Origin of the sequence: Paenibacillus macquariensis (genome assembly GCF_900156375.1) — a bacterium.
GTDB lineage: Bacteria > Bacillota > Bacilli > Paenibacillales > Paenibacillaceae > Paenibacillus_AQ > Paenibacillus_AQ macquariensis.
Genome location: NZ_FTNK01000007.1, coordinates 57,672 through 173,014 on the forward strand (window position 1 = coordinate 57,672; position 115,343 = coordinate 173,014).

Annotated in this window: 101 protein-coding genes, 3 pseudogenes and 1 other annotated feature (2 of these 105 cut by a window edge); of the genes and pseudogenes, 15 read left to right on the top strand and 89 right to left on the bottom strand. The window is 40.8% G+C overall.

Features of this window, described 5'->3' with window-relative positions:
- The 6 genes from BW961_RS14235 to BW961_RS14260 form a co-directional block, all read right to left on the bottom strand.
- Positions 1-28, bottom strand: the start of a protein-coding gene (locus BW961_RS14235) for an AAA family ATPase (protein WP_068587656.1). The gene continues 3,395 nt to the left of window position 1, outside the view; only the first 28 of its 3,423 coding nucleotides appear in the window; it begins with the start codon at positions 26-28; its stop codon lies beyond the left edge, outside the window.
- Positions 25-1,206 carry an exonuclease SbcCD subunit D gene (locus BW961_RS14240; RefSeq protein WP_068587658.1) on the bottom strand — a complete coding sequence of 394 codons (1,182 nt, stop codon included), beginning with the start codon at positions 1,204-1,206 and terminating at the stop codon, positions 25-27. The genes BW961_RS14235 and BW961_RS14240 overlap by 4 nt, the downstream gene beginning before the upstream one ends.
- Positions 1,207-1,240: 34 nt before the next feature.
- Complete coding sequence (gene addA, locus BW961_RS14245) at positions 1,241-5,284, bottom strand: helicase-exonuclease AddAB subunit AddA (RefSeq protein WP_068588109.1); 4,044 nt, start codon at positions 5,282-5,284, stop codon at positions 1,241-1,243.
- A gap of 5 nt (positions 5,285-5,289) precedes the next feature.
- Positions 5,290-8,811 carry a helicase-exonuclease AddAB subunit AddB gene (gene addB / locus BW961_RS14250; protein ID WP_068587661.1) on the bottom strand — a complete coding sequence of 1,174 codons (3,522 nt, stop codon included), beginning with the start codon at positions 8,809-8,811 and terminating at the stop codon, positions 5,290-5,292.
- A gap of 318 nt (positions 8,812-9,129) precedes the next feature.
- Complete coding sequence (locus tag BW961_RS14255; protein WP_068587663.1) at positions 9,130-9,672, bottom strand: flavodoxin family protein; 543 nt, start codon at positions 9,670-9,672, stop codon at positions 9,130-9,132.
- Between the two features lie 512 nt (positions 9,673-10,184).
- Complete coding sequence (locus BW961_RS14260; RefSeq protein ID WP_068587664.1) at positions 10,185-11,558, bottom strand: class I SAM-dependent rRNA methyltransferase; 1,374 nt, start codon at positions 11,556-11,558, stop codon at positions 10,185-10,187.
- Between the two features lie 134 nt (positions 11,559-11,692).
- On the opposite strand from BW961_RS14260, the gene BW961_RS14265 reads away from it, so the two are divergent.
- Entirely contained in the window at positions 11,693-12,673 is a 981-nt protein-coding gene (locus BW961_RS14265) for a Na/Pi cotransporter family protein (RefSeq protein ID WP_068587666.1), read from the top strand.
- 5 nt (positions 12,674-12,678) lie between these two features.
- Here the strand turns inward: BW961_RS14265 and BW961_RS14270 are convergent, their stop codons facing one another.
- The 17 genes from BW961_RS14270 to gpr all read right to left on the bottom strand — a co-directional run bounded on the left by BW961_RS14270 (position 12,679) and on the right by gpr (position 29,702).
- Positions 12,679-13,110, bottom strand: coding sequence for an NUDIX hydrolase (locus BW961_RS14270; RefSeq protein ID WP_068587669.1), 432 nt, complete (start codon positions 13,108-13,110; stop codon positions 12,679-12,681).
- Between the two features lie 146 nt (positions 13,111-13,256).
- Positions 13,257-14,021: an RsmE family RNA methyltransferase gene (locus BW961_RS14275; RefSeq protein ID WP_068587671.1), complete on the bottom strand. Its 765-nt coding sequence runs from the start codon at positions 14,019-14,021 to the stop codon at positions 13,257-13,259.
- Between the two features lie 29 nt (positions 14,022-14,050).
- The gene (locus tag BW961_RS14280; RefSeq protein WP_068587674.1) at positions 14,051-14,734 is read right to left on the bottom strand and encodes a site-2 protease family protein; all 684 of its coding nucleotides are present in this window, start codon (positions 14,732-14,734) and stop codon (positions 14,051-14,053) included.
- A gap of 2 nt (positions 14,735-14,736) precedes the next feature.
- Positions 14,737-15,705, bottom strand: coding sequence for a 50S ribosomal protein L11 methyltransferase (gene prmA / locus BW961_RS14285; protein WP_068587677.1), 969 nt, complete (start codon positions 15,703-15,705; stop codon positions 14,737-14,739).
- A gap of 171 nt (positions 15,706-15,876) precedes the next feature.
- Complete coding sequence (locus BW961_RS14290) at positions 15,877-16,068, bottom strand: YfhD family protein (RefSeq protein ID WP_068587679.1); 192 nt, start codon at positions 16,066-16,068, stop codon at positions 15,877-15,879.
- 36 nt (positions 16,069-16,104) lie between these two features.
- A complete protein-coding gene (locus BW961_RS14295; protein ID WP_068587681.1) occupies positions 16,105-16,404 on the bottom strand; it encodes a hypothetical protein in 300 nt (99 codons plus the stop codon).
- Between the two features lie 143 nt (positions 16,405-16,547).
- Positions 16,548-17,663 (bottom strand): molecular chaperone DnaJ, encoded by a 1,116-nt coding sequence (gene dnaJ, locus BW961_RS14300; RefSeq protein ID WP_068588113.1) that lies wholly within the window; start codon positions 17,661-17,663, stop codon positions 16,548-16,550.
- 140 nt (positions 17,664-17,803) lie between these two features.
- Positions 17,804-19,642, bottom strand: coding sequence for a molecular chaperone DnaK (gene dnaK / locus BW961_RS14305; protein ID WP_068587684.1), 1,839 nt, complete (start codon positions 19,640-19,642; stop codon positions 17,804-17,806).
- 76 nt (positions 19,643-19,718) lie between these two features.
- Positions 19,719-20,282 (bottom strand): nucleotide exchange factor GrpE, encoded by a 564-nt coding sequence (gene grpE / locus BW961_RS14310; protein ID WP_068587687.1) that lies wholly within the window; start codon positions 20,280-20,282, stop codon positions 19,719-19,721.
- A gap of 88 nt (positions 20,283-20,370) precedes the next feature.
- Positions 20,371-21,924 (bottom strand): TCP-1/cpn60 chaperonin family protein, encoded by a 1,554-nt coding sequence (locus BW961_RS14315; RefSeq protein ID WP_068587688.1) that lies wholly within the window; start codon positions 21,922-21,924, stop codon positions 20,371-20,373.
- A 13-nt stretch (positions 21,925-21,937) separates the two neighbouring features.
- Positions 21,938-22,969: a heat-inducible transcriptional repressor HrcA gene (hrcA, locus tag BW961_RS14320; RefSeq protein ID WP_068587690.1), complete on the bottom strand. Its 1,032-nt coding sequence runs from the start codon at positions 22,967-22,969 to the stop codon at positions 21,938-21,940.
- A gap of 108 nt (positions 22,970-23,077) precedes the next feature.
- Positions 23,078-23,539: an N-acetyltransferase gene (locus BW961_RS14325; RefSeq protein WP_068587692.1), complete on the bottom strand. Its 462-nt coding sequence runs from the start codon at positions 23,537-23,539 to the stop codon at positions 23,078-23,080.
- Between the two features lie 73 nt (positions 23,540-23,612).
- Positions 23,613-24,809: a radical SAM family heme chaperone HemW gene (gene hemW, locus BW961_RS14330; RefSeq protein ID WP_139331653.1), complete on the bottom strand. Its 1,197-nt coding sequence runs from the start codon at positions 24,807-24,809 to the stop codon at positions 23,613-23,615.
- Positions 24,810-24,912: 103 nt separating this feature from the next.
- Entirely contained in the window at positions 24,913-26,727 is a 1,815-nt protein-coding gene (gene lepA, locus BW961_RS14335; protein ID WP_068587695.1) for a translation elongation factor 4, read from the bottom strand.
- A 109-nt stretch (positions 26,728-26,836) separates the two neighbouring features.
- A complete protein-coding gene (locus tag BW961_RS14340; RefSeq protein WP_068587697.1) occupies positions 26,837-27,268 on the bottom strand; it encodes a hypothetical protein in 432 nt (143 codons plus the stop codon).
- Between the two features lie 35 nt (positions 27,269-27,303).
- Positions 27,304-28,578, bottom strand: coding sequence for a stage II sporulation protein P (locus tag BW961_RS14345; RefSeq protein ID WP_068587699.1), 1,275 nt, complete (start codon positions 28,576-28,578; stop codon positions 27,304-27,306).
- A 122-nt stretch (positions 28,579-28,700) separates the two neighbouring features.
- Positions 28,701-29,702 carry a GPR endopeptidase gene (gpr, locus tag BW961_RS14350; RefSeq protein ID WP_068587702.1) on the bottom strand — a complete coding sequence of 334 codons (1,002 nt, stop codon included), beginning with the start codon at positions 29,700-29,702 and terminating at the stop codon, positions 28,701-28,703.
- 162 nt (positions 29,703-29,864) lie between these two features.
- Here gpr and rpsT point away from each other — a divergent pair, with 162 nt between their 5' ends.
- Complete coding sequence (rpsT, locus tag BW961_RS14355) at positions 29,865-30,137, top strand: 30S ribosomal protein S20 (RefSeq protein WP_068537739.1); 273 nt, start codon at positions 29,865-29,867, stop codon at positions 30,135-30,137.
- A 75-nt stretch (positions 30,138-30,212) separates the two neighbouring features.
- Here rpsT and holA read toward each other — a convergent pair whose 3' ends face one another.
- From holA to BW961_RS14385, 6 genes are all read right to left on the bottom strand, one after another.
- Positions 30,213-31,232: a DNA polymerase III subunit delta gene (holA, locus tag BW961_RS14360; RefSeq protein ID WP_068587705.1), complete on the bottom strand. Its 1,020-nt coding sequence runs from the start codon at positions 31,230-31,232 to the stop codon at positions 30,213-30,215.
- 306 nt (positions 31,233-31,538) lie between these two features.
- Positions 31,539-32,726, bottom strand: a complete 1,188-nt coding sequence (locus tag BW961_RS14365) for a zf-HC2 domain-containing protein (RefSeq protein WP_068587707.1) — start codon at positions 32,724-32,726, stop codon at positions 31,539-31,541.
- Positions 32,723-33,271: an RNA polymerase sigma factor gene (locus BW961_RS14370; RefSeq protein ID WP_068537742.1), complete on the bottom strand. Its 549-nt coding sequence runs from the start codon at positions 33,269-33,271 to the stop codon at positions 32,723-32,725. The genes BW961_RS14365 and BW961_RS14370 overlap by 4 nt, the downstream gene beginning before the upstream one ends.
- A 250-nt stretch (positions 33,272-33,521) precedes the next feature.
- Positions 33,522-36,074: a DNA internalization-related competence protein ComEC/Rec2 gene (locus BW961_RS14375; RefSeq protein WP_082867555.1), complete on the bottom strand. Its 2,553-nt coding sequence runs from the start codon at positions 36,072-36,074 to the stop codon at positions 33,522-33,524.
- A 108-nt stretch (positions 36,075-36,182) separates the two neighbouring features.
- On the bottom strand, positions 36,183-36,698 hold the full coding sequence (locus BW961_RS14380; RefSeq protein WP_068587709.1) for a deoxycytidylate deaminase: 516 nt from the start codon (positions 36,696-36,698) through the stop codon (positions 36,183-36,185).
- 43 nt (positions 36,699-36,741) lie between these two features.
- Entirely contained in the window at positions 36,742-37,305 is a 564-nt protein-coding gene (locus BW961_RS14385) for a ComEA family DNA-binding protein (protein ID WP_068587711.1), read from the bottom strand.
- A 191-nt stretch (positions 37,306-37,496) separates the two neighbouring features.
- Here BW961_RS14385 and comER point away from each other — a divergent pair, with 191 nt between their 5' ends.
- The gene (gene comER, locus BW961_RS14390) at positions 37,497-38,324 is read left to right on the top strand and encodes a late competence protein ComER (RefSeq protein WP_068587713.1); all 828 of its coding nucleotides are present in this window, start codon (positions 37,497-37,499) and stop codon (positions 38,322-38,324) included.
- Here comER and leuS read toward each other — a convergent pair.
- Positions 38,317-40,758 carry a leucine--tRNA ligase gene (gene leuS / locus BW961_RS14395; protein WP_068587716.1) on the bottom strand — a complete coding sequence of 814 codons (2,442 nt, stop codon included), beginning with the start codon at positions 40,756-40,758 and terminating at the stop codon, positions 38,317-38,319. The genes comER and leuS overlap by 8 nt on opposite strands.
- A 90-nt stretch (positions 40,759-40,848) precedes the next feature.
- Positions 40,849-41,117: a binding site (T-box leader), on the bottom strand.
- Between the two features lie 181 nt (positions 41,118-41,298).
- On the opposite strand from leuS, the gene BW961_RS14400 reads away from it, so the two are divergent.
- Complete coding sequence (locus BW961_RS14400) at positions 41,299-41,457, top strand: asparagine synthase (RefSeq protein WP_068537747.1); 159 nt, start codon at positions 41,299-41,301, stop codon at positions 41,455-41,457.
- A gap of 97 nt (positions 41,458-41,554) precedes the next feature.
- Here the strand turns inward: BW961_RS14400 and BW961_RS14405 are convergent, their stop codons facing one another.
- The 13 genes from BW961_RS14405 to BW961_RS14465 all read right to left on the bottom strand — a co-directional run bounded on the left by BW961_RS14405 (position 41,555) and on the right by BW961_RS14465 (position 53,045).
- Positions 41,555-42,274, bottom strand: a complete 720-nt coding sequence (locus BW961_RS14405) for a 3-ketoacyl-ACP reductase (protein ID WP_068587718.1) — start codon at positions 42,272-42,274, stop codon at positions 41,555-41,557.
- Positions 42,275-42,400: 126 nt separating this feature from the next.
- Positions 42,401-43,171: a class I SAM-dependent DNA methyltransferase gene (locus BW961_RS14410; RefSeq protein WP_068587720.1), complete on the bottom strand. Its 771-nt coding sequence runs from the start codon at positions 43,169-43,171 to the stop codon at positions 42,401-42,403.
- Between the two features lie 45 nt (positions 43,172-43,216).
- Positions 43,217-44,125, bottom strand: coding sequence for a CvfB family protein (locus BW961_RS14415; protein ID WP_068587722.1), 909 nt, complete (start codon positions 44,123-44,125; stop codon positions 43,217-43,219).
- The gene (gene rsfS / locus BW961_RS14420) at positions 44,122-44,478 is read right to left on the bottom strand and encodes a ribosome silencing factor (protein ID WP_068587725.1); all 357 of its coding nucleotides are present in this window, start codon (positions 44,476-44,478) and stop codon (positions 44,122-44,124) included. The genes BW961_RS14415 and rsfS overlap by 4 nt, the downstream gene beginning before the upstream one ends.
- Positions 44,475-45,053: a bis(5'-nucleosyl)-tetraphosphatase (symmetrical) YqeK gene (gene yqeK, locus BW961_RS14425; RefSeq protein WP_068587726.1), complete on the bottom strand. Its 579-nt coding sequence runs from the start codon at positions 45,051-45,053 to the stop codon at positions 44,475-44,477. Before yqeK ends, rsfS begins: the two co-directional genes overlap by 4 nt.
- Positions 45,037-45,627 carry a nicotinate-nucleotide adenylyltransferase gene (locus BW961_RS14430; protein ID WP_068587729.1) on the bottom strand — a complete coding sequence of 197 codons (591 nt, stop codon included), beginning with the start codon at positions 45,625-45,627 and terminating at the stop codon, positions 45,037-45,039. The genes yqeK and BW961_RS14430 overlap by 17 nt, the downstream gene beginning before the upstream one ends.
- A 17-nt stretch (positions 45,628-45,644) precedes the next feature.
- A complete protein-coding gene (yhbY, locus tag BW961_RS14435) occupies positions 45,645-45,935 on the bottom strand; it encodes a ribosome assembly RNA-binding protein YhbY (RefSeq protein ID WP_068587731.1) in 291 nt (96 codons plus the stop codon).
- 49 nt (positions 45,936-45,984) lie between these two features.
- Entirely contained in the window at positions 45,985-46,851 is an 867-nt protein-coding gene (aroE, locus tag BW961_RS14440; RefSeq protein ID WP_068587733.1) for a shikimate dehydrogenase, read from the bottom strand.
- A gap of 32 nt (positions 46,852-46,883) precedes the next feature.
- On the bottom strand, positions 46,884-48,011 hold the full coding sequence (yqeH, locus tag BW961_RS14445) for a ribosome biogenesis GTPase YqeH (RefSeq protein ID WP_068587735.1): 1,128 nt from the start codon (positions 48,009-48,011) through the stop codon (positions 46,884-46,886).
- On the bottom strand, positions 48,008-48,535 hold the full coding sequence (locus BW961_RS14450; protein WP_068587737.1) for a YqeG family HAD IIIA-type phosphatase: 528 nt from the start codon (positions 48,533-48,535) through the stop codon (positions 48,008-48,010). Before BW961_RS14450 ends, yqeH begins: the two co-directional genes overlap by 4 nt.
- 102 nt (positions 48,536-48,637) lie before the next feature.
- Complete coding sequence (locus BW961_RS14455) at positions 48,638-50,839, bottom strand: DUF4129 domain-containing transglutaminase family protein (RefSeq protein WP_068587739.1); 2,202 nt, start codon at positions 50,837-50,839, stop codon at positions 48,638-48,640.
- The gene (locus BW961_RS14460) at positions 50,836-52,068 is read right to left on the bottom strand and encodes a DUF58 domain-containing protein (protein ID WP_244555961.1); all 1,233 of its coding nucleotides are present in this window, start codon (positions 52,066-52,068) and stop codon (positions 50,836-50,838) included. The genes BW961_RS14455 and BW961_RS14460 overlap by 4 nt, the downstream gene beginning before the upstream one ends.
- Positions 52,069-52,076: 8 nt before the next feature.
- A complete protein-coding gene (locus BW961_RS14465) occupies positions 52,077-53,045 on the bottom strand; it encodes an AAA family ATPase (protein ID WP_068587742.1) in 969 nt (322 codons plus the stop codon).
- Positions 53,046-53,566: 521 nt separating this feature from the next.
- Between BW961_RS14465 and BW961_RS14470 the strand changes: the two genes are divergently transcribed.
- Positions 53,567-54,640, top strand: coding sequence for a M42 family metallopeptidase (locus tag BW961_RS14470; RefSeq protein WP_068587743.1), 1,074 nt, complete (start codon positions 53,567-53,569; stop codon positions 54,638-54,640).
- 230 nt (positions 54,641-54,870) lie between these two features.
- Here BW961_RS14470 and sigK read toward each other — a convergent pair.
- The 4 genes and pseudogenes from sigK to BW961_RS14490 form a co-directional block, all read right to left on the bottom strand.
- A pseudogene (gene sigK / locus BW961_RS14475) lies at positions 54,871-55,377 on the bottom strand (RNA polymerase sporulation sigma factor SigK); the annotation flags it as partial.
- A complete protein-coding gene (locus BW961_RS14480) occupies positions 55,364-57,004 on the bottom strand; it encodes a recombinase family protein (protein ID WP_068587746.1) in 1,641 nt (546 codons plus the stop codon). The pseudogene sigK and the gene BW961_RS14480, both read right to left, overlap by 14 nt.
- 85 nt (positions 57,005-57,089) lie before the next feature.
- Complete coding sequence (locus tag BW961_RS14485; RefSeq protein WP_068587748.1) at positions 57,090-57,272, bottom strand: hypothetical protein; 183 nt, start codon at positions 57,270-57,272, stop codon at positions 57,090-57,092.
- A gap of 338 nt (positions 57,273-57,610) precedes the next feature.
- Positions 57,611-58,414 (bottom strand): hypothetical protein, encoded by an 804-nt coding sequence (locus BW961_RS14490; RefSeq protein ID WP_068587750.1) that lies wholly within the window; start codon positions 58,412-58,414, stop codon positions 57,611-57,613.
- A gap of 118 nt (positions 58,415-58,532) precedes the next feature.
- Between BW961_RS14490 and BW961_RS14495 the strand changes: the two genes are divergently transcribed.
- Positions 58,533-59,285: a hypothetical protein gene (locus BW961_RS14495; RefSeq protein WP_068587753.1), complete on the top strand. Its 753-nt coding sequence runs from the start codon at positions 58,533-58,535 to the stop codon at positions 59,283-59,285.
- 7 nt (positions 59,286-59,292) lie between these two features.
- On the opposite strand, the gene BW961_RS14500 is transcribed toward BW961_RS14495, so the two are convergent.
- From BW961_RS14500 to BW961_RS14520, 5 genes are all read right to left on the bottom strand, one after another.
- Positions 59,293-60,855: a hypothetical protein gene (locus BW961_RS14500; RefSeq protein ID WP_139331654.1), complete on the bottom strand. Its 1,563-nt coding sequence runs from the start codon at positions 60,853-60,855 to the stop codon at positions 59,293-59,295.
- Between the two features lie 22 nt (positions 60,856-60,877).
- Complete coding sequence (locus tag BW961_RS14505) at positions 60,878-61,135, bottom strand: hypothetical protein (RefSeq protein ID WP_068587757.1); 258 nt, start codon at positions 61,133-61,135, stop codon at positions 60,878-60,880.
- Positions 61,136-61,522: 387 nt separating this feature from the next.
- Positions 61,523-63,883, bottom strand: coding sequence for an AsnC family protein (locus BW961_RS14510; RefSeq protein WP_068587760.1), 2,361 nt, complete (start codon positions 63,881-63,883; stop codon positions 61,523-61,525).
- Positions 63,884-64,404: 521 nt separating this feature from the next.
- Positions 64,405-65,418, bottom strand: coding sequence for a hypothetical protein (locus BW961_RS14515; RefSeq protein ID WP_068587762.1), 1,014 nt, complete (start codon positions 65,416-65,418; stop codon positions 64,405-64,407).
- Between the two features lie 314 nt (positions 65,419-65,732).
- On the bottom strand, positions 65,733-66,356 hold the full coding sequence (locus BW961_RS14520; RefSeq protein ID WP_068587764.1) for a recombinase family protein: 624 nt from the start codon (positions 66,354-66,356) through the stop codon (positions 65,733-65,735).
- A gap of 723 nt (positions 66,357-67,079) precedes the next feature.
- On the opposite strand from BW961_RS14520, the gene BW961_RS14525 reads away from it, so the two are divergent.
- Entirely contained in the window at positions 67,080-67,904 is an 825-nt protein-coding gene (locus BW961_RS14525) for a hypothetical protein (protein ID WP_156510154.1), read from the top strand.
- A gap of 125 nt (positions 67,905-68,029) precedes the next feature.
- Here the strand turns inward: BW961_RS14525 and BW961_RS14530 are convergent, their stop codons facing one another.
- The 4 genes from BW961_RS14530 to BW961_RS14545 form a co-directional block, all read right to left on the bottom strand.
- Entirely contained in the window at positions 68,030-68,542 is a 513-nt protein-coding gene (locus BW961_RS14530; protein WP_068587768.1) for a hypothetical protein, read from the bottom strand.
- Positions 68,543-68,653: 111 nt separating this feature from the next.
- On the bottom strand, positions 68,654-68,836 hold the full coding sequence (locus tag BW961_RS14535; RefSeq protein ID WP_068587771.1) for a hypothetical protein: 183 nt from the start codon (positions 68,834-68,836) through the stop codon (positions 68,654-68,656).
- Positions 68,837-69,059: 223 nt separating this feature from the next.
- On the bottom strand, positions 69,060-70,013 hold the full coding sequence (locus BW961_RS14540; RefSeq protein ID WP_068587773.1) for a DUF4062 domain-containing protein: 954 nt from the start codon (positions 70,011-70,013) through the stop codon (positions 69,060-69,062).
- Positions 70,014-70,588: 575 nt separating this feature from the next.
- Positions 70,589-71,062, bottom strand: a complete 474-nt coding sequence (locus tag BW961_RS14545; protein WP_068587776.1) for a hypothetical protein — start codon at positions 71,060-71,062, stop codon at positions 70,589-70,591.
- Positions 71,063-71,257: 195 nt separating this feature from the next.
- Here BW961_RS14545 and BW961_RS14550 point away from each other — a divergent pair, with 195 nt between their 5' ends.
- Positions 71,258-71,470 (top strand): helix-turn-helix domain-containing protein, encoded by a 213-nt coding sequence (locus BW961_RS14550; protein WP_068587779.1) that lies wholly within the window; start codon positions 71,258-71,260, stop codon positions 71,468-71,470.
- 82 nt (positions 71,471-71,552) lie between these two features.
- Here the strand turns inward: BW961_RS14550 and BW961_RS14555 are convergent, their stop codons facing one another.
- From BW961_RS14555 to BW961_RS30555, 4 genes are all read right to left on the bottom strand, one after another.
- Positions 71,553-71,867: a hypothetical protein gene (locus BW961_RS14555; protein ID WP_068587781.1), complete on the bottom strand. Its 315-nt coding sequence runs from the start codon at positions 71,865-71,867 to the stop codon at positions 71,553-71,555.
- A gap of 124 nt (positions 71,868-71,991) precedes the next feature.
- Positions 71,992-72,159: a hypothetical protein gene (locus tag BW961_RS30545; protein WP_156510155.1), complete on the bottom strand. Its 168-nt coding sequence runs from the start codon at positions 72,157-72,159 to the stop codon at positions 71,992-71,994.
- A 33-nt stretch (positions 72,160-72,192) separates the two neighbouring features.
- Positions 72,193-72,339 (bottom strand): hypothetical protein, encoded by a 147-nt coding sequence (locus BW961_RS30550; protein ID WP_156510156.1) that lies wholly within the window; start codon positions 72,337-72,339, stop codon positions 72,193-72,195.
- Between the two features lie 24 nt (positions 72,340-72,363).
- Positions 72,364-72,531, bottom strand: coding sequence for a YggL 50S ribosome-binding family protein (locus BW961_RS30555; RefSeq protein ID WP_169810319.1), 168 nt, complete (start codon positions 72,529-72,531; stop codon positions 72,364-72,366).
- Between the two features lie 222 nt (positions 72,532-72,753).
- Here BW961_RS30555 and BW961_RS14560 point away from each other — a divergent pair, with 222 nt between their 5' ends.
- Positions 72,754-73,773, top strand: coding sequence for a hypothetical protein (locus BW961_RS14560; RefSeq protein WP_068587784.1), 1,020 nt, complete (start codon positions 72,754-72,756; stop codon positions 73,771-73,773).
- Between the two features lie 183 nt (positions 73,774-73,956).
- Here the strand turns inward: BW961_RS14560 and BW961_RS14565 are convergent, their stop codons facing one another.
- The 12 genes and pseudogenes from BW961_RS14565 to BW961_RS31235 form a co-directional block, all read right to left on the bottom strand.
- Positions 73,957-74,418, bottom strand: coding sequence for a hypothetical protein (locus BW961_RS14565; protein WP_068587786.1), 462 nt, complete (start codon positions 74,416-74,418; stop codon positions 73,957-73,959).
- A 39-nt stretch (positions 74,419-74,457) separates the two neighbouring features.
- Entirely contained in the window at positions 74,458-74,703 is a 246-nt protein-coding gene (locus BW961_RS14570; RefSeq protein WP_068587788.1) for a hypothetical protein, read from the bottom strand.
- A 65-nt stretch (positions 74,704-74,768) separates the two neighbouring features.
- On the bottom strand, positions 74,769-75,014 hold the full coding sequence (locus tag BW961_RS14575) for a hypothetical protein (RefSeq protein WP_068587790.1): 246 nt from the start codon (positions 75,012-75,014) through the stop codon (positions 74,769-74,771).
- Between the two features lie 38 nt (positions 75,015-75,052).
- Entirely contained in the window at positions 75,053-75,229 is a 177-nt protein-coding gene (locus BW961_RS30560) for a hypothetical protein (protein WP_156510157.1), read from the bottom strand.
- 42 nt (positions 75,230-75,271) lie between these two features.
- Complete coding sequence (locus tag BW961_RS30565) at positions 75,272-75,445, bottom strand: hypothetical protein (protein ID WP_156510158.1); 174 nt, start codon at positions 75,443-75,445, stop codon at positions 75,272-75,274.
- A gap of 62 nt (positions 75,446-75,507) precedes the next feature.
- Positions 75,508-75,774: a hypothetical protein gene (locus BW961_RS14580; RefSeq protein WP_068587792.1), complete on the bottom strand. Its 267-nt coding sequence runs from the start codon at positions 75,772-75,774 to the stop codon at positions 75,508-75,510.
- A 196-nt stretch (positions 75,775-75,970) separates the two neighbouring features.
- Positions 75,971-76,588 (bottom strand): hypothetical protein, encoded by a 618-nt coding sequence (locus tag BW961_RS14585; RefSeq protein WP_068587795.1) that lies wholly within the window; start codon positions 76,586-76,588, stop codon positions 75,971-75,973.
- A 246-nt stretch (positions 76,589-76,834) separates the two neighbouring features.
- Positions 76,835-77,587, bottom strand: coding sequence for a BTB/POZ domain-containing protein (locus tag BW961_RS14590; RefSeq protein ID WP_068587797.1), 753 nt, complete (start codon positions 77,585-77,587; stop codon positions 76,835-76,837).
- A 489-nt stretch (positions 77,588-78,076) separates the two neighbouring features.
- Positions 78,077-78,280 (bottom strand): annotated as a pseudogene (locus BW961_RS14595) (RNA polymerase subunit sigma-70); the annotation flags it as partial.
- A 615-nt stretch (positions 78,281-78,895) separates the two neighbouring features.
- The gene (locus BW961_RS14600) at positions 78,896-79,915 is read right to left on the bottom strand and encodes a Gfo/Idh/MocA family protein (protein ID WP_068587801.1); all 1,020 of its coding nucleotides are present in this window, start codon (positions 79,913-79,915) and stop codon (positions 78,896-78,898) included.
- 250 nt (positions 79,916-80,165) lie between these two features.
- Complete coding sequence (locus BW961_RS14605; RefSeq protein ID WP_068587804.1) at positions 80,166-80,426, bottom strand: apurinic/apyrimidinic endonuclease family protein; 261 nt, start codon at positions 80,424-80,426, stop codon at positions 80,166-80,168.
- Positions 80,427-80,582: 156 nt separating this feature from the next.
- A complete protein-coding gene (locus tag BW961_RS31235) occupies positions 80,583-80,900 on the bottom strand; it encodes a hypothetical protein (protein WP_244555962.1) in 318 nt (105 codons plus the stop codon).
- Positions 80,901-81,988: 1,088 nt separating this feature from the next.
- Here BW961_RS31235 and BW961_RS14615 point away from each other — a divergent pair.
- Positions 81,989-83,746, top strand: a complete 1,758-nt coding sequence (locus BW961_RS14615) for a glycoside hydrolase family 35 protein (protein ID WP_068587806.1) — start codon at positions 81,989-81,991, stop codon at positions 83,744-83,746.
- Between the two features lie 53 nt (positions 83,747-83,799).
- Here BW961_RS14615 and BW961_RS14620 read toward each other — a convergent pair whose 3' ends face one another.
- The 16 genes from BW961_RS14620 to BW961_RS14690 form a co-directional block, all read right to left on the bottom strand.
- The gene (locus BW961_RS14620; RefSeq protein ID WP_068587808.1) at positions 83,800-85,524 is read right to left on the bottom strand and encodes a sensor histidine kinase; all 1,725 of its coding nucleotides are present in this window, start codon (positions 85,522-85,524) and stop codon (positions 83,800-83,802) included.
- Positions 85,521-87,167, bottom strand: a complete 1,647-nt coding sequence (locus tag BW961_RS14625) for a response regulator (protein ID WP_082867556.1) — start codon at positions 87,165-87,167, stop codon at positions 85,521-85,523. Before BW961_RS14625 ends, BW961_RS14620 begins: the two co-directional genes overlap by 4 nt.
- Before the next feature lie 24 nt (positions 87,168-87,191).
- On the bottom strand, positions 87,192-89,531 hold the full coding sequence (locus tag BW961_RS14630) for a family 43 glycosylhydrolase (RefSeq protein WP_068587809.1): 2,340 nt from the start codon (positions 89,529-89,531) through the stop codon (positions 87,192-87,194).
- A gap of 259 nt (positions 89,532-89,790) precedes the next feature.
- Positions 89,791-91,044 carry a Gfo/Idh/MocA family protein gene (locus tag BW961_RS14635; RefSeq protein ID WP_068587811.1) on the bottom strand — a complete coding sequence of 418 codons (1,254 nt, stop codon included), beginning with the start codon at positions 91,042-91,044 and terminating at the stop codon, positions 89,791-89,793.
- A 168-nt stretch (positions 91,045-91,212) separates the two neighbouring features.
- A complete protein-coding gene (locus tag BW961_RS14640; protein ID WP_068587813.1) occupies positions 91,213-92,835 on the bottom strand; it encodes an extracellular solute-binding protein in 1,623 nt (540 codons plus the stop codon).
- Positions 92,836-92,897: 62 nt separating this feature from the next.
- The gene (locus BW961_RS14645) at positions 92,898-93,791 is read right to left on the bottom strand and encodes a carbohydrate ABC transporter permease (RefSeq protein ID WP_068587815.1); all 894 of its coding nucleotides are present in this window, start codon (positions 93,789-93,791) and stop codon (positions 92,898-92,900) included.
- 25 nt (positions 93,792-93,816) lie between these two features.
- Entirely contained in the window at positions 93,817-94,671 is an 855-nt protein-coding gene (locus BW961_RS14650; RefSeq protein ID WP_244555967.1) for an ABC transporter permease, read from the bottom strand.
- A gap of 178 nt (positions 94,672-94,849) precedes the next feature.
- Positions 94,850-97,300 carry a glycoside hydrolase family 2 protein gene (locus tag BW961_RS14655; protein ID WP_068587819.1) on the bottom strand — a complete coding sequence of 817 codons (2,451 nt, stop codon included), beginning with the start codon at positions 97,298-97,300 and terminating at the stop codon, positions 94,850-94,852.
- 593 nt (positions 97,301-97,893) lie between these two features.
- Positions 97,894-98,025, bottom strand: a complete 132-nt coding sequence (locus tag BW961_RS31935) for a HAMP domain-containing protein (RefSeq protein ID WP_169810320.1) — start codon at positions 98,023-98,025, stop codon at positions 97,894-97,896.
- Between the two features lie 431 nt (positions 98,026-98,456).
- Complete coding sequence (locus tag BW961_RS14660; protein ID WP_068587821.1) at positions 98,457-99,515, bottom strand: Ig-like domain-containing protein; 1,059 nt, start codon at positions 99,513-99,515, stop codon at positions 98,457-98,459.
- A gap of 80 nt (positions 99,516-99,595) precedes the next feature.
- The gene (locus BW961_RS14665; protein ID WP_076576882.1) at positions 99,596-103,708 is read right to left on the bottom strand and encodes an S-layer homology domain-containing protein; all 4,113 of its coding nucleotides are present in this window, start codon (positions 103,706-103,708) and stop codon (positions 99,596-99,598) included.
- 325 nt (positions 103,709-104,033) lie between these two features.
- On the bottom strand, positions 104,034-104,375 hold the full coding sequence (locus BW961_RS14670) for a DMT family transporter (protein ID WP_068587826.1): 342 nt from the start codon (positions 104,373-104,375) through the stop codon (positions 104,034-104,036).
- Complete coding sequence (locus tag BW961_RS14675) at positions 104,365-105,159, bottom strand: HAD family hydrolase (protein WP_068587828.1); 795 nt, start codon at positions 105,157-105,159, stop codon at positions 104,365-104,367. The genes BW961_RS14670 and BW961_RS14675 overlap by 11 nt, the downstream gene beginning before the upstream one ends.
- Before the next feature lie 33 nt (positions 105,160-105,192).
- Positions 105,193-106,893: a putative 2-aminoethylphosphonate ABC transporter permease subunit gene (locus BW961_RS14680; protein WP_068587830.1), complete on the bottom strand. Its 1,701-nt coding sequence runs from the start codon at positions 106,891-106,893 to the stop codon at positions 105,193-105,195.
- Between the two features lie 13 nt (positions 106,894-106,906).
- Positions 106,907-107,947, bottom strand: a complete 1,041-nt coding sequence (locus tag BW961_RS14685; RefSeq protein ID WP_068587832.1) for an ABC transporter ATP-binding protein — start codon at positions 107,945-107,947, stop codon at positions 106,907-106,909.
- A 90-nt stretch (positions 107,948-108,037) separates the two neighbouring features.
- Positions 108,038-109,132, bottom strand: a complete 1,095-nt coding sequence (locus tag BW961_RS14690) for a putative 2-aminoethylphosphonate ABC transporter substrate-binding protein (protein ID WP_068587834.1) — start codon at positions 109,130-109,132, stop codon at positions 108,038-108,040.
- Between the two features lie 320 nt (positions 109,133-109,452).
- Here BW961_RS14690 and BW961_RS14695 point away from each other — a divergent pair, with 320 nt between their 5' ends.
- Positions 109,453-109,983 carry a GbsR/MarR family transcriptional regulator gene (locus tag BW961_RS14695; RefSeq protein WP_068588128.1) on the top strand — a complete coding sequence of 177 codons (531 nt, stop codon included), beginning with the start codon at positions 109,453-109,455 and terminating at the stop codon, positions 109,981-109,983.
- Positions 109,984-110,680: 697 nt separating this feature from the next.
- Here the strand turns inward: BW961_RS14695 and BW961_RS14700 are convergent.
- A pseudogene (locus tag BW961_RS14700) lies at positions 110,681-110,864 on the bottom strand (RNA polymerase subunit sigma-70); the annotation flags it as partial.
- 222 nt (positions 110,865-111,086) lie between these two features.
- Here BW961_RS14700 and BW961_RS14705 point away from each other — a divergent pair.
- From BW961_RS14705 to gnd, 4 genes are all read left to right on the top strand, one after another.
- Positions 111,087-111,818 carry a GntR family transcriptional regulator gene (locus tag BW961_RS14705; RefSeq protein WP_068587836.1) on the top strand — a complete coding sequence of 244 codons (732 nt, stop codon included), beginning with the start codon at positions 111,087-111,089 and terminating at the stop codon, positions 111,816-111,818.
- The gene (gene gntK, locus BW961_RS14710; RefSeq protein ID WP_068587838.1) at positions 111,811-113,349 is read left to right on the top strand and encodes a gluconokinase; all 1,539 of its coding nucleotides are present in this window, start codon (positions 111,811-111,813) and stop codon (positions 113,347-113,349) included. Before BW961_RS14705 ends, gntK begins: the two co-directional genes overlap by 8 nt.
- A 28-nt stretch (positions 113,350-113,377) precedes the next feature.
- On the top strand, positions 113,378-114,724 hold the full coding sequence (locus BW961_RS14715) for a GntP family permease (protein ID WP_068587841.1): 1,347 nt from the start codon (positions 113,378-113,380) through the stop codon (positions 114,722-114,724).
- A gap of 105 nt (positions 114,725-114,829) precedes the next feature.
- Positions 114,830-115,343, top strand: the start of a protein-coding gene (gene gnd, locus BW961_RS14720; RefSeq protein WP_068587843.1) for a decarboxylating NADP(+)-dependent phosphogluconate dehydrogenase. It continues 890 nt past the right edge of the window; only the first 514 of its 1,404 coding nucleotides appear in the window; its start codon is at positions 114,830-114,832; its stop codon lies beyond the right edge, outside the window.

A 115,343-nucleotide genomic window follows, 5' to 3' on the forward strand; every position in this document is an offset into this window, starting at 1 on the left:
CAGCAAGTTTTAGAGTGATTGGCTTCATTGTGCATCCCCTTCTTCCTGAACGGTCCCATTCTCTTCAACAAGTTCAAGGAACAATTGTACCAGTCCATCATCAGGCACTGCTCCCCCCGTCTGTCGCTGATAGAACTTACGGAAAATTTCATGTAAAGGCATCCGCGAACGCTCGATTTCCATCTCCACCACGTCCATGTCTGGATAAATCGGGCGAATATGGATTAATCCTTCGCGGCTCTTACGGAGTCTCTGGATTTCGGCAAGAGATAACGCTTCAGTCAAAGATACTTCCAAATCAATAAATGCACGTTCATCCAGTCCCTCGTCCAGCCAGCGATTGACTTCTTCAAGACCACCTTTAGCTCTCCAACGAACGAGTGGTCGGCCACAAGATAGATATAATTCTTCGAGAACAGGCTGTCCTCCGGGTGATATATCCAACATCGCAACCGACTTGGCTTGTCCGGCTTCTGAAAAGCTGTAGGCAAGAGGAGATCCACTATAACGAATCATCCCCTCCCCCTTTACAGCCTGAGGTCTGTGGAGATGTCCTAGGGCCGTATACTGCGCACCGATGGATAGAGCAGATGGATCGACGGTATAAGCACCCCCAACCTGAATAGGACGCTCAGAATCCGTCTCCACGCCACCTAATACATAAATATGGCTCATCGCCAAATTGATCGTCTTCGGTGTAAATTCACGAGACAACATACTCATTAATTTACCGACACGAGCACTGTAGGCTTGACGCAGGTCATCCTCATTCCCCTCTGATACTAGCAATTCATTAAGTCGAGCTTCCGATGGATAAGGGACCGCAGCAATTTTAGCAATTTCTCCTGTACGAGGTGTATGAATCGTCACAGCATTCGCCGCTGGAAGCCCAACAAGCGTAATACCCTGTCGAGTCACCAAGGGCGATACTGAAGCCACTCGCTCAGGCTGATCATGATTGCCCGCTATTACTACAAGTGGTCTCCCCCCCTCACTTAACCTTGCGCAAGCCTCATAGAATAGCTGCTCTGCCATAGCTGGAGGGTTGACAGAATCATACACATCCCCAGCCATTAATATGAGATCTGCCTGTTGATCATCTGCCATTCGCACCAGTTCATCAACAAAATCCTCCTGCTCTTTCAACCGACTTCGCCCTTCCAATGTTCGTCCAAAATGCCAATCGCCTGTATGCAATATTCGCATTTAATTTCTCCCCCTAATCTCTTACCTACCCGAATTATATCTGAACCAAATGTGATCCATCGAAGAAGTACAACCACTTCTCACTTACAGGCTCACCCATAATATCTTCTAATGCTTTGCCATAGAGCTCTAATTGGAAACGGTATTGTTCTACTAGAGCCTCAACTCCGCCACGTTGTTCCAGAACTCGATCCGTCTTGTAATCCAGGAGAACCAACTTCCCATCTTCTCTGAAAATACAATCTACAACCCCTTGGATTAACACGGTCTCATGATCCAATTCTCTTGCAGTCATTAATGATTCCTGTTCATCAGATTGCGATAGATTTTTCACAAAATTCAGACCTTGATGGGCTTCTGTTGCCGAGAGCGCATAACTAAAAGGTAATTCTCGCTCAACCCATGTTGCAGCAAGTAATCTTGTTCCCATCTCGCTATCATACATTGCTACAACTTCATCCAAACCGATCATGTCTCCTTGCTCCTTGGTCACGATCTGTAGCTCAACAAGTCGATCAATGGTTTCTTGAACTACTGAGGTATTCACGGGTTCTCCCTGAAGTGGAATATGTTGCATTAGCGTATGATACACCGTTCCCCGCTCTGTTGGACTCATGCTTTTCTCTTCCATAAATTTAGGACGTCGAAGCTGCAAGGTGGACTCTTCGCGATGTTGAGCTTTCTTCTCTTCTACCCAATCCAAAGACGGAAGATCCTGTAAGGAGAGCAACTTCTTCATCTCAGTTACGGATGTTTTGGCGGATAGTGTAGTAGCTATAGCATATGGATACTTCCATCCAAGCTTATTCTCAATATCAGTAGATTCGATTGAGGCTGTTCCATCGCTATTCTCGATTGCTGACAACGGTATGGCATCTCTATTCAACATGGCCTGTAACTTCAGTTCACGATTCTCAGAAACCCCTTGATCTCCATCCGTACCCGCAATTAAACCTTGTGAAAGTTCATCTGCTGAAAGAATCGACACCATCCACGATGAAGGATCACCATTCAATACTTGAGAAGTTGGTCCCGCTACGCCCCCAATTCCTCTCAGTATTTCTGCATCGGGATGGCGAATCAGTGCTGGCCCAATCCAATCCAAATAACTGCGTCCCCTCGACAACACATAATCAGGTAACATATAAGGTTGATGACTCTGAACTTGCGTCCATGATGATATTTTTTTAGTAAGATCCTTAAGCGTACCCACAAGTATTAATTTCTCTTTAGGACGTGTTAATCCTACATACAACACCCGCATCTCCTCAGCAAGCAGTTCTTGCTGCGATCTGCGGCGTATCGCAAGGTTAGGCAAAGTGGGATAACTTACCCGCATCTCTTGATCCACGAACTTCGGTCCAAATCCCAGATCCTTATGCATTAGAAAGGGTGAATTCAAATCCTGTTGATTGAATGTCTTTCCGATTCCCGCTAAGAAGACGACTGGAAATTCCAACCCTTTACTCTTATGAATCGTCATAATTCTGACTGCGTTATCTTGCTTATCTGATCTTCCGGCACTACCTAGATCAGAACCATGATCACGGAGCCGCGCGATAAACGTTAAGAAACGGAATAAACCACGCGATGCTGTTGTCTGTTCATACTGAACAGCTCTGTCGTAAAGAGCTGTCAGATTGCCCTGACGTTGCCCTCCTCCAGGCAATCCACCTACCCAATCCATATAGCCAGTCTCACCATATATGTGCCATATGAGGTCTCCTAGACTTCCTCGACGGGCCTCTTTTCGCCAACCTTCTAATTTTCTTAGAAACTCTTGCATTTTATATCGTAGCTCAGAAGAAATATCCTTTATATCTGTAGTCTTGTTATTGTCCGATTGAAGAGTTCGCGCTTCGTTCATAATAATAGGAACTTCTTCTAATGTCGCAGCCAATTCTTCATTCACACTATGAATCGGCGATTGAGTATCCTGCTTCACATGTCCTTCGTAATCCTTCTCTATGCCCGCAGCTGCTATCACAGCTTCATAGAAAGGACCACTAGCACACAATCGGATCTGCGCTAATTCTTCCTCCGTTAACCCAACAATAGGTGATCGTAGAACGCTCGCTAATGGAATATCTTGTTGAGGATTATCTATCACTTGCAGTAGAGATAACATGATCGCAACTTCTGTCGCCTCGAAATAACCTTGATTCTGTTCTCCATCAGCAGAAATACCTTGTTGTCGCAACTCTTCCATGATCAGGGGTCCCCAAATATAAGCAGACCGAAGAAGAATGACGATATCGCCATGAGCAACAGGACGCATCGCTTTTAATGATTTATCGTAAATGAGCATAGGTTCTCCGGTTTCCCCTGTCATTTCCTTTATCTTAGCTGCAATGGCTCGTGCCTCTAGTTGAGCGGTCTCCATCTCCACCCACTCGCCCTCTTTTAAAAGGGTATTCTCTTCTCCCTCTGAATCCTCGACTTCGCCTGATTTACCACCATTCCCACGATCAATCAGTAATAGTTCTGGGGTAAATGTGGAATCATTCTCACTTTCTTTCGTAACAGGAAATGATGCACCGTATACTAACTCAGCCCGCTCATTGTAGGTGATTTCTGCTACAGTCTCATCCATCATTTGTCGAAATAGTACATTTACTGCATCCAATACTTGATGTCTACTGCGAAAATTTCGAGCAAGATCGATAACGATACCTTCGTCGCCTTCCACACCATATCTGCCATACTTGTCCAGAAAAAGCCCAGGGTCTGCTAGACGAAATCGATAGATACTTTGTTTGACATCTCCTACCATAAACCGATTCCCTGGCTGATCGCGGGAGATCAAATTCACGATATCCTCCTGCACACTGTTGGTATCTTGATATTCATCCAGTAAAACCTCGTCAAAGTGCTTTTTATATTCAATCGCAGCATCAGATGGAAGAAGTTGATCAACAGACGAATCCGGATGTCGCAGAATCTGCAAGCAGTAATGCTCTAGATCACTGAAGTCCACGAGCCCTCTAGCTCGCTTCTGTTCTTGATAACGTTGACCAAACAGAATAACAACCTCAGATAACTCAGCCATCACAGGAGCAACCTCATGAAGTTCTGACATGAACGTCTCTGCGGATCGACCGAACAATGAGCTTTTAAGATCATTCAATATTTTCTTCACACTATCCCTTAGTTCTTTAACACGTTCTTGTAAATCAGGATCTGTCTCATCTTTACGACAACTTTTCAATTTACCAAATGAGATCGTTTGGAAAGCATCATAAAGAGCATTCCAAGGGAAATCCTCAAGACATTCCTTTAGGGATTCGACCATTTCCAAATCATCTCTTAAATTATCTACATACGGTGAAGGTCCGCCGGGTAACATCGCTATAGAAATAGCTTGATGTAACAACCCTGCCGCACCGGCCATAGATAACCTAGCATCCTTCACAATACTCTTCACCCAAGGACTGTCATCGAGCTCAGACGAATCAGAAATGGAGAAATTTGACGCCATTTGACGCAACCACTCGTCTGGCCAAGAGTGACTACGCGAGAAGTCGTATAGCTTCTGCACGAGGAGATACAACGCGTCGTCACTACGTTCACCACTGAACCAATCAGCAAGTCGTAGAAAGATCCCCCCGTCCTCTGCCTCGCCATACTTCTCTTCAAATAATTCCTCCAGAATTTCCTGACGTAACAATTCAGCTTCATTCTCATTGAGGATGCGGAACCCTGGATCCAAAGGAATCCATTGATAATAACGACGAATCACTTCCATACAAAATGAATGAAGTGTTGTAATCGATGCTTTCCCTAACAATGCAAGCTGTCGGCGTAAGTGAGCATTATCAGGCTCTTTCTCTAACTCCTTATCCAATGCCTCACGAATCCGCTGGCGCATTTCAGCCGCTGCTGCCTTCGTAAATGTGGCGACGAGTAATTTATCTACACTAAATCCTTGTTCCTCGTTCATAATTTTGCGTATGATTCGTTCAACCAACACGGCTGTTTTTCCAGAACCTGCTGCGGCTGCCACAAGAATATGATCACCACTAAGCGAAATCGCCTTCCACTGATCATCACTCCACATACTACCTTCCGGCTTAACCATTTCGATCACGGTGTATCTCCTCCTTGTGTCTTTGACAGCATGTCCCATACTTGCGATTTGTTCGGTTTGCCCATGATATGATAATGGTTACCTTCAACATTTTCATCGAAATGGCAGACCGGCTTATAGGAACAGAACGTACAGGCCGTCTCATGCTGAATCCGATAAGGTTCAATCTTGACGTCGCCTTCCGTAATCCGTGTTCCTATATTCACAATATTGCTCCGAACCGAAGATAATAGACTATCCCATTGTTCCGAAGTTGCCACTGCCGCACTGCTATAGAATGTACCATCGGACTTTACAGCGACAGGCAGTATGGCTGAATGCCCTTTATCTAGGGACGTGTCCATCTGTGCAACTACTTCACGATTGGATAGCAGAAGCCCCTTCATTTTGAAACGCTTGAGCAGTTCATCGGCTGCTTGCTCAGCATTCATGCCATTCGCAGATTGTAACAATGGATCATGTACATGAAAATATAGTGTGCCAGCTGGTATCGCCGCTGCGCCCAACCACTCCTCCGAATACGTTAATAACACATCCAAATAGGTTAATAGTTGAAGCGATAATCCATAATACACCTCATGTAGCTTAAGATCATTCTGACTGGATTTATAGTCAATAACCCTCAGCATCATCCCTTGTGCTCCCTGCGCCATATCTACACGGTCAATTCGACCTATAACTTCCATGACTGAACCATTCGGTAGTGGAAAAATTAAGGGAGGTAACGTCTTCCCAGGGCCAAAATCAAGTTCTAAACCAATAGGCTCAAAGTTCCCTCGTCTTGCATGTTCACCAAGAATGATCGAAGCTCTTCCGACGATATTCTTCAATTTCCTTGAAATATACGCATATCTTTTAGAGCTAAGCAGGATTTCTCCTTGTAAAAGTGGTGTTAAGCGATCCACTGCGATGCTTGCTTCCTGCCGACATTCGTCAGCCGTTAAACTTCCCCAGCTTACACTGCGATTCTGTAATTGTGTAGCCATATCACTTAATGCTGAGTGGAACAATTGACCAATATCAGGCGCCTTTAAGCGATACATCTGACGTTCCTTCAGCTTAAGGCCATGCGAAGCAAAGTGTGAGAATGGACAAGCTACGAATTTCTCCATCCGAGACACACTGGTTCTTACCTTAGATCCGTACAACCTCCGACTCGTACCCAAATCCAACGGTTGTGTATCGTTGACATAGAACAACGAACGAAGCAACATGGACAGAGGTTCACGCCAATCCGCTTGTTGAAGATACCAATTGTAGATTTCCCACCAGAAATCAGCAATCTCCATACCATTCTTCCACTTACGTAGCTGTACAATTAAATGACTCAACGTCACTTCCGGATTCGTTACAAAACCTTGTTGTTCTAAAAGTGATTGTTCACGTAATGGTTGTCCTGCTAGTGGAGCATCCTTTAACAAAGGATACATCTTCTTTATATGCCTGATCACTTCCGAAGGTAAGAGGACTTTGCCTTCTTCATCGGCTGATGCATAAGAAATCCATACATGTTTACTTGCTGAAGTTAACGCATTGTAGATTAGAAACCGCTCATCTAACAACTTGCGCGAAATACTCGGAGCAAGCTCCATACCTGTATCTGTTAATAACATACGTTCTTGTTCCGTCAGTACTCCATCTTCTTGAATCACTGCAGGAACGACGCCATCATTGAACCCTAGTAGAAACGTATATTTCACACCACTTGTACGCGTACGGTCCATATTTCCAATTAATATTTGATCAATGGACGGTGGCACCAAAGACAACTTCATTTCCGTTAGCCCTGTTTCTAGTATCCCTGTAAATAGATCCACACCAATATTCTCTTCACCCATTAACTCCACAATTTGATCAAGTAAATCTAGAATAGCACCCCATAATTGACGGTGTTCTCGTGCCTCTTCTGGTTGACCCAGCTCTAATGCTTCATGGCTCATGGCATCCAATTTCTGTGGAACACCCGCGTCCTCCAATAGAAGATATACTGCTGTACAAAGATCACGAGCCGTCTTTCCTGCCTTTAATCTCTTCTCAAAAGAAAACAACGGTCCACTTACCGCTGCACGACAGCGTTCCATCAACTCAAGTAACTGCTCACCGTTCTTCTGTCGATCCACTGCATCATTTTCAAGTGAAAGACTAGGAATCGCTCTCCACGGACGTCCATCTGTCCAGCGATACCCTTGAATGCTACATGCTAATACGTAATTCTCTAACCGATCCATATCCGTACGGTCTAACGAACCATCTAACGGGAGTAGTAAATCAGTCTTGATACAGCGAAATACATCTTCATATCTCCATCGGCGATTCACGATATCAAGGGAAGATCGAATGAACTCCACTAATGGATGATGCAATTCGCTCCGCTTCTGATCAAGAAAGAAGGGAACGCCATAATCCCGACAAAGCGGACCCAAGATAGGCTCATAATCTCCTAATTGGCGTACAAAAATAGCGATATCTCTAAATCTTGCCCCTTCCTCACGAACGAGTCGAAGCATTTCACGTAGTGCTCCCTCTACCTCTGCACGACGGTTTACCCCTACATGAATAGAGACGCCATGTTGATCCAGATTTTCATGATCTACTTCACTGCGCCAAGGAATTCGACGATCATACCCTTGTTCGAGATGAGCAAGTTCGGGACTATCTTTGAATCTTGGAAGATTATCCGGTCTCAGTAAAATATCTGTTGAGTCCACACCTAATTCTGTAACCATTCCTTTTAACTTCACATAGGTGGTCGCGGATGGATAGAATAAATCCAATTCATGAGGTAACATCCCTGGGGCAAATGCCTTATCCAGCGTAAGTGCTATCGTTACAGAAGCAGCACACGATATTAATTGCTGCAACACGATAAATTCTTGTGGAGTGAACCCATGAAAACCATCAATCCAGATGTCTGCATCTTTCACATAAGAAGAATTCGGAATCGCTTCAGCTAGTGTCATTAAATGATCTTCATTATCCATATATAAAGGCGATAATTCTTGCTCAAAATCACGATAGAGCGTTAGAATATCTCCTAGCTTATCTCGTAAAATTGGGGTGCCCGATCCGTTTACGTGCATCCGTGATATCTGTTCCTCTACATGTGTAGCATCAATACAATAGCGTTTCATTTCCGTGTAGAGTTTACTAAGACGACCCACGAATCCCATTTGATCACCCGATGGACCAAATAGCTTCAACTCATCTTTACGCCTTTGGATGATTTTGTAGAGTAGCATTCTTTTTCCTTCTTCACTAATACCTACACGTGCCGATCCACCTGTCTCTTGCATGACCCGATAAGCTAGACGTTGGAAGCTAAGCACCTGTGCCCGGGCAATCCCGTTGATAGAACCTGATGTAACCAATTCGTGTTCAGCTTGAAAAGAGCCCTGTTCAGGCACGAGAAGAATCATAGGTTTACCTTGAGGTTCTCTACTTAGTCGTGTAGAGATATCTTGCATGATATTCGTGGTCTTACCGCTTCCCGAACGTCCTAATAGAAAATGAACCGACATGGGATGCCTCCTTTATATTTAGATCTCAAATTTATATAAAAAAACAAAAATGCACCGATGCATTACATAGTAAAATGGAAGTATACCAACGACCAATAATACCAATATGCGAGGTACATTTCCATGAAATTACAATAAAATCGCTTCACTACCGCTAAGCTCAATTATAACACACTCGGCTTTGACCCTGAACTGATAGATTATATCCATCTTGATGTATAAAGATGACGAAAAATGGTAGTTCGACTAGGTCGTAAATTCAAACACAAATAATCCACCAAGTTCAATCCTTAGTGGATTAAGTAAGTAACGATATATTCAGCCCTTAAGCGTGATTCTTTTCCGTAATTCCTCCACACTCGCAAGCGCAGCAGCATCCTCTAGAATCGATTCCGGCTTGTTTCCGTCTCCAATAATATACCCATCCAATTTGGTGCCTGTAAAATCGAAAATATATTGGAATTGTTGGATAAGAGGTAGTCCTTTCACATGAGGTTCATCATCTCCAACAGCGATAACATAGGCTTTTTTGGCAGACATTTTCGCTAAGAAATGTCCCCTATTTTCACGTAATGCTTGAGACCAACGGTCTACAAAGGTTTTCATAACGCCTGATATGCCATACCAGTAGATCGGTGTCGTAAACACAATCGTATCCTGCTCCAATACTCTGTCCATTAGTTTATGGTAATCATCATCCGGGTATGCTCCAGGTTCAGTATGACGATAGTCTACTATGGGTTGAAGATTATAGTCCGACAAATAGATTCGATCCGCATCCAAGCCCTCGACTAATAAATCAGCTAGTGTGTCTGAATTTCCGTGTCTTCGAGAACTTCCGTAAAGAACAACAATTCCCATCGATTAGCCTCCTTAAGTATAAATCAATTCAATATTTCGTATTAATGCTATCCGCGGATTCTCTTGCTTCCCTATCGCCCTTAGAGCATTTTTCCACTTTTAAATATTAATTAATATTATTCCTACATGAATAATGAGTATTTACGTATTGTTTAGTCACATTTTTTCTTAAATTCTAATCAACTTCTACATTCATCTGACTTTCATCAAATACGTGAGGGATTAAAATCCGTCTTAAAATTATCATATATTTTCCATTCAAGTCAATTGAAGTTCGATCAACATCTTCTATTAGAGAATAGGATATCTCTATGTGTCAGAAATCATTTTCTTTTTGTTTATCCTATAACAAATTCGTACAATCCAGACTGTAGCATTCTATCAAGGTAGTCTTGATGGATTCTCATGTAATAATGCGACAGAAAAAAAGCATTCTTCTCTCAATTAAATTGAGAAAAGGATGCTTTTTTTGATTAGAGAATTATTCCAAAATCAATGCTCTGTGATTCACATTATTTACTACGCACTTCAAAGATTGCGAATTTAAGATAGTGACCTTCATCTACACCTAGAATCTGTGGATGATCTTTACCGGCTGCACGCCACTCAATTAGACGAAGAATCTTACCTGCATCTAATGCAGCATCTTGGATCGTCTCCAGAAAAATATCTGGACGCATGTGGTAGGAACAACTTGCTGTTACGAGGAATCCACCTTCATTTACGAGCTTCATTCCATGAAGATTAATATCTTTATAACCGCGAGATGCCCCAGGAACTGCACTCTTCGTTTTAGCGAATGCTGGAGGATCGAGAATAACAACATCCCATGTTCTACCCACACCTGGGGTCATTGGTTTAGAAGTATCTACCTTGTTCTTTCCTGTTCCCGGAGTAGATCGTTTCTCCCTCTCATCGACACCCTTAACCTGTGTGCGGAGATATTGGAAAGCATCATCTACAACGAACTCTACTCGGTCTGTAAACCCATTTAGATCAACATTCTCCTGAGCGCTCTCAATGGCATGTTGAGAAATATCTAGACAAGTTACCTTCTTAGCTCCATATTTACAAGCGTGTAGTGTAAAGCTACCTGTATGTGAGAAACACTCTAACACTGTAGCTCCATCCCAATAAGGGAATGTAACAACACTGCCACTCTTATTCACAGGTAGTTCCTTCGTGACTCCATCTTGTTCAACGTCCTGAACAGTGATGCCACTTCTTCCCCCCCAACCTGTCATTAAAGGCTCAATCGAAGCGCGGTTCTCACGTTGATCGAAGAAATAACCTGTCTTCTGCCCTTCAACAATATCGACTTTAATGGCAAGACCATTCTCGCGAACGGTCACATGGCGTGGACACTCTCCATACAATGGCCCCTTCACTTGTTCCAAGCCTTCCAATTCACGCACAGATACGTCGCTGCGTTCATAAATTCCCTGTGGTTTCATGACTTGTACTAACGCTTCCACAATATCATTACGACATACGTCCATGCCAAGCGTTAACAATTGGATGACAAGTATATCACCGAATCGATCTACAATTAGACCAGGTAAGAAATCCGCCTCACCATAGACCAATCGGTAAGCTGTCTCTCCCTTGGTGAACCGCTCACGATGCTGTAGCGTGTTCTGGAAACGATCAACAAAGAAGGCTTTATCCATTGCTTCCAGCGGTTTGTAAGAAACGACTCTGACCGTGATTTGTGAAGCATCATTATAATAACCTGTCCCGAGATACCGCTTCTGATGATTAAGAATGTTCACCAATTGTCCTGCTTCTGGTTCCCCTTCTACCGTTGCGATTTCACTTTTGTATACCCAAGGATGCCCTTGTTCTAATCTTTTCTTCTGACTGCGATGTAAAATAACTGATGCCACTATACTTCACTCCCTAATATTTACCTGTATGAACACTCGTTGTCACCACAGGTTCTGTCATGTTTGTCATGGCTGTACAGCCATGAACATATAAGTAAATCATAGGACAAGAATCACTAAAGGAGACTCATTCCATGTTCCAATCTATTATTTTCCCCATTATATACGGACTCGCCATTTTTCTATTTGGTATGAAGGTCATGGAAATCGCCTTAGCACGTTGGGCAGGTCCCTTCTTGACCTCTTTCCTAAGAAAAGCAACCGCATCCCCACTCAAAGGCATGTTGTTCAGCACAGTAATTACAGCCATTCTACAAAGTAGTACGGCAGTAACTGTCATCACCATGGGTCTTGTAAATGCCGGTCTACTCACCTACGCTAGAACAATTGGTATCATTCTAGGTAGCAACATCGGCACCTGTCTAACGACCGAATTAATCGGTTTACAGATCGGACAGATCGCAGCACCTCTACTACTTCTAGCCCTAACGATATGGGCCATCGCTGTGATCACTAACGATCGAAATTCATGGAAACTTCGCCGTTTCAAGCATCTCTACGAGCCCATACAGTACATTTCTCTCGCAGTAGCTGGATTTGCACTGGTCATGTTTGGCATTCGTGTCATGCAATCCATTGGACCCACATTGGATACCTATGGTGTCTTCGCATGGTTCATCGAGCGCGCCTCTCAGAATGTCCTCTGGGGAGTAGCCGCTGGAGCTTGCCTAACCGCTCTTATACACAGTAGTGCAGCGGTCATCGGCCTAGCGATGGGACTGGCTAGTTCCGGAGCCCTTCCAGTAGAGGTTGGTATCGCTATCGTCCTTGGTTCCAACATAGGTACTTGCCTTACAGCCGTTATTGCTTCAGCAGGGAGTACTCCCTCAGGCAAATTTGTCGCTTGGACTCATGTCGTATTGAACGTTGGCGGTGCAGCTTTATTCATGCCTTTTATTCAACAATTACATCATGTGTCGGCTTGGATTTCCAGTGATTTGGGTAGTCAAATAGCCCATTCTCAGACGATATTTAACATCCTATGTTCACTTATAGCACTTCCCATATGTTATCTCCCATTCTGGAGAAGAATAGATCATCGTTTACCAAAATAGATTTATCAGACATTTACTCCAAGTAGCAAAAGGGCTTTCCTTAGAATAGCATCATTATTACGATATCCACTCTTTTGCTGACGATTCCAAGCCATCTTAGAATCGTACCATGACACTTCATTGATCTCTTCAACCTGCGGTTTCAGTTGACCACCCTTGGCTTCCACTAGATAATAGTGTACTTCCTTATTAACTTCACCATAAACGGAATTCTGATACGTGTACGCGATGATATCTACAGGGGAGACAATTTCTCCAAGTATGCCTGTCTCCTCTTCAATTTCACGTAGAGCGGTCTCTTCGATCGTCTCTCCAAGCTCCATCTTACCCTTCGGTAAGGATATCTTGCCATAACGGTCCAGTATAAGCTGTATCCGAAGACCCTCTTGCTCTTTCATGTACACGACGCCACCTGCTGAGATCTCTTTGCGTGCCATAGATGATGACCCCCAATATTCCATATTATTAAAAATAATAACAACAAGGATTTCATTTCCGCTAACGTGGAAATGAAATCCCTGTCCATATTGTCGCTAAAACGTGTGATTGTCCGCAAGTATCTATGGATGGTGTATGGCGTACATTAGACTCCGCCCATTTCACCAAAGTCGTATAATATGCAGGAAAGGGCAACCATACCGGCAGTCTCACAGCGAAGAATCCGACGTCCTAATCCTACACTTATAGCGCCCGCTTCCTCAGCTTTACGACATTCTGCTTCGCTAAATCCGCCTTCTGGACCAACCATGAGAAGCACTTTAGGTGCGCTACCTGTTGTTATACTTTGGATAAAGGGAGTCAGAGCATCACGTAATTGTAACCCATGCTCTTTCTCGTAACAGAAATATACGGCATCATATCCTGCAAATGATTTCATAAGCTGAGACCATGTCATTGAAGGCTCAACGACCGGAACGATATTACGGTGACTTTGCTCAGCAGCTTCTTTACAAATCTTACGCCACCGGTCTAGACGTTTCTCTTCTTTCTTCGAATCATACTGAACAATGGTCCGTTCTGAAAGAAATGGTACAAAGGACACCGCGCCGATTTCTGTGCACTTCTGAATAACCGTCTCCATCTTATCCCCTTTGGGAAGACTCTGTGCTACAGTAACTTTCACTTGTGCTTCTTGTAACATATCGAGATGTTCAACGATATTAGCAGAAACTAGATCTTGCTCTAATACCGCTAACTCAACTAACGCTTCGCGAGATAGACCATCACTTACAATGATCTTATCTCCTACCTTACCACGCATCACTTTCGTGATATGTCTCGCATCATCCCCAGTAATCTCTACTGTATCGTCCTTGAATTGTTCCACAGATACAAAGTATCGTTGCATCGCTTATCCACATCCTATCCTTACATAAATTAAGCCCCAAACATCACCATAAACATATTTATAAAATTCACATACATCGTCCTAGCCGCGGTATACAGTGGAGAAATTGTATATGTCTGAAGTCCTGGAATAAACAAAATCATCAAAAATATTAACATCGACCACTGTTCGACCTTCTGTAACTTACCTCTAACTTCACGTGGTACGACGTCTTCGAGCACACGGTACCCATCCAATGGAGGTAATGGGATAAGATTAAATAGAAATAGGAAAAAATTCATAATGATAATAAAGTAAAACAAGGTCGCCGTCGCTTCAGCTAATTTCAGATTCGTAATGGAATCCAGAACACCGAATTGAACTAGACCTGCATAAATCAATGATCCCACTACACCGAGTACGAAATTGCTAAGCGGTCCTGCAATCGACACAATGACGCCCATAAGCCGCGGACGATCGAAATTGTCACGGTTCACAGGAACAGGTCTTGCCCAACCAAATCCAGCGATGACTAACAATATAATACCAAATAAATCAAAATGAACAGCCGGATTCAAGGTCACTCGTCCTAACAACTTAGCCGTTGGGTCACCGAATTTATTCGCAAAATAAGCATGCGAGAACTCATGTACCGTAAAAGCCAACATGATCGCTATTAAGAAAAATGGCATTTTGTCAATCGGATAAATCAATATTTTATTTAGAAACTCCATACTTACCTCTTTCTAGCCACAAAGGCAATCCATTCTTCTTCGCGATTCACATCGATAATTTCAAAATTGGCGAGCTTAAGTGCCTCTTGAACAACATGTTCTTTATTTTTGTAAATTCCAGATGTTATAAATATTCCATCAGGCTCCAACACTTGGTACACATCATCAATCAGTAATAAAATAATCTCAGCTAGAATATTTGCAACAACCATATTAACAGGCACGGTCACACCTAAATTCACACCTTCTGATTGGTGCTTAAATACGGAAAGAAGGTCACTTTCTTTAACCGTAATACGATCTTCCATGCCATTAAAAGCAGTATTCTCCTTAGCACTATGAACTGCAACAGGATCCAAATCAACAGCCAAAACATGCTTTGCACCAAGTAGTATGGCTCCGATAGCCAATATACCTGACCCCGTTCCGACGTCGATAATCTCTTCGCCGCCTTTAATCACATTCTCTAACGTGCGTAGACAAAGAGATGTGGTCGGGTGCGCACCCGTACCAAATGCCATTCCCGGATCTAAATGAATAAGCTTCTCATCTTCAGATTCAGGAGTATATTCTTCCCATGTTGGCTTTATCGTTAGGGTCTTGGATACACGCAAAGGCTTAAAATATTTCTTCCATGCATCAGCCCAATCTTCTTCATTGACTGTTTTGCTCTCATATCGAACATCACCAATATCAACATACTCACCCAGCTCTTCGATCCGCTGTTTCAATGTTAGCATAATCGAATCAAGCTCCAATTCCAAAGAGAAATAGCCTTTAATCTCAGCCTGACCTTCTGGAATGTTATTAAGTGGCACATCATATAGCTCGCCATATTTCGTATCCCGTACTTTATTTAACGTTCCTGATTCTTCAATGGACACGCCACCCGCTCCTGCCTCGTGCAGGAAATTAGAAATCATTTCAACTGATTCTTCCGTGGTATGTATCGTAAACTCATGCCATAACATTATGTAAATATCCCCCTCGTACTTTTGCATAAATATCATTGTACTATACAAAGAGTTCTGTGTACAAAATTTCAACTAGATAATTAAACGGCTATGTCGTCCTTCTATAGACGACATAGCCATATTCTAATCCATTACGTCCCTTATCCACTCATGATCCAAGTAAAGGATCTATTTTTCATCACGATTCATTCTTTTTAACTGACGTCCATCTGCTGCTTCACTTCTTCTTATCGCTTCAACATCTTCATGATCCGCTTCCAGAGCTGAGAACTCGACGTCTTCTTGTTTGGCAGACATCAGTTCAATAATCTTCTCTGTCTTTGTCATTTCCACATTCTTCTCGTGCGTATATTCACTCATTTCATTTAACCTTCCTTCCTCAAATTTAAGCTAAGACTACACCATGCCCCCAGCCTCTTCAATAATGCGCATGGCTTGATCGAAAGAATCATTCTCTGTCACTACGGTTAGTAGAATATCAAATCCTCTCGTCCCATCTTGACCTCTATCACTCATGCCGCCACTCACTGCAGAAGTAGCCGTCAGAATTCCTTCGGAAGGATTAAGATCACCTCCCATGTACGAACCAAATCGATTAATGGACATATCAACAACACGTAATGACGCAAGCTTTCGTGATACCTGATCTGCTTCTTCGGGACTTTTGAAATAAGCTAGAATATTTCTTTCCCCCATCTTTAATACTCACCTACGCTTTCATACCCCTAGGTTACCGCTCTATTCTTCTAATTATGCGTGTTAACAAATGCAAAAAAAGCTCAGCCATAAAGGCTGAGCTTTCAATTTCTATGCAATGCTTTTGATAAGTTAATAATGGATCAATCTCCGCGGAAAGCCTTCTTCACACGATCAAAGAATGATTGTTCATGTTCATGTGTCTTTTCTCCATCTAAAGAAGCAATTTGGCGAAGTAAATCTTTTTGCTCATCGCTTAGATTACTTGGCGTAACGATCACGACTTTAACATGCTGATCTCCTTGGCCGATACCACGAAGACGTGGCACTCCCTTACCTCTGAGACGGAAGAATGTACCTGTCTGAGTACCTGCTGGAATCTTAAGCTTCACTTTTTCTGTTAATGTCGGAATTTCAACATCATCACCTAAGGCAGCTTGAGCAAAAGTCAGCGGGATCTCGCAATAAACATCGTCCCCTTCACGTTCAAAGAACTCATGAGCTTTGACGCGAATAACAATATATAGGTCACCTGATGGACCCCCACGTACTCCGCCTTCACCTTCACCCGTCATCCGTAGTTGTGCTCCATCATCTACACCAGCAGGGATCTTAACATGAATTTTACGTTGTTTTTTAACTTTACCTTGTCCTTGGCAAGTTGTACAACGTTCCTTAATGATTTTACCGTTACCACTACAAGTCGAACAAGTACGGCGATTCACCATACGTCCGAATGGTGTATTCTGCACGACTTCTTCTTGTCCACTACCATGACACACATGACAAGTCTGAGGTTTCGTACCAGGCTTAGCACCCGAACCATGACATGTATCACAATTCTCCGTACGTGGAATAGTAATATCATTTTCTTTTCCAAATACAGCTTCTTTGAACTCGATTGTCATCGTGTACTGTAGATCGTTCCCACGTTGTGGTGCATTCGGATCACGCCGTCCGCCGCCACCAAAGAACATATCAAATATATCACCCATACCACCACCGAAGTCACCACCACCAGAGAATCCACCTTGGTTAGAATCAACATGTCCATATTGATCATATCCGGCTCTCTTCTGCCCATCACTTAGAACGTCATAGGCTTCTTTAACTTCTTTAAACTTCGTTTCAGCATCATCGGCCTTGTTCACATCTGGATGATATTGTCGTGCAAGTTTGCGATAGGCCTTCTTAATTTCTTCATCTGGTGCGCTTTTGCTAACGCCCAGCACTTCGTAATAATCGCGCTTTTCAGCCACTCTTCCACCCCATACCATCTTATTTATCTTATAAATAGTTGCTGTATTCATTGTAACAAAGGGAAAGCCAAAGCACGGGATGCCCCAGCTTTGACCTTCCCCTTTTCCTACCACAATTTATGAAGGAAACTTTCTATAGGTTACTCTTGTTTTTTATCTTCGTCAACAACTTCGTAATCTGCATCAACAACATTATCCTTTTTAGCTCCGCCAGTTGCTTCGCCTTCAGCACCTTGCTCAGCCTCAGCAGCTTGCTCATACAACTTCATGGACAATTGTTGAACGATTTCAGTCAACTCTTCAGTTGCCTTAGTAATATCTTCAATGTTATCTGTTTCTAGAGCTGATTTCACTTTTTCTTTCGCTGTTTCAGCTTTTTCGATTTCAGATGCATCGATCTTCTCGCCTAGATCCTTAATCACTTTGTCTGTTGAGTAAACAAGTTGGTCAGCATTGTTCTTCGCTTCGATCAACTCTTTACGTAGACGATCCTCTTCCGCATGCTCTTCAGCATCCTTCATCATACGTTCTACTTCATCATCACTCAAACCACTTGAAGATGTGATTGTAATCTTCTGAGTTTTATTTGTACCTTTATCTGTTGCAGATACGTTAACGATGCCGTTAGCGTCAATATCAAATGTAACTTCAATTTGTGGAATACCACGTTGTGCTGGAGGAATATCTCCTAGCATAAAGCGTCCAAGCGTTTTGTTGCCAGCGGCCATTTGACGCTCACCTTGTAGAACGTGAATCTCAACACTTGGTTGATTATCTGCATAAGTAGAGAATACTTGGGATTTACTTGTAGGGATCGTAGTATTACGTTCGATCATCTTCGTAAATACACCACCTGCAGTTTCAATACCAAGGGACAATGGTGTTACATCAAGAAGAACTACGTCCTTCACGTCACCTGTCAATACGCCTGCTTGAACAGCTGCACCTAGTGCTACAACTTCATCCGGGTTAACGCCTTTATGAGGATCTTTACCTGTCAATTTCTTGATCGCATCTTGAACAGCAGGGATACGTGTAGATCCACCAACAAGAACGATTTTATCAATATCGTTAGCAGTCATTCCAGCATCACTAAGCGCTTGACGAGTAGGTCCAAGCGTACGTTCAACCAAAGAAGCTGTCAATTCATCAAATTTAGCGCGAGTTAGGTTCATCTCTAAATGCTGTGGTACGCCGTCAACTACAGTGATGAACGGCAAGGAGATTGTTGTAGTTAATACACCAGACAATTCCTTTTTCGCTTTTTCTGCAGCATCTTTCAAACGTTGAACAGCCGCTTTATCTTTACCTAGATCGATACCTTGATCTTTCTTGAATTCACTTACTAGATGATCAATAACGAGTTGGTCAAAGTCATCCCCACCAAGACGGTTATCACCACTTGTTGCTTTTACTTCAAAGAAACCATCGCCTAGTTCAAGGATAGATACGTCAAATGTACCGCCACCAAGGTCATACACGAGAATCGTGTGATCTTCTGTCTTCTCCATACCATATGCAAGTGCTGCAGCTGTAGGCTCATTGACAATACGTAGAACTTCAAGACCGGCAATTTTACCAGCGTCTTTTGTTGCTTGACGTTGACTATCATTGAAATAAGCAGGAACTGTAATAACCGCTTGCGTAACAGTCTGTCCTAAGTATGCTTCTGCATCTGATTTAAGCTTCTGTAGAATAATCGCAGAAATCTCTTGTGCAGTATAATCTTTACCATCGATTTGTTCTTTATGATCTGTACCAATATGACGTTTGATCGACATAATTGTACGATCAGGGTTAGTGATCGATTGACGTTTTGCTGTTTCACCAACAATACGTTCTCCGTCTTTCTTAAAACCTACAACCGATGGTGTTGTGCGTGCGCCTTCTGGATTCGGAATAACTACGGCTTCGCCGCCTTCCATAACTGCAACACATGAGTTCGTTGTACCTAAGTCAATTCCAATTACTTTACTCATAATAAAATTCCTCCTTCAATGTGGTCATCATTGTAATTCTATTTATCATTTATTTAGAAATAATTCTAATCAACAACTATTGACTTACTTTTACCATTGCGGGACGAAGTACTTTATCCTTCAACATATAACCCTTTTGAATTTCTTCAACAACGGTACCTTCTGGGTATTCTTCACTCTCAACTTGCATAATAGCTTGATGGAATTCAGGGTTGAATGGTTGACCCACACTGTCCATAGGAACTAAACCTTCTGCCTGTAGTACACCTTCCAATTGACGATAAATCATATTCATCCCTTTTGAGAAAGACTCATTTAAGTTATCTTCAACAACTGTGCTAAACGCTCGATCAAAGTTATCCACAATTGGCAAAAGCTCAGTAATCAGCTTAGTAGATGCGTATTTAGCGAATTCTTCTTTCTCTTTCTGCGTACGCTTGCGATAGTTATCGAAATCCGCTTGAGTACGTAGAACACGTTGTTGATTCTCATCCGCTAATGCTTGTAGACGCTCCAGCTCAAGCGTAGATACGAGTTCTTGTTCAAGCGAAGACGTTGATTGTTCCTCATTTAGTTCTTCAACGATTTCAGTAATTGTATCTTCTGGAACCGTGTTAATGTCCTGTTGTTCTTCTTTCATGATGTCTTCACCTCCTTAGGAAACTTTAAAATGAATTCATTACAAATTTTGATTATGTTATATGAGTTCAATAAGAATAACGGTAATCCTAATCGTTCAACCGTCCATCTTCTTCCCTCATCTTAATCACATTATGAATACGAAGCACTGCTGTTGCGACTTCCCCAGCAGCTTTCAGTCCATGAGACTTGACGAGAGCAGGATCAATAATTCCAGCAAGCTCATAATTAATTACGAGTCCAGTATCACAATCGATTCCCATGCTGTCGCTATTCTCTGCAATCTGAGCTGCACGAGCTTCCTCTAATTTCTCAAGAGGATTATAACCGGCGTTCAGCAAAATCTGGGACATAGGCTTTCTTAAGGCTGCTGCAACTGCAGCAATACCGTATGCCTCCATACCTGTAACGATTTCCCGGTGACGTTCCAATTCATAGGAAACAGCCAACTCAGTTGTGCCTCCACCAGGCAGCACGCCTCCTGATACGGCAGCCTGTAAGGCAGATGCCGCATCTCCTGCGATCCGTGCTGATTCTCCCACGATTTCGGCTGTACTTGCTCCAACAACAACAGTCACGAATGGTTCCTGACTACTTTCTTGGGCTTGCATACGAACACGCTCAAGCTCTTCATCATAAGCGACTCGTGGTGAGCTTCCTAAAACACGTTGCAGTTGTTCTGGATCTTTATGTAACGCAGTACGTCTAACAGGAACGGCGCCCGTCATTTCACATACTCGGCTTAGATCAACACGGCTAATGCGCTGAATGACAAGTATACCATGATCCAGACAGAACTGTTCAGCATCAGGATGAATCCCACGTTCCAACAAGATGACACCCACACCCAGATGAGTCAAGTTCATTAACTCTCTGCCGAACTGTTCCCTTAACTCCATATAACGAGCAAATCCTGCTTCGGTTGTTAATACTTCTTCATCTAAGGTTTCTGGTTCTAACGCATCTTGAAGTACTAATACTCGAATATCTTTTAGAACTTTATTCCCAAGAAAATGCATTGGCTTTTGGCGCAATAACAAACCTTCGAATACTTCATTGTTAGCTTTCTCAATCGCAATCACACAATCCGCCAAATGAAACGTAGGATCCTTAAGCCTTTCCATGCCCACCTTTAAAGCGGCTTCCATGACAAGCTTCACGATATCTCTTCGCTCTCTTCCAGCAACATAAGCTGTTTTCTCTAACAAGGGATCCATGAGGCCTGTAATCTTTCTAGTTCGACGTTCCATTGACTCAATAGCGAATTCGATTCCCTGTTGCATTCCTGAGACGACTTTGGAGGCCGGAACTCCCTTCACAATCTGAGCAACCCCTTCTTGCACTAGCGCACCCGCTAATACCGTTGCTGAGGTTGTGCCGTCTCCTACTTTTCGTTGCTGAGATCGAGCTACCTGAATAAGTAAGCTTGCAGCAGGATGACTTACGTCTATTCTGTCCAAAATAGTGACGCCATCGTTGGTAATGATTACTTCTCCTCTGGCACCCACAAGCATAACATCTAGTCCCTTAGGACCGAGTGTACCTTCGACCGCAGAAGTAATGGCGCGGACTGCATTGCTGTTGTTAAGCAAGGTTGCGTATCGCTCCTCACCTTCACGAACGGGTTGCTGTCCCTGGCTCATTTATTCTCACTCCCTATTTGTACCAATGTGATAATAACGTTGTCAAATCCTTTGAAATAATCTCCATAATACTCATGACTCTGGCATATTCCATCCGAGTAGGTCCTAATATACCAATGGTACCTAGGGACTCTCCTTCTAGTGAGTAGGTAGCCGTAATTAAGCTACAGTTGGCGAAGGCTTGATGATCATTCTCTGTACCAATTCTTACTTGAATGCCACTTTCTCCAGCGGTTGGCGTCATCATTTTCATGAGTGTAGGTGTTTCTGCAAGTAAATCAAGAATATCTTTGACTTTATCAACATCTTTAAATTCGGGTTGCGTGAGCATATTCGTTGTTCCACTTAAATACACTTGGTGATCATGTTCACTATCCAGTACAGAATCCAGTACGATGAGCAACTCTTCGTAATGAGATGTATATCTCTCAAGCTCTTGGGCCACTTCGGAATACAAACGAGATTTCAACTTGAAAAGTGGCACATTAACTAACTTGCTATTAAGCAGATTCACCACTTTCTCCATTTCCGAAACAGATACCCCTGCGGGAATAGCTACTGTCTTATTCTCTACCTGCCCAGTGCTTGTTACGATAATAGCCACTGCTGTCGTCTCATTAAGAGGCAGCAACTGAAAGTGACGTAAAGACGTATGAAACACTTCTGGTCCAAGCAAAATGGATGTGTAGTTCGTCATATGAGAAAGAATCATAGCTGATTGTTGGATGACCTGCTCCATGACATTCAGTTTTTCTGCAAAAAAAGTTCGAATCGTGTTTAGTTCAGCTGGTGCGATAGAATTCCAAGGAGTCATGTGATCCACGTAATAACGGTAGCCTTTATGTGAAGGTATTCTACCAGCAGAAGTATGGGGTTGTTCAAGAAATCCCAATTCTTCTAAATCGGCCATTTCATTACGTATGGTAGCTGGGCTATACCCAACATCAGGTCTCTTGGAAATGCTGCGAGAACCGACAGGTTCGGCAGAACGGATATAATCGTCAACAATAACATTCAATATCATTCTTTGGCGTTCGGTTAACAACTCTTTCTCCTCCTCGCAGCTATCTGTATTCCATCGTCGTTAGCACTCACAAGCAATGAGTGCTAACTGCTAATACAAAAATACCAAACTGACCTAATTGTTGTCAAGTCAGTTCAGTATCTTAAGCACAGCTATCTCATCACAACAATGTTGTTTACTGCAGAAGACGCAGTCCGTCCACACCTTTTCCGGGAAAATTTCTTTCTCTACGACTTCAAATCCATTCTTTACAAAAAACGAAACTTCATATGTTAGAGCCATTACTTTAGGAATGTTCTGCTGTCTTGCTTCCTCAATTAAGGCATCTACCAGCTTAGAACCAATTCCTTGGCCTTTATAGTCATCTAATATACCTAGTGAACGGATCTCCACTAAATCAGTCCCAAGTCTGCATAATGAACCGCACCCGATCACTTCACCTAAGTTTTCTGCTACAACAAATTGATCCAGTTGTTGTTCCAATACCTTAATAGAACGCGGTAGCATAATTCCTTTTTTAGCATAGCCCTCAATCATAATAAAAAGATGTTCCACATCTGCTGGAACTGCTTTTCTGCATAACACTGACATACCTCTTCCCCCTTACACATGCTGCCAATCAATATGAATAAATATACAACAGCACGCATAAAAGTTCAAGACGTTAATTTGTCACGATTGATCCTACAAATTCAGCAAAGACATCATTTCCGAACAATATGCCTTTTTGACTCAAACGATAACCCTCAGGAGTCGCCTCCAGAAGCTCTGCACTCAACATTTTATCAAGCTGTTTGGCAAACACGACATCCATCTGATCTTCGAATTGCTCTTCAAAATGGGCTTTGGATACACCTTGCATAACACGTAGTCCCACCATTAAGAAATCTTCCATTGCTTCTTCTTTCGAAATAGGGAAGCTATCTAGACGTGGGAGACCTTGTTTCACAGCCTCCACATATGGATTAACTCCTTTGATATTCATATGGCGCAGACGTCCCACGTAACCATGTGCACCTGCACCAAGACCATAATAATCCTCATTTAACCAATACGTCATATTGTGACGACTTTCAAACCCAGGTTTAGAAAAATTACTAATTTCATATTGGTTATAACCTGCTTGTTTCATCCGATCCATCAACAGAAGATACATTTGAAGCTCATCATCTTCATGAGGCAAAGGCAATTGGTTCTTCTGATACATCGTATGGAACAGTGTATTCTCTTCCACCTTCAAACTATATATCGAGTAATGATTTAAATTAAGCTCTAGAGCCTTCGTCACGCTCTCTGATAACATCTCAAGCGTCTGATTCGGTAGACCGAACATTAAGTCAATCGACATATTATCAAATCCTGCTTTGCGGGCATTCTCTAAGCTTTTATACACATCATCTGTATTATGAATTCTTCCGATTCCTGAAAGTAGATCATTCTGAAATGCTTGTACACCGAAGCTCACACGGTTAACGCCGCCTTCTCTCATGACCGTCAGTTTCTCCAAATCCGTTGTTCCGGGGTTCGCTTCCATCGAGAATTCAATGTCATCTGACCAATCAGGGAAATGGGTACGGACCGACTTCAAGAAATACGCCATTTCATCGGGCTTCAGAACTGTTGGTGTACCTCCACCTACAAAGATACTCTTAATCTGTCCGGGAGGTGTCTGTTTAACCGTTAATTCCATTTCACGATCTAAGGCAGCCAAATAGTCCATGACCGGCTGATCTTTCAACACATATGAATTAAAGTCACAGTAAAAACACTTGTTGGTGCAAAAAGGAATGTGCAAATAAACCGCTTGAGGCTTACGGCTTCCCAGATGTCCATTTTGCTTGTGTTGCTTAAGTTCAGCCATAATAATCCCCTTCACTCATTAGATATCGTACTTTTATTGTTAGAAAAGGGGAGCCGCAGCGGCTCCCCTGTGATTACTTTACATCTACGCAACACTTGCTTACTTAATCGTCGATTTTCAGTACCGCCATAAATGCTTCCTGCGGAACTTCAACACTTCCGACTTGCTTCATGCGCTTCTTACCTTCTTTTTGCTTCTCAAGCAACTTACGCTTACGAGATATATCTCCACCGTAACATTTAGCCAATACGTTCTTACGCATTGCTTTTACAGTTTCACGTGCAACTACTTTCGTACCTACCGTAGCTTGAATAGGAACCTCGAACATTTGACGCGGAATAATCTCACGAAGCTTCTCACAAATGATACGCCCGCGATTGAACGAACGATCACGGTGAACGATGAATGAAAGAGCATCCACTTGTTCATTGTTAAGCAAGATGTCCATTTTGACAAGGTTAGATGTACGGTATCCAGATATTTCATAGTCAAACGATGCATAACCCTTCGTACCGGACTTCAACTTATCAAAGAAGTCATAAACAATCTCCGAAAGTGGAACTTCATAAATGATTGTTACACGTTTATCATCTAAATACTCCATGTTTACGAACTCTCCACGTTTGTTCTGACACAGTTCCATAACCATACCTACATAATCATTCGGTACGATAATCGCCGCTTTAACGTAAGGCTCTTCTACATGGTCAATCTTACCGATCTCTGGATAGTTAGATGGGTTATCAATTGTAATCATATCCCCATTCGTCATCGCGATTCGGTAAATAACACTTGGTGCCGTGGTGATGAGTGGAATATTGAATTCACGCTCAATCCGTTCCTGAATGATCTCCATATGGAGTAACCCTAAGAATCCACAACGGAATCCAAAACCAAGTGCACTAGAAGATTCCGGCTCAAAGGTTAGAGAAGCATCATTTAACTGCAGTTTCTCTAACGCTTCTCGTAGATCAACATATTCCGATGTCTCAATCGGATATAGTCCGCAATATACCATTGGATTAATTGAACGATATCCAGGTAATGCTTCTGGCGTCGGATTCTTCGCATTGGTTACCGTGTCCCCAACTCGTGTATCCCCAACGTGCTTGATACCAGCAACAATAAAGCCGACATCTCCCACTCTAAGTTCATCCACGATTGTCATGCTAGGCATGAAGGCACCGACCTCAATAACCTCAAACGTTTTGTCTGTCGCCATCATCTTGATCTTGGATCCCGCTTTAATGCTACCATCAATGACTCGAATATACACAATAACACCCTTGTAAGCGTCATAGTGAGAGTCAAAGATCAAAGCTTTAAGTGGTTTGTCCGGATTTCCTGTAGGGGATGGAACTTGTTTTACAACCTGTTCCAATATTTCCCTAATTCCTATTCCCGACTTCGCGGAAGCTAGAACTGCTTGGCTTGCATCCAAGCCGATAACATCCTCAATTTCCTGTCTTACTCGCTCTGGTTCCGCACTTGGTAGATCAATTTTGTTAATAACAGGCAAAATCTCCAAGTTGTTCTCCAGCGCTAAGTAGACGTTAGCGAGCGTCTGAGCTTCAATCCCCTGAGCAGCATCTACGATAAGTAATGCGCCTTCACAAGCCGCAAGACTTCGTGATACTTCATACGTGAAATCCACGTGTCCAGGTGTATCAATTAAATTCAGAATATACTCTTCCCCGTCGTCAGCAAGGTACTTCAAGTTAACAGCTTGCAACTTAATTGTAATACCACGTTCACGTTCGAGATCCATCTTGTCCAATACTTGCTCTTGCATTTCTCGAGAAGTCAGTGCACCCGTATGCTCAAGAATACGGTCAGCCAAAGTAGATTTACCATGGTCTATATGTGCAATGATACTAAAATTACGAATTTTCTTTTGTCTTTCGAATACGTCCGTCATGCCTTACCCCCACAAACAGCCTGATGTATCAATCACCTCATTATAACAGTTGTAGGTAACAGCGGCAATCCCACACACATTTCAATAAATTGGAGGTCATTTACAATACTCATTTCGTCGCAGAACTGAAGAGGGACACCACAAATTGAATACCCTCTTGAGAAGCTTTTTGTAATAAATTGGCCGTTTTATCTGCTAACACATCCACTGTAGGCTTTGAGGTCTCAGGTATTAAAATCTGCTGAGGTGTTTTATCTGAATAGTCAGGCGCGTCCACTTGTTGCTGTTCAGAAATAGTCTCTTTCTGCGTAGGAGCAGGATTCGCCTGTACTGTAATGGTATAAGATCCAGCTGTGCCTGAGTTTGGAATGCCCTGTGGTAAGGGCACTGTTATCTCCTGCGCCGACTTTGGCGTAGTTACCTTACTGATATCAGGTTGGATGGAAGAGGCACGGCTAGGATTTGCTAACTGCATCCCTATTAGAAGTCCTAACCCCGCCCAAATCGTAATCATCCACATTTTTTTAGCGAATCGTGACATCAACGTTCCCCTCCTTTACTTATCCATTTCATTCTTTAGTCGCCACTCTTTGATATCGTTTCAGATTTAACAGTACTAGCCTTCTTCGCCTTCTGATCCGCGAAATACACGTCAGATATCGTATCCGCCAAAACACTGGCTGTCCGCTTAAGTTCTTCTTCCGTACTATCAACCCCACCAATCTCAATCACAATACTATTAGGTGAGAGCGACTGATTATATTCACCGTTGCCCTGCTCTGCTGTTTTGCCCCATATACCTCTTGATATTCCCGGATAAGATTTTTCTAAACGTTTATTTATAGAATTCGCAAAAGCTTCATTTTCTCGCCAATTTTTGTTCTCATGCCCAATGATGAAATACAATTGTGCATAACTTACGCCATTAATCTCAGTCGTTGTCGTTTTATGACGCTGGGAGTCACGGTGAATGTCGAGCAAATACGTTAATTTAGTGTTTTGTGCAAGTGCCGCCTTAACTGCTTGACGGGAATATTTATACGAGAACTTGTAACTATAATCTTTTATATAAGAGGGATAGTCATCTTGTAGATGAATTGCAGAAACACCTTTTGCTTTCAGTTCATTCACGATAAAGCTTCCCACCTGCATGACATTTTGGGAGGGTGAGGCTGAGGTTGGGTTAGTGCTAACTGTTCCTACTAATGGATTAAATGCTTCACGAGCGTGAGAATGATAGATTAGCACCTCACTATTGCTGTCTACAGGTGTTTCCTTTGGAATGTCTTTGTCCAGCGGATCTTTATCAATACCCGGCTTAGTGACGGGGTCCGGCGTGATCGGGTCTGGAAGAACAGCTTCGTTTTCTTGTGATTTGGCATTGGCTACAACCTTAGCGGAATCAGGATGGTAATCCTCCGGCGCCTCCATATTCTCATTCCCAGAAGCACTTCGAAGCAGAACAGGATCATTTGCATCCATTCCTGGTAATTCCCGTGCTAACAGACTTCTAGGATCCCCTGGATTCACACTGGTTAGTAATTGAAATACAAATGTGGTCATTTTCTCGCCCGATAACGCTGAAGATGTTTGCCCTTTACTTAGATGAGGAATCTCCATACCCAGCATATCTTTAAACAATTCACTAGAAAGCGATGAAGCAAAACCCTTCATGGATGACACAGGAGAAGAATTGAATTTATTCTCCGCTATCCCACCAACGCCTAAGAGTAAGAAGAAGACCATCGAACTTAGCGTTAATAGTAAAAAAGTGCGTCCCATCGTTAGAATAGAAAACCATTTAGCTCTCCATTTACGTATATTCCAAATTTGATACCATTTACTTTCCATGTCTAATGTCCTCCTGAAATCTCTTATACTTCAAATCTATGAACTTTAGAGATTCACTAGAACCAAAACACAAAAAAAGAAGTTCCGATAGATTCGGAACTCCTTTTCGTATAACTTAAACCTTAATGTGTGTAATCACCTGCATTGGTTGAGTCGACCGCCTCATGCAAGGCCGCATTTAACCCTGTGGCAATGATGTTGGCCATGTCCTCAATAAACTTATCAATTTCTTTAGGTGTCACAATCAGGTCATGCCCAAGAGGTTCTAGCACTTCTTTAACTAAACCTAGACGCTCCTGTTCAGGCATATCATCCAACATCCCGATAATTTCCTTCGTTTGATTCGTTTCCTGATCTAAATGTTTCTTCATCAATTCGATCGCATTATTCACAATGGTAGACGCATAACAAACCGTAGGTACACCAATAGCGATACAAGGTACACCCAATACTTCTTTGGTTAATCCTCTTCGTTTATTACCTATCCCTGACCCAGGGTGAATACCTATATCAGCAATTTGGATCGTCGTATTTACCCGTTCAAGCGATCTGGATGCGAGTGCGTCCACAGCGATAATTAGATCCGGTTTTGTACGATCTATAATTCCTTGTACAATTTCACTGGATTCAATACCAGTTACCCCGAGTACGCCTGGGGCAATTGCACTTAATTGCCGATATCCGGGGGCAACCTGATCAGGTACCAACTCAAAATAATGACGTGTGACTAATATATTTTCTACAACAAGTGGTCCTAGAGAGTCAGGGGTAACATTCCAGTTCCCTAGACCAACAACCAAGACCGATTTAGTCTTACTAATTCCAATCAATGTTAGGAAGTCTTCGAATTCTCGAGCCAACGCCTCAGCCACTCTTCCTTGCAAACCCGTATCCCCATCACGAAGCCCCGGTACTTCCAACGTCACATAATGCCCCTTCACTCTACCAATCATCTTCGACCCTTCATCGTTTAGCACATTTAATCGCGTGATTTTGATTCCGTCTTGCTCAGAAACTTCTTCATCTACACCTGGAATAGGTGCGTTATATCTTTTTTCTGCCATTTCCTTAGCATCTACAGCAAGATCTGTACGAACGTTATAATTCTGCAAATCTAAAGTCATCCGTATTTAACCTCCTTCATCTTCTCATGATAGTGTGCGAGAGAAGGGAGATGTTTATTCAAACCCTTTTTTAGTATTGCTTTTTATAGTGCCTCATGCTAAACTATTTTAAGTTGTGAATCATTTCGATATCTATCGAATGTCTTTCAGGAGGTGAATGCAATGCCAAATATTAAATCCGCAATCAAACGCGTAAAAACGAACGACAAACGTCATGCGCTCAACGCTTCCCAAAAATCCGCGCTTCGTACAGCTGTTAAAGCTGCTGACAACGCGCTGGCAAATAATGAAGTTGAAGCTGCTAATACTACCATTCAATTGGCTTCCAAGAAATTGGATAAGGCTGTAACTAAAGGTTTGATCCACAAGAATGCAGCTGCTCGTAAGAAATCTCGCTTGGCGAAAAAACTTAACGCCCTTAATGCTCAAGCATAAGATGCGCTATTCATACGACAAAAGCAGAAGTCCTGAACAGCAAGTTAGCTGATCAGGACTTTTTAGCATGTATTATTAATTTTGTAATCGCAATAAAAACAACTCTAATCCAAGGACCTTTTCTATTCTCCCCGTTTTCATCTGGAAATCTAAATCCGCAAGCCTATTCAAGATTTGTCTAAGATCCCCTGATTTGAACTTTCTTGCTTGCTCACCCGCTATTTTAACTGCATAAGGATGAAGACTAAGCTGTGATGCAATTTGTTGCTGTGAATAGCTTTGACCAGCCAATTCCTTCACCTGTAAAATAATACGAAACTGTCTTGTGATGAGAGCCGCTATCTTAATTGGTTCTTCGCGTTGCTTAAGAAGCTCATAGAATATACCCAGTGCTTGTTCTAAGCGCAGATTAGCAATATTCTCAACCAGTGCAAAGACATTCTGTTCCGTACTACGAGCCACTAACTGCTCCACGGTATCAAGATCAATCGTTCCACCCTCTCCAGCATATAAACAAAGCTTATCCAGTTCGGCAGTTAATGTCTGAAGTTGTGTACCTGCGTTTCTAATCAAAGCCTCAGCAGTCCCTTGTGTTAACACACAGCCTCTCTGCTTCGTCTCCTTAGTCACCCAGCCTAGTAATTCCTCTCCCCCTAGTGGAGCGAATGCAAGGACAACCCCATCAGTTTTCAGCGCTTTAACTACTTTCTTCCGTTCATCTAACTTCTCATGGTATACGAGAAATATAAGGATACTGTATTCAGCAGGATTCTTCATATATTCCAAAAGTGCTTCCACACGATGTTCAATCTTACCACCTTCTTTACCTGCTGTGAAAACAGAGGCATCTCGGACAAAGATTAACTTTCGTGGCACCATAAAAGGTACTGTCTCCGCTTCCTCAATGACAACTTGAAGTGGCGTATCCGCCAGATCATAGTTCACAATAGCGAAATCACGGTCTTCCTTTTGAAGTAATTGCTCTTCCAACAAGGAAGTAAACTTTTTTATTTGATACTTCTCCAAACCATAAAGTAAATATACAGGAGAAACATCTCCATGTTTGATCGCTTTCGTTGCTGTTTTGATATCCATGGAAGATTCCCCCTCTTTTTCTTTCTACGTATGACCCCTTTAATGCTCTTTATTGATTCTACCAAAAAAGAGACCTTCAAACCATAACAAAGGAACCTCGAGCTTTCACTCAAGGTTCCTTTTGTCCCAGCACATCTATATAAACACCGACAACAGAAAGCTCTAGAAACTTCCCTGCCAGTGGCCATAACGATTAGGGCTTCCTTATTTATATTGATGGCTGAATATCCAAGTGCTACTGCGACTGTACCGTAATATAACATATTCTTACGTTTCATGAACGGTGCGTCCATTTGAAAAGAAATTTTACGGAGCTACAGCTGTATCATTAGGATAAGTGTAACTAGACACTTTACCATCTAGAGATGTTTGATACGTAAACACTTTACTATCCTCAGACCATTCCCCCGACACCCAATCACCGGTTAATTCAATACTTTGAATAATAGAATTTTTAATTTCCATTTCCAAGGGTAATTTATATATAACCAGTTTCTGATCTTCCAATGTCGCTTGCATTTTCCCATCTGGTGATTCCCATGACTGAGATGCATCCAAACCAAAAGATCTTATTTGCGTCATAAGGTTGTCTTGAGACGGAAGTAGTGGGTCAACGCTTAATGCCTTTGGCGCTTCACTGATACTCTTATCTTTAGGTACAACAACTTCCTTATTACTGCTGGAAGCTTGCCCTTGAACCGGTTCTACCGTCCTGGATTTATCTTGAGCACTAGATTTATCACTTGCGCCCTGTGTTGATTGCAGTGGAGCCACTTCAGTCTGCTTCGCTGTATCATCCGGTGCCTTAGCAGAACTTGGATCAGGACTCTTTGAATCAACAGCTGGTTCTGAAGGTTTATCCACTTTTACCGGTACTTCCCCTTCATTTTCTGCCACTTGATCCGAGGTACTTTGATCCATATCAGGACTTGCCACTGAATCCGAACTAATACCATCCTGCTGAGTCGTATCAGTAGAAACCACTGAACCACCTGCATTATTAGTAGCTGTATTATCAACAGTCTTCTGCTGGGCAGAGGCGACCTTATCGGAGACCTTAGCAACGGGTTCTTGCATCTGGGCATCATCGATTTCTTGTGGAGTATAAGCATAAATAGCTACGCCTAGGATTCCCATTGCTGCGACAGCTCCGATCACCGTTCTTGCTGCCGTACCTGCGAACAATCGTCTCTTAGGGACGATTACAGGGGTCACGGGTACCATTTCATCAGGCGTGCGTTCTTTCGAAGCACACTTCTCAAGCCGTGCACGATCTATCGCATCAAGCTGAGGCATAATAGCATCAACCAAGCTATATTTAGGATTGACAAGAGGAAGCTCTGCAAGTTCATGAGACAGCGACTTAAGCATACGGAAGGATTCAGCACATTGTGGACAATGAGCAATATGCTCCATCATCTCAGTCGTATTCTCTTCATTAAGATCATTATCTAAATAACGGTGCATCCATTCAATCACCTCTGGACATTTCATCCTGATACACCTCCTTTCTGGTACTCTTGAAGCATACTCTGTAATTGCTGTCTTGCCCTAAATAGATATGATTTAACCGTATTTAGCGGAAGATTCAAGCAATCAGCAATTTCGTTGTAGGAGAAATCCTGTATATACCTTAATACAATAACGGTTCTATGATGTTCTGGCAGTTGATTGATCGCTTCCTGAATATCCTCTGCCATGTAAGAAGACAATACTAATTGTTCAACATCCTGTTTATCCGGAAAAACAAACTCATGTTCATCCATAGAAACCGTTGGCTTATTACGTCGAAATTTATCAATACATATATTAGTCACGATCCGTTGCACCCATGTCTTAAACTTCGCTTTTTCCTCATAGGAGTCGATTCGGGTATAAATACGGATCAATGATTCCTGAGCTGCATCTAGCGCATCTTGTTCGTTGTTCAGGATATAATAGGCCGTCCGATATACATGTTGTTCAATATCTCGTAATAGGGTAATTAGAGCGTCGCGATCGCCCGATTGAGCCGCTCTAATGAGTCCGAGCTCTACCACAAAGGATCCCCCTCTCCCTGCAATCTTACTGACGTGTAAGACCAGCAAATTGTTGCAATTTGTAATCACTTTTTTATAATAATTTTCATAAGATTATGTACCTAACATGCATGTCGTCTAATCACAAAAAATTCAACCCCCCATAACAAGTAGAGATTGATGATAAAAGTTAACTATAAATAGTCATGTCATAAGACTCTCTATGGAAATCTTACAAGAGTATGAGATGAAGTTCAAGTCCCCACATGACCTATTTAAGTTTATTCCTGACCCATACCTTTTTATGTTGAAGTTTCATTTGAATCTCTCCTTGCTGATCCGTTCGAAATAGGCTTAAGCCCTGATTGATGATCCGATCAACCACATCAGAATTAGGATGACCATAGGAGTTATTAACACCTACAGAGATAACTGCTGCTGTAGCTCTCAATTGAGCAAGCCATTCTTTAGAAGAAGCCGTCTTACTGCCGTGGTGAGCAATTTTTATTATATCTATACCCTGAATTTGGAATATTGAATTGGTAGCTTCCTCTAAAATGTCATTCTCGCTTTCTTCATCCATATCTCCAGTTAACAATACGCGTACACCATTCATTTCGAGTACAAATACCAAGGACGAATGATTCTGTTCCTTTACGATAGGCAATTCCATTTGTTCGGCTTGTGTCATTTCAGGAGATAAGAATATCATACTCGTAAATGAATCAGGTTGCATCTCCATCGATTGATGAACAGCATAAATAGGAATTTTTTTCTTGAGAGCAGTTGATAATAATTTCTCAAGCGTCGACGTCCCCGTTAATGTTCCATTAAATAAAATAGCCTTCACAGGAATCTGATCTAATACCGCCTGTAATCCACCAATATGATCCTGATCCCCATGCGTAAGTACTACAGCATCTAGGTGATGAATACCTCGTTTTTTCAACAAGGGGACGAGCACTTTAGTTCCTACTTCAAAAGGTTCCTTTCGAGCCTTCCACGAGTCGGACTGCTTGCTGAAATTTAATGTTCCGCCGCCATCCACAAGGATATTTTTCCCTTCCGGTGTTGTGATTAGAATACTGTCACCTTGCCCAACATCTAGGAATTGTACTAGTCCCGCGCCCTTCAAAGACTGCGGTTGATATCCCACATACAGTAAGACAATAAATGAGAGTATCAGTGGAGCCACGATGTACTGTTTCCAAGTTAGCTTATTCGCTCGCTCTTGTTGTTGCTCCTGCATATGACTTACGCCTTCTAAAGGTATCGTATCTTCAACGGATATCGGAGGTGGTTGAGCATGCTGTACCCACAATTTCCCCAACCTCAGTAGTACATACAACAAAATATAGTAACAACAAATCCATATAATAGAGGGTGAGCGCCATATCGTGATAAATGCTGGATAAATATTCATCCATTCGACTAACGTAAAGCTTATATTATCGAGCCATTCCACAACCCACGCCACACTTCTGCCAGCAGGCATCCAGATCGACCCTAGTGCTAATGAAACCATTCCAAGTGGCATTACTATGACGGAAATGAGTGGGACGAGTAGTAGATTAGCTACAACAGATAGCAACGAGAATTGGTTGAAATAATATATCGTCAATGGAAAAGATGTAAGCTGCGCGATAACCGTCACACCTAATGCACCCGCTAATTTACGGGGTACTCTATTTAGTAAAGGCATTGCCAATGGTACATATATAATGAGACCTAACGTAACGATGAAAGATAGTTGAAAGCTTACATTTATTAATAAATAAGGATTCCATACCAACATCAAGAGTGCAGCCGCACTAATAATATGAAGTCCATCTTTCAGTAATCCTCGTCTTGCTGCATAAAGAGTAATCATACTCATTATACCAGACCGAACAACTGAAGGGCTAAACCCCGTTAGAAGTACATAGGCGGGCACTAGTAAGATAATGATTGTAAGTATCGTTTCACGTGAAAGTCTAAACAACGATAACAGGATCATTAAGCAGGCTACATATACAGCTACATGGGTACCCGATACAGCCAGTATATGTGTTAAACCTAGTTGAGAGAATTGATTATACGTTACGGGGTCTACATCATCTTGCATCCCGATGATCAGACCTTTCATAAACCCTGCATGAGGTTCTTGGAACAATGCATCTAGCTTCGATGCAAGCTTCGCTCTCAACGCATCATTCACACGAAAGAGGGAGGTTACACTCCATGAAGTCGGAGGTAACACCTCGGCGTTTTGTAATCCTTTCACCTTCATTATCCAGTGTATTTCTTTCGTACGCAAATACTTTTGATAGTCGAAACCATCAAAATTGCGCGCCGTTGCAGGAATTTCAAGGGTACCACTTAGCTTTACTTCATCACCTCGTTGCCATTCTATCGCCTGTTGTTGCTCCTCCTTCGTTAGAAGTTTCACTTGCACCAGTACAGTCTCCGATACTGCAGATGAATTTATCCCAGACAACACCACGTTCATATCCGCTCGATCCCCATCTACTTCCACCGAGGATACAATCACACCCTCTACATCGACTGGCATGCCAGTAAGCTTAGATATGTCCTGCTTCACAACTTGAGGTAACATAGACACGTTAGAATGATCGTGCCACTCCCAGTATCCACCCGATACCGTGAGTGCGAGCCATACCATAATTATCGTGCCCACTCTTACTTTTAATAGAATCATAGATATCACAAGTACAACCGAAGCAATAACCCATATCCAACCCAATGTAATGCCTGAATATAGACATGCTGCGCCACTTCCAACAATCCAACATAATGTAAATAACAACAGAGGCCTACCTTGCATCTATCATCACATCCCTTTTCTTAGACAAATAAAAGCACCTCTTCTGCGGCTATACTCGCAAAAGAGGTGCTTCCTCTAAACATTACTTACAATATATTATTTATATATCTAGTTCGATACGCTCGTTAATGTATCTTTAGGCGGTTCATACGATTGAAGCTTGCGAAAAACAATCCCCATACTATTCATCATCTGAGTTACCTTGTCCGTATCTTTAGGATAAGACCTGTGAAATACAATTTCAACAATACCACTGTTAGCCAACATATTCGCACATGTCCAACAAGGTTCATCCGTTACGTATACTGTACTTCCTTCTCGATCTACACGGTCTGTAAAAAGCAATAAGTTCTGTTCAGCATGGATGGTACGAATGCAACGTTGCTTCTTAATCATCTGCTGTTTCCCCTCAACATGAACCAAAGAGACTTCCTCTGAGATCATACAACCCGCTTCTGTACAATCCGGCATCCCCATTGGGGCTCCATTGTAAGCTGTGCCGAGTAACTTCTTACCTTGAACAAGAACAGCACCTACATGTCTTCTAGCACAACGAGAACGAGTAGAAACCATATATGCAATATCCATGAAATAGGTATCCCAGTCTTTACGTGTATCTGTCATTTCCTTCTCTTCCCCTCTGTATTTCTCTATTGTATATTATAATCTACAATTCGACATACGGGGCAATCTTCGCCATCATTTTCGTTCCGATCCCTTTCACATCATTAAGATCTGATATTTTACGAAAAGGTCCATTCTGATTACGATAGTCTATGATGGCCTGTGCCTTTTTCTCCCCAACACCCGGAAGCTCCATTAATTCTTTAATACCACCAGTGTTCACATTTATTTTGTGAATATCTGCAGCATTTGACGCGGTATCCGTTGGCGTTGGTATCGTCTGCTCATTCGTTTTCACTTGTTCCACCTTCTGCTCGACAATCGACGTCCCTGATTTATTATCCAAAGGGGTAGAATTAACACTATTCTCATTGACTCTGATTTCAGATGACTTCGAATCAGCCGCTGAGTCCAACACGTTGCTCGTCGATACTTCTTGAACCCCCTGCTTCTTGCTAGAAGGCGATTCACCTTCTCCTAATGCTTGCGCAACTTGTAAGTTCAACGGCTCCCAACCCTCAACATTTCCTCTTTCCCCAATACCAGATAATAGAACTCCTCCACTGCCTAATAAGGCAACCATAATACCTATCGCTTTACGTTTCATCTCACTACACCTCTATCACATTGGAATGGAAAGAAATTTCAATATTTCAAATGCATCATCTTAAGACAAATAAATAAAATTACTTGTTCTAATCTGTAAATTCGTCATGATGTAAAGGTTCTAATGCATATGTTAAGAAGAAGGGTTATGTCATTACCGATTACCGTAATTATGAAAGGAGGGAATGCCACATGAGGATAGGACTAATTGGAACCGGTAGTATGGGAAGCCTCTTAATAGATTCCTTCATATATTTTGGGGCAATAACGCCTCAGCAGCTATTTATAAGTAATCGATCACAAGAAAAGCTCCTGTTACTCTCCGAACGCCACGAAGGTTTAAATGTATCCCTTAACAATGTCGACACCGTAAGAAGCTGTGATATTCTATTCGTCTGTGTTAAGCCACTTCAATTTGCAACTTTGATCCAAGAAATTAAAGATCATGTTCGATCAGATCAACTACTCGTCTCTATTACTAGTCCTGTACAAATACATCATTTAGAAAATAATCTATCTTGTAAAATTGCTAAAGTGATTCCAAGCGTAACTCATAAGGTTGGAAGTGGCGCTTCATTAGTTATGTATGGTAGCCGAATCCAGAAGAATGATCAGCAAATTCTGCATGACCTGCTCTCTTTTATCAGCAAACCGATAGAAATAAAAGAAACGCAGGCGCGCATTAATTCTGATTTCACTAGCTGCGGGCCTGCGTTTATGAGTTTCTTCTTAATAAAATGGATCGATGCTGCTGTAGAGATGACAGGCATTTCCCGTGAGGAAATCACCTGTCTCGCAAGCGAGATGATGCTTGGTACCGGCAAATTATTAACCCAAGGTGGGCTAACACCTCTACAACTTCAAGACCTGGTAGCCGTTCCTGGAGGTATTACCGCACAAGCCTTATCTCAATTAAACCACAGTTTAGATGGCGTATTTCACAATCTAATTACTACGACCCATAACAAATATGTTGAAGATGTTGAGAAACTAAATGAATTATTAGGTGATATTAACTAACAACAATGTTAACCAATTTACCTGGCACTGCAATGATTTTACGGATGGTTTTGCCTGCAATGGCTTGTTCCACACTCGGAAGAGCAAGACTATGCGCTTGCATGTCCTCTTGATTCGTATCTTTTGAAATCAAGGTACGTTGTACAATTTTACCATTCACTTGTACGACAATCTCGATCTCAGAATCCACAGTCCAAGACTCGTCAAATGTTGGCCACTGTTCATACGTGATGCTGTCTTCATGTCCAAGGCGCTGCCACAATTCTTCGGAAATGTGCGGTGCCATTGGGGACAGAAGTTGCGCAAAGTCCTCTAGAGCACGACGTGGCAATTCATCCGTCTTGTAAGCTTCATTAACAAAAATCATCAATTGACTGATCGCTGTATTAAACCGTAAGTTATCCAAATCTTCGGTTACTTTCTTGATACTCTTATGCCATACTCGTTTAAATTCATCGCTACCTTCACCATCGACAATTTTACTATTTAGATTGCCTTCATCATTGATGAATAGACGCCATACACGAGAAAGGAAACGATGACTTCCTTCTACTCCGCTAATATTCCATGGTTTCGTAGCTTCTAATGGTCCCATAAACATTTCATAGATTCGAAGTGTATCCGCACCATGGCTTTCAACGATTTCATCTGGGTTAACGACATTCCCACGGGATTTACTCATCTTCTCGTTATTAGTACCTAGAATCATTCCTTGGTTCACAAGTTTATGGAATGGTTCTTTCGTATCAACAATCCCTAGATCGTACAGAACTTTATGCCAGAAACGCGCGTACAACAAGTGAAGTACGGCATGTTCCGCTCCACCGATATAAAGGTCTACTGGAAGCCACTGTTGTTGCTTATCTTTGGAACATAGCTCTTTATCGTTGTGTGGATCAATAAAGCGTAGGTAATACCAGCAACTTCCTGCCCACTGAGGCATCGTATTCGTCTCACGACGAGCCTTCATTCCAGTCTCAGGATCAATCGTTTCCACCCAATCAAGAACGTTCGCGAGTGGTGATTCACCCGTACCCGATGGCTTGATTTGATCAACATCCGGTAGGACAAGTGGTAATTGATCCACAGGAACAGTCTTCATCGTTCCATCTTCTAGGTGAAGGATCGGAATCGGCTCTCCCCAATATCTCTGACGGCTAAATAACCAGTCGCGCAGACGATATGTGATTTTGCCTTGACCCTTACCATTCTCTTCTAGCCAAGCTATCATTTTCGCGATAGCCTCAACATTCTGCAGACCATTAAGCCATTCGGAGTTCACATGTTCCCCATCTCCGCTATAAGCCTCTTCCTCAATATTACCGCCTTTAACTACTTCTATTATTTCTAGTCCGAACTGTTTAGCAAATTCCCAGTCACGTGTATCATGACCTGGTACAGCCATAATCGCTCCTGTTCCATATCCAGCAAGAACATAATCTGCAATCCAGATTGGCATCGTAGCTCCATTTACTGGATTGACCGCATAAGCCCCTGTGAAGACACCCGTTTTGTCTTTAGCCAAATCCGTACGTTCTAGATCACTTTTGTGTGATGCTTGAACCTTATAAGCCTCTACAGCTGCCTTTTGCTCTTCTGTCGTAATACGAGCGACTAACTCTTGTTCTGGAGCTAGGACACAGTAACTTGCACCGAATAATGTATCCGGTCTCGTTGTGAATACTACCAGTTGATCCTCGTGACCTTTAATTTCGAATTTCACTTCAGCGCCTTTGGATTTACCAATCCAGTTACGTTGCATATCTTTAATACCTTCAGACCAATCTAGTTCTTCTAGGTCATCCAACAAACGATCTGCATACTCGGTAATCTTCAGCATCCACTGTCTCATCGGCTTACGAACGACAGGATGATTACCGCGCTCACTCAACCCATTAATTACTTCTTCATTTGCAAGTACTGTACCCAATGCTTCACACCAATTGACTGGTACTTCAGCGACATAAGCAAGTCCCTTATTATACAACTGGATAAAGATCCATTGTGTCCATTTGTAATATTCAGGATCCGTCGTGCTAATCTCTCTGTCCCAATCATAAGAGAAGCCAAGGGATTTGATCTGGCGGCGGAAATTATTAATATTCTGCACTGTAAATCCCTTTGGATGTTCTCCTGTATCTATAGCATGCTGCTCCGCCGGTAGACCGAAGGCATCCCAACCCATAGGATGAAGCACATTGTAACCACGCATTCTTTTATAACGCGATACGATATCTGTCGCTGTATAACCTTCAGGATGCCCTACATGAAGACCTGCACCCGATGGGTATGGAAACATATCCAAAGCGTAGAACTTAGGCTTAGTCGGGTCTTCCCCTGTTGTAAATGTATTGTTCTCATCCCAATATTGTTGCCATTTCGGTTCGATGGCTTGTGCCTGATAACCCTGGCCCTGTGGCTGTTGTTCACTCATGACTTGCGTGTCCTCCTTCGCAACTGTGCGCGATATAATATGTAGCGTATTTACTCATCAAAAAAACCTCTTCATCCGTAGCGTATGATCGCTAGGGACGAGAGGTTAGATTCCCGTGGTACCACCCTAGTTAGCGGAATACATGCTTTGTCTTCCACTCACTTTGAACCCTTAACGCGGGCAAGACGATGATACTTTATATATAGAAATCTGACGACCTAAATTGCAGCGCCTTTGACTTTTCCATATTCATATCATGACTCCGAGGTAAGTTCGTTTCGGTCTATCAACCGGCTTACAGCAACCGCCGGCTCTCTGAGTGAAGTCTCGAAATTATTACTCCTCATCAACGTTTAAAATATGCATTTTGATGAACCATATTATACAGAAACAAGGAGGATAAGTCAACCAGAGACCCGATTCCATATGATGAATTCTCCAACTAATTACGACTAAGCATGACCATCATTTTGTATAAAATATTACATAGAAACAAACACTACTATCTGTCTTTCCAAACCAATCTAAGGGAGTGTTCATATGCGTGAAGGAATAATTCCTGCTGTTCTTGGAACTGTCGTATCCGCATCGGGTGCTGCACTGCTTGGTAGCAAGTATAAACTTGCCGCGTATGGCGTATTAGGCTTTGGTCTAGCACACATTATTCTTGGAAGTATCGACCTTGTAGAACATCGTTGAGAACTGGAAAGACAATAGGAGCATATGATTATATCTTATGTGCCTCCAGAACAAATAAGCCTTGGATCAAAGGATCCAAGGCTTATTTCCTGATTCATTATTGTGGATTCGTCGTCCATAATCCAGCTGTTTTCACAAACACACGCTGTGGAAGTCTCAATGTTGCTAGCGCTATCTCAGCAACGTCTTCAGGCTGCATCATACGATCTTCATCACCTATTTTCAATCCAGCATTCTTAGCCAAATCCGTATTAACCGTGCTTGGAGTTAAAGCCATAACTCGAATGTTGAATTTACGTACTTCCTGTAGCACAGATTCAGTCAATCCCAACACCGCAAACTTAGAAGCACAATACGCAGAGCCTGTTGCAAATCCTTTCTCGCCTGCCGTTGATGCAATATTAATAATGTTTCCACTGTTTTGCTCTATCATTGTTGGAAGTACTGCACGAGTTACGTAATAAGTGCCCATTAGATTAACCTGAATCATTTTTTCCCATACATCAGAATCCATATCCACTAATGTTCCGAACTCTGCAAACCCAGCATTATTGATCAGAATGTCAATAGAACCCAATTGTTCTTTCAATACCTCTACGGCGCTATCTACTTCACTCTTCACAGATACATCCGCTGTCGCAATACTAACTTTGACACCATACGTTTGCGTTAGTGTGTCACGAAGCACTTCCAAATCTGAAGTTGTTCTAGCGATCAGACCCAAATTCACACCTTCCTTAGCAAGTGAAGTTGCTATAGCTAGGCCAATCCCTTTTCCTGCACCTGTAATGATAGCTGTACTATTCTTGAATTCCATTTGATCCACTCCTATACGTTAATTTATTCGTCATTGTAAAAACTCACTACTCAAGTATACGCCAATTACGATGTAGTCATCAAAAAAATGAAGCCCTGAATATCACAGGGCTTCATACAAATACAACTATTTGATTGCCACATAAAAGAGCCGCTGCGCATACTCATCTGCTTCGGTCCATTCAAAATCAGCATAGATTTTGATATCACGGAATCCAGCCTTGACAAGTTCAGCCTTCATCCATTCAGGATCATACGCACGCTGAACATGAATCTCTTCGAAACGTCGATACTGATCTCCACCTTGTTCATCACGTACAAAAATTCGCAAATGATGCTCAATCTCGCATCGTTCCTCATCTAAATCACACGTCCAAATATAAGAAACGGAACGTTCATCCAGCACAAACGGCTGTTCTTCATCATAACGTTTCATCGTATTGGGATGGTGTACATCAAAGAGAAACGTTCCACCTGGCTTCAAGCCCTCGTATGTTCGCGCGAACATAGATATAACATCCGATTCTTCAACAAGATAATTAATACAGTCACAAAAAGATATCACAGAATCCACCGGTTCTGGTAATTCCCACGCTGTCATATCTTGTTGTACCCACCGTATACTTTCTTCACGTTGAAGACGATTACCCTGTGGCGTTCCATCCATCTTGGCGCGAGCAACCGACAACATATCCGCTGAAAGATCAATACCTGTCACTTCAAATCCAGAATTCACTAGTGGAATGGTAATGCTACCTGTCCCACAACCCAGCTCAGCTACAGTATGAGGCATCCCATGTTTCTCCCAAGCGGTTCGGGCGAAACGTATCCAGTCAGGGTATGGCATATCCTCCATTAATTCATCGTAGACATATGCAAATTTCCGGTAGGATGACATGATGACACCTCACTCTCTTTGGAATACTATGATTTCAGTATAGGATTAAGACTGTACCTCTTCATTTGAAGTAGACTCCGGATTCACGAGATACGTCCAATTTTCTTTTTGCGTAATCATGCCTTCTTTAAGCAGCTTACCAATAGCTCGTTTAAATGCTGATTTACTAATGCCAAATCGTTCTTTAATAATATCTGGCGGTGTTGCATCAGAATAAGGCATGCCTCCACCTGGACGTTCCTTGAGGAATGCCAACAAGTTCTCAGCATCCAAATCACGTCCAACCTCTTTCAGAGGGACCATGGAAAGATTGACTCTTCCATCTTCACGAATATGGCTAATACGTACCTTCACTTCTTCGCCAAGACGAAGCATGCGAGTGCGTTCCGTAGAATGAATTAGTCCGATAACCCCGAATCCAACCACGCCACCATCGACAAGCACGAACGTGCCCATCTGAAGTGATTTGTACACGGTTGCGGTCATCCATTGGTTCATCCAAGAAGAAGGTGCCGCAAAGGTTAACGTTTCGAGCTCATACTCTCCAGCTAGTTTAGCAAGCAATCTTCCCTGTTTATCGTGCTCCATAGTGACAAATACAGAGTCGCCAACACGTGGGTGCAACTCATTAAGTTCAGGTAATTCACGTATAGGAAGCAACAACTGACGACCGAGTCCCATTTCGAGGAAACAACCGAGGCGTGGATTAATATCTGCCACAACCAACTTCGCTAGTCCATCAAGTGTCAAATACGGTTTCTTCATCGTTGCAGCTAAGCGACCTTCTGTATCAAAAAATATGAATACTTCTAATATATCGCCAGGCTTTATTTCTTCTGTAATTTCCGTGTAATGAAGTAACACATCGAAATCATCTCCATATAGAAAAAAACCATATGGAGACACCTCACGGGCCACTTCTAATGAAACAACTGTACCCGCAACTAAGCTCATACTAATTCCATCACCTTAGCATCAGACCATAATTTCTCAAGATTATAGAATTCACGTTCATCGCGGTGGAATACATGAACAATAACGTCTCCCAAATCCATTAATACCCAACGAGCGGAATTCATTCCTTCGATTCCACGGATGTTAGTACCTGCTTCCATAGCCGACTTACGAATTTCGGTAGCAATGGCTTGTACTTGTACATCAGAGTTACCATGACAAATAACAAAATAATCGGCAACTAAAGATACCCCTCTTAAATCCAGTGCAACGATGTCCATTGCCTTTCTATCTTGCGCGCCAGTTACCGCTAAATCCAACAATTTCTCAGGTCCAATAAACTTTTGACTCATGAATTCGCCCCCATTTGCTTTATCAAATCATTACGTGCTAATACCGTTAACGGGTATATTATTTGCCTACGTGACACTAGTAAACTGATTGTAGAATCCAATCCAGCTACTAGGCCTCCCTCTAGACTATGGTTGGCTAGTTCCCGAATATTATTCACGCCAGGATAGTCTCTTCCCGGCTCGATATAATCAGCTAGACATACCACCTTGTCAAGTCTAGTCATACCAACCCTACCAGCTGTGTGATAGCGAATGGCATCCAAAATTTCAATGTCTTCAATTCCATATTCATGACTCGCTACAAAAGCACCTACTTCAGCATGCCAAAGTTGCTTATTGTATAACAACAGATCATCAGATAACTGATTGTCCGAGAGAACCGTTCTTAACGTCTCTATCGGCCAGTATTTAGCTACATCATGTAAAATCGCTGCTAAATCCGCCTTAACAGGATCTGCTCCATACTGTTCTGCCAGCTTAACTGCCGTATCCATAACACCTTGTGTGTGCTGCCAACGTTGTTCCGGCATCTGACTTGATACGACTTTAATAAGTTCATCACGGCTGAATTTCATATAACCCGCTCCTTATTATATATTCATACACTCGTTCAGGCACCATATAACGGATGGAATGCCCCATCTCTGCCTTTTCTCTTATCTCAGAAGAGGAGATATCCACAAGTGGCATGTCAGCCAGTAGCACTCTACGCTGTAAATAGGACGGAAGAGTAAGCAGATCCAAAGGTGAACCTGGACGACCTACACCGATAAACGTTAACATCTCCGATAAATCCTCAATTCGATCCCATTTAGGTAAATAGTTAACCATATCTGCTCCAATGATGAAATAGAAGTCAACTGATGGGTAGGTCTCTTGAAGCTCTTCGATCGTGTCTATGGTGTAGGATACGCCACCTCTTCTCACCTCTATATCCAGCGTTCTAAAAGAAGGATGGTCCTTTATCGCTTCGGTTACCATCATTAAGCGTTGTTCACCCGTCGCTCCAGCCTTCTCTTTGTGAGGAGGTATATGGCTTGGCATAAACCAGACTTCATCCAACTGATAAGAATCTCTAGCCGATTCCGCTGCAAGCAAGTGTCCGATATGAAGCGGATCAAAGGTCCCCCCCATGATACCTATCTTCATGTTGAATCCTCCCCAACTTAAGGCAGTTGAATTTGTTTATTATCTTTTGATTCTTTATACAATACAACCACTTTTCCGATAACTTGAACTAATTCCGCACCAGATTGTTTAGCCAATTCTGCTCCGATTTCATTCTTATCTTCAAGGCAAGTGTTAAGAACTGTGATCTTCATAAGTTCTCTCTTCTCAATAGCTTCTACGATATGACGAATCAAATGATCATTCGTTCCATTCTTACCTACTTGGAATACAGGATCCAAATGATGTGCTTGTGAACGTAAAAAACGTTTCTGTTTGCCGGTTAACATGTAATATTCAAGCTCCTTCAATTCAAATAATTAATCTTAAACTTATCATTCAGTTCTGAAGACTCTTCAAGACCGCAGTCCGCATCGTCTCAATTGGTGCAGGCATTCCTGTCCAAAATTCAAGGGCATATGCACCTTGATTGACAAACATGCCAAGACCACCATGTATCGTGCATCCTCTTTCATGGCTCTTCTTCAGAAATTCAGTTGTTAGTGGATTATAAATCAAATCACTAACGATAATTCCAGCTGGAATCAATTCTGGATCGATAGGCGTATGAGAAGTGTTAGGATGCATCCCTATAGACGTTGTATTAATCACAACATCCATGTCCGCCAGAATATCAGACACTTTGTCTATGGTGATCGCTGAGATGTTCACCACTGATTTCCATTCCTCTGCCATTTGGATAGCTTTGTCCTCAGTCCGATTTGCGATTATAAGGGTCTTCGGGTCTTCTTGAGCAAGAGCAGAAATGATGCCGCGAGCGGCTCCACCCGCTCCTAAGACCAGAATTGACTTCCCAAGCAAATCAACATGAGTCTCATCCTTCAACGAACGGACGTAACCAATCCCATCCGTGTTATATCCGGTGAGAATACCATTCTCATTCACAATCGTATTCACTGCGCCAATCCGAGCGGCGGAGTCGTCTATTTGATCTAGATATTTCATTACATCTACTTTATGCGGAATGGTCACATTAATCCCTCTGAATCCAAGCTCTTTGAACCTAGAGATCGCACTACCCAGATCCTCAGGACTAACGTGCAAGGGGAAATACTCCCCTTCGATACCAAGCGCTTCTAAAGCAGCGTTATGCATTACAGGGGATTTAGAATGAGCGATAGGATCTCCGATCACCGCGAGAAGCATCCTCTTGTTCTGTTCTGAAGATAATTCTCTCCATAACATATTCTTATTTCACCCGCTTTCTGCTGATTAGTCTATATCAAAGAAGGCCTAGATAGAACTTTCACACCACGTGGTACATGGACTGCTATTAAAGCGCCTTGATCACTATTGATTTTGATCCAACCTAAACCTGAGATAAACACATCTGAACGAGTTCCCTTTTTAAGACTAAATTCGTGTCTTGTCCACTCAGGGAGCTTCGCTAAATTAGCTTGGTTAGGGGGAGTCAGCATCACGCCTGCATGATCTGCATACAGTGAGTCCGCACGTTCTAACTTCGTACGATGTATCACAACCTGTGGGCTAAGGAAGCATGTAAACGATTGGCGATCACCTTGTAAGAAGTCAAATCGAGCCATAGCACCAAAGAATAAGGTCTGACCTTCATTCAGCTGGTAAACCATTGGTTTAAGCGGATTCTCAGGCATTGTTGCTCCGAGATCCTCACGGCTCACGAGCTCACTGAAACGCCAAGGGTATACGATACCCGGAGTATCAATAATAAAGCGGCCATCATCAAGTGGTATATTAACCATATCTAGCGTAGTACCTGGATAACGAGAAGTCGTTAGTTCTTGTTCAAGGTCACTGTAATCGCGGATGAGACGATTCACTAAGGTTGATTTACCTACATTGGTTGCACCAACAACATACACATCTCGATCTCCACGGTAAGTAGCTATCGTCTCAAGCAAGCGCTCAAATCCTTGATTCTTCTTGGCACTAACTAGCACGATTTCTTCCGTTTTAAGACCTTCTTCTTTGCTTTGTTGTTGAACCCAGTTCTTAATTTTGTTCCAGTTCGTCACTTTCGGAAGAAGGTCAATCTTGTTTACCACAAGGATAACAGGATTATTCCCCACGAATCGTTGTAATCCAGAGATCATACTACCCTGGAAATCGAACAGATCAACAATATGAATAACAAGTGCATTCTTATTGCCAATTTGGCTTAACAGTTTCAAGAATTCGTCTTGATCCACCGTAACGGACGATGATTCATTGTAATTCTTAATACGGAAACAGCGCTGACAAATAATCTGCTCTTGTTCTAACGCTTTGGGTGGTACGTAACCCGGTAGATCTGATTGCTCGGTTTGTAGTGTAATACCACACCCGCTGCAGTTCATGGCTTCTTGCTCGCCAATAGATTCTTTCATTCTTTATGTTCCTCCTCGAGCCATAATCCTTTTTTGCGAAGACTTTTAAGCGCAATGCGCTCCACTCTCCGATTGATTCTTGTTCCCCATCCTTCGTCCTGAACCGAGATGGGTAGTACTAATACTGTAAGTAACCCAAGCCGATTACCACCTAACACATCAGTCAGCATTTGGTCGCCTACCATAATCGTCTCTGTATTTGAAAGTCCCATCATCTTCATTGCCTTATTAAACGACTTAAGGGAAGGTTTACGGGCTTCATGTAGATATTGAATGTCCAATGGAGTAGCAAAATCCGATACTCGCTTTAGATGATTGTTGGATACAATGATCAATTGAAATCCAGTCTTTTTCACCAATTCAAACCAAGCGATCAATTCCGGATGGGCAAGCGGTGCTTTGGCACCTACAAGCGTATTGTCCAAATCCGTAATAATCCCTCGGTATCCCTGTGCATATAGATCTTCCAAATCGATATCAAATACTGTATTCACCCGTACTTTAGGCAGCAACATTTCAAACAAGTCAAGTCACCTCAGTTTCATACGACAAACTATACCATAATATCATGAGTTATTACAAAAGAAACCGCCCCTTTTGCATCAGCAAAAAGGACGGGGCTGTGACTACCTTTTATTTTTAGCTCTTAAAGAGACTTTCAGCTGTTCTTCAATCTTCTGTGCCACACGCCATTCATCACTCGCAATCGTTTCAGGACTATACCGTGCTTTTTCGAAAAGTTGTAGAAGAGAACTTAAGGATGGCTCTAGGTTCGGGGCACTCGTCTGCCACTTCATCACGACCTCACGTAACGTCTCATGCTTCTCACGTGTCATGCCCTGTTTGTGCAAATACCTCAGACAACGTTCAGTTTCAATAACCACTTTCTCAGCTGGAGTTAGTTTTTTTCTCATCCGTAGTCGACGTATTAAGAAATGTAAAGAATCACCGGAGCGCCACCCGATATAACCCAGCCACAAGAGTAACACCGTAATTACTGCGATAACCATCCCTTGGATCCAAGGTAATGTCTTTCCCCAATAAGTCGAGTTATGTCCTGCTTTATCAAGCCCCTCTTCACTAGTTAGCTGATCCTTTTCGTCCATATCCACACTATTTTCCCCTGAAAAGGTAGGCATAGTAAATCCCGGTGTTGCTTCAATTGGAATCCAACCATATGGACCGAAATAAACTTCTACCCATGAGTGCGCGTCAGCATTGGTCACCCTGTATGAATCTGGATCTATCTGTTCTGGTCTCATCATACTGAACTCATCCATTTGAGGCTGGCTACCCGGAGCATATCCCTTGACCCATCGAGCTGGAATGCCAAGTGATCTTGTCATCATGGCCATTGAAGTTGAGAAATAATTACAATACCCTGCACGAATCTCAAATAAAAAGCTATCTACGAAATCATCACTTTTTTTGAGAGATAGATTTGGCGTGTTCGTATATTCAAAGTTCGTTTGTAGATATGTTTGTAATAACGTTATCTTGTCATACGGAGTTACAGCTGATTCTGTCAAATCCTTAGCGAGTTCTTTAACTCGTGTGGGGAAACCATCAGGTATCTGCAAATATTCCTTTTCATTAGAATCCCCATAAAGATCTTCGAAAGATTTCTTTCTTAATTCTTCTATCGGAACAATAGGAACTTCCGACGTGATCGAATACGTTTTTGGATATAGTGATGCCTTACTCGCAGTATTCCAATGAAGTTCTGCTTGTGAATCCTTCCACTGAATCCCGCGCATGTCCTCATCACCTTCTATCGTCTGAACCGAGGAAATCGCATATGCACCAAATAACACTGGAAATTCGTTGCTATTTTGGAATATCATCGTTTGTTGAACTTTCTCCGTCTGTAACATGGATGTAGTAGCTTGTTTCAACTCTTGCCCAACCACGACATCGTCATACTTATTTGTCTCTTTGGATTCATTCTCCCAACCTGTTCCTGAATAGATCCTTCTAGTCTCTCCACGCCAATAATTTCGTTTGGCTGAACGAACCGTCATCACCGGAGAATAATCGAATTCAAATGCGCCGCCCAACTTATTATCGTCATTACTGTAACCTGACACGGTTGGTTGTACATCCAATGCTCCAATCTCAGGCTGTTTCTCTCTATCCCCTACAGACTCATTTCGCCCTGTCCATGCAGAGTAGGGGTCCTGCAATATTGGGGAAATTTTGGGCATGTTAACACCCAGTAGAAAGATCACCGAGAAAATCAGTACAATATGAACAATCATTTCGAGTGGGTAGTCAATCAGATTTCTCCAACCTTCAGGATATTTTTTTTTGAATTCCTGAAAATGATGACTTACCAACCAGCCCATCAGAGATAGCACCATCCATGCAACTTCATCCCAAAGAATCATGGACGAGAAAGAATCAATTATAGCCATTGCAACGATATTAAGTCCCATGAACACAAGGATTCGCCTTTGAGTCGTTAAAAACTTAGCAAGACACAGACATATTAATGCTGTACTAAATGCAAACCAAATATAGGGGTGATACCCGCTGATGTAATATTCAATTCCTTCACCGCTCGGCATGTAAACATCGTATTCAATAAGAGTATATCGAAGCACCAAGAGGATTATCCCACATTCGAGAAGAATCCGATAAATCCTCTTAAACGGCAGCAAGACTTCAATCATCACTATTATAATGAGGGTTCTACCTACTAATGAAGTGGTTTCTTTGAACCATACCGGTTCAGTATAGGTCAGCCACTGCTGTGCAACGATCCATATCCAAAGAAAGGAAAGCGAGGTTAACCAATCATATTTGAGGAAAAATTTACGGTTGGTCATGCGTATCCCCTTCCTACTGCGTTAGGTAGTTCCTCTAGTGCAGAAACAGCGCACCCATGGATACCTCTCTGTCTCAGTACAGAGACCCAGTCTTTCGAAGAATCACCCTTTGAATTAAGAATGTGCAGGTGTGTGGGACTCATCCCACGAATATCCGCCCAACGGATTAACTCCATCACAGATGGACCACTAATAGGGCTCACTAGAATGAAATAAGCACCTTGCGGAAAGAGGCGAGATGCCGATTCGAGCTTTGGAAGCAATTGGCCTACACCATCAGCATCCATATCAACAAGATGATGTAACATCTTCTGCCGCTCAAGTATACTTTCTGTTGGCGCTATAACAATCGTTTTGCTTCCAAGAGTACACAATCCAATTCCTATTCGTTCACGGTTCCTGTATTCCAATAAAGAAGATACTACAGAAATGGCAAGTTCAAATTGTGCTTCTGATCTGTAATGTGTTGCTATCGCATCCAGAATAATCATCGTTTTGGGAACAGATTCATGTTCGAATTCTTTGGATTTCCAGGTCCCCGTCCTCGCAGTCGCATTCCAATGAACTCGCGTTAGGCGATCTCCGTATACATAATCACGTACACCGTTAATCTGCGTCGTTTCCCTGCGAGAAGAAGAAAAAGATGTCTGTGGTCCAACAAGACGAGAATTACGATCGAACAACTGCCAATATGGTATCAAAACCGTACGTGGCATGACTCGAAATTGCCCTGGAGCATGAATTGATCCTTTATGTTCCAACAATCCAAAGATATCTTCACTTACACAATCGGTATTCATGAAATGGTATCTACCACGCTCCAATGGCGGCGTCTTAAATACAAGCTGTGCTTGCCCACGAAAACTTGGGATCACACTTTCTTCGAAAGACCACGATTGACCATTATGTTTCTTCAGTATTTCTCGAAGAATAATATAGGGGAATGGAAGATACCCAGGAATATTAACGTTAAGCTGAACATTCATCTGCTCACCCGCATGTAGCAGATCAAATTGTCCATTAACGAATGTAAGTTGCCGCTTGCCGACTGCTCTACTCATCCCACTATATCCACCTAACAGTAAGTAGCCCACAAATACGCTACACATCGCGAACAACATGGAAGAAGTCTTGCCACCTTGAAACAATAAATACAATAGAGTAATTCCCCATACAACAAGAACCCCCTGCACTCTAGGCCTGCGTAGTCCCCTTCCAATGGACTTCAAGGTAGAACTCATCCTTTATCGCCCATCATCATGGTCACAGGTACACTGACCCCTTGGATGATACTCCCTAGAACTGATTCCACATGAATGCTTTCAAGACGTGATTCTGAGCGCAGTAAAATACGGTGAGATAAGATATACGGGGCTAATTTCTTAACGTCATCTGGGAGTACGTAATCTCTTTCTTGTAGAAACGCATACGCTTTACACGCCATCATAAAAGCTAATGATGCTCTCGGACTAGCACCTAAAAGAACAGCCTGGTGATCACGCGTTCTTCGAATTAATTCAAGCATATAATCAACAACCACTTCATTTATATGTATATTTCGAATTTCTTGCTGAATGGTAGCAATGTGCTCCATATGGGTGACGGCTTCCAAGCGATCCACGGGTTGCCCTATCTGATGATTCAACAATAATTGTTTCTCTGTAGATGCGTCTGGATATCCGAGGTTAATCTTCATCATAAACCGATCAAGCTGAGCTTCTGGAAGCGTATATGTACCTTCGAAATCAATTGGATTCTGAGTTGCAATTAACATAAAGGGATGAGGGAGATCATGCGTTTCTCCATCCACCGTAACATTCCTCTCTTCCATCACTTCAAGCAGTGCTGATTGAGATTTAGTCGTTGCACGGTTAATTTCATCCACTAACAGTATATTGGTCATCACAGGACCCGGACGGAAATAAAATTGTTGGTCTCGTGGGTGAAATATGGACACGCCTGTAATATCACTTGGTAAAATATCAGGATTACATTGAATACGGCGATAATCACCGCTAATGGATTTCGCAAGGGCCTTTACCAGCTGAGTCTTACCTGTACCTGGAACATCTTCAATAAGAACATGACCACCAGCAAGAAGCGAAGTTAGCAGCAATTCTATTTCCACGGACTTCCCCAGTATGCATGATTCCAGATTAGAACGAAGCGCTGAAATGATTTGGATGGACTCTTTACGAATGGGCATAAGTTATGAACCCTCCTGTTATTTTACATTTATTACATTGTACATGATGTATAGTTCTAAGTATATTGGGCATAATCCCTAAATTGGACGTATTTTTTTATGCAAAATAAAAGCGATCATTGATAAGTGACAAGTTATTCGTGATTATTGATAATTCCAACGACCAACACAGAACTAAAGGAAATGAATAACTATAAATAGACAAATGAGCGTCTTTCGAAAGAAACTCGAAGACACTCATAAGACAACTCGTATGTTCGTTCTAAATTAAAAGAGATACAGCAATATGATGATCAACAAAATAAACAACACATAAATCACAATGCGTTTTCTCAACGTCAAATTCATGATATGTGCTCCTTTCTTTTGCCTAATACCGAGCATTCACCCATAGCCATGTTATTCCGTTCAGACGATAATGGTGCAGATCGTTTCTGTTATAGACAATCTATAAGACAAAGTTCATACTTAATACGATGAAAAATATCGTCATAACATAACTAAAAAGGAGTTTTCTTTCAATGAATCAAAAGACGATCGAGCTGTTCCGTACCCTTACAGAGTTTCCAGCTGCATCAGGATTTGAACGAGAATTGCGTGCATGGGTTAAGGATGCCATGTCATCATATACGGAAGAATTTGTGCAAGACCGACTTGGAAGTCTCTTTGGTGTTCTTCGCGGAGATGAGAGTGGTCCTAAAGTGATGGTTGCAGGACATTTTGACGAGGTAGGGTTTATAGTAACTGGTATTACACCTGCCGGTATGATTCGTTTCCAACCCCTTGGAGGTTGGTGGAGTCAGGCTGTACTTTCACAACGTCTTCAGATTATGACAGACAAGGGCCCTATTATCGGAGTCGTTGGGTCCACTCCACCGCATCTTCTAGATGAAGCATTACGTAGTAAACCTGTTGATATCAAATCGATGTATCTAGATATTGGTGCAGATGATCAAGCAGAGGCAGAATCCTTCGGTATTCATCCAGGACAACAAATCGTCCCTATCTGTGATTTCACACCACTTGCCAACCCTAAGAAGATCATGGCTAAAGCATGGGATAACCGCTATGGTGTAGGTCTTGCTATCGAATGTTTAGAAGCGCTTCACAAAGAGAAACTTCCGAATACGTTGTACATCGGTGCAACTGTGCAAGAAGAGTTGGGTTTACGTGGCGCTCGTACGTCTGCGAACCTAATCCAACCTGACATTTTCTTTGCTCTAGATGCCAGTGCAGCCAATGATATGACAGGTGACAAACAGTCCTTCGGGCATATCGGAAATGGTGCATTACTACGTATTTTTGATCCTTCTATGCTTACCCATCGCGGACTTGTGGAATATGTGCAAGATACGGCAGATACGCACAAAATTAAATATCAATACTTTGTGTCACCAGGTGGCACAGATGCTGGTCAAGTCCATCTTAGTGGCATCGGTGTTCCTTCGACAGTCATTGGAATCTGTTCCCGCTACATTCACACATCGTCTTCCATCATACATACAGACGATTATGAAGCTGCTAAAGAGCTACTGATCACCTTGGTGAAGGGTTTGGATCGTACGACGTTGAATACGATTATTGAACGGAGCTAAGGGCTGGATTAAGCAACCAAGTGCATATAGATAGTGTTAACCGCCGAGAGCTGAGAGCTTTCGGCGGTTTTTTGATAAAGATTTAAGCAGGATTATACATTACACCATTCAATTCAAATCACGTCATATCCATTAGCGTAATTTCTTTACCTTCTTTATCTGTGTCTATCTACTCATGCAAAAAACCGCTCGGCATTTCCACCGAAACGGCGTTACTCGTAAAGTTGTATTTAGCGCTTCACCTTATAAAACTCATGATATAGCTTCATCAATGCTCGCTTCTCAATTCGTGACACATAACTGCGACTAATCCCAAGTTCCTTCGCAATCTCCCGTTGTGTACGTTCCTCTCCCCCATGCTCCAGTCCGAATCGACCTTTAATGACTTCCTGCTCACGTGGGTCCAATATGTCCAGGTTACGATAGATTTTACTCTTCTCAATCTTCAGTTGAACGAGATCCGCTACGTCGTCTGCTTCACTACCTAGAATATCTATCAATGTAATTTCGTTGCCTTCTTTATCCGTACCAATTGGGTCATGGAGAGATACGTCTTTACGTGTTTTTTTGAGGGAACGCAAATGCATTAATATTTCGTTTTCTATACATCGAGCCGCAAAGGTTGCTAATTTCGTTCCTTTTCCCGTTTGAAAGCTTTCAATAGCTTTAATTAATCCAATGGTTCCAATGGAGATCAGATCTTCGAGATCTTCGCCTGTGTTGTCAAATTTCTTGAGGTGTTAGTTCCAAAACAAGGTTGTTTTCAGTGTCATTATAGAATCCATTTAAGTATCCGTAAAAAGAAACATTGAATTGTTTATTTTCTTCGTTATAAGAAATGATAATCTCATCAATCATTCGATCTAATATTTCTCTCTTCTTTTCATCATGGAGCATGTCATTTTCTAAGAGGTCTTTATACTGTCTTGCATATTCCAACATTAAATCTTCAGACATTGATTGGCGCTGTATTATTGAAACTTTATCTTCAATCTTTTCAATTTCAAAGTCAAATTTTGAAATGTCTTTCATTACTTCATTCATATCGTTATCCAATTCTTCTTCACTAATTATGCCCTTGCGATACATATGTTTAATTTTCTCTTTCTCTTTCTCCTTTTCTAAGCGTTGTTTTTTATATGTCATGAGAACCTTGTCCAAGTCTTCAGTTGATTTATCTTCATTTAAATTGTTTTTTAAATTCTCAGGATTCTTAATTGCCTGAACAATCATATTCCAAACAAATTCATCTAAAACATCTGTTCTAACTGTTGGGATATTACATCTTTCTATACCTTCGCCATACTTCCTAGGATATTTATTAGCACACCTATATATTTGATAGGTCGTAGTTCCTTTTTTTGTTTTCGAACTATATGTTGTGGATTCCCATTTTCGCCCACAATGAGCACACTTCATCATACCTTTTAATAGATAAAATTGTTTTACATTTCTACCTTTTCGAGTCAAATTTTTCTTCTTCTGTTGTTGAGCAATTTCAAACAAACCAAGATCAATAATTGGAGGAATATTTACAAGAATCCAATCTCCCTTATCTCTTATGGTGTAGGTTTTTTTCGTTTTACCAGATGCAGTCTTATTACTCTTACCGCCTTCTTCACGCTTCACTTTTTTTGTAGCCCTTTTATTATAATAATATTTACCAATGAACGCTTCATTTGATAGAATGCGTCCTATACTGGATGCGCTCCAATTTCTTGATTCTGCACGTTTAGGCATAGCTCCTAACAAATACAACTGTTCTCCTATCTCTTTAAGCGTCTTAAATTCATAAACATACCATTGATAAATCAATTTTACATACTCTGCTTCTGATTCATTTATAACCAGTTGTTGATTTATCATGTCATATCCGTAAGGCGCAACACGCATTGGCATTATCTTCCCATGATCTCTAACTGCCTTTTTTCTTCCTCCAACTGTTCTGCTTCTAATTTGTGATAATTCGTACTGAGCAATCGAACTCATTAAATTAAAAAATAGCTGACCTTCGGGAGTGTTTTTATACTCAACATCATGGAAAATCAAGTTAACTTCTCTATTTTCTAGCTCTCTACAAACACTCACCTTCACATATAAATCTCTAGATAATCTGTCTGGATGTGTAATGATCAGAGTGTTAATTTTATTATTCCTAATGTCTGTCCTTAGGCGGTCTAACTCTGGTCTATCAAGGTCTTCTCCTGTTACGCCTTCTTCTCTGTATATAGCGATATCTTGCTCGTTAATATTCATTTCCCTAGCTTTCTTCAAGCATGTTTCTTGTTGAGTATCTAAACTTGTTCCTTCTGTGGCTTGCGATTCTGTGCTTACCCTAACATATATGGCAGTTAGCAATTCCATTTATTAATTAACACCTCATTTGTTTTGTGTTCATCTGATTATATATTACGTTTATATTCAAAACAAGGTAAAAAGGACGAATGCACTAAGCATCGTCCGTTGGATTAAAAGAAGATAATTGCATTGAAGGAATTTTCATTTCCCCAAGAATAATTTCTATCACTTTTTTTAAGGGTTCATCATTGTTTATGTATTTCTCTGGAAGAGGATTAAATACAGGAACGAAAGTGAAACCAATTTTTTTGGTATTTTTTATTGTAATAGTCATACTCACCTCTTGTATTGTGTTTATATTAAAGAAATATGATTCTGAAAACTTGTCTTATTACAAAAAATTGTAGATGCATGTCCTTGACGCTCGTTTAACGCTTTATATGTATTTGTCTCATACTCTACTCTTCTTAATGAAACTACTTGCTTAGAAACGATTTTGTAACGTCTAAGCTGAAGCAGTTAATCCGTGAATATATTATTTCTTTGTTTCTAATGTTATCCTTCTACATTCAACCGCCACATTCGACGTTTAAGACTCGCTAAGTTGTATTGCTATATTGGTTAGGCATCCTACTCCAAGTCGCTTAGGATGCCTCCCACTTCGTTTTAACTCTATGTATTGTTGTATTGCTTCAATAATACTGAAACGTAGGGAAATGTAATCTGTTGCTTGATTATTCTAGTTTCGCCATTCGAGTCCTCAATTGTCCCGATAGGAATCCAAGCTGTATACTCTTCATCATCTTCGTAGTTATACTCCTCCATGGGTTCAAGCCCAAGGGTTACGGCTTCACTCTGTATAAGATAATGCTTGCCATCCACTTCAAATATCTTACCTGTGTCAACTTTATTATTGATTCCTATAAATTTTAACGCTTCTTTTTTATGTTGGAATCTCTCGAATTTCTTTTGCCCACTCAGGTCAAAATTGATTTGGAATACATAACATGGCTTACTCAGAGCCTTGCTGGCATTTGCGCTATGTGTGAGGGGGGAAATATTTTCTAAACGGTAACCCACTGATCGGTCTTCAGAAAGACGATCCACCGTGGGTCTAGCACTAAGCTTTTGTTTTGATTCTATAAATTTCCCAGTCATGACCACCCACTCTTTCCAAAACTCAGGTTTGTGGTTGATAATATCTCTACACATCGAATTAGAGTCGCTCCAATCAATGTGAACATCAAGGTAAGGTTTTTGTGCTTTATAGCGAATTGCATTAATCCGAGCCTCACATGAGCCATAGAGAAGATAAGCTGCAAATTCTGTTTCCTCTTTAATCAATCCACTTTTTATACTATTTTTTACAAATACCCACCCTCGAACTTTGTTGTTTTTATCCCCATATTTGGAGGTGAACTCTTTTAACTCACTTGGTTGTAGTTTATATCTAGGAATTGTACATCTTCCTTTCAAATTTTATTGTCATGAAATACAACTTTCATATTAATTGTATGCTGTATCTTGTATAATATTGGAATATGATAGGAGAAATTCTCCTTATTAAAATAATTAAAAGTGAAGAGGTATAACTATGAAAAAAATCGGTTATTTAGCTACTGGATTAGTCATTGGAATGGCATTAACTGTAGTAACTCCTGTTCTTGCAGATACAGCTAAGACAATTTCAGCAAAACTCAATAGTACTGTTAAAGTTGCTATTAATGGAAAGGATACTAAATTAAATACTCGACCAATTATCTATGATAATATTAACTACTTATCTGTAGGTGAGATAGGTCGTGCCTTAGGATTGAGTGTAATCTATAACAAGACTTCAGATACTATTATGATTGATGATGATAATTTACCAATTACACAAACAACAACAGCTACTACAGTGGCAACACCACCAGTTGAAAGCGGTAAAGAGGTACAAAAGGTTAAGATTGGTGAATCAATTACTAAGGATGGAATTACTGTTTCGATTGATAAGATTGAATATGTGACTAAGGAAGAGATAGATGGTATTTTCTTAGATAAAGGATTTAAAGTATATACAACTGTGACTAATAACTCAGACGTAGGTATATCTTTAGGTAGAATGTACAATTTCGGAACTGGTAATTTAATAACAGACAAGCAATTAAACTATCTTGGAAACACAATATTCCTTAAGGTTAATGGTAAACTCGATATGGGAGAACTATTGACCAAAGGTGAAACGGCTACTGGTTTTATTTTTTACAGTTTTAGCACAGATGTAAATATAAAAGAAATTAGTTACTTACCTAATAAAGAGTTTACTCAATCCCAAGTACCGATGGGCACTTGGACAATTGAATAAATATTTATTAGAACCCTACGAATGATTTCACATACAAACTAGCATTGATTCTTCCTAGTTGAGTTGATGTTAATTCAATAGTGTGCCATCCTGTTGTTGTTATCCATTGTGTAATATCAACCGTATTCTCTGAACTGCTGTACGTTCCACCTCTAATTACTCCATCAATTGAGATACGTACACCTGTAGCATATGAACTTTCATAAATTCCATAGTCAATGTCGTGTGAATGAGAAGGCATTGATATGGAATGTGCGTGTTCGGGCATAGAAATGTCATGAGAATGTGCCGGAACTGTAAAACTATGAGAATGAGAATTTAACGATATTGGATGCCGATGACCACCAGAAGGAACCCACGGTACATACCCACTTACAGTATTACCCGTACCCCAAATAGCCAGGCGAGTATTTTCAACAACACCATGGTTATGACCTCCCACGCCAGAAATGTAAGTGCCATCTGTTTCAGTATTTCCAGACACATTCTCTGGCAGTGTTGATTTTGATGCAAAGCTCCGTTCAAGTGTTGTTGTCAAATCAATTCTCTCTGAACGTGTAGTATTCAAATCAATAATTTTACTCAATGCGCCTTTACTATGTGCTCTAAATCTCTCCAACGTAATATTAAGCATAACTTTCCTAATACTAATCATGCCATCATCTACATAAAACTTAAGCTTCAAACCATGAGTGCTATCCACATTGTCTGCCAGTTGAATACTATCTACTTGAACAATACCATTTTCATCTAACACAACGTCACCCATGGGCGAGAGCAATTTTAAACCATATGTACCTTTGGTATACTCCCCTAGTTGAACCTTCGTTTTCTTATTTTGATCCTTGATCGTTAGCAAATTACCCTCAATTGTAAATGAACCAGTGTCATCTGCTATCTGTAGCTTATTTCCTAGTATGTAATGTCCCTCATTTTGTTTATAATCCTCAAAGTTTAATAAATCTTTGCTATCTTCAATCTTATATGTATTGTGTGAAATAATGCCTTTAACTTTGTCGAACTCGTACATATGAAAATTCCCACCTACGGCTTCGCATGACAGTTTATTGTATATTGCTTTAAACACTTCAACTGGTTTCAATTTATCTTTAACCCTATTGGCAATGCTTGTAGCCTCTTGTCCTAAAATACCTGCTGTAGCAAATACATATCCTTCATTTCTGGTAATAGGGTATTCTAATACTTCAAAATGGTTGGTGCTATTGAAATTATAAAGCATGTTTTGATACTTATTTCCCTTCTTCAGTGAGGCTATAACAGTGCAATCCATATAACCAACCCCAAATGAATCAACGTGTTCTGGATATGTATCTTCAAATAACTTACCCTTTTCTATCAAGATGCTTTGCAGTTTCTCAATGCTATGATCTGTCCCTAACTTAAACGCTTCTATTGCCTCTCTAGATAATGACGAATATCCAGATATAAAGATTATTTTATTGTCGATGCTAAAGATCTTCTCTGCCATATCGTTCATTCTATATATATTCCCATTAATCGTTGTGCTTTCTCTTGTATCTGCGGTGATAAATACCTTCTCTTTATTCATTAATATGCAACATAAACTCATTCTATTTATCGTCTCCTTTAATTTCAACATTCTCAAAGCTAACTACCATCTCTTTTAGTTCTGAAAGATCATAAGTTTTCCCGTCATTTTCCAATGTTCCACCGTTATCTTTCAATTCAATAATGGTTCGGAACAAATCTCCCCCATCAAATTTGTCCATTGGATATTTAATATTCGCATTCTCAAATTTAAAAGCAATATGTACTCTTTCTTGTGAAACTTCCTCGATTTTTAGCTCGTTTAATGATTCATTATTCATTCTAATTTTCTCCTTTTATTGGTATGTATTTTACTATTTGCTTACATTTGAAGCGGGATTCAGTCTCCCGCTCCCTCTACTAATGTTAATTACAAGCTTACATCTCGATCACCTCCTTAAAATTAGATGCAAGAAAGAAAGGTCAGTGAAAAGGATATTTAAAATCTCCTTCTGACCAAGACTTATTTTTCATTTTCAACCCCGCAACTAAAACTTGTATCAAACCACCTCATATCTATATCTCTTAATAAGTCTAATGATACATGGTGGTGCGATACGATGATTTAGTTGACAATTATTAATTAAGCTATCCATCTATAATCTAATTGAGCAAGCTAGTAAACACGATAAACATTATGTATATATGACGCTATTACAACCGTACTATTAACCATTATTCTTAATAACATTGGACACGTATTGCCTACTACAACCAACCATCTTAGCAATTTTATTATAGGACAAACTTGAATCCTGCTGTGTTAGTCTTATTATCTTACTAGCCATACCTTCAGCCTCAATTTGAATACTCTTCTCAACAACTTCTGGATGATAAATAAATCCCTTAACATTCCCAGGGATACCGAATTTGTTCCTTATTGATTTGTTCACTCTCGTTCTACTTAATTCCTCATGATGCGTGATTACTGGCATGTTCAAAACTAATTTCTTACTTATAAAATTACGGTACCATCTCAGCATGTTCACATCGTTATCATGAATTTCTAATAAATCTATTGCTTCAGATTTCTTATTCTTTATGTATTTAAATGTATTTCTAAATTCTTGTTTAATATCAAAGTCTGGAATGACAATGTTATCAATAATCTCGTTATCATATGTATAGCTCTTTCTATGAATCAACTCTGCAACAACACGCTCAATTTCTGATGTTATAGATTGATTTAAACTACTAATCTCCTCTTCTACCCTATCAGGATATATACGATTAGCTTCTTCACTTCCACGCAATCTCAACACTTGCTCTCTATTGAATCCTGATATAGTCAAACCTTTTTTATAAAAGAATTTAGCCATCTCTTCAGCTAATATAAGTCGATCTGTATCTAAGCTTACCACCTCATAATACCTGCTCATGTTCGTGTAATGAATCGTCTTTCCATTTCGTTCTATGCCCTTCTGCTGATACTCTCTAGCTCTCTTTTGTAACTCATCAGGCAACTCAGAAACACCAACACAATTTAATAAGAACATAAATATCAAGATGACTGCCTTCGTATTAGCCATATCTATGTTACGTAGACTAGATTCATTAATGCTCAAGACATCCTCTATGACCTTCCCCATTGGAGCGAATACAATTGGATTGTTCATCCCTTTCACCTTGGCAAGCTGTGGTAGCTTACGTCTAGCAACCTCATGAATCTGAATTAGTAATCCTAGTGTTCCTTTGGTGTCTAAAAACTTCGTTAGAAAGGGATAGAGTTCACGTAACTCTATGTCATATTTAAATCGTGAAAGGAATTCAGTGTTAAAATCTATTAGTCTCTCTTGGTCTTGCTGCCACTCCGTTTTAACTTCGGCTATATTATAAAGCTCTTTTAAGTAATCGAATGATTTATGTATTGGAAATCTCGTAAGTCGCTCCATAATTTGAATAATATCGTAATGGACGCCACAATTTGAGCTATGGCATTTATAAAAGTATTTGTCTCCATGCGGATATATAGTCCCGCTACTTGAATTACTACTGTTATGAAATAGACAAAAGAATCTGTCTGACTCCATACCAAGCAAGTGTTTTAAATTCTGCTTTTTTAAATATTGCCTGATATCATCTCGATCTATGTAACATAACTCCGGTTGTTTATCTAAACCTAGCCTTTTCTTTAATTCGGGTAACCCTTTAAATCCTTGGCTTATCAATGGAATATTGCCAATCATCATTAATGAATAATCTATACCTCTCCTAGAAGGTATCCCTCCAGCTTTTGACAGCTCCTTGGTGTTGTATAGAGGCTTCTTTCTATCATTCACACACAACAACGACTCCTTGTTATTCTGTGCGACAATCCCCCTTAAAATAGACAATACACTTTCTGCGTCATAGGAGATTTTAGGATTCCACTCATTCAATTGAATAGTAAATGGATCATTCCGATCTTTTAAATGCTGTGTTAGTGGTACTCTAAGGAGTCTTGCTGGATTTTTAACTGCTAAATCCCCATTAAGACAATAGATAAGTAATCCTTCTATTGCTTCAAACTGATGTTTCTGAGTCTCTTGCTTCAAAAAATAATAGACATGGAATCCATTCTTAGTCTCAACAATTCCACTTGGAATAAGAGCATTTGTTCTAAGATCATCAATTCGCCTCATAAAAATCTGTTTATATTGTACTTTTTCAGAATTATTGAGTGAATTAAACTTTTCCGTTACAAGATTTTTTAACTCAGCACCATTACCTTCAAAACCTTCATTAATAAATTCATACTCTATTTCATCTTTAATATCTAAATCAGCGAAAACAGACCTGAAATCTGTTATCTCAGCGTCTTTATACCCTCCACCATTAGGTAGAAAGTAAATACCGTATCCTTTTTCATTCCACATTTCAAATTCTTTAACAGCTTCTCTACTGTAATACTTCATCTTGCTTTTATGAGGAAAGTTACTCACTTTTCCGCTATTATCTTTTAGTAGTCCCTGTTCATATATGTACTCAAAGTTAACTTGCCCATTGTTACTAATTGTAGTAAAAAAATCCTTTGTTTTGATATCAATCAAAGACAAAATATCCCCCTTATATTGAGCAGGAGAACTATTTATTTCACAGACTCCTGCTCTGTAAAATAAATGCAATAATATAAATTCCAATCTTAGTAAACCCGTGGTAGAATATGTATGTGAATTTTAACAATTTTCAAGCTATTTTAGTTCAAACATCCACCTCTTAAAGTATACCTTCCGTTTTCTCCTCTCATCATATTTTTAATAATTTCCGAGCTATTTAAGTTTCAAAGATCAGTGTGCCGTTGCGTTGCTTTATGTATCTTGCTACTTTCCTTCTTCCTACTTCAATAATATACCATGGGTAATTTTAGAAGTCAACACCTCCGTCAATACTATTCCAAGTTTTTTGATATACTCATCTGATATACTGCGTACTTGTCATATCTACTTCTTATTTGAGAACCCTATATAGATGAAGAGAAAAATTCAGCGGAATGAATTCACCTTGAACACTACCTCATTGATAATTTGGGTAAAGAAAAAAGCCCACCGATTAAGGGCTTAAGAAAGAGTCGTTAGTTTTGTATTGTTGTCACAATTCCATCGTCTAAGTAAACGTAATTTCCGTTCCCGTAAACCCATTGTTCACTTGTGCCATATCGCGTAGTTGTTCTATTAATATCCTTTGGAGTCCCCCATTTAGAATTTATCAATTCATCCTGAGTCATACCAATAAAGGGATTCGGTTTACTGGATTCTATATTTCTCCTTATCTCTGCATCAATATTATCTCGTTTAATTTTAGCAAGAATGGTTTCCCTATTGGCATAATCTTCTATCCACTTGTCTTTACTCTGATGCGATAATTTGAATTCCATAATATGTTTTGCATATCTTCCATTGTAGTCGAGAGGGATATCTAGTAAATAATTCATCATTCCTTCATCGTCTCCGCCTTGACCACTCATATGATAATGCGCAAAATTATATATTGCATCAAAATCTGTGTCTGAACTCGTATATGGCGAGGCTAAAGATGCTACTATGCTGAATTCTCCGTTGTCCATTGCTTTATCAATTTTTCCCCAAAGTAACTCTTTTTGTATTTTTTCCTGTGCAGTTACCTTCTTATAATACTCTGATAGTTCTAATTTGAATGTATCTTTAAAACCCAAAAACTGTTTGTTAAAAACTCCATTATACTCTTCACGATTTAGTGTATCTAAATTCTTTGAAATGGTCTCATAGTTAACATGAGTTTCGCCTTGCTTTAATTTAATTACATCCTGCCTAATCTTAATATATTTTCTAATAAAATCCATATCATCTATCATAGAAACATCTGTATTATAGATTAAGATTTCTGCATCATCCCAGTTTTCATCAGATATAAATTGATATAGTTTTATCTGTTCTGGTGCGTCTGCTACTCTTGTCAGCTGTGTCTTAACTTCATTTGTATCCGTAGACTCGTTAGTATTGGAACCGCCTATGATATCTTTACTTTCTCCTCCACATCCAACTAAGCCAATAACGATCATAATTCCAGTAATGCCTATCACAACCCTCTTCTTTATCGTACACACCATCAAATACCCCCTGAACATTTTACCTAAATTCTACCATCAGCCATCTAATAGGTATATAGAATTAGAAAATTAGAAGGCTAGTGATCTAGAGGAACTATTCCACGCTGCATAATGTTTGTGTAAATTAAATCCTCCAGAACCATTTTGGTATTCAAAGGTTACAAAGTTGTAATATCTAAATTGGAGAATCGAATCGTAGTAATATTTCAGGTTGAGTGTCGGAGTGGATGTGCTACGGGGGTAATCGCAAATGAAAGGCAATATTAAGATGTAAATATCCCCCCCACCTGTCTGATTCCAAAATAAAAAGCCCTTTATACTGGGCTTGTGGTTGCTTGTGCTTCATGTTCTTTCACTCTACGATAGAATGTATTAGGCTTCATATCAACACGTCTCATAGCTTCTACTGCTGTTATATTACCTTGCTTCCATTCCTTGTACACTTCCTCAAACTCTACACTTATAGCTTGTTTAGGTCGTCCAAACACTACACCACTGTTTAATGCTGTAGCTATTCCTTCTGCTTGTCTTCCGTTTATCTTCTCTCTCTCACGTTCAGCCATATATGATAATAGTTCAAGTACAATACTACTTATAACTTGTTCTAAGCCATTTTGATACTTTCTAGTATCTAAGATATCCATATCCAGAATTACAATATGAGCGCCTATATCCTGTGTGATTGCTTTCCATTCATTCTTAATATCCATTGCATTACGTCCTAATCGATCAAGTTCTTTAATGAATAGGATATCACCTTTCCTAAGACTGTTCTTCATTAATTGATATCCAGTTCTATTCGTATCCTTTCCACTCATTTTATCTATGTACATGTCACGATCCAGTATTTCTAAGTCTTTCATTGCTTCAAGCTGTCTTGCTTCATTTTGATCTTTACTTGAAACACGGATATAACCAAAGTGTCTAATGTCGCTCATCTCTATCACTCTTTCCTTATATGTCCTAAGAATATTATACTATATGCATGTCAAAATATACAACAATTTATTGACATAGTTCATAACTTATTTTATATGTTTTGACAAATACCATAACATATACTTAAACACTTATGACATATGATTCAAATAGTATACTTTCTGACATAGTGAAAGACTGAACGAATCGTTCATGTATCCTTTTCATTAGAAACGTATGTAGTATGTGTTGTCTATTAGCTTTCAATCAGTACAGCCAGTGTTCACATAGAATAAACATCCATCGTCCATTGTATCGTCATCAATTCGTAATCCTCGGCTAATGATCATAAACCCAATGTTCAAGCTGATTACTCATGTCATGTGTCTATGAACAAAGTCCTATCGTAACTTGTATCGTAATTCCTCATAAAACCTAGTAAACATAAGGATATTTTTAACGTTACGCATTCAAAACACATACATCGTAATTGCTATCGTAATTAAAACAGTAAATCATCTAGAAAGGTAGTCATACCAAGGGTTTTAAGTATTTTTCAGCAAACTTTACATTTGTCTATTTTCCTTAAAAACGTTGATATTACTGGGTTTTGCATATATACTCATATCGTATCGTAATCGTAACAGAAATCGAGGAATGCAACACATATTTATTCATTTTAATGCATATTAATACATAACTCAAAGATATCTGATATGACTTTCTTGAATTAAAAATAGGGGGTGCTTACAATAGAAACTAAATTTATATATGTTTCATTGGGTATTACTGGGTTTGGATTTTTAATGCTATTTTCTAATGCTGTATTTGGTTTTATATTAATTCTCATCGGTCTGTTTGGATTCACTTGTAGCTGTGCTTATTCATTACTATCCTTCAAAGGTACAATGGGAAAAATGAAGGTGTCTACTGAAAGAGCTTTTTCCACAGTCCCAGATTTCACTCCTACTAAGAAATATGTTTCTTCTTTTAACGGAACTATCTTGGCAATTGACGAACATAGAAATAAAATAGTAGTCAGCGTAGCAAGCCATAACTACATATTTATTAATAAGAACATTAGAACTACTGAAGTTCTGATGTTTAACGGTCAGCTATCAAAGAGATCAAAGAGTGGTATGTTAGGTGGCGCAATTGTTGGAGAATTACTGGCTGGAAGTACAGGAGCCATTATAGGTGGACTTTCTGCCAACAGAACTATCGAAACGACCACAAGAGGCATATTTCTAAAAATACTTATTGATGATATTAGAATGCCTACCTTTGAAATACCCTTCTTCGTTAGTTCTAAGGAAGTATCTATTAAAGATTTCAAAGTTTCTAATGCAATCTCAGAAGCTAATAGATGGAACGATATTTTAATTAATTCATCCCAACAACCTACCGTTCCAACAGATTTAAAATTCGATGGTCTTAATGATGATACTGTTCAACGGAATCGGCACTATCTACAGGATGAGCTTAAAAAAATTGAGGAACTGTTAGAACTAAGAGAGATATCAAGTGATGAATATCAATCTATGAAGAATCGTCTAATTAGCAAATAATATCTATTCTTATAAAATGACTAAGACACATGAATTTTAAGCGTAGGAGTATTCACTTTTATTCAATCAAGTCATCTTCTCCTCCAATTGCTCTTTTTCACGTTAAATAAGTAAAAAGCAACCGACTATATGCCAGTTGCTTCTCTCTCAACATAATATTTATTCGTCATATACCACGCCTTGCCTTCAACTGTATCTACTATTCCAACCTTCCTATCCATAAACACCAAGCTGTTACATTCCTTGCACGATGACTTTGTTCTGTATTTAGATAAACCTTCTTCATATGATGCTCCACATTTACAATCTACCTGAATCAATAGTCTTTCTTCGCTCTGCTGCCTGTATGCCACAGCCAACTGATTACTTCCATCTTCAACTTTGCTGCTTTCTACTATTGGCTGCGTTGGAACTATGTACTCTCTTTGCTCTGAACTATTATTATGAACCTTAAAATCTGCTACTAAATCCGAATTAAGTCCAAACCATTCCATACCTATCGCTGTTACATATTTTTTATTATTACTATATGCTTCTATCCAATCCTTTATCTGCTCACCAGACAATGGGACAGTACCTTTCACACCACTATTTAATGTATACGTCATAATATGCAATACTTGATCCACTTGACCCATATAGCTTATCTACACCTCCGAACATCAATATACTACAGATAGATAGTTTTCACTATAGACGAAGGGATACGATGTCCAATCTATCATCTCAGGTGCTGAATACACTTGAGCTTATTCTTTACCTATGAGCCTGAACACTCCTGAGATGAGTGAATATAGAGCAGCCAATGATATGAGTATGACAGCCCATGAGTAGCCTTGTACAGTGTATATGAGTGGCAATAGGATAATGAATAGAGAGAGTCTTAAGACACCTTCACGCTTCGACACAATACGTTTAGATTGATTAGACATTAGGTACAACCTCCTTTAGTTTAACGTTGACTATAAGCTATGTAATAATGTATTGTGTAAGGGAAAGAAAGACGGTGTTAGTTTCCGTCCTATGTATCAATTAGGTTGATGAGCCTTGGATAGTGTTAGCGCTTTAGACTTTTACGAGAAGTCTTGGCGCTTTTCTTTTTGCGTTTCTTCTTCCTTGGTTTCTTGTTAGTATTCACATCAATTCTAATCCGAATTAAGAAGTTTGATTTGCCTTCTGTATATGATAATTCGCTAGAAATTTAAAACCTTCTTTAGATGTCTGAATTTGTTCATATTTAGCACCTGCTACTTTTACCTTTTCTAATAGTCCGTATGGTAGAAATTTAGGAGCAACCTCATAATACAGAGCTGTAAAACCTTCGCTATTGTTTGAACTGTTTGTTACTCCTACTGAGAAAAAATCAGCCCATTTAACAAAACATATTAGCAGACTCAATTCTTCTTCCGTTTCTGAAAGAGTTTCAGTCATTTGAATTTTTGTCTTACTCAATGTATTCTTCAATTCTTCATAATCCCAACCATTGATAAGATTATTCTGATTTTGTCGTTCCTTAAGTGTCTCATTTTCAGTCTTGAACTTCGCATTTTCTTTCAACAATTTTGCATTTTCCTTCAAAGTATCCTCTACATTACTAATTTGGTCTGCTTTTACCCATCCAACTAATTTATCATCTGATTCGAAATCTTTTAGTGACTCCATAACAACTATCTTTATATCCTTAAGATCCTCATAAGACCTAATTATATTCCCTAATACTTCTCTCTTAAAATCATTATACTTCTGATAATTTTCTCGTTCCATGTAATCAGGATTCACTTTTGCTTTCTCTATAAGCCTTGCTTCGTCAATCACTACAGCGAATCTACGCTTTCCTATTTCACCTGCATAATCATATTCCCAGTGAGTGTAACTCTTTCCTGTCGCTTCATCTATGCTTCCATATCTACCACCAAGAATAAGCATATACACATCTGATTCATCTATCCACCGCTTAATTGTTTCCTTTTGGCTTTGATCCCCAGACTTGAACAATTCCATCCCTGCTGGTATATGTCCAGAATTAAGAACGGCTGAAACAGCAGTCTGTCTTTCCTCGATCATATCCGTATATGTAGATGAAATGAAAACCTGTAGTTTCTTTTTCATATGTATTCCCCTTTTGTATAATATTATCTATTTATTATACAACTATTGACAGTATCCGACATACACAAAAATAATTCACGTTTTATCAACCGCACCAAATGAAGGGCTGGCTCTACATTTATACCATTCACCATCGTACAAACTAATCAGTAAAACTTATATCTTCCATTTACGCTATCTTATAGAGGTAGCGGGAAAATTCCTTTTGCCTAAATCTGACTAATCCTTTACCACTAACCCATCAACAAAAAAACGCCTTATCATAGGCGTAATTTGTCTATATCTATCCACACATACCCTGCTCTTTAGTCTTACGTCTCAATCTTCTGATAGCTGTAAGTTGTTTACGAATCTCTAAACGTCTATATGTAGTAGTATCCTTTAACCCTGCTTCAATAATTAACTGTCTCCAAGTGTCATCGATTTCTTCATTATCCAACAATGTCTCTCACCCTTCCTGTTCCACCTGTATAAGCATCCTTAAGCTAACCCAGTTGTCTCTCAACGTTTTAACAAATAGCTTACCGTTAATAAGTCTTCCTGTTTTGTACATATAACTCTCTCCTTTGCTATCACTATTCAAATAAATAATTACTATCAATAAGTACAATTTCACCATTTGCGTTTTTGATTTGAGCAGTAAATCCTTCTTTACCGTATTCAATCAGTATCAATTCAGATCCTATGTTCCAGAACAAATGATGCTCTACTGCTTCACTGAATACTTCTGGTGCTCCTTGATGACGATACATACCGTTGATCAGTTCCATTTCTCCATCATAATCTTCCTCGAAGACTTCCACCCATTCAAATCTACCTTGCGATGTATTTATGATTACTTCAGGATAGTGATGTCCTCCATCAGCTAAGTTATTGATATCAGTCCACGTTGCAGAACGGAATTCAAGTTGCGATTCAATAGCTTCTTTCTCAGAATGGAACAAATACTCTTCGTTTACTGTGCTACCACTGTCACATACTCTATCCGTGGGTACTGCTGCATAGTAAAGTGTTACTTCTGGTTTATGATTTATTATTGCTGTTGTCATATGTATCTCTCCTTTGATTTAAAATTTGGTATCATGAAATAGTAAACTGTGGAAATATGTATACATTCCTATTGAGTGGTGTTATACTCATCCAGTAATCATATACGTTTGTACGTATAATACCTTCAAATTCATATTAACCGTTTGTACGTATATTGTCAACGTCTATTTTTAATTCTCTTGGAGGTAATACTTATGAAAATAGTGATCAAATTAAAAGAAGCCATGAAGACACGTGGAGTCACTCAATTACAATTAGCTGAAATGGCAAGTGTGAGACAGGCTGCCATTTCAGAGTTATGTAGAAACGCAAGGGAAGAGGTTAATTTGAATATGTTAAATAGAATTGCAATAGCCTTAAACATCACAGACATCTCTGAACTAATGCAATTTGAAGAAACCGTCTAGTACCTTTTGTTTGATTAACCAATACAACACAAAAAAAGCCTTGAGACAATTACTCTCAGGGCTTTAAGTTTGTAGCACGCTATTATTCTCTTGTTTCAAATTGACTCAATTCGAAACTTCTAGCAAGAATATCATAAGGTATTTCCTTCCAAAAACTAGACTTGAGAGACTCGTGTATATCAAATAGACAATATAATTTTTCCTCGTCAATATTATACACAATCTCTTTCACACTTGGGTTCAATTCTCCGTTTTCAGTTTCCCACAACCACGTGCTACTTCCTTGCTTAAATTTCATTCCTATTGTTGGCACAAATGGCAACTCCATTTCCTTAACATATCCACCAATAATCCTCTCTTGCTTGTCTACTACTCTAACAACTAAATTTACTATCATATGCTCATCTCCAATAATTTTAATTTAACAAATAAGATCATGTATCATTATGTATCTAAATACCATATAGAGTTTATCTTCATAGTCCACATTCTGGGAAGGTACCTTAGTTTTTTTATAAATCTCACATTTCATTAATTCTAATAAGCCTAACAGTATGCTTTAAATACCATACTCCATCAACTTCAAGACCTCCATCCTTATCAATTCGTTCCCCTACAACGTACAATAATTTGTCATTGGTTTTCATTTTCAGTAGTGTTCCATCCATTAACTCAATAATTACTTTCATCGTATTCTATCTCCTTTTTATGACTGAATCGTTTTAATCAAAAAAAGCTTGATGAACTGCAATAAAATCTTCTTTATAATCACTAATATCTTCAGATTCCTTGCCGACTAATATAGGTTTGGTTATGATTGCATCTCCAACTTTTTTCTTAATTATTTTTATATCAACAATTTCTTCCACTCATTATCATCTCCTTGTGAAAGGCTAATTTGATTTAATGTCATTTCCTTCTTCATCAATTTGTTTGCTTCCTCCACCAAATTCCCATCCGTTAGCCTCTACAAACTCAATGAACTTATCAAGAAAATCATCATGATCAACGTCTCCATCAGCAGCAAAAATTGCTCCACTAATTTCGATACCCTTTTTCATACCATTCTCTCCCTCTCATAATAGACTCTTTCCATATTATGTTTCCAGAGGCGAATGCCTTTATCGGATTCATGCGGATAATTCTAAATAAGCGTCTTTCATTATTGGATTTCTTAATGATCCTGAAATACGCAACAATATACTTAATTTATGTTAGAATGTAAAATACAACATGGAAAAGTATACTAATTATAACAAAACAACTATCGGAGGCAATTTATTATGTTTAACAAAATTACTAAAAGTTTATTATCTGTTGTTATTACATTAGCTCTAATCATTAGTATTACTCCTCAATACGTAGCAGCTGATTCTACAAGTCAAGGTTCTTTCTTCTATCCTTCATTCACTGCTAGTCTAGGGTCTAAAATGGACAATAGTTGGGATGTAGAAGAGCAAGCAGCTAGATTCAATTATAAATCAGGAGCAACTTATACTGCTGTTTCAGATAACAGTAAGGTTGTAAAAGTTACTGGAGCTAAAGTAGGTAAAGATGAACTGTTCTCTAGAACTACTGGTAAAGTATTTATGACAGGTATGTCTACTGGTTCTGCTAATGTAACACTTAAAGAAACAATTAAAGATAAAACTAAATCTATAGGTACTTTAAAAGTTAAAGTTGTTAATGCTGATATTGGTGCATTCAGTAACTTAAAACATGAGTTTGGTATTGGAACTCAAAGTAGTGAACTTAAGTTTAATAATAGAAATACAGATGCAATTTACACTTTCACTTCTAATAAGACGGGCTTGGCTTTTAACGTAAAAGATAGTAAGGATAAAAATAGTCCTTCTATAATGATAACTGCTACAGAGTATGGCACTTATGTAGTTAGTGTATCTGAAACTTTTAATGGTAAAACTAAAAAGATAAAAGATATTACTTTCAATATCAAAGCTAGTGTAATTCCTGACTCCTTTACAGTAAAAGAAGCAGCTTTACATTCTAACGAACTTGTTAAGTATGCAGATGCTGATTACGAGTATGGTTTATATATTCCTGGTCAAGATGTTTTCAAAGTAGGATACCAGGTTACTAATCACAATCCAGATAGTAAGATTAGTAATACTGATTACACTATATTTGCTGCTACAAGTTTTGAGAAACAAAAGATTGGTTCTTTATTCGCTAATAAGTCTGGTACTGTAACTGCTGAACTTTATCGTGTTCTTAAAACAGCAGAAAATGATAGTGAAGCTGAATTTATTAAGAAAGTAACAGTAACATTTAAACTTAATTAATAATTAAATTAACAATATGGTATCTGCGACGTTAAATTATATACAAAGGTTGTTTTCGCAGATACCATATTATTCTTGTTACTAGACAGCAATCCTATTAGTTTGTCTTCCACTTACTAACCTTCTTTCGTGTACAGTTTGTGGCAATTGCTCTTTACTCTGTTTAAAATGGATCTTTCATCATTATGTAATCTTTCTCAATATGTCTTCTTGCTGGACTACTGATAGCTCATTATAAACTAAGGATAATAGCTCCCTTAAACTATCTATCTCTTTTTCACTAGCAATATTCATAAACATATTAGCATTAATTTCTCTCTGTTTTTCTTCATCGAATAATCCACCCAAGTTAAAATATTTTAACAAAGAATCTAGTACGGTTAACTGACTTCCCTTACCCATATTTCTAATACGAGCTAACTTTTCAAACTTAAGTTGTAACAAGTCTTCCAACGTTACAACTCCATTCGAAGAGTATGCAGTCCTACCAATAGCATTTATTGCACTTTTAGTTGTAGTCGTATGGTTTTCTACGAATATTTCATAAAATGGGATATCAGAATAATCACCTTCAATTTTCAATATTTCTTTAAAATTTTGTTCTGTAAGTGTTTCACTAAAAAACTCATAATTATAATAAACCATTGAGCATATCCTCCTTTTTTAAAGAAATTGACCTTTCATCTATATTTCTTCAACTTCAATATATAGTTCAGATTCATTTTCAAAGCCTCCTAATAGCTTATCTAACTGTGCTAAGGTTCCTTTGTGAGTTACTGGTTTGCTATCGTTTGGCACTATTGTTAATTCCACTTTCCCTCGTACAAATACCATATACCCACAACCATCTGTTAACTCAAATTTAACAGTCTTTTTCTGGATAAGATTCTGTTTTAATTCCCATCTTCCTTCTAAGTACTTTCTACTCATTATGTTAGCCCTCACTTATTAGTTTCTGATTGTTTATCTGAAGCAATATACATGAAATTCAGGTTTCACAAAAATTTATTGGCAATATCATCATAGTCATACTTACCTTTTGGCTTTTGACTATCTCCATTAATCTTATTCCATCCCAAAGTAAAGACTGTATTTTGATGACGCTCTACTGGATGCCCATAGTCAGTAGTATGCAAGGATAGCAGTGTCCATCCAAGATTTAGGTATTTGTTGACCATTTCGATATCAGTTTCTTGAAATACCTCAATTATATTTTTCAAGTTATTTTGATTAGCTTCCATCTTAGAAACCCTCCTCATATTTGAATCAAACAACTCATTTATCCGATCTTAATACATTTCACACCATAAACATCCCATCGAAAATTACCAATTACATCTCCATCTGGATATTCTTTCACTGTTCCGCTGTTACCATCATTCACAAGCACTTCAAATTGTTCTTCACAGTATTCAATGATGTCACCTTTTTGGAAATCGGCTCCGTAATTACTCAATAAATTCAACTCCCTTCGAAACTAGTATTTCATTATAGTATTTCACCCTTTATCTTCAATCAATCGAGCATTATACATAACTGCACCATTCCAGCTAACAATAATTTCGCCACATGTGCATACTTCACGATCTTTATCTCTCATAGTTAATTTGTGCTTAGTTACGTTCCATTTTAGACCGCATGAACAACTATGAATGTAGTTACTGTCACTCATCAATAATTCCTCCTCATAAAATCAATATTTTACCCAATTAATCGCCATTCATTTCAAAGATATTAATAATCCCTTACTGCTTCACCATCATCAACTGAAAATTTAGCTTCTCTTTTACAATCACCTTGTTCCATATAAACTAACCGAATTGAAGGGTTTGTATAGTCTACATAAGTTGACCACCCATCAGTATTTAATAGTTGCACAAGGTCATTTAAATCCATCGATTTATATCCACTAAAACCACTAAATCCAGCCCATTCTTTTAAAAGAACCTTCACTCTATGATCTAGTTTCTCCATAACTGCTTCTGCATGACTCTTTCTCATTCTTATCTTCCTCTCTCTACATAGAATTCATATATTACTCTACCCTTACTTCTTAAGCCTAGCTTTCAAAACTACAATTAAACCTCCGATGCAGATTCCAGTTATAGTCCAACCTACAATAAACAATACCGAACTCATGGTGCGTACCCCTCAGTTGTAAAATCAAACTTTGCGTAAAATCCGTGTTTGATTTGATCTATTCTTTCTTCAACCCTAATTCCTTTTCCTCACTAGATTCTATCCCTACTGTCATTCTAGCATTCGTTGCTGCCTCTGAACGTACCCCGCTTCCTTCCTTACCTTCATTAGCTCTAATTAGAATTCTCCCTTTGTTTGTTACTTCTGTTTCCGAATACATGTTTTCAAACTTTTCAGCTATCATTTTGCTTTCGTAAGCGATATACAGCACACCGTTATCTTCTTTGGATGCTATTTTTACTGAATCGGACGGTAAGAACTCATTGATTTCTTTTAATGCCCGTTCAATGGGTAAAAAATAATCACCAGAATATCCTGTCACTGATACCTCATTGACCATTTCATGATCAGTATTAATAGAAACATCAAAGACGTTATCACTTTCAAATGTATAGCTGTCTCTATAGTGTGAATCATACTTATCGTATTTACCTTCAAAATCTTCAAGTCTTCCTCCTAGCTTTGGAGGTATGACTTCTTTAGACTCATCTTGTGATGGAGTGGCTATAGAGTACTTTACTGGCTTTGATACTTCAGTTGTACTAGTTACACTATTGGAACATGCACTAGTTATCAGTGTAAGTAAAATCGTAGAGATTAAATAAGATGGCTTCATAATTGTAATTACCTTCCCCTATAATAAATATCAAAATGTATAGGATTATTTTACCACATTAACAGTATTTGAGTATGGTAGTGCGGCTTTTAGATTTGAAACAGCACAAAATAGCGATTATTCCAATGTAGGAAAAAAAGTCCATACTACAGCTATATAAAAAGCCTTGAGACAATTACTCTCAGGGCTTCAAGTTAAATCTAATATATTAAATATTTAAACGCTTCTAATGAAAGACTGGTTTTATCAGTAATAATCTGTAACAAAAATATTATTGTTAGTTGTTACTTCATAATCAGCTGGAAGAATATCTCCTTCAACACAAGAAATTGCAGTTCCTATAAATCTCCCGTTTTCACCTTTAGCCTCTCCGTAATAAGCCGCAGCAAGAATTTTTTTTACTAGTATTGGCTCGCCGGAGACAGTGTAATATACTTCATCGATAGCAACGTCCAAGTCAATAACAGCATAACAGGGGTTCTCCCTCTTATACATTTCCACGAATTTTGTTATCTGACTTTCAAACTTTTCAAGATTAGCCCTCTCATTCATAAAATCGGGAAGGTAGTATTCAATATCTGATAAGTAGTCGCACTCATCGATCCACTTAACTTGTTGGATTGATAAATTTAATTCAGGATTTTCTATGTGTTCGTATGCACCATTAACAATCTGATCTTTATAATTCTTAAGAGTATTTCCTACTAATATTCTGGATTTCATGGGCAAGTACTCTTCCCACATTTTAAAAAGTGATAAAGATCTTCTTTTGTAAATATTTGTTATTACTTTAACCTTTGAAATACCAAAAGGCATATCATCAAGAAAATCAAGAATTGTTGATTCAATTGTGTCAATATTTGATACTCCGCTTCTGAGTTCCATAGCGATTTTTTCTATCAATTCTTGTTCGGTGACAGCAATACTTTTATCCATGTCCTCTTCCACTAATTTTCGCATTCTTTTAATTATGTATATCTCTGGGGTTAAATATAACAAAAGACCGCCTCCGTTAATTATTAATAATACATAGTATAATGTATTTGTAATAATTCGGAAATGACAGTCTGCATTGAAATAAGCAGTTTATAAAGATTAGGTTTATTCTTTGAGTAACTACTACAAGCCGCCACAAATGGACGGCTCTGCAATCATAACGATTTTATCTGCATTTCGATTTCTTCTATATCTTACTCCATTAACATATAATTCTGTTGCAGGGAACTCTTCACCATCATAATACGCATCCTTGTTTTACCACATTGATAGTATGAGAGTAACAAGGTGTTGATTATCTTACTATTACGGTTTCTTTAACTTGACTGTTCGTCCATTGACGAAACTTGTCCTACACAAGAGTAACGTTTCGCTCCAACTCCAAAAGACTTCTTGGTTTGTTACACCCCTGTTTCATTACCTCAATTAAGAACTTAGATTCAAAATACATCATGGAATCCTCAATATTTCCACCTTGGTTAGCTTCCACAACCTCTTGACGATGTGCGCCACGAGTCGCAGGTTATGTTCAATAAGCATATTTCGCGCGTGGCCGTCTCCTTCGGCCATCAACTTTAAGTACTTGCTCTCATCTTTCTCGGATAGTGGCTGGGGAAATGCATTGTTCTTGACGTAAGATACTAGAAGCGTGAGTTCTTTGATAAATAAAGCAATCATACTGATCAGTCCAGACAAAGATGACACCTCCTACTGAATACAACAACCTACTGCGTTAACGGTCATTTTATTCTATGTGGGCATGTGCCTATCTGTGCATGTACGGGGTAAATATGTATCTTAGGAAAGTAAAAAGGGCCTATTTATTCTTGTTGAACTACGATTAGTCGACAACAAAGAAGTAATATTTAGTGCTATGGAGTAGGAAGGAGGATAGCTACCGTTCATCCCTACTCACCTTCCCTATTGTATTAGGTTATTTACAGTTGAGATAGATTTGAAAAAAAACGCAAGAAAACGAAGATAACAAAAAAAAGGTCAATCATGGTGATAACTGACCATAATCGACCTTTTTAATGTATCGTTATTGTGATCTTTAGGTTATAAAACTCAGATTTTACTGTGCGTACAATCGAACTGTGATGAATTCATTCGGCACTGGGTGGGAGTTAGACATCCTCCCAGCCTTTACCCCAACGCTGCAGCATTTCGTGGAGCGAGATTGCCCTGGTCTGTAGACCGTGATCGGTGTTGATTCGTACGGCATGTTTATATCCCTCTTTTTGTAAAAAGTTTAAACAGAACAGAGCCCATCATTGAGACATGGCAGTATCTGCTCGTGGGCCCTTTTCCTTATCTGCAGTTTATTGTCATCCCATCTAGAATGGCTTGGTCCGCCATAAGAGCAATCTCCATCGCGCGGTAAGCTTCGTCGATAAGGGGCCTGGATGAAAGATTGTTCTCGATCATGTCCAGGAAATAGTCCAACTGGGCGCCGGTCGGCTTCTCAGAGAAATCTATATTCATATGCCGAACGGTTCCCTTTCTGTAGTCCTCATATTCAACCATGTTCCCCAGATGCTGCACTTCCTGGGGTCGGTCGCATTTATAGATGATTCGGATCCGTCCCGCTGGACCAATAAACTCCTTCCGATTGTCGGAGGGCATACCACTGCCCCATCCCGTTTCGAAAGAGCCGACAGAACCGTCTGACAGTCGGAGAGTAATAAGCCCGTAATTGTACGTGTAAGGCGGAACATCCTCGTCCAGCCGCTGCCCAATGCCATTAACGCTTAGAACGTCCGCTCCGGTGGCCCAGCGCATCACATCGATATAATGAACCCCGCAGTCCACAATCGGTGATACATCTTTCAAGAGGGAAAGATGAGCCGCCCAATCCTTGGACTGCTTCAACTGGGTGAAACGCATGACCATCGGGGATCCGACAGCTCCGTCATGAATCATCTTCATGACCGCCTGGTAGGTGCTATTGTGTCGCAGGATGTGGCCAATCAGTACTTTCGGCTTGGACTCCCTAGCCATCTTCACGAACTCCAGCGTCTCCTTGGCGCTCTTGGCGATAGGCTTCTCGCATAAGACATGCTTGCCGGCGGCAATGCTTGCTTTGGCGATTTCCAGATGGGAGGACGGATATGTGGCGATTATAACGAAATCCACATCGCTTCGCTCAATGAGGATGCGATAATCGTTGCTCCAGCATTCAGCCCCGTATTTATGGGCAACTTGTGCAGCCTTCTCCTTATTCCAATCCACAACACCGACCAATCGGACCCGCTCATTGCGTACAATGGCGTCCAAATGGAGGGTTCCCATATAGCCGCAGCCGATCAATACCACTCCATACTTTTTCATAATGGATCATACCTTCCCTTGTTCACCCTCAAAGGGTTAACCTGATCTTATTCAAACGTAATCCAGGCGCCTTCCTGAGCTGCAGATTTGCTCTCTGCCTAACCACAGCAAGGGTCTCGATATTGACGCCTTCATAATCCTTATCATAGTCAATGACATCGCAACCAGGGATAAAGTCAACCCCTACAGCTCCCGGAATGACTAAAATCGCATCCGATCCGAGTGTAGCTGCCGTTTCCAGCTACTTCATTCAGATATCTATCGCTTTGTTACGTACCTCTTCAGAGTCGCTGGTCATCCAGTAGGCCCAGTACAGTCCGGTGGCCAGACCCAAGTCGGCTATATTCTGGCGCAGTGCCATAGTTTCCTGCTCTGTCGTTTCCAGCCCCAATTCTCCCGATTCGTTCAGGGAGAGTTCAATACCGTCGAAGCCCTCTTTTTTGGCCAGCTTCGCGCATTCCAGGATCGGCCTTCCTTCCGGGAACGACCAGATGTTAATGCCCTTCTTCATGTTCATGCCTCAACTTATTTGTGAAATTCTTGAATTTCAAGTATGACGACTCATCGTTGTGAAGAGTTGTTCTTACCTGTATTATAGTAAATACAATGATTGATTTATTTAGTTAATGAAGATACTTTTTGGATTATTCCGTTATTAATCATCCATTTACACAATCTCACCAGAAGAGTCACTATTATCGATTACAATTAAGTAATTAATAAGATCTAAATGAGAAAGTAAGTTCTGGATGGATGTCTTATGTCTCCTTATAATGTCTTCGGAAGCTATATGGTGCCCTCCATTTTGAACACGAACCGCTACCCGTTCGATGTTAAGACGATAATCACCAAGCCCAACATAAAACATAGTGACTTCAAAACCATTCTCCCTTGCATCTCTCATAAGGAGAATAACGTTGCCACCCGCTAAGGTTGTTTCAACGGAAAAATCACGTCTATTACGAATGCAATCCCTAGAGAGCATAATTGCTTCTTTTCCTGCTGATATCTTATGACGCTCAGGATGATCGGCATTAATTCCACGAGCTAACGCATCAGGTTTATGTTCACACTAACTACAAGTCGATCAGTGATTAAATTTCGAATGGTGCTTTTTCCACTACCGTTATTCCCAGCAAACACGTACATGACAGGAGACGCTTCATTCATGAGACAACTCTGATTCATCTATCGGAATAATTTCTCATTAGTATATTCTTTCACAATTCGGCCTGTAACGGTTTTATATACAATGTAGGTACCATATGCTTTAGCGTCCAGCTTTGCTCTATCACCTGTGAGTTTAATTAACTTGTGAACATCATGGATACGATTCCTGGTATCCCAACTTCCATCTTAATTTTTTTAATTATATCACATAATTATCCATTGATATGGGTACCATGTTTAACCCTTTTACACACTTGGACGAGTAATTTCTTATAGAAATCATCAAGTTCAATCGATTGGCCATTATTTAATCGGGATTGTTCCGCAGCAAACTCCATAAGTTGGCTGCGAACAATGCCGCTATCTCCGCCTCCCTACCCCGACGGCCCTTACCATCGATAACTCTTACGTTACCTCTCTATTGGCAAGTCTCTTTCTCTGCTCAAATGTTACTTCATTGCAGTAAAGACCAAGTGTAGTATCGACTTCGTTGATAGAATACAGAAATCGTTGATGATTAAAGTAGATATACATGTCGAGAAACTATAAAATATGTACATGAGGGAGGAATAGTAAAAATGCAATGTTCGAATCTCAGTAGAATCACACAGAATTTTAACAGTGACTAGAAGTTTATTCTTGAAGATGGATCAGGGGCTGAGCAGAAGCAAATTCCCTCCGATGGATGGGAAAGCGATTGTTTGTCGCATACGCCTAGAATCGAATCGCTTCAGATGAAGTGAATTATTGAAATAAGCGTTAATAATGATAATGTAGAATCGATTCTACTGAAAATGTCCGCAAAAAATAAGTCTAGTAGATAAATAATGTATGTAAACAAATATTTTTAAACGAAGAAATACATACATGATTTTACATAATAAATAAACGGAGGCTAATACTGTGTCTATATTTGCTGTGGAAGGTAATCAATTTGTTTTTGATGGCAAGCCAGTCAAACTTATTTCAGGTGCAATCCATTATTTTCGCGTCGTACCCGAATATTGGCGGGATCGTCTAATGAAACTGAAGGCTTGTGGCTTCAATACGGTAGAAACCTATGTACCGTGGAACTTGCACGAGCCAAACGAAGGACAGTTCAACTTTGAAGGCATCGCCGACATCGTCAAATTTATCGAGACAGCAGGCGAATTGGGACTGTATGTTATCGTTCGCCCAAGTCCGTATATTTGCGCAGAGTGGGAATTCGGCGGATTGCCGGCTTGGCTGTTGGCTGATCCCGGAATGCAGTTGCGCTGTTTCCACCAACCGTTCATCAATAAAATTGACGCCTATTACGACGTCTTGTTGCCGAAGTTTGTTCCGCTGCTCTGTACCAATGGCGGGCCGATCATTGCTATGCAAATCGAGAACGAGTACGGCAGTTATGGCAATGACACGCAATATCTAGAATATTTAAAAGAGGGTAAGATCAGGCGCGGCATCGACGTATTGTTGTTCACCTCCGATGGACCAGGAGACTTCATGCTGCAAGGGGGTATGGTACCAGGAGTGCTCGAGACTGTCAACTTTGGTTCTCGGCCGAAGGAAGCCTTCGCTGAGCTGCGCGTGTATCAACCGGAAGGCCCGATTATGTGCATGGAGTATTGGAATGGCTGGTTCGACCATTGGTCTGAGCAGCACCATACACGTGATGCTGCCGACGTGGCGAAAGTATTCGACGAAATGCTGGCGATGGACGCTTCAGTCAACTTCTACATGTTCCATGGAGGAACGAACTTTGGTTTCTGGAGCGGCGCAAACGACGACGGCACTAAGTATATGCCGACGATCACAAGCTACGACTACGATGTGGCGATCAACGAATCAGGCGATTTGACAGACAAGTTCTATGCCGTACGCGATGTTGTGGCCAAATACGTCGACCTGGGACCGCTGGAGCTACCTGAACCGATCAAGAAAAAAGCTTACGGCCAAGTGAACATGTCGCAGCATGCCTCGTTGTTCGAATCACTCGATAAGCTGTCGACGCCGGTGCAAAGAACTTGCCCGGACCCTATGGAGTTGCTCGGGCAAAATTACGGATTTATCCTGTATACCACGCGGATATCCGGACCGCGCCCAGAGACGAAGCTGAACCTGCAAGATGTGCACGATCGAGCACAGATCTTTGTCGACGGTGAGTTTAAAGGAGTTGTCGAGCGTTGGAACAAAGACGCGGAGCCAATTACTTTCAGTATCCCGCCAGAAGGCGCAACCTTGAGCGTGCTCGTCGAAAATATGGGGCGAACCAACTATGGCCCATACTTGCGAGATGTTAAAGGAATTACGGAGGGGATCCGCTTCGGGGCGCAATTCCTATACCATTGGACAATTCACACGCTACCCCTTGAAGATTTGACGATGTTGGAATATACATCTAGGGCAGTGGAATGCGATGGCAAGCCGACATTCTACAAAGGGACGTTCCAAGTGGATGAGGAGGCAGATACGTTCCTCGAGCTGAAAGGCTGGAACAAAGGCGTCGCGTACATTAACGGATTCAACCTTGGCCGATATTGGGAAACAGTAGGGCCGCAGAAAACGTTGTACATCCCGGGACCTCTTCTTCGTAAAGGAGAGAATGAACTCGTACTGTTCGAGCTGCATAGTCCCAAAGAGCCAGTCGTTACACTTCGCGACAGCGCTATTCTAGGGTAACATATAAAAGGATGGGGGGCTGGTGTGATCAGCTCTCCATCCTTTTCACTGATTTAACTTTGAACAACCAACTCCCGGTATAAAGGTATGACGATTCTAACCGTCGTCCCTACACCCAGCTCGCTCTCGATCGTGATGCCGAACGATTCTCCGAATTGCAGCTTGATCCGCTCATTCACATTTCGGATTCCATAACCAATACTCTGATCTTTAGATCCCAATATTTTACTGACCGTCTCCTCGCTCATTCCTACTCCGTTATCGATGACTTTCATGACGATGGTTCCTTCTTCCTGATAGGCGATGATCCGGATATGAAGGGGCTCTTCGGACATGGCATGCTCCAAGGCATTTTCAACGAACGGCTGCAAAATCAGCTTCACTGTATCGTATTCCAAGACAGAGAATTGAATGTCATAGCTGACATCCAGCCTGTCGACATGCTTTATCTTTTGAATGCCAATGTACGAACGGGCCTGTTGGATTTCCTCACGAATCGGGATGATCGATCTCCCTTGATTCAGGGTTAGACGATAGAACGTGGCCAGCTCTGTGACCATTTGGTGGAGCTTCTCCGTTTCGCCTAAACGCGCGAGCCTGCTAATCGAAGATAATGTATTGTACAAAAAATGTGGTTTAATTTGAGCCTGTAGCGCATCAAGCTCGGCTTCTTTCTTCTGCAAGTTGCTGATGTAGACCTCCTGAATGAGGTCTTCTATATTCTCCGCCATTTCATTGCATGCAATGGCAATTTGCGCAAACTCATCCGAGCCGGAATATTGGACTCGCTTCGCAAAATTCCCTTCCTGAAAGGCTCGGAGTGAGCGAACAATCCTGTGGATTTGCTTCGAAAACGTATTAGATACAATCGCGCCGATCGCCACGAGTACCAAAATACTTGCTAAACAGATAAGTAGTGTAACATTCTTTACTTTCTGCGCAGTATGTTCCAACTCCTGAAGCGGAACAAGCGCCATAATACGCCATGTTGTTCCGTCGATGGGCTCATGAATTTGCATATAAGCTCCCGTCTCCGCTTTCCAAGCCTGCGGGAGCGGATTGCTCTTGTTCTCGTAGACCGTTCCATTCTGTTCGTTGATCACAGCGAAATAACCGGGGATGCCGTCTCCGCTCTCACTGTAATTCAAGTTCCCGAATAAATCATCCATTTTGACGGTAATCCGCATGGTACCAATCGGCTTAATGGTCTGGAAATCCATCATCTTTCTAAGCCAAGTAACATTACCGAACTTCGAATCCGTACCAACCTGCATCCATAAAGAATCCACAGCCATGGTATCAAACCTTTTCATCCAATCCAGTTGCTTCATTCGATGATAATGAATCAGATTATACCGTTTCCCATCCAAAAGCGGGTCCTCGCCGGTCTCTGTATCATAAATTTCCGGTAAGGTTTCATTATGTAAAAACAAATCAATTACGACATTGTTCGAGGACAAGTTTAATGCCGATTCCAGCTTTGGAATGATCTTTTGCGTAACGGTCTGATAGCTTTCCAAAGGCACATAGCGTTTATTTAATACCCTCTGCAGCGATTGATCCAGATAAAGCTGATTATCGACCTGCTCTACCGTTTTCATTCTTCTCTCAATATTATCGTTAGCCTGCTTTAACGTGCTTTTCACATTTTGAACCGTCTGTTCTTTTACATATTGTACAGAAGTATTATAAGCGTAATAACCGATCGTAATAACTGGTACGATTACCAGCACCATATAAGAAGCCATTAATTTAAATCTGAAAGAGAACCGTTTCATGGTTGACCACGGCCTTGCTTACGATAATCGACCGGCGGAAGACCGAAACTCTGCTTAAAATGTCTGCTGAACATTGTCAGATTCTGATAACCTACCAGGTGGGCGGCTTCAAATATTTTTAACTTCGGGTCCTGAAGTAACTCCCGCGCTTTCTCCATCCGTTTCTTCGTGACAAAATCACTGAATTGTTCATCGGTTACCTCTTTGAACAAATAACCCAAATAGTTGGGTGAAAATCCGAACAGTTTGGCTACATTCCTGAGCTGCAGTGACACCACCAGATTCGCTTCAACGTATCTTTCAATTTCATCAATCAGCTTCCGGTTCGGATTTTTCTTCTTGTTATGCAGATGCTCAGAAACCTCATACAATTGCTTTCGAAGCCACGACTTGATGTCGTCAATCGTCTCAAAGTCGTACAGTATGTTCAAATTTTTCAGTTCGATGCTTAATAGGTCATATAGACTGACGTTCAGTGATTGCAGGAAAAAATCAGTTTTGGAAACCACATACAACGCAAAATTATAAACAGATAACTTGTCCTTAAGACTTTGCACCAATTCGAAAAGCTGTTCCAAGCTGTCATGAATGTGCACAAGGTCATAGTTCGCGGTAGCCGCAAACATCTTGTCCATGATTTGCTCCAGGTTAAGCGATGTTTGAACGATCTCGCCCGCCGTTTGCTCCTGCGTGATGACCCGACATTTACCGATGAACATTTTCGTTGCAAGCGCCTCTCGGGCTTGTAGGTAGGACTCAGGTGCGTCTTGAAGGGAGGCGACCTCTGAGCCCAGTCCAACCGTAATGGTCAAATTGGAATGATTACGGACATGTTCAACCAAAGACTGCATCGCTTCCGTAGCATTGAGTCTTGGTGAGTTGATGACGATGACAACCTTGTCATCACCTGTTTTGCAATAAATGCCCAGTTGCCGGTCTTGAAGAAAATCACTGATCAATCGAAATCCATGATCGATGGCGAATCTACGCTGATCATCTGAAAACGCCTTCAATTTCCATGAAATGTCATCCATTTCGATAATAGCAACGCAGCATGGTCCGCTATGCCAATAGATTCCGCTTCCCTCATAAAGTCTGTAGAGGGTGCTATAATCGATCGTCCGCCGAAGCCACTGATACATCATTTCATTCTGTAACAGCGGAATCGATGAGTCCAATTGCTCTTCCTTCTTCATTTGTTCTCGTTCGTACTTCAGTTGCTCTCTGACAAGCTGTAGCGTGTTCAGCAGCTCATGATCATCCACAGGTTTTAGAATGTAAGAACTGGCATTCATCGCAATCGCTCTTTTGGCATATTGGAAATCCTGATGACCGCTAATAAAAATGATTTTCAAATGGGGAAGCAAGCTTCTTGCCTGCTCTGCCAGCTCCAATCCAGACATAATCGGCATTTGGATATCAGTGATCAGAATATCCACTTGCTGTTCCCGCAACAGGTTCAAGGCGGCTCCTCCCCCGTGTACAGCACCAACGATCGCCATGTCAAGCTGATCCCAAGGGGTAAAACGCTGCAATACTTCCAAATCCAACTTTTCATCATCAACTAGCAATACGTTATATATGGCAATCAGTCCTTCTCTAGATGTATCGTATACAATAAAAGTATACCATTCGACAAACATGAATTTATATGTTCATTTTTCATTTTATTCGGATGATCCTGCCACTACTTCTGGACATGCAGCTTTAACTTCATTACTCCATTCACTATAACCAGCAAAGTGTTTGGCCCTTACCTTTACAGTATGGCTAGAGCACTTTGTGAGACCTGTTTGTGAGAAATCACTAGTAGCATTACTTATAACTCTGCCATCAAACAAAATGTCATATTGCAGTGCTCCTGGTGAATCATCCCATTTAATATTTAGAGTTGATTCATTAACACCCACAGCAGTCAAATTTTCTGGAATGGGAGGTATTTGAGGAAATTCTCCTGAACCAAACATAAACCAATTAAGTTTACACATATTTTGACTTGCACCATGAAACACAAGATATACCTTTTGCTTCCCAGTAACATTTTTTGTAAGGTCACTCTTAACATTTACATACGTATTTATATCATTTGTATTTGGAATATGAAGTGTACTTATTAAATCCCCATCAATGCGATCAAGTCTTACCTCAAGCGTACCTCCAGTTAATGAACTTGCTACTCGTGCATTAAACCATGCTACATCACCAGCACCAAAATCTACTTGATCATATTGCAACCAATCTCCGTCTTTTAGATTAGATATACTAAGATCATATTCACTGTTTGCATCATCACTAGTCCATTCTGTTTTTGAGTTTATTTGCAGTTCCTTATCTGAAACAAACTTTTGATCGTCATAGCGCTCAGCATCAATTTTTTTATTTATATCAAAAAGGTTTCCCTGATTTTCTGTCGTTGTTAGTTCAAAGGAATCTACATCCACATATCCACCAAGCTCTATTGTTGCATAGTTGAAAATACCAAACCTCATTCCTACATAGGTTCCATAATGCATATCGTATCTTCCGCCAAGTCTTGTAAAGTTGATGCCGTCTATACTATAGGAAAACTCCATACGATATTCATGTCTTGGGGTCTCAGCCCTTAACCATACGTCTTTAATATTTTCAGATAAATTCACGGATACATGTTCAGTCGTATCATCATGAATAACGATTGATTTATTACCATCATCATTTTTTATCCCAATGAAGGTAAAGTTTTTTTGCATTAAGCATAGACCTGCCATATCACCTTCGGCCATATGAGTAATATTCAACTTAACCGTCCCCGTACAATCTGGACCAACGACCCTCTGTGTAAGCGTATTTCTTGCATAGGTTAAGTTATCTGTTACACTAGAAGTTTTAAGTCTCATAGACCCTGGTCTTTCTTCAAGACTCCATTTCCTGTTATCGGGATTGTGATTCCATTGCCACTGTAAACCTAACTTATTCGTGCTAAAGTCATCCGAAGCTTGCGGCGCCTTTGGTTCAACATGCTCTACATGGGGTATATTAGGCTTTCTATGTGTAACAACAGCTTTTTCACCATCTACCTGCCCCATGTATGGCCAACCATTCTTCCATGTCACTGGCTGCAGTGTAGGCACTCTTCCAAGTTTAGAACGATCTTGGAATATGATTGCCCACCATTCTGAAGTACCATCTTCCTGAGGAACATCAACAATTCCCCCTTGATGAATGCCATTACCCCAGAAATTCATAAAGCTTGTCATAATATCTTCAACTTCATAAGGTCCATTTGCTAAATCCTTTGTTCGAATGGCAATCTCTTTTTTGGAACCATGCTTCCACATCGGCGTCGTTAGAATATAGTAGAAGTCATTTATTTTATATACATGTGCGCCCTCATTATATCCATTGTATCGATGACCGGGAAATGGATAAGCATAAATTTTCTTACCATTTCTTTTGGCACCAGGTTCTCTCATCGAAATGATAGATAATTGGCCTGTTTCTTCATCTACGATCTCTAACTCACTCAGATAGAGTTCTCCTTGTCCATGCACGACAACTATTTTCCCATCATCATCAAAGAATAATCCTGGATCATAAAGTTCGTCTTCCAGTTTATACATTGTCCAAGGACCCTTTGCACTATCTGCAATACTTACATATGCAGCATCATGATTGATATTAAAAATAAGGTAAAATTTACCTTTATGATATCTTAAACTTGTTGCCCATGGACCTTCATCATATACATCACCATTTATAAGGTCGTAGTTATCACCTTCCATTCTATCAACAGCATAACTTTCATATTCCCAATTCACTAAGTCCTTTGAACTCATAATTGGACACCCTGGGAATAAATGCATACTCGTTGAAGACATATAGTAGGTATCGCCAACTCTTATAATATCATTATCCGGATAGTCACCCCACATAATAGGATTTGTATAGGTACCATTTCCATTGTCAGCAATCCATCCATTTGTAGATGTACATGTAGGAGTTGTAATATCTATATCGTTTCTTATCATCGTTCTTAGTACCTCCAATTCTTTTCAAGGTTTTGTATTGTACGGAAAATATGTAATTGCTCTCTGGAAGTATCATCTTTGCCATCCATAGCAAACGCTCCTATATATTGATACTTTGCGGAGACGCCATCTTTCCCATCCGTCAAAATGTCTATTGCCGCGCGGCAAAGCCTCTTTCGAGCTGTTCATGGCATTTTCGTTTGCTATGGTTCGCAAAGCGCTCCCTCTTCTCTATCACTTCAGTTTTCAACTAATAATTTCACACTTGGACGAGTAGCTTCTTATAGAAATCATCAAGTTCAATCGATTGGCCATTATTTAATCGAGACTGTTCCGCTGCAAACGCCATAAGGTGGCTGCGGACCGAAGCCGATGCGGACGTTAGGCTCTCGCTTCCATTGTAGCCGCACACTTCCTTCAGGAAACTGCGAACAATGCCGGTGTCTCCGCCCCCATGACCCGACATCTGTTCTGGGATTTGAATCTCAGTGTCTTCGTGGGTCACGAAATCCATAACCTTAATTTTGCCTTCCTCCCCGCGAATTTCACCTTTTGTACCCATAATCTGAATGCGCCGTTCCTGATGTCGAGTGAATCCGCACATACTGAATGTTGCAGTTGCGCCGCCCGTGAATTCCATGTTGACGACTTGATGGTCCACTACATTGTTATCACTCTTGTAGACACAACGACCGTAATTCGTTTCCTTTAAGCCCTTCACAATGTTTTCCCGCGTAAGATCTTCGGTAAAATGCCGTGCCCAAGCTTTCCCTTCGCCTAAGTAGAAGCGTGGCGCCGAATATGGACAACTAGCTTCAATTGCACAGCCGATGCAAGTATCCGAAGATCCCTCAGGCGCGTTACTGGAATGGAAATGCTTCAGAGAGCCGTAGGAGCTGACGCGCAGACAAGATTGATCCATCAACCAAGATAAGACATCCATATCGTGACACGATTTAGCTAGAATCATAGGGCTCGAGTTGTCAGAGTTGTTCCAATTCCCCCTTACAAAGCTGTGCGCCATGTGCCAGTAACCGACATTTTCGTTAAGCTGAATGGAAACTACCTCACCGATACGTCCTTCTGTAATTAGACGCTTAATCGATGACCAGAACGGCGTATACCTAAGCACGTGACAAATGGTAAGCAGCCGCCCGTTCTCTTTGGCGGCCCATTCCATCTCAATACATTCCCCAGGATCTGGCGACATTGGCTTCTCAAGCATGACATGATATTTGTTCTTTAACGCTTTCAATGTTGGCTCATAATGCATCCGATCCTGTGTAGAGATGATTGCAATATCAGCGAGCTGCGGCTCTTCAAGAATCTGTTCCCATGACGTATATTGACGCTCCGCCGGGATGCCGTGCTGCTCAGCGAATTTGGACAATCGTTCCGAATTCGATTCTGCAACGGCAACAAATTTCAGTTCATGCGGATAATCGAGTGCATAATGCGCATAAGCCTCACCTCTGGCCCCTGCACCGATCAAGATAGCTGTAAGCTGTTTCATTAGACATTCTCCTCGCATAATTATATATTTTAATAACTCTTACAAACGCTTCCCTACTCCATCGGACCTATCAGCCCCAAATCGATGGCTATAAATGGAAATGCATCCTTATAAAAATTGAAAGAGTATCCTATAAAGGTATACTCTTTCATTCCCACAAACCTGAAGTTAATTGTCGTTCACTTTATTCAGATTATCCTGCCACTTCTTCTTTACAAATTCGAGTACTTTCGGGAAATCAAGCTTTTTCATTTCTTCATTCGTCTTCGTCAGTATCGACTCAACTTCTGTATCGTTCTTTGCATAAATCATAGCGGAGAACGCTTGATCAAACATATCAGTCACCGACTGTAGAATAATGCCTTCTTCAGAATCTCCTTGCGGGTCTGTATTTGCAAAAACTGTGGTGTCCATGGACGTCTTCCAAGCAACTTTCACCTGCTGCTGCGTTTGGAAATCCTGTTGCTCCTCAGGAAGAAGACTTTCTCTGGCTACTTTCGCCAGATCGACCCAGGTCGCATTTCCAGCCATCATGTTGTCGGAAATGTGTAGCTTGTCCAGTTCGGCTTTGTCCATCGTTTTGTACTTGTCATTAGGAATTGGAATCCCGTTCTCGTCCTTGGTATCCCATAGGAATCCCGGAGGTCCAAACCAGAGAACCGACTGCCCCTCGTTGCTTGTAGCCCAATCCAGATAAGCGAAAATACGTTCAGGATCTTTCGCTTTCTTCGTAATGACGATTTTGCCGCCGCCTTCTCTGCCGGTATAGTTAGGATAAATTTTGTTCTTATCTAAGCCCTCTTTGTGAATAGGCCAAATAAATTCGTATCCACCCTCAGGATCTTGTGCGCGGAGAGTTGAGTTCGGAACACGGGCTCTGCCTGATAAGTTCGCACTGATAGAAACAGCCACTTTCCCTTGGCCCAACTTCTCTATCATTTGATCGGCCTTTTGCGTAAACACATCCTGAGTCATTAGCTTGTCGCGATACAATCGACTTGCGAATTGCATAAACTCTTTGAATGCCGGGTCTTCTGTAATCGGCTTCAACGTGTTGCCTTCTGGATAAAACATTTTGCTCACAAAATACGGCGTGCTGTTTTCTCTAAACGCGGAATACATCATCTTAATATCGTATGGAGCGCCGACTTCAAGCGGGATTACATTCGGATATTTTTCTTTCACTACACGCAGATAGCTCTCTAAATCAGTTAACGTCTCCAGCTTCGGCGAGCCCAATTCTTTATAGATTTTCCGATTCACAGCCCAACCGCCGTTCCCGTTCATATGATCGCCACCAACATACCATTCCGGAAAGACATATAGCTTGCCGTCTTCCGAACGGTTAATATTGAGAATCTGGTCGCCAGCAGCCTTCTTCAGATTCGGATATTTATCAAGATACGGATCAAGATCTACCAATTGACCTTCACTGATCAACCGATCCAGCTCGGGGCCTGTTCCAAGGTCAATAACATCAGGCAACTCGCCGCTGGCATACATGGCGTTGAACCTTTGTTTGGCGTTGCCGTTCGTTGGAAGATAATCGATGGATACCTTCTTGTTTTCCTGAATCCACTTGGTAGTAACCGTCTCTCCCCAAGGAGCAGGCTGCCATCCATCATCAAAGTTGTACATTGTAAACGCTAGCGCCTGGTCTTTCGCAGATTCTCCAGTATTTCCATTCTCTGCTACCTTTTTGTTTTCGTCATCGCCGCTTCCGCAGCCAGCGAGCAGTGTACTGCAAGTTAGAACCGTGGCCAACATGGTTAGCCATTTTTTATTATTCATGAGTCGTTTACCCCTCTCGTACTCTCTTTTTATGTTATCACCTATCGGCGCATAACAACTCCCTATTCTTTCAACGAACCGACAAGTACCCCTTTTACAAAGTACTTCTGCACAAAAGGATATACCATAACAATTGGAATAGTTGCTATCATTGTAGTTGCCATCACGATAGATTTATGTGTGACACTCTGCGCATTCTGCAGAAATTCCTGTTTGGTCGCACTGATCTGTGTCGCGGATTCAAATGTCATAATCGATTGTATAGTCTGGTTGAGAAGAACTTGCAGCGGTAACAGTTTTTGATTCGAAATATAAATCGAAGCGTCAAACCATGCATTCCAGTGACCTACCGCGGTGAACAACGAAAGCGTAGCAACGACTGGCCCGGATACCGGCAGAACAATTCGAAAAAAAGTATTAATGTGATTGCATCCGTCGATTCTGGCCGATTCCTCCAGTCCGTCAGGGAGTCCCATGAAAAAGGTGCGGAAAATGATCATATTCCAGACGCTGATAAGACCAGGTATAACGAAAACCCAGAAGGTGTTCATCAAGTGCAAATCCTTGATTAACAGATAACTCGGGATGAGACCTCCGCTGAAATACATCGTAATGACGCACATGATCATATAGAACTTTTTGCCGATCAATCCGCGCCTGGACATCCCATATGCGAACATGGCGGTAAACATAATCGATAGGAAAGTACCCACAACTGTTCTAGCAACCGTGATCCAAAAAGCGTTAACTAACCGGACGTCTTTTAAAACATATTTGTAGTTTTCCATTGTAAATTCTCTTGGCCAAATGGTAATACCCCCAGCCGCCGTATCGTTTCCGGAATTAAAGGAAATAACCAATGAATTCCAGAAGGGATACAGGGTGACTACGGCAAGCAAAAACAAGAATGTGTATACCACGATATCGATAAAATGATCTTCGAGTGAGCGTTTCACAAGCTACCTCCTTTCTTGAAATCCGTTACCATAAGCTGGAGTTCCCCAGTTTTCTGGCTATCTTGTTAGCGATTACAAGCAGGCCAACACTGATCACGCTCTTGAACAAACCAGCCGCCGTCGCATAGGAGAAGCGGTAGTTCTCGATACCGACACGATAGACATACGTATCAATCGTTTCCGCCACCGGCCTTAACACGACGTTCTGCCCCTGATTCGTTAGTAGTAATATTTCTTCAAAGCCCGCATTCAATATTTGCCCAACCTGCAAAATGAGGAAAATTATGATTACTGGTGCTATTGACGGAATTGTAATAGATACCAACTGTCGAAAACGGCCAGCACCATCAATCGAAGCCGCCTCATACATGCTAGGATCTACTCCCGCAATGGCTGCCAAATACACGATAGCGCCGAAACCGATATCTTTCCAGATCCCTGTCGAGATCAGAATACTCCAGAAGTACTCGGGAATCGATAGCCAATGGACAGGCTCATCTATGAGATTAACCTTCTGCATCAGAATGTTTACACTGCCGTTATCAACCGACAGCAAGGAGATTACAAATCCCGACACGATGACCCACGAAATAAAATGGGGCAAATAACTGATCGTCTGAACTAACCGCTTGAATGCCGCGTTTTTCACCTCATTCAGCATCAATGCCAGAACGATCGGCGCAGGAAACGCGATGAACAGCTTCAGAAGGCTGATCACAATCGTATTTCTCATGATCTGCCAAAATTCCGGGGCGTTAAAGAACATCCTGAAATGTTTGAACCCTACCCACTCGCTTCCCAAAAAGCCTTTCGCAGGACTATAGTCCTGAAAAGCGGTAAGGACACCCCACATGGGGATATAAGAAAATATAAAGATCATGATGATCGCAGGGATGACCAAAATTTGCAGGTCCCACTGCTGTATAAATCGTCTAGTCAAGCGACACACCTCCTGCTTTCCTATAAGGTTACTTACTATGAAATTATAACTGTACACAAGACTTCAAAATGCTAATGCCATCAACGAAATATATACTCTAGCAACAAAATCGACTTTCCTAAACGATTGTGAACCTGGTAACAGCAGATTTTAAACCTTTGGCATGCGTAGTCACAATCACTTCACCAGGCACAGGACGCGATTGTAGCAATACCGTCGCGATGCCCGCCTCTGCCTGAATCGGATTCTCCCCAACGATGACAGCAGAACCTTCCACTTCGAAAGTCACTTCATGGTTGGCTGCAGTTACGATTGTTCCGTTGGTATCCAGAATCTCGGCATAAGCAAAGACAAAATCGGATCCGTCTGCGGCAAGCGCTTTACCGCCCATGTCTATCCGAATAAATAGCATTTCAGGCTCAAGTGGGGTACACACGACGAACGAGGATTTTTCTACTCCTCCTATTCGTCCGAACGCCTTCAGTTCTCCGGGCTCATAGACTATGTCTTCAAACGTAAACGGCGCCCTATCTAGATTGCGGCAATTCCCTCCATCATGCGGAATTACCTTTAGAATGCCGGTATCGTCTCTAGACTCCACGCTACCTTCTTTCCACTTATGCTGCTCCTCATCGGTTAGCCAATAATCGACATCATAACCTGTTATGCGCTCACCATATTCCGTGTCGGGTCCTTGGTCAGGCTTTCGTATGCCTACCGATTTTCCGTTCATTAACAGTTCGACCTCATCACAGTTGGAATATACGACAATCTTGGCCGGTGAGACACGTTCTGTCCACTCATTCGCAATGAACACCATCGGTCCGCTATCGATTTGCTCGTGAATAACATCAGGTCTCCTCTGACTCTGATAGAAATAATAAACGTATTTAGGCAAACGGAAGGTGTCTAACGCTCCACATTCCGCCACCCGCGGATAGCAGCCTCGATTATGATCAATACCAACCCAAGAAGCGTCGCCCAGTGACCAGCGGTTGCCGCGGTTCCGATTCAGCGACCATTGATAATTCCACGCTTGCAGCAGCAGCTTCTGCTCTCCAGCGCCGCGCGGCACACGACTAGTACTCTCATGGCCACCAAATTCATAATCCCCGTACTCTCTGTCAAATCCTCCCTTGTCAGGTAGAACATCCTCCAGTGGGCGGGATAAGTTGCTATCCTCCCACATCGTATACGGTACATCGTAATTGACGTATGCAGCGTTTTCTCTTCCGATCGTATCCCCCGATGTGTACATTTGATCTCCCGGATATTCTTCATGAGCAATCAGATGGCATTCGTGGAAAAATTCATCAGTCGCGCCTTGACGTTTATTGTACGTTTCATTCAAGCTGACCTCCCACATGATCATGCATGGATGATTCCGGTCGCGGCGGATCATATCTCGAATATTTTGCTTGACGATTTCCTGGAATTCTCCTGTCTGGCAATACTGCCAGCCGGGAACTGGCTCTACGGTCATCAATCCAAGCTCATCGCAGGCGTCCAGGAAAGCTGCTGCCTGAGGATAATGACCAAGCCGCACGAAGTTGAATCCGCCTTCTTTTAACTTCAGCGCATCCCGATATTGGGCGTTGTTCGATGCAGCGTTGCCGATATATGGATATTGCTGGTGACGATTCGTCCCGCGGATGACCAATTTTTCATCATTGATCGTGAAGCCCTTCGATTTACTGAATGAAATCGTACGAATTCCGATACGCGTGCGAAGTTCATCTGTCGTTCTCCCATCACCATCGATGACTTCTGTTAACAACGTGTATAAATATGGGGTGTCCGGATGCCAAAGCTGCGGATTTATAATCGCAATTATTTGTGCAAATGTATGATCCCCACCAGCAATTACGGTTTCAACCAAACTTTTTGTCGACCTGACAAGTCTGCCTTGTTTATCCAAGATCGATGTCACGACTTGAACATCTTTGTTGTCAGCATACTCATTCTGCACATGAGTCTGAACTTCGACGGTGGCAGATGCTTTCGAGACGTCGGAATACTTGACAAAGACCCCGCCTCCGGCAGGTATCCCCGCATACACTGTGTTAGTGATGTGAAGTTTGTCTATAATATGTAGATTCACATTGCGATAAAGTCCGCCGAAGTACGAAAAATCCAGACTTTCCAACGGCTTACCGGGTGGAATTGCTCCGTTGTTACGATTATCGAGCCGGACTGCAATCACATTCTCTACCCCAAATTCAACATCCTCGGTAATATCGACCATAAACGGCAAATAACCGCCTTTATGGATCAGCTTGAATTTTCCGTTGATCCATACGTGGGCTTCATGCATGGCCGCTTCGAATTCAATGAATAGTTCCTTTCCTTTGAACGCTTCGTCAACAATAAAAGCCTTTCGATACCAGCAAAATCCTTGAAAGTGCAGATCAACGTGAAGAGATTCTATTCTAGGCGTATGTGGCAAACAAACGCTTTCCCATCCATCGGAGGGGAATTGCTTCTGCTCAGCCACCGATTTATCTTCAATAATAAACTTCCAGTCTCTGTTGAAATTCCGCGTGATTCTACTGGAATTCGAACTTTGCATTGTCACTAGCCCCCTCTTATGTACCATATTTTATAGTTTCTCAACTTGTATAACTACTTTACTAATCAACGATTTCTGCATTCTATCAATGAAATCGATACTAGATCTGTTCTTTACTGCAATGCAGTAACATTTGAGCAGAGAAAGTCGTCAAATCGTCTACCTTGAGTAAAAATATTTAACGTCTTTTTACGATAAATAGTGTATCCGTGATATGTTTCCAATTACTCTCATTAGCCGCGTGATCAACTTCATATCAATGGCTCACGAGTTGATATGTCTACCAAAATGAAGTAATACTAGCTCAAAATTTATGCTGTCGGCTGTTTCTGGTCTGTTGAACAAAAAGAGGTGGTGTAGGAATGACTTCCTGCACCACCTCTTTTACAATTATGATGATTTGTTTACATCTCATCTACATTAAACGGCCATATTGTCGTAACCCACTTTAAAAGCAAATCCGACCATTAGCACACCTATGAGAATTGTAGTTATTCCGTCCAAATATTGCTGTTTGATTTGACATTGTTCGCTAGTAGCGGTTTATCCATTTCAACAGCAATTTCGACATCGATGTAACCACACAACTAATTTCAAACGCATTCATCGATCAGCTCATTTAGTCGGTTAAGCATCTTACCGAACCGATTGGTCATTTCTCCAATTTCATCTCTGGAATCACTCCGAACCTGTAAATCCAACTCACCACATTCGACCCGTTTCATTATCGCATTGAGTGAAAATATTCATTTGATAAACGTCTTAGAAAAGATCGGAATAATGATCAGCAAGCTAACAATGCAAGCAAGGATCACGATTAATACTAAGGATAACAAAAACAGCAAATGATCATATCCTATGGACATATTCCACTGCATGAACAAAGAGCCCACTCGTATGAGCAGGCACATCGTCAAACACCAGATCTTAAAGAAGAATACATTGTTCGATCACTTCATCAGCGGTAAACGTCTCAATTTTTGATTTACGCCATCATAAAACGGCCTTATTGACGGGTTCAATCGGCTTATGAAACAAATAGAGCAGTAAAGAAGTCTTTACTTCCTTCACGATGTGCGGTGAAAATCGGCGTCTATGAGAGGAAGACAATAGATCTCCCTCTCATAGACTTTCACCTAACCATTGCAAAGTAATTTTATTGCAGAATCGCTTTGGCTACAATTTCTAGGTCAACATGATCAACCTTACCGTCATGATTCACATCCGCGTTTTCATTCCAGTTCGCTTGACCTTGTTGTTGGCCGTGTGCCCCTGCAACAATAGCCAAGTCTCCAACAGAGCGTTTTCCGTCTCCATTGACATCTGCGGTGATTCTCTGCTTCTCAAACAGTTGAATAGCCGCTTTTAATACCGCTTTCGCACTATCTACCTGCTCCTGAGTAGCATTCGAATCGTTAGCTATATGATTGGATGCATCGATAGCCAACTGCAATTGCGCTTTGGAGTCAGCCGCATACAGTCCGTCCTCATTGCCTTCCACAGCTGCATCGTTCTTAGCCTTGGCGTTTTCGATGATGTTCTGTAACGTCAGACCTGCATCTACTGTCACACTCGCGGAAGACTTAAAGTTGCCGTCAGCCGTTGTGACCGTTACTGTCGCCGTTCCAGGACTATTCCCAGTCAGTAAAGCGCTGCCGCCTGTTGCGGTAACAGATACTACATCAGGATCGCTGCTTGTCCACGAAACTTGAGGATCGTTCGCATTATCCGGCGAGACCGTAGCCGTCAATGTTACGGTATCGCCTTCAGTCATATTGATGTTCTCTTGATCAAGCGTCACCCCGTTAACAGGGATCCGATCAACGACTTCGAATGTCTTGCGATCCACGATCTCATACTCGCCATTGAGCAAGAAAAGCGCATCATACTTACCTGGGGCCAGCGTATTGCTGAGACTAACCTTTCCGTCTCCAGCCTTTATATAATCCCATATCAACGATACACCGGAATTTGGAGGAACAGCTCCGGTTTGGTAGATGCCGACCCAGTCCTTCCCGTTATCACCAGCCCCTGTATACGACAGGGTGATGGCTTCCCCTTTGAGGTACTGGAGTTTGTCCAGTGTTAACGTCTGGCCGGCAGCTGCTTCAGCGACAGGAATGAAGGACGGTGCGGACAAGTTGAAAATCAACATCATGACTGACGCAAAATAACCGATTAGACGCAACGTTTTTCTGTTTCGTTTATTGTTCATTTGCCAATCCCCATTTCTACCATTTTTTCATCTGATTTCTTATACATCCACTTTTAGAGGGTAGCAATACCGATGAATTTTTAGTTCAAGCCTTCCAAAAGTGTTTTCACTTGAGGGTTAAGGTTCAATGCGTTCAGAATGATCGTAAGCGCCTCTGCGCGTGTGGATTTGCCCTTCGGATCAAATAAGCCATTGCCATTGCCATTGCCGCTGATGATACCCGCTTTTGCCGCATCCTTGATTTGATTTGTTGCATAAGAGCTTGCGCTTGCTATATCAGCAAAGTTACCTTTGGATCCATCTTTGTGCACTTTACTTAAGTCCACAATACGGGATAGAATAATAACCATTTCTTCACGACTAATCGTATTGTTCGGCTTGAACGTCCCGTTATCATATCCGGTAATCACTCCTACGCTAGCAAGTTTCTCTATGGCGTCTTTAGCCCAATGGCTGTTAATATCGTTCAGAACTACCGACTGATTGCCGCCTCCGTTGATATCGAATACACGAGAAATGATCGCTGCAAATTCGGCACGTGTAATGTTGCCGTTTGGATGGAACGTTCCATCCTCATATCCTTCGATAAAGTGTAGTTTCACGAACATATCGATGGTCTTTTCGCCCCAATGTCCTTTAATGTCAGCTATTTCAACCTTTACATCAGATTTATTAGCTTCCGCTACATGGGAAGAGATCGAATTAACAAGTTTAATCTCATTGACAATATCGCTATTAAATACATTATCCGAAGGTTCTGGTGTTGGACTTGGTGTTGGATCTGGTGTTGGATCTGGTGTTGGATCTGGTTTTGGATCTGGTTTTGGATCTGGTTTTGGATCTGGTTTTGGATCTGGTTTTACAGAGGTACTGATTTGCAGCTTGTGTGAGACTCCCTCTACCTGTAACTCCTTACCCTCTGCGTTGGCAATGATAACATTGCTTATAGAAACGGTCGTATCGTTTGCTTGGGTAGCAGATTTGGCCATAAAAGTGAATTTTAGCATATCTCCTTGGGCAGGCACACCTTGGTTTTCGCCTACACTGGCAGCTACAATCCGGATTTCTCCAGGCATCGTCTCTTTCTGATCGATGACCTTAAATCCGCCTTTCAGTGATGTAACCGAATCGAACTTCACATTCGCCGGGTCATAGTGAAGCGTCAAATCTTGCCCATACACTTGCTGGTATAAGCTTTGCGTAACGCCGGTCAGTCCCATCGTAAGATTGAAGGTTTGACCAGAGTTCACCTGCTGTAAACCTGTCAATGTAGTGGCAGGTGGTGCTAATGGATCGCTAATCATTACATTAATCTCTGCTGCCGATGCCCAACCGTTAAAACCCGCTGTTGCTTCGAGCTTGATATATGATGCATCTGCCGGATTAAAAGTTGCTACTTTCTCCGCCTTGTCCTTCGCCCAATCTCCACTTGCGACCTTGGTAAAGGTCAATCCATCCGTACTTACATAGATATTATAAGCGGTTATAATCCCATTATCAGCTGTCTGCCTCGGCAAATACGCTAACTTGTTAATGTTGTAGGTTCCTCCGAGGTTTAATGTGATCGATTGAGGGAGTTCACCCTTTTCATCCCACTTTGTATGCCAAAAGGTTTCTGAATTTCCGTCAATCGCATTGGATGCTGAATCATCTTCACCAGCTGTTTCCTCACTCGTCGCTGTTGCCGTCATTTGTGACTGAGGGATCTTATTAACAGATACTTTAATGCTTGTTGTCAAAGGAACGTTATTTGGGTTTGTCACCCCAGTTGGCAAAGTTACAGTTCCATTGACAGTGAAGGTCTGTACAGTCGTTTCAGCTGGATCATAGTTTGAAGCACCTACATCCCATGTCACATCGGCATCCACCGTGCCTGTATCGGTAACCAAGGATACTGTCTTTGGCAATCCAAGGCCGTCCGCTGTCTTCGCCGATCCGATTGCCACCCCTGTTATGTCAGTAGGCGCAGTGATGCTGTCTAAATTAGCAACTTGAGGCGTAATCTCAATATCCTGCGACGAACGGTTATACATGGAATCCGCAGCGAATACTCGGAGTATATATGGAGTAGTCTGCGACAAACCTGAAATCTTGTAGACCCTGTGTTCATCGAATGGCTTGTCTAACGGTAGCGATAGACTATTGAATGATTTGTCAACTTCCCCGGTAAGCTTGTTGATAAGCTGAACATTGTATTCCAACACACGTACATTGTCACTCGCTTGCTTAATTGTAAAAGTAAGTTCGTTGTTTTTGAAGGAATCGATCGTAATCGCCTCATCAAACTGCGGAGCGATGAGTTCTCTAATATCGCTCTTGCTATACGTAAAGGCATCTTTGCCTTCGCCAACGTAGACTACAGAAGGTATGCCTACAAATTCTTCTGTGCTTAAATTATAATGTTTGATGATGACTTTTGTACCATAAACCTCTATGAAATTCGAGATGCGCGGTGTGGTATTATATTTGATATATGCACCTTCAATATATCCGCCGTACGGACCGCCATCAATATAACTAGAATAATTCGTCGAACCAGCATCGAAATACGAAGCCGCACCTTGATAGAGAGAACGTTCGTCGGTCGGATCATAATGTGTATGACCTGACAGATATACCACCTGCGACAAATTATTGTCAGCAATATATTTACCTACATTATTACTTCCAGCGGTGCTCCATCCCGATCCCCAATTGGTACCGCTTATAGGGAAGTGAGAAGATACAAATATCGGTTTGGATGGATCGTAATCCGCTTCATTTTTAATTTGGTCAAGGAAACCTTTGGCTTTTCCAGACGTGTTGTTATTATCATAATTTCCGTCAAAAACCACAAGATTATATCCGTTTACCTTGACCCGATAAGCATCGTTAAAGAAATTGTTATCGAACGATTTCGTAGATTCGTTCCACGCGCCTGCCGAACCGACAGGAATGAATTTTTCGGCGCCACCCATATCATGGTTGCCTCTTACCAAATAAAGTGAGATATCTTTAAATAAGCCTTCTTTTTCAAGTTTATTGTAGACGTTTGTCAGCTCATTCATCCACAGATATTCGATGGCATTGTTACCGCCGGTAACGTCGCCAGGAATCAACATTACATCGGCTTGAGAGAATATTTTCAGGCTTTTTCTGAAATCATCTTCCACGCGCGCGATTGCAGCAGGATTAGCACTGATTTCCGTATCGCTGTTCACAATCATATTTAAATCGGCGGGCGTTTCTGTCTTATTACTATTTTGATAGATGAAGATGGCATTGGTTAGTTCACGTTCATAATAATTGATCGTTTCCTGTGTAAATAATTTTTCTTTTTGCGTTGTTGAAACCCTATTTGCGGTCGTAAACACTTTTTTCAAATAATCAAAATCAGTCTGGCTGAAGCCGTCACCAAGACCGCCTGCTATGATTGTATTTGCTTCTGATATTGTGTTGTTAAGTGCTTTCATATCTACTGTATTTACACCGTAACTATTATAATTTGCTTGAACTACATCACTGCTAAATGCGCCTTTCCAGATCATCAGATCATCGATATCGAATGAATTACCTCCGAGGTTTCCCAATCCGTCTACACCTATTTTTAATGGGTTCGATGTATCTAACGATCCGAGCTTCAGCGTAGTTTCAGCCATTTCGTAACCATCAATATAAAGCGACGCGAGCATTTTATCTCTGTCTACAACATATGTCACGTAACGCCAATCGGAAGCAACAAACGTATTGCGCCCCAAGGAAATGTTCTTTTCTTTAGCGGTTGGGAATCCTAAATTCATGTTGACCGAATTAGTTGATGTGTAAATCGCCCACCCTGCGTTAGAGCCGTTACTAAAATCCTTGTTTGATAATATGACCTGATTTTTGTTCGTGTCGCCCTTATACCAGAAGGATACGGTAAAACTGTCATTACCAACATTCAAGCTATGCGCCGTACTGACATAATTGCCGTTTCCGCTATCTAAGTGCAGAGCTTTGGTTTCTGGTAATACACCGTCTACATACCTATAGTTCCCATTTGCTATCAAATCTTCTTGGCTTGCATCGTCCTTCAAATTATTGTCGAATTTAATCGATGCAATAAGAGGAGGCATATTGTCGATTTCGACTACGTCAGTTTCTGATGCTTCGGTGACCGGAACCATACCGAATAACATCATTATTATGAGGGTAAAGGATGTAATTCTTTTCAATGCAGAAACCTCCATACTGTAAGTTTTTTAAGAGTCTGTTCAAATAGCTCGGAAAATTGAGTGAAAAACAAAAGCAACGTAACTAAAAATGGTATAGACCCATCCGGATGCGAGGATCGGTGCTCAGCGAAAAAAGGCTAACTATGCAATAAATAAAGGAGATTTCAATCCGTAAACACCACCTCCCAAAAATTCTCTCATCCCTCTGAAAAAAACTTGCATATCGAAAGTGAATGACTCGTTTTTCACTTGATAAAATCTCTTATTTCATGTCTGTACAATAAACTTGCGATCAATAGGTTAATTACATGTGCAATCCGCTATATCAATGAACCTTACTACTTAATTTCAAGCCGATAACACCTACAACGATGAGTACCGTCCATGCTAGTTGGTTAATATTGAATGATTCCTTGAAAAGCACAAATCCCACCAGTGTCATTAGAACAATACCGACACCTGACCAAATCGCGTAAGCAACTCCAACTTCAATGTAGGTTAGAGCAAAGTTAAGCAGGGTAAAGCTTGCGCCATATAAAACAAACATCAAAATAGACGGCCACAATCGGGTAAATCCTTCGGATAGCTTCATTGACGTCGTTCCCGATAATTCAAAAAGGATGGCAAGTATTAAAAGCAACCATCCCATACCGCTATCACCCTTCATCTGTGGATTCCTCCAAGTGAAGTTCAGCGTACGAAGAGACTAGTACATTCGCGTCTTTGAGCCAGCATTCGCTAGATTCTGAAGCATCATTAATCATTAACCCTATAGTGACTGCAGCTCCTGCGGAATTCCCCATCTGCATATCGCTGTTGGTGTCCCCAATCAAGGCCACTTGATTCGGTGCTAAGCCAAGCTCTAGGCAAGCCTTATTTAACATTTCTGGAAAAGGCTTTCCCTGTTTCACCAGATCGTTCCCAACAATAACTTTAAAAAACTGGCGAATGCCCAACCACTGCAAATGTTTTTCCGCTTCGGCTGTCTCATCAGCCGTTACAATGCCCATTGGTATCCCTTGATCATGGCATTGCTTCAGAAAGTCTATAACTCCCGGCAGCGGATAAGTCGGACGAACCTGTTCCATTTCTTCATCTGCCAGACGCTTACTGTCCCTTGCAAACCGCATGGATTCACTCCAAGGGATTCCTAGACGGTAGCCTTGCCATGCTAATATAGCGAGCAAATCACCAATCGATCCCATGGCCAATGGACCGTTTCTACTATAATCAGACATATGCCCGGCGGCGTCATGAACCGTTCCCCACAAATCCGAGATGGGATCAATGACCCCATCCGTTGCAACAGCCAATACTTTACTTGAATAATTCCGGTACAACGACTCGCTCCAATATCCCCAAAGACTTATAAAGTCAAGCAGTGTGCCATCCTTATCAAATAATATCCCCTTCACAGAATAGCTTCTCTTGTTAATCATCAATTTCGGCATTCCAATCGCTCCTGAGGTCTCATATAATGAAAACTAACTATCTTTCTTTACCAACAGCGCTTCCGTTTTACGGCGCATTTTACCAGACAGCAACATAACAGCAGTTCGCATAATCAGATTAGCCAGTATGATTAGCAATGACATCGCTGCCGCCTGAGCTATATCGCCTGAGTCCTCCATATTAACAATCGCTACGGCAGCCGGTTTCAAGTCTGGCGCATACAAAAAGATGACCGCTGACACCGTAACCATGCTATTGATAAAATAATACATAAAAATCTCCAAGATACATGGCAATGACATGGGTAACGTTACTCTGACAAGTGTCCTATACCAGGGTACATTCATCGTTTCTGATGCTGCCTCGAACTCGCTATCCAGCTTTTTAAGTGCCGAGGTCACCGTTAAAAACGAAACCGAATAATAATGCACAATATTACATATAATCATGATCCATATGGTCCCGTATAGCCCATGCAAGGGTTGGTTCGGATTATTAAAGTAGAATACATAGATGAGGCCTAGCACCAATCCCGGCAACGCAAGCGGTAGCATGGACAGCATATATGCCGCATTGCGCAATAATGCATAACCTCGAGATTTTTCAATGAGATAGGCAAACATAAATGTCACAACACTGCCAATTAACGCAACGCCAACCGAAATGAGCAAACTGTTCACAAACGGTCCCGCCCCGTCAAGAAAACCATCGTAGTGGGAAAAAGAGAGCTGTAAGTTATATGGCCATACTTTCACTATAGATCCATAGATAGCCACAAGAATAATGCTAAGAATGGCAGCAGATACCATCGAACAAAGAATGAATAACAGGACGTCACGCGTCTTGTTTGCTTCAATTCGATATGGCATTGATTTTGCGCTAAGCATCCCACTCTGTTTCCGCTGTGCAATTCGGTCTATGGCAAATGAAAGCACGGCCGGGATTAACAACAACACACCAACAGCGGCCCCCATTTGCATATTCTGTTGACCAATCACTTGCTTGAACAAATCGGTCGCAAGAACGTTGTATTGTCCACCTACAACCTTGGGCGCCCCAAAGTCAGTAAACGTCAGGACAAAACAAACGACAATCGTGCTAATGAGCGCAAATTTGGAGCCTGGTACAGTTACCGTCCAAAACGTACGCCATTTTGACGCACCAAGCGTCTCCGCCGCTTCATATAGCCGATAATCCGAACTTGCAAAAGCAACCGACAGGATAAGAAATGCTTGTGGGAACGTATATAAAATTTCGGATAGTATAATCCCGACCTGCCCATAAAGCTGAATTCGAAATTCAGGCAGCACACCGAAGAACCCTGTGGAAATAAGTCCTTGATTGCCGAATAAATAGATTAACGCAAGTCCGTGCAGCATTGAAGGAGCAAAAAGCGGAAGCAGTGCTACGGATCGGAAAAACCATTTCCCCCGAATCCCGCTTCTCTCAAGCGCATAGGCAAACCCGAATCCAAGCGTCACAGCGACTACGGTCGTAATCAATGAAACCTTAATGGAATGCCATAATGAAGTTACAAGCGTCGGTGTGGAGAAATATTTAGCAAAATTGGCGAGTCCAATAAAGTTCCCATCTTGATTGCTTACGGCTTTAATCAAGAGTTCACCAAGCGGTAGCACGATCGTAAACAATAAGGTGAGCATCATTATTAAAATGAATCCGTTCTGACTCCATCCGTTAGCATTCGGTCGCATTCGTTTTAACCATGTTTCCATGCCATGATCCTCCTCACCCTACCGCAATATTGGTATTAGATACCGTATCAAACCGGATAATATGTTCAGACAGCAATTTAAACGTTACCTTCTGATTGAGTTTGATATGCAAAGTCGCCATAGCTTGCGTTGGCAAATCAACGGTAAGGAATTGCAGACGCGGAGCACCCTGATGATCTAATAACTCTAGAACCAAACGGTAATGAGTCCCTCGATATTCGATTTCCCGTACGATTCCCTGTCTGCCTTTAACTGGGCCTTCCCGAACCAATTGAACATGTTCTGGACGAATAGCCAAGACAGGATTTCCTTGTTTTTCGTCATCCGTTTCTATAAAGCTGACTGCTCCTATAAAATCGGTAACAAAGGGACTATTCGGACGTTCATATACTTCATTTGGGGTGCCGACTTGAATGATTCTCGATTGGTTCATCACGACAATGCGATCAGCCATAGTTAAAGCTTCCTCTTGATCGTGCGTGACCATAATTGTCGTCATACCAAATTGTTTATGCAGACGGCAGATTTCACGACGCAACTTGACGCGTACCTTAGCGTCAAGAGCGGATAATGGCTCATCCAGCAACAAACAGTCCGGTGAAAATGCGAGCGCCCGCGCAAGTGCTACCCGCTGCTGTTGGCCTCCCGATAATTGAGCGGGTACTTTGTGGCGCTGATCATCCAATTCCACTAAGCTTAATAGCTCGTCCACACGATCTATGATTTGGGACTTGGTTAGGCGATTGCGAAGCCCGTACGCAATATTCTCGGAAACCGATAGATTAGGAAATAATGCATACGATTGAAACATCATGCCGAAATTTCGTTTACCGGCAGGTACAGAAGTGATATCTTTCCCGTCAATGGTCAAATGACCCCTATCCGCTTTTTCCAGACCCGCAAGGATGCGCAGCAACGTTGTTTTACCACATCCGCTCGGCCCCAACAAACAGATGAATTCATGTTGATAAATATCTAAATTTATTTCCTGCAGCGCAGTTTGCTTCCCAAAATGCTTGGAGAGGTTGCGCAGCGATAAATATCCCTGCTTCATAACAAATGCCCCTTTTTGCCTGATTTATCCAAATGTATCCCCGGAAATGGGAAGGATGCCCAACATCGGCACCCCTTAGTAATCCACTATCTATTTTTTAGGTTCTGACTTGGCAGCGTATTTATTGGACCATTCTTCCAGCACAGATTCACGGTCTCTAGCAGCTTGGTACAAATCTAGCTTAGTTAATTGAGATACCGGATCTTTACTATAGCCGTCAGGAATTTTATTGCCTTCTTGTTTAATACTCAATATCGCGTAGTTTTTATTGTATTCCTTCATCGGCTCAGCGCTTATCGCCCAATCCAGGAACAACTTCGCTTCCGACTTCACTTCTTTCTTGTTCACGAGTGCGTTGGCTTCCATATCCCAGCCCGATCCTTCTTTAGGGAAGATGACTTCAATTGGGGAACCTTTTTTCTTCTCTAGAATGCCGCTGTATCCATAAGAAATACCGATCGGAACTTCACCTGATGCTGCCATTTTCGCCGGTTTGGATCCAGAATGGGTATATACCATCATGTTGTCATGCAGCTTGTTCATGAAAGACCACGCTTTATCCTTGCCGTACAGTTGGATAAGTGCATTAACGGTCAAATATCCCGTGCCTGAGGATGCCGGATCCGGCATAGCGATTAATCCTTTGTATTCCGGCTTAACTAGATCCTCGTAAGATTGGGGAATGGCCAGGTGACGCTTTTCTAACTCAACCTTGTTCGCAATGATGGCTGTCTCCCAGATGTCAATTCCGACCCATTTTGGAACACTCGATTTATCTTTAAATTCCGGGAGCACCTGATCGACACCTTTAGGCGCATAAGGCTCCAACATTTTTTGATCATCCATAACGAGTAAACTTGTTGCTGCCAATCCCCAGATGACATCTGCTTGAGGATTATCTTTCTCTGCAATTAACTTGGCTGTCATGATCCCTGTTGAATCACGAACAACGTTCACCTTGATATTCGGATATTGAGACTTGAAAGAGGTCAGATAGGTTTTAACTTGTTCTTCTTCTATTGCTGAATATACGGTTATTTCTCCTGATTCGCTTGCTGCAGTAGTTGCTGCCGGACTCGGTTGGCTACCGTTTTGAGCTGTGCTTACTGGCTTCGCTGTGCCGCAACCTGCCAATATACCAGTAATGAGTAACATAGACGCAAGTGATTTCCATTTTCTCTTCATAGTTAATCCCCTTTTCACGATTTAGTAGATAATTGATGTTTCCAGAAATCAGGATAATTCCATAAACAATTCAAAAAATATTGAATTGTTATTAATTAAACCTCCAAATACTTAAAATTATCAATCCGTACAATTAATACTGTACATTATAACTTCCCACTTTGTGTCAAATGATTGTCAACCCAGTGTTAAAATTTCGCAAATGAAAAATTCAAATTCCATTTCTCACGAAACCGTTATTTTTGATATAATTAAAAAAAATCTATTGAATCTGTCATTTATGCAGAAATAAAGGAGTGAAAAGTCTATTGTCACAAGAAATGGAATACCACATTTCAGAACAAAGATTACATATCAGACAAATAGTAATTGACGCTATTGCTGAGACGATGGATTTGTACGGCGGCACTCCTTCATCCGGTCAATTGTACGGAATTATGTTCTTTGAAAATAAACCGATGACTCTTGATGAAATGAAAGTACGAATGAATATGAGTAAAAGCAACATGAGCTATGCGGTTAGATCTTTGGTAGAATCTCAAATGGTCAAAAAGTTAGAAGAAAAACAGGATCGAAAAGAACTGTACGTCGCGGAGGTTGATTTTTTTCATACATTTCAAAACTTCTTCACGCTTAAGCTCCAGCGTGAAATCAATGTAATGACAGAAGCCATTAGTAAAGCTCTTCTTGAATTAACAGAAATTATTATCGATGAACATATTACAGACCAGGAGCGTAATCTTGCTCTGCAAGATTTATATAAACTCCGGCATGGACAAACCTATTACGAATGGCTCCAGAAGTTTGTCGATGCCCTGAAACAAGAAGAATATTTCAAAGATTTTGCTTGAGTCTGTAAAATGAATTAGGTTGATCACGAGATAGCGAGTGGGGCAAATATTCGTGACAATTGGAGCAATACACAGAGCCACTTTACTCCTATCCAGGATGTTGTCATGATTTATTTTGGTTCCACGCCGATTTAGAAAATGATATTTCCGTTTCAACATGGGATTAGTTTGGTAATGAGAGCTTTGATGACCTAGAGCCAATTGCATTCTAGAGGGATTATTCTATGAAAGAACAACTAAAAGCAAAAACCAATGCATCTCTCAAATGAGTCGCATTGGTTTCATATTCAATATATTCTCCTGAAATTAATTATAATCAATGTCTTATTATATTTGGAAAAGTGGTCATCCAAACGCTTCCTGCACAAAATTCATGTCCGAATCCCTAGAGACCACACCGAGGTGATATTCGATAGCAGTTGCCAGAATTAGGGCGTTAGGAGTATTAAGTTCGCGATCTTTTCTTTTTGCTCCCTTCTGATGTCTCCTACATTACTAGCAATTTGAGAATTAACCTCGATGCATCTGCGTGAATTAAATAACTTTATACCGTGCAAACGGTATTCAGACTTTAATCCACTAAGCACTTCACACTCTATAATAACGGAAAAATACATAGGTCAACATTCCTATTGAGCCCCAATAGTTTGTCCCACCCTCCCATTACGAACCTCCCCTAAAATCAAACCGCACCTCTCACTGACATCAATTCGTGTTCAATAAGCATATTTCGCGTGGCCGTCTCCTTCGGCCATCAACTTTAAGTACTTGCCCTCATCTTTCTCAGATAGAGGCTGGGGAAATGCATTGTTCTTGACATAAGACACTAGAAGCGAGAGTTCCTTAATAAATAAAGCAATCATACTGATCAGTCCAGACAAAGATGACACCTCCTACTGAATACAACAACCTACTGCGTTAACGGTCATTTTATTCTATGTAGGCGTGTGCCTATCTGTGCATGTACGTTGTAGATATGTATCTTTGGAAAACAAAGATATCGTGACGTAACAGGCACCGATTTATGAAATCGCTTGCAAAATTAATTATTCGCGATATAATACTTGTATACAAGTATACTTAAATAATTAAGAGGTGAGTTTATGACAGAATCACGGGAATTCCTATATCCCTCCAAATGGCTTTCAAAAGCCTCTGCTGGTGACCGTGTAACATACGAGCTTAGAATGCGTATCATTTCCGGCCAGATTGAAAGCGGTACCATACTATCAGAAAATAAATTAGCTATAGATTTCGCTGTAAGTCGCTCACCCATACGTGAAGCGTTAAAAATACTGGCATCCGAAAATATCATCCGATTAGAAAGAATGGGTGCCGTTGTTATTGGTTTATCAGAAATAGAAATAGAAGAGATTTATGATGTCCGTTTACTCATAGAATCGTTTGTATTTGAACGGCTTGTAAGGATAGATACTAATGAATTAATAAAGGAACTTAGTAAAATACTAGAAATGATGAAAGTCGCAATCAAATATAGTGATGCTGATGAGTTTGCCTATCAAGATGTCTTGTTCCATGAAACGATTATTCGTGCAGCTAATCATTCTTACATCCTGATGATCTGGAATAATTTAAAACCCGTTATGGAAAGCTTCATTCTTTTGTCGATGCGTATGCGTTTCAAAGAAAAGGTTGAAGACTTTACTCGCATTATAAAAAATCATGAGCTTTACATTGAAGCAATCCGAACAAAAGATAGAGACCTCATGAGTAAGTCTTTACATGAAAATTTTGATGATGTTCAAGGTAAAGTAGAAGACCTATGGATATCACAACAAATACTCTCGAAAGGAGTAGTGCAGCAAAATGACTAACTATATGTTAGGTATAGATATCGGAACCACAAGTACAAAAGCAGTTTTATTTAGTGAAAAAGGCGAAGTCATCCAACAAGAAAATATGGGGTACCCGCTTTATACACCGGATATGTCGACAGCTGAACAAGACCCAGAAGAGATTTTTCAGGCAGTCCTACAAGCCATTTCGAATATAATGAAACATCATTCACAAAAAAGAATATCGTTTGTTTCATTTAGCAGTGCCATGCATAGTGTCATTGCAATGGATGAAAATGACCAGCCGCTGACGCCTTGTATCACATGGGCAGATAATCGAAGTGAAGCATGGTCACATAAAATAAAAGATGAGTTGAATGGCCATGAAGTCTATAAACGAACGGGAACACCGATTCATCCCATGTCACCATTAACTAAAATAGCTTGGATTGTGAATGACCTTCCTGAAATCGCTGTCAAAGTTAAAAAATATATCGGAATTAAAGAATATATTTTCAAAAAGTTCTTTGATCACTATGTTGTCGATTATTCCCTCGCATCAGCCATGGGCATGATGAATCTCAAAACACTAGATTGGGATGAAGAAGCATTACAAATTGCTGGTATAACACCTGCTCAATTATCTGATCTTGTACCAACAACCAAGATATTTACCAACTGTGATTCAGATTTAGCAAAACAGATGGGTATCGATCCTCAAACATCATTTGTCATTGGTGCAAGCGACGGAGTCCTTTCTAATCTAGGTGTAAATGCGATACGAAAAGGTGAAATTGCCGTCACAATTGGGACAAGCGGTGCCATTCGAACCATTATTGACAAGCCGCAAACTGACGACAAGGGTAGAATATTTTGTTATGCCTTAACAGAAAATCACTGGGTAATTGGCGGGCCGGTAAACAATGGCGGGATGGTCCTTCGCTGGATCCGTGATGAACTTGCCTCATCAGAAGTAGAAACAGCAAAAAGACTAGGAATTGATCCCTATGATGTATTAACTAAGATTGCTGAACGTGTAAGACCAGGATCCGATGGATTGTTATTCCATCCATACCTCTCTGGTGAACGTGCGCCATTATGGAATCCAGATGTACGTGGCTCATTCTTCGGTTTAACGATGTCACATAAGAAGGAACATATGATTCGCGCAGCCCTAGAAGGCGTCATTTACAATTTATACACCGTATTCTTAGCATTAACCGAATGTATGGACGGTCCTGTGACCCGTATTCAAGCTACCGGAGGCTTCGCAAGGTCAGATGTTTGGCGGCAAATGATGTCCGATATATTCGATTCTGAAGTAATCGTTCCAGAAAGCTACGAAAGTTCTTGTCTAGGTGCTTGTATTTTAGGCTTATATGCCACCGGAGTAATCGAATCATTTGAAGTCGTTTCTGAAATGGTTGGCAGTACCTACAAACACACACCAAACAAAGAAGCAACGAAAGAATATAGGCAATTACTGCCGATCTTCATTAACATATCTAGAGTATTAGAAGAAGATTATACACGGATTGCCAACTATCAAAGAAGCTTAATCAAACACTAACAAGATAAACATCAGGGGGGAAATTACAATGCCATTAGTTATTGTAGCCATTGGGATTTTAGCATTATTAATTTTAATAATGGGGTTTAAATTAAACACCTTTATCTCATTAATCATTGTATCGTTCGGTGTCGCTTTAGCACTTGGAATGCCATTGGATGAAATTGTGAAAACCATTGAAGCCGGATTAGGCGGAACACTTGGTCACTTAGCGTTAATCTTTGGACTTGGAGCAATGTTAGGTAAGTTGATCGCTGATTCTGGTGGCGCTCAAAGGATTGCTATGACCCTCGTTAACAAATTTGGTGAGAAAAATATTCAATGGGCGGTTGTAGCTGCTTCGTTCATTATCGGTGTGGCATTATTTTTCGAAGTAGGATTAGTATTATTAATTCCAATTGTATTCGCCATTTCAAGACAATTAAAGGTTTCTATTCTTTATCTCGGTATTCCGATGGCTGCAGCTTTATCCGTAACACACGGTTTCTTACCTCCTCACCCAGGACCTACAGTTATTGCTGGTGAGTATGGCGCAGACATTGGTGAAGTTTTACTTTATGGTTTCATTATTGCAATTCCAACAGTTATTTTGGCTGGACCAGTATTTACTAAGCTTGCCAAAAAACTCGTACCTGCATCATTTTCGAAGACAGGTAATATTGCCTCTCTAGGCGAACAAAAAGAATTTAAATTGGAAGACACACCTGGATTTGGTATCAGTGTATTTACCGCAATGCTTCCTGTTATTTTAATGTCTATTGCTACGATTATTACATTGCTTCAAAAAACGATGGGATTTGAAGATAATAGTCTACTCGCTGCTATTCGTTTTATTGGCGATGCATCAACTTCCATGTTGATTTCCTTACTGGTTGCTGTCTATACCATGGGATTAGCAAGAAAAATTCCAATCAAAACTGTCATGCAATCTTGTACAACTGCTATTACTCATATTGGGATGATGCTCTTAATCATTGGGGGCGGCGGAGCCTTCAAACAAGTATTGATTAATGGCGGCGTGGGTGACTATGTAGCCGAACTATTCCAAGGAACTTCATTATCACCCATCTTGCTTGCCTGGATCATCGCTGCAATCTTACGTATTTCCTTAGGTTCTGCTACTGTTGCAGCTTTAACAACTGCTGGTTTAGTTATTCCAATGTTAGGACAATCTGACGTTAATCTTGCTTTAGTTGTGCTTGCAACGGGAGCAGGTAGTTTAATAGCTTCACATGTTAACGATGCTGGTTTCTGGATGTTTAAAGAGTATTTTGGTCTAAGTATGAAAGAAACATTTGCGACATGGACATTGCTTGAGACAATCGTTTCTGTTGCTGGATTAGGATTTATTCTATTACTAAGTTTATTCGTATAACAACAATATTTGTAGGCAGTAAATCCCCCCACTTATTCTCTTAGAATCTTCTGAGTCAATAAGTGAGGTTTTTTTCTACCTATTAATTAGAAGGAGCAGAAAAAAATGTTCAATACAATTGGTGTCATTGGTTTAGGGGTCATGGGCAGTAATATCGCTTTAAACATGGCTAGTAAAGGTGAACAAGTGGCTGTCTATAATTATACGAGGGACTTAACCGATAATCTTATTGGCACAACGGAAGGTCAATTACTCCATCCCTACTACGAAATTCAAGATTTTGTTCACTCCCTAGAAATGCCAAGAAAAATCTTCCTTATGGTCACAGCGGGTAAACCGATTGATTCGGTGATCGGTACATTAGTACCTTTTCTTGAAGCAGGCGATGTGATCATGGACGGTGGTAACTCCCATTACGAAGATACTGAACGTAGATATGATGAGTTGAAGTCTAAAGGAATGGGTTATTTAGGAATCGGTATTTCCGGGGGCGAAGTTGGGGCTTTAAACGGACCTTCGATAATGCCTGGTGGAGATAAAGACACATATGATAAAGTAGCTCCTATTCTAACAAAAATAGCAGCCCAAGTGGACAAAGATCCTTGCTGTGTTTATATGG

Bases quoted from the DNA above. Each gene is read 5' to 3' on its own strand.
- BW961_RS14240 (WP_068587658.1), bottom strand. From the start codon at position 1,206: ATGCGAATATTGCATACAGGCGATTGGCATTTTGGACGAACATTGGAA.
- addA (WP_068588109.1), bottom strand. From the start codon at position 5,284: ATGGTTAAGCCGGAAGGTAGTATGTGGAGTGATGATCAGTGGAAGGCG.
- addB (WP_068587661.1), bottom strand. From the start codon at position 8,811: ATGTCGGTTCATTTTCTATTAGGACGTTCGGGAAGCGGTAAGACCACG.
- BW961_RS14255 (WP_068587663.1), bottom strand. From the start codon at position 9,672: ATGGGAATTGTTGTTCTTTACGGAAGTTCTCGAAGACACGGAAATTCA.
- BW961_RS14265 (WP_068587666.1), top strand. From the start codon at position 11,693: ATGTTCCAATCTATTATTTTCCCCATTATATACGGACTCGCCATTTTT.
- BW961_RS14270 (WP_068587669.1), bottom strand. From the start codon at position 13,110: ATGGCACGCAAAGAGATCTCAGCAGGTGGCGTCGTGTACATGAAAGAG.
- BW961_RS14275 (WP_068587671.1), bottom strand. From the start codon at position 14,021: ATGCAACGATACTTTGTATCTGTGGAACAATTCAAGGACGATACAGTA.
- BW961_RS14280 (WP_068587674.1), bottom strand. From the start codon at position 14,734: ATGGAGTTTCTAAATAAAATATTGATTTATCCGATTGACAAAATGCCA.
- prmA (WP_068587677.1), bottom strand. From the start codon at position 15,705: ATGTTATGGCATGAGTTTACGATACATACCACGGAAGAATCAGTTGAA.
- BW961_RS14290 (WP_068587679.1), bottom strand. From the start codon at position 16,068: ATGAGTGAATATACGCACGAGAAGAATGTGGAAATGACAAAGACAGAG.
- BW961_RS14295 (WP_068587681.1), bottom strand. From the start codon at position 16,404: ATGGGGGAAAGAAATATTCTAGCTTATTTCAAAAGTCCCGAAGAAGCA.
- dnaK (WP_068587684.1), bottom strand. From the start codon at position 19,642: ATGAGTAAAGTAATTGGAATTGACTTAGGTACAACGAACTCATGTGTT.
- grpE (WP_068587687.1), bottom strand. From the start codon at position 20,282: ATGAAAGAAGAACAACAGGACATTAACACGGTTCCAGAAGATACAATT.
- BW961_RS14315 (WP_068587688.1), bottom strand. From the start codon at position 21,924: ATGAGCCAGGGACAGCAACCCGTTCGTGAAGGTGAGGAGCGATACGCA.
- BW961_RS14325 (WP_068587692.1), bottom strand. From the start codon at position 23,539: ATGTCAGTGTTATGCAGAAAAGCAGTTCCAGCAGATGTGGAACATCTT.
- hemW (WP_139331653.1), bottom strand. From the start codon at position 24,809: ATGGCTGAACTTAAGCAACACAAGCAAAATGGACATCTGGGAAGCCGT.
- lepA (WP_068587695.1), bottom strand. From the start codon at position 26,727: ATGACGGACGTATTCGAAAGACAAAAGAAAATTCGTAATTTTAGTATC.
- BW961_RS14340 (WP_068587697.1), bottom strand. From the start codon at position 27,268: ATGTCACGATTCGCTAAAAAAATGTGGATGATTACGATTTGGGCGGGG.
- BW961_RS14345 (WP_068587699.1), bottom strand. From the start codon at position 28,578: ATGGAAAGTAAATGGTATCAAATTTGGAATATACGTAAATGGAGAGCT.
- gpr (WP_068587702.1), bottom strand. From the start codon at position 29,702: ATGACTTTAGATTTGCAGAATTATAACGTTCGTACAGATCTTGCTGTA.
- rpsT (WP_068537739.1), top strand. From the start codon at position 29,865: ATGCCAAATATTAAATCCGCAATCAAACGCGTAAAAACGAACGACAAA.
- holA (WP_068587705.1), bottom strand. From the start codon at position 31,232: ATGGATATCAAAACAGCAACGAAAGCGATCAAACATGGAGATGTTTCT.
- BW961_RS14365 (WP_068587707.1), bottom strand. From the start codon at position 32,726: ATGAAATGTCCAGAGGTGATTGAATGGATGCACCGTTATTTAGATAAT.
- BW961_RS14375 (WP_082867555.1), bottom strand. From the start codon at position 36,074: ATGCAAGGTAGGCCTCTGTTGTTATTTACATTATGTTGGATTGTTGGA.
- BW961_RS14380 (WP_068587709.1), bottom strand. From the start codon at position 36,698: ATGACAGATACACGTAAAGACTGGGATACCTATTTCATGGATATTGCA.
- BW961_RS14385 (WP_068587711.1), bottom strand. From the start codon at position 37,305: ATGAAACGTAAAGCGATAGGTATTATGGTTGCCTTATTAGGCAGTGGA.
- comER (WP_068587713.1), top strand. From the start codon at position 37,497: ATGAGGATAGGACTAATTGGAACCGGTAGTATGGGAAGCCTCTTAATA.
- leuS (WP_068587716.1), bottom strand. From the start codon at position 40,758: ATGAGTGAACAACAGCCACAGGGCCAGGGTTATCAGGCACAAGCCATC.
- BW961_RS14400 (WP_068537747.1), top strand. From the start codon at position 41,299: ATGCGTGAAGGAATAATTCCTGCTGTTCTTGGAACTGTCGTATCCGCA.
- BW961_RS14405 (WP_068587718.1), bottom strand. From the start codon at position 42,274: ATGGAATTCAAGAATAGTACAGCTATCATTACAGGTGCAGGAAAAGGG.
- BW961_RS14410 (WP_068587720.1), bottom strand. From the start codon at position 43,171: ATGTCATCCTACCGGAAATTTGCATATGTCTACGATGAATTAATGGAG.
- BW961_RS14415 (WP_068587722.1), bottom strand. From the start codon at position 44,125: ATGAGCTTAGTTGCGGGTACAGTTGTTTCATTAGAAGTGGCCCGTGAG.
- rsfS (WP_068587725.1), bottom strand. From the start codon at position 44,478: ATGAGTCAAAAGTTTATTGGACCTGAGAAATTGTTGGATTTAGCGGTA.
- yqeK (WP_068587726.1), bottom strand. From the start codon at position 45,053: ATGAAATTCAGCCGTGATGAACTTATTAAAGTCGTATCAAGTCAGATG.
- BW961_RS14430 (WP_068587729.1), bottom strand. From the start codon at position 45,627: ATGAAGATAGGTATCATGGGGGGGACCTTTGATCCGCTTCATATCGGA.
- yhbY (WP_068587731.1), bottom strand. From the start codon at position 45,935: ATGTTAACCGGCAAACAGAAACGTTTTTTACGTTCACAAGCACATCAT.
- aroE (WP_068587733.1), bottom strand. From the start codon at position 46,851: ATGTTATGGAGAGAATTATCTTCAGAACAGAACAAGAGGATGCTTCTC.
- yqeH (WP_068587735.1), bottom strand. From the start codon at position 48,011: ATGAAAGAATCTATTGGCGAGCAAGAAGCCATGAACTGCAGCGGGTGT.
- BW961_RS14455 (WP_068587739.1), bottom strand. From the start codon at position 50,839: ATGACCAACCGTAAATTTTTCCTCAAATATGATTGGTTAACCTCGCTT.
- BW961_RS14465 (WP_068587742.1), bottom strand. From the start codon at position 53,045: ATGCCCATTCGTAAAGAGTCCATCCAAATCATTTCAGCGCTTCGTTCT.
- BW961_RS14470 (WP_068587743.1), top strand. From the start codon at position 53,567: ATGAATCAAAAGACGATCGAGCTGTTCCGTACCCTTACAGAGTTTCCA.
- BW961_RS14480 (WP_068587746.1), bottom strand. From the start codon at position 57,004: ATGGAATTGCTAACTGCCATATATGTTAGGGTAAGCACAGAATCGCAA.
- BW961_RS14485 (WP_068587748.1), bottom strand. From the start codon at position 57,272: ATGACTATTACAATAAAAAATACCAAAAAAATTGGTTTCACTTTCGTT.
- BW961_RS14495 (WP_068587753.1), top strand. From the start codon at position 58,533: ATGAAAAAAATCGGTTATTTAGCTACTGGATTAGTCATTGGAATGGCA.
- BW961_RS14500 (WP_139331654.1), bottom strand. From the start codon at position 60,855: ATGAATAAAGAGAAGGTATTTATCACCGCAGATACAAGAGAAAGCACA.
- BW961_RS14505 (WP_068587757.1), bottom strand. From the start codon at position 61,135: ATGAATAATGAATCATTAAACGAGCTAAAAATCGAGGAAGTTTCACAA.
- BW961_RS14515 (WP_068587762.1), bottom strand. From the start codon at position 65,418: ATGGTGTGTACGATAAAGAAGAGGGTTGTGATAGGCATTACTGGAATT.
- BW961_RS14520 (WP_068587764.1), bottom strand. From the start codon at position 66,356: ATGAGCGACATTAGACACTTTGGTTATATCCGTGTTTCAAGTAAAGAT.
- BW961_RS14530 (WP_068587768.1), bottom strand. From the start codon at position 68,542: ATGGGTCAAGTGGATCAAGTATTGCATATTATGACGTATACATTAAAT.
- BW961_RS14535 (WP_068587771.1), bottom strand. From the start codon at position 68,836: ATGTCTAATCAATCTAAACGTATTGTGTCGAAGCGTGAAGGTGTCTTA.
- BW961_RS14540 (WP_068587773.1), bottom strand. From the start codon at position 70,013: ATGAAAAAGAAACTACAGGTTTTCATTTCATCTACATATACGGATATG.
- BW961_RS14545 (WP_068587776.1), bottom strand. From the start codon at position 71,062: ATGACAACAGCAATAATAAATCATAAACCAGAAGTAACACTTTACTAT.
- BW961_RS14550 (WP_068587779.1), top strand. From the start codon at position 71,258: ATGAAAATAGTGATCAAATTAAAAGAAGCCATGAAGACACGTGGAGTC.
- BW961_RS14555 (WP_068587781.1), bottom strand. From the start codon at position 71,867: ATGATAGTAAATTTAGTTGTTAGAGTAGTAGACAAGCAAGAGAGGATT.
- BW961_RS30545 (WP_156510155.1), bottom strand. From the start codon at position 72,159: ATGAAAGTAATTATTGAGTTAATGGATGGAACACTACTGAAAATGAAA.
- BW961_RS30555 (WP_169810319.1), bottom strand. From the start codon at position 72,531: ATGAAAAAGGGTATCGAAATTAGTGGAGCAATTTTTGCTGCTGATGGA.
- BW961_RS14560 (WP_068587784.1), top strand. From the start codon at position 72,754: ATGTTTAACAAAATTACTAAAAGTTTATTATCTGTTGTTATTACATTA.
- BW961_RS14565 (WP_068587786.1), bottom strand. From the start codon at position 74,418: ATGGTTTATTATAATTATGAGTTTTTTAGTGAAACACTTACAGAACAA.
- BW961_RS14570 (WP_068587788.1), bottom strand. From the start codon at position 74,703: ATGAGTAGAAAGTACTTAGAAGGAAGATGGGAATTAAAACAGAATCTT.
- BW961_RS14575 (WP_068587790.1), bottom strand. From the start codon at position 75,014: ATGGAAGCTAATCAAAATAACTTGAAAAATATAATTGAGGTATTTCAA.
- BW961_RS30565 (WP_156510158.1), bottom strand. From the start codon at position 75,445: ATGAGTGACAGTAACTACATTCATAGTTGTTCATGCGGTCTAAAATGG.
- BW961_RS14580 (WP_068587792.1), bottom strand. From the start codon at position 75,774: ATGAGAAAGAGTCATGCAGAAGCAGTTATGGAGAAACTAGATCATAGA.
- BW961_RS14585 (WP_068587795.1), bottom strand. From the start codon at position 76,588: ATGAAGCCATCTTATTTAATCTCTACGATTTTACTTACACTGATAACT.
- BW961_RS14600 (WP_068587801.1), bottom strand. From the start codon at position 79,915: ATGAAAAAGTATGGAGTGGTATTGATCGGCTGCGGCTATATGGGAACC.
- BW961_RS14605 (WP_068587804.1), bottom strand. From the start codon at position 80,426: ATGAAGAAGGGCATTAACATCTGGTCGTTCCCGGAAGGAAGGCCGATC.
- BW961_RS31235 (WP_244555962.1), bottom strand. From the start codon at position 80,900: ATGCTCTCTAGGGATTGCATTCGTAATAGACGTGATTTTTCCGTTGAA.
- BW961_RS14620 (WP_068587808.1), bottom strand. From the start codon at position 85,524: ATGAAACGGTTCTCTTTCAGATTTAAATTAATGGCTTCTTATATGGTG.
- BW961_RS14625 (WP_082867556.1), bottom strand. From the start codon at position 87,167: ATGTTTGTCGAATGGTATACTTTTATTGTATACGATACATCTAGAGAA.
- BW961_RS14630 (WP_068587809.1), bottom strand. From the start codon at position 89,531: ATGATAAGAAACGATATAGATATTACAACTCCTACATGTACATCTACA.
- BW961_RS14635 (WP_068587811.1), bottom strand. From the start codon at position 91,044: ATGAAACAGCTTACAGCTATCTTGATCGGTGCAGGGGCCAGAGGTGAG.
- BW961_RS14640 (WP_068587813.1), bottom strand. From the start codon at position 92,835: ATGAATAATAAAAAATGGCTAACCATGTTGGCCACGGTTCTAACTTGC.
- BW961_RS14650 (WP_244555967.1), bottom strand. From the start codon at position 94,671: ATGATCTTTATATTTTCTTATATCCCCATGTGGGGTGTCCTTACCGCT.
- BW961_RS14655 (WP_068587819.1), bottom strand. From the start codon at position 97,300: ATGCAAAGTTCGAATTCCAGTAGAATCACGCGGAATTTCAACAGAGAC.
- BW961_RS31935 (WP_169810320.1), bottom strand. From the start codon at position 98,025: ATGAAACGGGTCGAATGTGGTGAGTTGGATTTACAGGTTCGGAGTGAT.
- BW961_RS14660 (WP_068587821.1), bottom strand. From the start codon at position 99,515: ATGAACAATAAACGAAACAGAAAAACGTTGCGTCTAATCGGTTATTTT.
- BW961_RS14670 (WP_068587826.1), bottom strand. From the start codon at position 104,375: ATGAAGGGTGATAGCGGTATGGGATGGTTGCTTTTAATACTTGCCATC.
- BW961_RS14675 (WP_068587828.1), bottom strand. From the start codon at position 105,159: ATGCCGAAATTGATGATTAACAAGAGAAGCTATTCTGTGAAGGGGATA.
- BW961_RS14680 (WP_068587830.1), bottom strand. From the start codon at position 106,893: ATGGAAACATGGTTAAAACGAATGCGACCGAATGCTAACGGATGGAGT.
- BW961_RS14685 (WP_068587832.1), bottom strand. From the start codon at position 107,947: ATGAAGCAGGGATATTTATCGCTGCGCAACCTCTCCAAGCATTTTGGG.
- BW961_RS14690 (WP_068587834.1), bottom strand. From the start codon at position 109,132: ATGAAGAGAAAATGGAAATCACTTGCGTCTATGTTACTCATTACTGGT.
- BW961_RS14695 (WP_068588128.1), top strand. From the start codon at position 109,453: ATGGAATACCACATTTCAGAACAAAGATTACATATCAGACAAATAGTA.
- BW961_RS14705 (WP_068587836.1), top strand. From the start codon at position 111,087: ATGACAGAATCACGGGAATTCCTATATCCCTCCAAATGGCTTTCAAAA.
- gntK (WP_068587838.1), top strand. From the start codon at position 111,811: ATGACTAACTATATGTTAGGTATAGATATCGGAACCACAAGTACAAAA.
- BW961_RS14715 (WP_068587841.1), top strand. From the start codon at position 113,378: ATGCCATTAGTTATTGTAGCCATTGGGATTTTAGCATTATTAATTTTA.